General features: G+C 66.5%; 104 protein-coding genes and 4 pseudogenes (2 of these 108 only partly in view). 56 read left to right on the top strand and 52 right to left on the bottom strand.

The genetic code is table 11. From position 1 onward, the window contains the following. Nucleotides 1–432: the 5' portion of a Crp/Fnr family transcriptional regulator gene (locus ACVWYO_RS18395; RefSeq protein ID WP_457353251.1), read on the bottom strand. 339 nt of this gene lie to the left of the window's left edge; the window shows 432 of its 771 coding nt (coding positions 1–432); it begins with the start codon at nt 430–432; the stop codon falls past the left edge of the window. A 247-nt stretch (nt 433–679) separates the two neighbouring features. Here ACVWYO_RS18395 and ACVWYO_RS18400 point away from each other — a divergent pair, with 247 nt between their 5' ends. The 4 genes from ACVWYO_RS18400 (at nt 680) to ACVWYO_RS18415 (ending at nt 3,017) form a co-directional block, all read left to right on the top strand. After that, nucleotides 680–886, top strand: a complete 207-nt coding sequence (locus tag ACVWYO_RS18400) for a hypothetical protein (RefSeq protein WP_457353253.1) — start codon at nt 680–682, stop codon at nt 884–886. Between the two features lie 75 nt (nt 887–961). Continuing rightward, on the top strand, nt 962–1,810 hold the full coding sequence (gene nadC, locus ACVWYO_RS18405) for a carboxylating nicotinate-nucleotide diphosphorylase (RefSeq protein WP_457353255.1): 849 nt from the start codon (nt 962–964) through the stop codon (nt 1,808–1,810). A gap of 68 nt (nt 1,811–1,878) precedes the next feature. Continuing rightward, entirely contained in the window at nt 1,879–2,304 is a 426-nt protein-coding gene (locus ACVWYO_RS18410) for a hypothetical protein (protein WP_457353257.1), read from the top strand. Further along, nucleotides 2,301–3,017 (top strand): ribonuclease T2 family protein, encoded by a 717-nt coding sequence (locus ACVWYO_RS18415; protein WP_457353259.1) that lies wholly within the window; start codon nt 2,301–2,303, stop codon nt 3,015–3,017. The genes ACVWYO_RS18410 and ACVWYO_RS18415 overlap by 4 nt, the downstream gene beginning before the upstream one ends. A gap of 22 nt (nt 3,018–3,039) precedes the next feature. On the opposite strand, the gene ACVWYO_RS18420 is transcribed toward ACVWYO_RS18415, so the two are convergent. From ACVWYO_RS18420 to ACVWYO_RS18430, 3 genes are all read right to left on the bottom strand, one after another. Continuing rightward, nucleotides 3,040–3,453 carry a DUF4112 domain-containing protein gene (locus ACVWYO_RS18420; RefSeq protein WP_457355049.1) on the bottom strand — a complete coding sequence of 138 codons (414 nt, stop codon included), beginning with the start codon at nt 3,451–3,453 and terminating at the stop codon, nt 3,040–3,042. 24 nt (nt 3,454–3,477) lie between these two features. Then, nucleotides 3,478–4,956 carry an ABC transporter substrate-binding protein gene (locus ACVWYO_RS18425; protein WP_457355051.1) on the bottom strand — a complete coding sequence of 493 codons (1,479 nt, stop codon included), beginning with the start codon at nt 4,954–4,956 and terminating at the stop codon, nt 3,478–3,480. A gap of 76 nt (nt 4,957–5,032) precedes the next feature. After that, nucleotides 5,033–5,206 (bottom strand): hypothetical protein, encoded by a 174-nt coding sequence (locus tag ACVWYO_RS18430; RefSeq protein WP_457353261.1) that lies wholly within the window; start codon nt 5,204–5,206, stop codon nt 5,033–5,035. A 240-nt stretch (nt 5,207–5,446) separates the two neighbouring features. Between ACVWYO_RS18430 and ACVWYO_RS18435 the strand changes: the two genes are divergently transcribed. Beyond that, nucleotides 5,447–6,226 (top strand): SDR family NAD(P)-dependent oxidoreductase, encoded by a 780-nt coding sequence (locus ACVWYO_RS18435; RefSeq protein ID WP_457353263.1) that lies wholly within the window; start codon nt 5,447–5,449, stop codon nt 6,224–6,226. Between the two features lie 16 nt (nt 6,227–6,242). Here the strand turns inward: ACVWYO_RS18435 and ACVWYO_RS18440 are convergent, their stop codons facing one another. Further along, nucleotides 6,243–7,625 (bottom strand): ATP-binding protein, encoded by a 1,383-nt coding sequence (locus ACVWYO_RS18440; RefSeq protein WP_457353265.1) that lies wholly within the window; start codon nt 7,623–7,625, stop codon nt 6,243–6,245. Continuing rightward, nucleotides 7,609–8,337, bottom strand: a complete 729-nt coding sequence (locus tag ACVWYO_RS18445) for a response regulator transcription factor (RefSeq protein WP_457353267.1) — start codon at nt 8,335–8,337, stop codon at nt 7,609–7,611. Before ACVWYO_RS18445 ends, ACVWYO_RS18440 begins: the two co-directional genes overlap by 17 nt. Before the next feature lie 199 nt (nt 8,338–8,536). Between ACVWYO_RS18445 and ACVWYO_RS18450 the strand changes: the two are divergent. From ACVWYO_RS18450 to ACVWYO_RS18460, 3 genes and pseudogenes are all read left to right on the top strand, one after another. Further along, nucleotides 8,537–9,670, top strand: a pseudogene (locus ACVWYO_RS18450) (efflux RND transporter periplasmic adaptor subunit). Nucleotides 9,671–9,673: 3 nt separating this feature from the next. Then, on the top strand, nt 9,674–12,832 hold the full coding sequence (locus ACVWYO_RS18455; RefSeq protein ID WP_457353268.1) for an efflux RND transporter permease subunit: 3,159 nt from the start codon (nt 9,674–9,676) through the stop codon (nt 12,830–12,832). After that, nucleotides 12,832–14,304 carry an efflux transporter outer membrane subunit gene (locus tag ACVWYO_RS18460; protein ID WP_457353270.1) on the top strand — a complete coding sequence of 491 codons (1,473 nt, stop codon included), beginning with the start codon at nt 12,832–12,834 and terminating at the stop codon, nt 14,302–14,304. The genes ACVWYO_RS18455 and ACVWYO_RS18460 overlap by 1 nt, the downstream gene beginning before the upstream one ends. A 183-nt stretch (nt 14,305–14,487) precedes the next feature. Here ACVWYO_RS18460 and ACVWYO_RS18465 read toward each other — a convergent pair whose 3' ends face one another. Then, nucleotides 14,488–15,360 carry a glucose 1-dehydrogenase gene (locus tag ACVWYO_RS18465; RefSeq protein ID WP_457353272.1) on the bottom strand — a complete coding sequence of 291 codons (873 nt, stop codon included), beginning with the start codon at nt 15,358–15,360 and terminating at the stop codon, nt 14,488–14,490. Between ACVWYO_RS18465 and ACVWYO_RS18470 the strand changes: the two genes are divergently transcribed. Next, entirely contained in the window at nt 15,352–15,699 is a 348-nt protein-coding gene (locus ACVWYO_RS18470) for an ArsR/SmtB family transcription factor (RefSeq protein ID WP_457353274.1), read from the top strand. The two genes, ACVWYO_RS18465 and ACVWYO_RS18470, sit on opposite strands and share 9 nt — an antisense overlap. Nucleotides 15,700–15,726: 27 nt before the next feature. On the opposite strand, the gene ACVWYO_RS18475 is transcribed toward ACVWYO_RS18470, so the two are convergent. The 5 genes from ACVWYO_RS18475 to ACVWYO_RS18495 form a co-directional block, all read right to left on the bottom strand. Further along, nucleotides 15,727–16,287: a DUF1993 family protein gene (locus ACVWYO_RS18475; RefSeq protein ID WP_457353276.1), complete on the bottom strand. Its 561-nt coding sequence runs from the start codon at nt 16,285–16,287 to the stop codon at nt 15,727–15,729. Nucleotides 16,288–16,458: 171 nt separating this feature from the next. After that, entirely contained in the window at nt 16,459–17,658 is a 1,200-nt protein-coding gene (locus ACVWYO_RS18480; protein ID WP_457353278.1) for an MFS transporter, read from the bottom strand. Between the two features lie 112 nt (nt 17,659–17,770). Further along, on the bottom strand, nt 17,771–18,535 hold the full coding sequence (locus ACVWYO_RS18485; protein ID WP_457353280.1) for an SDR family NAD(P)-dependent oxidoreductase: 765 nt from the start codon (nt 18,533–18,535) through the stop codon (nt 17,771–17,773). Further along, nucleotides 18,532–18,954, bottom strand: a complete 423-nt coding sequence (locus ACVWYO_RS18490) for a histidinol dehydrogenase (protein WP_457353282.1) — start codon at nt 18,952–18,954, stop codon at nt 18,532–18,534. Before ACVWYO_RS18490 ends, ACVWYO_RS18485 begins: the two co-directional genes overlap by 4 nt. A gap of 23 nt (nt 18,955–18,977) precedes the next feature. Further along, the gene (locus tag ACVWYO_RS18495) at nt 18,978–19,910 is read right to left on the bottom strand and encodes an IS5 family transposase (RefSeq protein WP_457348219.1); all 933 of its coding nucleotides are present in this window, start codon (nt 19,908–19,910) and stop codon (nt 18,978–18,980) included. Nucleotides 19,911–19,960: 50 nt separating this feature from the next. Here ACVWYO_RS18495 and ACVWYO_RS18500 point away from each other — a divergent pair, with 50 nt between their 5' ends. The 9 genes from ACVWYO_RS18500 to ACVWYO_RS18540 all read left to right on the top strand — a co-directional run bounded on the left by ACVWYO_RS18500 (nt 19,961) and on the right by ACVWYO_RS18540 (nt 27,156). Next, nucleotides 19,961–20,872, top strand: coding sequence for a fumarylacetoacetate hydrolase family protein (locus ACVWYO_RS18500; RefSeq protein WP_457353284.1), 912 nt, complete (start codon nt 19,961–19,963; stop codon nt 20,870–20,872). Nucleotides 20,873–21,047: 175 nt separating this feature from the next. Then, a complete protein-coding gene (locus ACVWYO_RS18505) occupies nt 21,048–22,340 on the top strand; it encodes a hypothetical protein (RefSeq protein WP_457353286.1) in 1,293 nt (430 codons plus the stop codon). A gap of 159 nt (nt 22,341–22,499) precedes the next feature. Then, nucleotides 22,500–22,898 (top strand): DUF6152 family protein, encoded by a 399-nt coding sequence (locus ACVWYO_RS18510; RefSeq protein ID WP_457353288.1) that lies wholly within the window; start codon nt 22,500–22,502, stop codon nt 22,896–22,898. A gap of 10 nt (nt 22,899–22,908) precedes the next feature. Then, a complete protein-coding gene (locus ACVWYO_RS18515; RefSeq protein ID WP_457353289.1) occupies nt 22,909–23,637 on the top strand; it encodes a hypothetical protein in 729 nt (242 codons plus the stop codon). 32 nt (nt 23,638–23,669) lie between these two features. Next, nucleotides 23,670–24,626: a hypothetical protein gene (locus ACVWYO_RS18520; protein ID WP_457353291.1), complete on the top strand. Its 957-nt coding sequence runs from the start codon at nt 23,670–23,672 to the stop codon at nt 24,624–24,626. Nucleotides 24,627–24,631: 5 nt separating this feature from the next. Beyond that, nucleotides 24,632–25,186: a nuclear transport factor 2 family protein gene (locus ACVWYO_RS18525; RefSeq protein WP_457353293.1), complete on the top strand. Its 555-nt coding sequence runs from the start codon at nt 24,632–24,634 to the stop codon at nt 25,184–25,186. A gap of 132 nt (nt 25,187–25,318) precedes the next feature. Then, complete coding sequence (locus ACVWYO_RS18530; RefSeq protein WP_457353295.1) at nt 25,319–25,807, top strand: DUF6644 family protein; 489 nt, start codon at nt 25,319–25,321, stop codon at nt 25,805–25,807. A gap of 23 nt (nt 25,808–25,830) precedes the next feature. After that, nucleotides 25,831–26,343: a DUF6644 family protein gene (locus tag ACVWYO_RS18535; protein ID WP_457353296.1), complete on the top strand. Its 513-nt coding sequence runs from the start codon at nt 25,831–25,833 to the stop codon at nt 26,341–26,343. 108 nt (nt 26,344–26,451) lie between these two features. Beyond that, nucleotides 26,452–27,156 carry a TetR/AcrR family transcriptional regulator gene (locus tag ACVWYO_RS18540; RefSeq protein WP_457353298.1) on the top strand — a complete coding sequence of 235 codons (705 nt, stop codon included), beginning with the start codon at nt 26,452–26,454 and terminating at the stop codon, nt 27,154–27,156. Nucleotides 27,157–27,211: 55 nt separating this feature from the next. Here ACVWYO_RS18540 and ACVWYO_RS18545 read toward each other — a convergent pair whose 3' ends face one another. Continuing rightward, nucleotides 27,212–27,886: a glutathione S-transferase family protein gene (locus ACVWYO_RS18545; RefSeq protein WP_457353300.1), complete on the bottom strand. Its 675-nt coding sequence runs from the start codon at nt 27,884–27,886 to the stop codon at nt 27,212–27,214. Nucleotides 27,887–28,154: 268 nt separating this feature from the next. Between ACVWYO_RS18545 and mhpA the strand changes: the two genes are divergently transcribed. Together mhpA and ACVWYO_RS18555 are read left to right on the top strand one after the other, a co-directional pair. Beyond that, a complete protein-coding gene (mhpA, locus tag ACVWYO_RS18550) occupies nt 28,155–29,651 on the top strand; it encodes a bifunctional 3-(3-hydroxy-phenyl)propionate/3-hydroxycinnamic acid hydroxylase MhpA (protein WP_457353302.1) in 1,497 nt (498 codons plus the stop codon). Between the two features lie 113 nt (nt 29,652–29,764). Then, nucleotides 29,765–30,622 (top strand): acetoacetate decarboxylase family protein, encoded by an 858-nt coding sequence (locus tag ACVWYO_RS18555; protein ID WP_457353304.1) that lies wholly within the window; start codon nt 29,765–29,767, stop codon nt 30,620–30,622. A gap of 70 nt (nt 30,623–30,692) precedes the next feature. Here ACVWYO_RS18555 and ACVWYO_RS18560 read toward each other — a convergent pair whose 3' ends face one another. The 3 genes from ACVWYO_RS18560 to ACVWYO_RS18570 are packed head-to-tail and all read right to left on the bottom strand — an operon-like array spanning nt 30,693 to nt 33,567. Further along, a complete protein-coding gene (locus ACVWYO_RS18560) occupies nt 30,693–31,898 on the bottom strand; it encodes a HupE/UreJ family protein (RefSeq protein WP_457353306.1) in 1,206 nt (401 codons plus the stop codon). Further along, entirely contained in the window at nt 31,898–32,797 is a 900-nt protein-coding gene (locus ACVWYO_RS18565; protein ID WP_457353308.1) for a peptidylprolyl isomerase, read from the bottom strand. Before ACVWYO_RS18565 ends, ACVWYO_RS18560 begins: the two co-directional genes overlap by 1 nt. Further along, a complete protein-coding gene (locus tag ACVWYO_RS18570) occupies nt 32,794–33,567 on the bottom strand; it encodes a c-type cytochrome (RefSeq protein WP_457353310.1) in 774 nt (257 codons plus the stop codon). The genes ACVWYO_RS18565 and ACVWYO_RS18570 overlap by 4 nt, the downstream gene beginning before the upstream one ends. A 152-nt stretch (nt 33,568–33,719) precedes the next feature. On the opposite strand from ACVWYO_RS18570, the gene ACVWYO_RS18575 reads away from it, so the two are divergent. Both ACVWYO_RS18575 and ACVWYO_RS18580 read left to right on the top strand, forming a co-directional pair. Next, on the top strand, nt 33,720–34,187 hold the full coding sequence (locus ACVWYO_RS18575; protein ID WP_457353312.1) for a helix-turn-helix domain-containing protein: 468 nt from the start codon (nt 33,720–33,722) through the stop codon (nt 34,185–34,187). A gap of 39 nt (nt 34,188–34,226) precedes the next feature. Further along, nucleotides 34,227–35,009, top strand: a complete 783-nt coding sequence (locus tag ACVWYO_RS18580) for a hypothetical protein (protein WP_457353314.1) — start codon at nt 34,227–34,229, stop codon at nt 35,007–35,009. A gap of 64 nt (nt 35,010–35,073) precedes the next feature. Here the strand turns inward: ACVWYO_RS18580 and ACVWYO_RS18585 are convergent, their stop codons facing one another. Continuing rightward, the gene (locus ACVWYO_RS18585; protein WP_457353316.1) at nt 35,074–35,850 is read right to left on the bottom strand and encodes a cytochrome b; all 777 of its coding nucleotides are present in this window, start codon (nt 35,848–35,850) and stop codon (nt 35,074–35,076) included. A 376-nt stretch (nt 35,851–36,226) separates the two neighbouring features. Between ACVWYO_RS18585 and ACVWYO_RS18590 the strand changes: the two genes are divergently transcribed. Beyond that, nucleotides 36,227–38,419: a TonB-dependent receptor gene (locus ACVWYO_RS18590; protein WP_457353318.1), complete on the top strand. Its 2,193-nt coding sequence runs from the start codon at nt 36,227–36,229 to the stop codon at nt 38,417–38,419. A 24-nt stretch (nt 38,420–38,443) separates the two neighbouring features. Here the strand turns inward: ACVWYO_RS18590 and ACVWYO_RS18595 are convergent, their stop codons facing one another. From ACVWYO_RS18595 to ACVWYO_RS18610, 4 genes and pseudogenes are all read right to left on the bottom strand, one after another. Beyond that, nucleotides 38,444–39,463 (bottom strand): aldo/keto reductase, encoded by a 1,020-nt coding sequence (locus ACVWYO_RS18595; protein WP_457353320.1) that lies wholly within the window; start codon nt 39,461–39,463, stop codon nt 38,444–38,446. Nucleotides 39,464–39,488: 25 nt separating this feature from the next. Further along, a pseudogene (locus ACVWYO_RS18600) lies at nt 39,489–40,366 on the bottom strand (amidohydrolase family protein). Next, nucleotides 40,363–41,430: a 4-oxalomesaconate tautomerase gene (locus ACVWYO_RS18605; RefSeq protein WP_457353322.1), complete on the bottom strand. Its 1,068-nt coding sequence runs from the start codon at nt 41,428–41,430 to the stop codon at nt 40,363–40,365. Before ACVWYO_RS18605 ends, ACVWYO_RS18600 begins: the two are co-directional and overlap by 4 nt. After that, the gene (locus ACVWYO_RS18610; protein WP_457353324.1) at nt 41,423–42,097 is read right to left on the bottom strand and encodes a 4-carboxy-4-hydroxy-2-oxoadipate aldolase/oxaloacetate decarboxylase; all 675 of its coding nucleotides are present in this window, start codon (nt 42,095–42,097) and stop codon (nt 41,423–41,425) included. The genes ACVWYO_RS18605 and ACVWYO_RS18610 overlap by 8 nt, the downstream gene beginning before the upstream one ends. A gap of 93 nt (nt 42,098–42,190) precedes the next feature. Here ACVWYO_RS18610 and ACVWYO_RS18615 point away from each other — a divergent pair, with 93 nt between their 5' ends. Genes ACVWYO_RS18615 through pobA form a run of 8 tightly spaced genes read left to right on the top strand, consistent with a single transcriptional unit; the run spans nt 42,191 to nt 49,804 of the window. Next, nucleotides 42,191–43,399 carry a LysR substrate-binding domain-containing protein gene (locus tag ACVWYO_RS18615; RefSeq protein WP_457353326.1) on the top strand — a complete coding sequence of 403 codons (1,209 nt, stop codon included), beginning with the start codon at nt 42,191–42,193 and terminating at the stop codon, nt 43,397–43,399. Nucleotides 43,400–43,451: 52 nt separating this feature from the next. Beyond that, a complete protein-coding gene (locus ACVWYO_RS18620) occupies nt 43,452–44,330 on the top strand; it encodes a DUF1932 domain-containing protein (protein ID WP_457353328.1) in 879 nt (292 codons plus the stop codon). Beyond that, nucleotides 44,327–45,352 (top strand): amidohydrolase family protein, encoded by a 1,026-nt coding sequence (locus tag ACVWYO_RS18625; protein WP_457353329.1) that lies wholly within the window; start codon nt 44,327–44,329, stop codon nt 45,350–45,352. The genes ACVWYO_RS18620 and ACVWYO_RS18625 overlap by 4 nt, the downstream gene beginning before the upstream one ends. Beyond that, the gene (locus ACVWYO_RS18630; RefSeq protein WP_457353331.1) at nt 45,349–46,380 is read left to right on the top strand and encodes a Rieske 2Fe-2S domain-containing protein; all 1,032 of its coding nucleotides are present in this window, start codon (nt 45,349–45,351) and stop codon (nt 46,378–46,380) included. Before ACVWYO_RS18625 ends, ACVWYO_RS18630 begins: the two co-directional genes overlap by 4 nt. Next, a complete protein-coding gene (gene ligA / locus ACVWYO_RS18635) occupies nt 46,377–46,847 on the top strand; it encodes a protocatechuate 4,5-dioxygenase subunit alpha (RefSeq protein ID WP_457353333.1) in 471 nt (156 codons plus the stop codon). The genes ACVWYO_RS18630 and ligA overlap by 4 nt, the downstream gene beginning before the upstream one ends. A 1-nt stretch (nt 46,848) precedes the next feature. After that, nucleotides 46,849–47,691: a class III extradiol dioxygenase subunit beta gene (locus tag ACVWYO_RS18640; RefSeq protein WP_457353335.1), complete on the top strand. Its 843-nt coding sequence runs from the start codon at nt 46,849–46,851 to the stop codon at nt 47,689–47,691. Next, on the top strand, nt 47,688–48,629 hold the full coding sequence (locus ACVWYO_RS18645) for a Gfo/Idh/MocA family oxidoreductase (protein WP_457353337.1): 942 nt from the start codon (nt 47,688–47,690) through the stop codon (nt 48,627–48,629). The genes ACVWYO_RS18640 and ACVWYO_RS18645 overlap by 4 nt, the downstream gene beginning before the upstream one ends. Next, nucleotides 48,626–49,804, top strand: coding sequence for a 4-hydroxybenzoate 3-monooxygenase (gene pobA, locus ACVWYO_RS18650; protein WP_457353339.1), 1,179 nt, complete (start codon nt 48,626–48,628; stop codon nt 49,802–49,804). Before ACVWYO_RS18645 ends, pobA begins: the two co-directional genes overlap by 4 nt. A 447-nt stretch (nt 49,805–50,251) precedes the next feature. Here the strand turns inward: pobA and ACVWYO_RS18655 are convergent, their stop codons facing one another. Further along, entirely contained in the window at nt 50,252–52,894 is a 2,643-nt protein-coding gene (locus ACVWYO_RS18655) for a hypothetical protein (RefSeq protein WP_457353341.1), read from the bottom strand. Between the two features lie 422 nt (nt 52,895–53,316). On the opposite strand from ACVWYO_RS18655, the gene ACVWYO_RS18660 reads away from it, so the two are divergent. Then, nucleotides 53,317–54,492, top strand: a complete 1,176-nt coding sequence (locus tag ACVWYO_RS18660) for a CaiB/BaiF CoA transferase family protein (protein WP_457353343.1) — start codon at nt 53,317–53,319, stop codon at nt 54,490–54,492. Here the strand turns inward: ACVWYO_RS18660 and ACVWYO_RS18665 are convergent. Next, nucleotides 54,475–55,233: a GntR family transcriptional regulator gene (locus ACVWYO_RS18665; protein ID WP_457353345.1), complete on the bottom strand. Its 759-nt coding sequence runs from the start codon at nt 55,231–55,233 to the stop codon at nt 54,475–54,477. The genes ACVWYO_RS18660 and ACVWYO_RS18665 overlap by 18 nt on opposite strands. A 110-nt stretch (nt 55,234–55,343) precedes the next feature. Between ACVWYO_RS18665 and ACVWYO_RS18670 the strand changes: the two genes are divergently transcribed. Genes ACVWYO_RS18670 through ACVWYO_RS18690 form a run of 5 tightly spaced genes read left to right on the top strand, consistent with a single transcriptional unit; the run spans nt 55,344 to nt 59,724 of the window. Next, complete coding sequence (locus ACVWYO_RS18670; protein WP_457353347.1) at nt 55,344–56,759, top strand: 3-isopropylmalate dehydratase large subunit; 1,416 nt, start codon at nt 55,344–55,346, stop codon at nt 56,757–56,759. Continuing rightward, nucleotides 56,756–57,400: a 3-isopropylmalate dehydratase small subunit gene (gene leuD / locus ACVWYO_RS18675; protein WP_457353349.1), complete on the top strand. Its 645-nt coding sequence runs from the start codon at nt 56,756–56,758 to the stop codon at nt 57,398–57,400. Before ACVWYO_RS18670 ends, leuD begins: the two co-directional genes overlap by 4 nt. Before the next feature lie 31 nt (nt 57,401–57,431). Further along, on the top strand, nt 57,432–58,007 hold the full coding sequence (locus ACVWYO_RS18680) for a carboxymuconolactone decarboxylase family protein (protein ID WP_457353351.1): 576 nt from the start codon (nt 57,432–57,434) through the stop codon (nt 58,005–58,007). 13 nt (nt 58,008–58,020) lie between these two features. Next, on the top strand, nt 58,021–58,656 hold the full coding sequence (locus tag ACVWYO_RS18685) for a glutathione S-transferase family protein (RefSeq protein ID WP_457353353.1): 636 nt from the start codon (nt 58,021–58,023) through the stop codon (nt 58,654–58,656). Nucleotides 58,657–58,713: 57 nt separating this feature from the next. Further along, nucleotides 58,714–59,724, top strand: a complete 1,011-nt coding sequence (locus tag ACVWYO_RS18690) for a zinc-binding dehydrogenase (RefSeq protein ID WP_457353355.1) — start codon at nt 58,714–58,716, stop codon at nt 59,722–59,724. Between the two features lie 18 nt (nt 59,725–59,742). Here ACVWYO_RS18690 and ACVWYO_RS18695 read toward each other — a convergent pair whose 3' ends face one another. The 15 genes and pseudogenes from ACVWYO_RS18695 to ACVWYO_RS18765 all read right to left on the bottom strand — a co-directional run bounded on the left by ACVWYO_RS18695 (nt 59,743) and on the right by ACVWYO_RS18765 (nt 72,989). Beyond that, complete coding sequence (locus ACVWYO_RS18695; RefSeq protein ID WP_457353357.1) at nt 59,743–60,318, bottom strand: hydrolase; 576 nt, start codon at nt 60,316–60,318, stop codon at nt 59,743–59,745. Nucleotides 60,319–60,412: 94 nt separating this feature from the next. Further along, a complete protein-coding gene (locus ACVWYO_RS18700; protein WP_457353359.1) occupies nt 60,413–61,477 on the bottom strand; it encodes a class I SAM-dependent methyltransferase in 1,065 nt (354 codons plus the stop codon). Next, entirely contained in the window at nt 61,474–61,746 is a 273-nt protein-coding gene (locus ACVWYO_RS18705) for a hypothetical protein (protein ID WP_457353361.1), read from the bottom strand. Before ACVWYO_RS18705 ends, ACVWYO_RS18700 begins: the two co-directional genes overlap by 4 nt. A gap of 36 nt (nt 61,747–61,782) precedes the next feature. After that, a complete protein-coding gene (locus ACVWYO_RS18710) occupies nt 61,783–62,787 on the bottom strand; it encodes a zinc-binding dehydrogenase (protein ID WP_457353363.1) in 1,005 nt (334 codons plus the stop codon). A gap of 58 nt (nt 62,788–62,845) precedes the next feature. Continuing rightward, entirely contained in the window at nt 62,846–63,748 is a 903-nt protein-coding gene (locus tag ACVWYO_RS18715) for a hypothetical protein (RefSeq protein WP_457353365.1), read from the bottom strand. Then, nucleotides 63,745–64,510, bottom strand: a pseudogene (locus tag ACVWYO_RS18720) (enoyl-CoA hydratase/isomerase family protein). Before ACVWYO_RS18720 ends, ACVWYO_RS18715 begins: the two are co-directional and overlap by 4 nt. Further along, nucleotides 64,507–65,385 (bottom strand): polysaccharide deacetylase family protein, encoded by an 879-nt coding sequence (locus ACVWYO_RS18725; protein ID WP_457353367.1) that lies wholly within the window; start codon nt 65,383–65,385, stop codon nt 64,507–64,509. The pseudogene ACVWYO_RS18720 and the gene ACVWYO_RS18725 overlap by 4 nt, the downstream one beginning before the upstream one ends. Then, nucleotides 65,385–66,179 carry an SDR family NAD(P)-dependent oxidoreductase gene (locus ACVWYO_RS18730; RefSeq protein WP_457353369.1) on the bottom strand — a complete coding sequence of 265 codons (795 nt, stop codon included), beginning with the start codon at nt 66,177–66,179 and terminating at the stop codon, nt 65,385–65,387. The genes ACVWYO_RS18725 and ACVWYO_RS18730 overlap by 1 nt, the downstream gene beginning before the upstream one ends. After that, on the bottom strand, nt 66,179–66,484 hold the full coding sequence (locus tag ACVWYO_RS18735; protein ID WP_457353371.1) for an REDY-like protein HapK: 306 nt from the start codon (nt 66,482–66,484) through the stop codon (nt 66,179–66,181). The genes ACVWYO_RS18730 and ACVWYO_RS18735 overlap by 1 nt, the downstream gene beginning before the upstream one ends. 10 nt (nt 66,485–66,494) lie before the next feature. Next, entirely contained in the window at nt 66,495–67,778 is a 1,284-nt protein-coding gene (locus ACVWYO_RS18740; protein ID WP_457353373.1) for an amidase, read from the bottom strand. Then, nucleotides 67,775–69,145, bottom strand: a complete 1,371-nt coding sequence (locus ACVWYO_RS18745) for a phenylacetate--CoA ligase family protein (RefSeq protein ID WP_457353375.1) — start codon at nt 69,143–69,145, stop codon at nt 67,775–67,777. Before ACVWYO_RS18745 ends, ACVWYO_RS18740 begins: the two co-directional genes overlap by 4 nt. Beyond that, the gene (locus tag ACVWYO_RS18750; protein ID WP_457353377.1) at nt 69,142–70,443 is read right to left on the bottom strand and encodes an MmgE/PrpD family protein; all 1,302 of its coding nucleotides are present in this window, start codon (nt 70,441–70,443) and stop codon (nt 69,142–69,144) included. Before ACVWYO_RS18750 ends, ACVWYO_RS18745 begins: the two co-directional genes overlap by 4 nt. After that, entirely contained in the window at nt 70,440–71,669 is a 1,230-nt protein-coding gene (locus ACVWYO_RS18755; RefSeq protein ID WP_457353379.1) for an MmgE/PrpD family protein, read from the bottom strand. The genes ACVWYO_RS18750 and ACVWYO_RS18755 overlap by 4 nt, the downstream gene beginning before the upstream one ends. Next, complete coding sequence (locus ACVWYO_RS18760) at nt 71,666–71,986, bottom strand: CoA transferase (RefSeq protein ID WP_457355053.1); 321 nt, start codon at nt 71,984–71,986, stop codon at nt 71,666–71,668. Before ACVWYO_RS18760 ends, ACVWYO_RS18755 begins: the two co-directional genes overlap by 4 nt. Nucleotides 71,987–72,056: 70 nt before the next feature. Continuing rightward, a complete protein-coding gene (locus ACVWYO_RS18765) occupies nt 72,057–72,989 on the bottom strand; it encodes an IS5 family transposase (protein WP_457348219.1) in 933 nt (310 codons plus the stop codon). A gap of 50 nt (nt 72,990–73,039) precedes the next feature. On the opposite strand from ACVWYO_RS18765, the gene ACVWYO_RS18770 reads away from it, so the two are divergent. The 7 genes from ACVWYO_RS18770 to ACVWYO_RS18800 all read left to right on the top strand — a co-directional run bounded on the left by ACVWYO_RS18770 (nt 73,040) and on the right by ACVWYO_RS18800 (nt 78,705). Then, the gene (locus tag ACVWYO_RS18770; protein ID WP_457353381.1) at nt 73,040–73,426 is read left to right on the top strand and encodes a hypothetical protein; all 387 of its coding nucleotides are present in this window, start codon (nt 73,040–73,042) and stop codon (nt 73,424–73,426) included. Next, complete coding sequence (locus tag ACVWYO_RS18775; protein ID WP_457353383.1) at nt 73,423–73,785, top strand: hypothetical protein; 363 nt, start codon at nt 73,423–73,425, stop codon at nt 73,783–73,785. The genes ACVWYO_RS18770 and ACVWYO_RS18775 overlap by 4 nt, the downstream gene beginning before the upstream one ends. Continuing rightward, nucleotides 73,782–74,516, top strand: coding sequence for a hypothetical protein (locus ACVWYO_RS18780; protein WP_457353385.1), 735 nt, complete (start codon nt 73,782–73,784; stop codon nt 74,514–74,516). The genes ACVWYO_RS18775 and ACVWYO_RS18780 overlap by 4 nt, the downstream gene beginning before the upstream one ends. A gap of 73 nt (nt 74,517–74,589) precedes the next feature. Continuing rightward, nucleotides 74,590–75,954: an alpha/beta fold hydrolase gene (locus ACVWYO_RS18785; RefSeq protein WP_457353387.1), complete on the top strand. Its 1,365-nt coding sequence runs from the start codon at nt 74,590–74,592 to the stop codon at nt 75,952–75,954. Between the two features lie 254 nt (nt 75,955–76,208). Next, the gene (locus tag ACVWYO_RS18790) at nt 76,209–76,910 is read left to right on the top strand and encodes a GntR family transcriptional regulator (protein WP_457353389.1); all 702 of its coding nucleotides are present in this window, start codon (nt 76,209–76,211) and stop codon (nt 76,908–76,910) included. A 187-nt stretch (nt 76,911–77,097) separates the two neighbouring features. After that, nucleotides 77,098–78,012, top strand: a complete 915-nt coding sequence (locus ACVWYO_RS18795) for an alpha/beta fold hydrolase (RefSeq protein ID WP_457353391.1) — start codon at nt 77,098–77,100, stop codon at nt 78,010–78,012. Between the two features lie 21 nt (nt 78,013–78,033). Beyond that, the gene (locus ACVWYO_RS18800) at nt 78,034–78,705 is read left to right on the top strand and encodes a hypothetical protein (protein ID WP_457353393.1); all 672 of its coding nucleotides are present in this window, start codon (nt 78,034–78,036) and stop codon (nt 78,703–78,705) included. Nucleotides 78,706–79,191: 486 nt separating this feature from the next. On the opposite strand, the gene rpsU is transcribed toward ACVWYO_RS18800, so the two are convergent. Then, entirely contained in the window at nt 79,192–79,392 is a 201-nt protein-coding gene (gene rpsU / locus ACVWYO_RS18805; protein WP_140850385.1) for a 30S ribosomal protein S21, read from the bottom strand. 143 nt (nt 79,393–79,535) lie between these two features. Between rpsU and ACVWYO_RS18810 the strand changes: the two genes are divergently transcribed. Beyond that, the gene (locus tag ACVWYO_RS18810) at nt 79,536–79,823 is read left to right on the top strand and encodes a hypothetical protein (protein WP_457353396.1); all 288 of its coding nucleotides are present in this window, start codon (nt 79,536–79,538) and stop codon (nt 79,821–79,823) included. Between the two features lie 115 nt (nt 79,824–79,938). Here ACVWYO_RS18810 and ACVWYO_RS18815 read toward each other — a convergent pair whose 3' ends face one another. The 4 genes from ACVWYO_RS18815 to ACVWYO_RS18830 all read right to left on the bottom strand — a co-directional run bounded on the left by ACVWYO_RS18815 (nt 79,939) and on the right by ACVWYO_RS18830 (nt 94,775). Then, complete coding sequence (locus ACVWYO_RS18815) at nt 79,939–86,724, bottom strand: autotransporter outer membrane beta-barrel domain-containing protein (protein WP_457353398.1); 6,786 nt, start codon at nt 86,722–86,724, stop codon at nt 79,939–79,941. Between the two features lie 92 nt (nt 86,725–86,816). Continuing rightward, on the bottom strand, nt 86,817–86,999 hold the full coding sequence (locus ACVWYO_RS18820) for a hypothetical protein (RefSeq protein WP_457353400.1): 183 nt from the start codon (nt 86,997–86,999) through the stop codon (nt 86,817–86,819). Between the two features lie 555 nt (nt 87,000–87,554). Beyond that, entirely contained in the window at nt 87,555–92,132 is a 4,578-nt protein-coding gene (locus ACVWYO_RS18825) for an autotransporter domain-containing protein (protein WP_457353402.1), read from the bottom strand. 3 nt (nt 92,133–92,135) lie between these two features. Then, entirely contained in the window at nt 92,136–94,775 is a 2,640-nt protein-coding gene (locus ACVWYO_RS18830; protein ID WP_457353404.1) for a beta strand repeat-containing protein, read from the bottom strand. A gap of 745 nt (nt 94,776–95,520) precedes the next feature. Here ACVWYO_RS18830 and ACVWYO_RS18835 point away from each other — a divergent pair. Continuing rightward, entirely contained in the window at nt 95,521–96,171 is a 651-nt protein-coding gene (locus ACVWYO_RS18835) for a phage tail protein (protein ID WP_457353406.1), read from the top strand. Here the strand turns inward: ACVWYO_RS18835 and ACVWYO_RS18840 are convergent. Next, nucleotides 96,168–96,494: a DUF6916 family protein gene (locus ACVWYO_RS18840; protein WP_457353408.1), complete on the bottom strand. Its 327-nt coding sequence runs from the start codon at nt 96,492–96,494 to the stop codon at nt 96,168–96,170. The genes ACVWYO_RS18835 and ACVWYO_RS18840 overlap by 4 nt on opposite strands. Before the next feature lie 25 nt (nt 96,495–96,519). Continuing rightward, nucleotides 96,520–96,906, bottom strand: a complete 387-nt coding sequence (locus ACVWYO_RS18845) for a hypothetical protein (protein WP_457353410.1) — start codon at nt 96,904–96,906, stop codon at nt 96,520–96,522. A 25-nt stretch (nt 96,907–96,931) separates the two neighbouring features. Here ACVWYO_RS18845 and ACVWYO_RS18850 point away from each other — a divergent pair, with 25 nt between their 5' ends. Together ACVWYO_RS18850 and ACVWYO_RS18855 are read left to right on the top strand one after the other, a co-directional pair. Beyond that, entirely contained in the window at nt 96,932–97,168 is a 237-nt protein-coding gene (locus ACVWYO_RS18850; protein ID WP_457353412.1) for a hypothetical protein, read from the top strand. Nucleotides 97,169–97,178: 10 nt separating this feature from the next. Then, nucleotides 97,179–97,577: a hypothetical protein gene (locus ACVWYO_RS18855; protein ID WP_457353414.1), complete on the top strand. Its 399-nt coding sequence runs from the start codon at nt 97,179–97,181 to the stop codon at nt 97,575–97,577. A 29-nt stretch (nt 97,578–97,606) separates the two neighbouring features. Here ACVWYO_RS18855 and ACVWYO_RS18860 read toward each other — a convergent pair whose 3' ends face one another. Beyond that, a complete protein-coding gene (locus ACVWYO_RS18860) occupies nt 97,607–98,524 on the bottom strand; it encodes a LysR substrate-binding domain-containing protein (RefSeq protein WP_457353416.1) in 918 nt (305 codons plus the stop codon). A 97-nt stretch (nt 98,525–98,621) separates the two neighbouring features. Here ACVWYO_RS18860 and ACVWYO_RS18865 point away from each other — a divergent pair, with 97 nt between their 5' ends. After that, nucleotides 98,622–99,731 carry an aldo/keto reductase gene (locus ACVWYO_RS18865; protein WP_457353418.1) on the top strand — a complete coding sequence of 370 codons (1,110 nt, stop codon included), beginning with the start codon at nt 98,622–98,624 and terminating at the stop codon, nt 99,729–99,731. A gap of 9 nt (nt 99,732–99,740) precedes the next feature. Here ACVWYO_RS18865 and ACVWYO_RS18870 read toward each other — a convergent pair whose 3' ends face one another. Both ACVWYO_RS18870 and ACVWYO_RS18875 read right to left on the bottom strand, forming a co-directional pair. Further along, nucleotides 99,741–100,427 (bottom strand): DUF2161 family putative PD-(D/E)XK-type phosphodiesterase, encoded by a 687-nt coding sequence (locus tag ACVWYO_RS18870; protein WP_457353419.1) that lies wholly within the window; start codon nt 100,425–100,427, stop codon nt 99,741–99,743. A 5-nt stretch (nt 100,428–100,432) separates the two neighbouring features. After that, nucleotides 100,433–100,753 (bottom strand): hypothetical protein, encoded by a 321-nt coding sequence (locus tag ACVWYO_RS18875; RefSeq protein ID WP_457353421.1) that lies wholly within the window; start codon nt 100,751–100,753, stop codon nt 100,433–100,435. 204 nt (nt 100,754–100,957) lie between these two features. Here ACVWYO_RS18875 and ACVWYO_RS18880 point away from each other — a divergent pair, with 204 nt between their 5' ends. Together ACVWYO_RS18880 and ACVWYO_RS18885 are read left to right on the top strand one after the other, a co-directional pair. After that, nucleotides 100,958–101,173: a hypothetical protein gene (locus ACVWYO_RS18880; protein ID WP_457353423.1), complete on the top strand. Its 216-nt coding sequence runs from the start codon at nt 100,958–100,960 to the stop codon at nt 101,171–101,173. A gap of 389 nt (nt 101,174–101,562) precedes the next feature. After that, on the top strand, nt 101,563–101,937 hold the full coding sequence (locus ACVWYO_RS18885) for a hypothetical protein (RefSeq protein WP_457355143.1): 375 nt from the start codon (nt 101,563–101,565) through the stop codon (nt 101,935–101,937). A 112-nt stretch (nt 101,938–102,049) separates the two neighbouring features. Here the strand turns inward: ACVWYO_RS18885 and ACVWYO_RS18890 are convergent. Further along, nucleotides 102,050–102,439 (bottom strand): annotated as a pseudogene (locus ACVWYO_RS18890) (BRO-N domain-containing protein); the annotation flags it as partial. A 128-nt stretch (nt 102,440–102,567) separates the two neighbouring features. Between ACVWYO_RS18890 and ACVWYO_RS18895 the strand changes: the two are divergent. Beyond that, nucleotides 102,568–102,867: a hypothetical protein gene (locus tag ACVWYO_RS18895; protein ID WP_457353425.1), complete on the top strand. Its 300-nt coding sequence runs from the start codon at nt 102,568–102,570 to the stop codon at nt 102,865–102,867. 479 nt (nt 102,868–103,346) lie between these two features. Here the strand turns inward: ACVWYO_RS18895 and ACVWYO_RS18900 are convergent, their stop codons facing one another. Both ACVWYO_RS18900 and ACVWYO_RS18905 read right to left on the bottom strand, forming a co-directional pair. Beyond that, nucleotides 103,347–105,722, bottom strand: a complete 2,376-nt coding sequence (locus ACVWYO_RS18900) for a hypothetical protein (protein WP_457353427.1) — start codon at nt 105,720–105,722, stop codon at nt 103,347–103,349. 1,059 nt (nt 105,723–106,781) lie between these two features. Continuing rightward, nucleotides 106,782–107,153: a hypothetical protein gene (locus tag ACVWYO_RS18905; RefSeq protein ID WP_457353429.1), complete on the bottom strand. Its 372-nt coding sequence runs from the start codon at nt 107,151–107,153 to the stop codon at nt 106,782–106,784. A gap of 212 nt (nt 107,154–107,365) precedes the next feature. Between ACVWYO_RS18905 and ACVWYO_RS18910 the strand changes: the two genes are divergently transcribed. The 4 genes from ACVWYO_RS18910 to ACVWYO_RS18925 all read left to right on the top strand — a co-directional run bounded on the left by ACVWYO_RS18910 (nt 107,366) and on the right by ACVWYO_RS18925 (nt 109,966). Beyond that, on the top strand, nt 107,366–107,935 hold the full coding sequence (locus ACVWYO_RS18910) for a recombinase family protein (RefSeq protein ID WP_457353431.1): 570 nt from the start codon (nt 107,366–107,368) through the stop codon (nt 107,933–107,935). Further along, a complete protein-coding gene (locus tag ACVWYO_RS18915; RefSeq protein ID WP_457353433.1) occupies nt 107,932–108,669 on the top strand; it encodes a hypothetical protein in 738 nt (245 codons plus the stop codon). The genes ACVWYO_RS18910 and ACVWYO_RS18915 overlap by 4 nt, the downstream gene beginning before the upstream one ends. Before the next feature lie 177 nt (nt 108,670–108,846). Then, nucleotides 108,847–109,317, top strand: coding sequence for a hypothetical protein (locus ACVWYO_RS18920; protein WP_457353435.1), 471 nt, complete (start codon nt 108,847–108,849; stop codon nt 109,315–109,317). A 217-nt stretch (nt 109,318–109,534) separates the two neighbouring features. Then, complete coding sequence (locus ACVWYO_RS18925; protein WP_457353437.1) at nt 109,535–109,966, top strand: hypothetical protein; 432 nt, start codon at nt 109,535–109,537, stop codon at nt 109,964–109,966. A 548-nt stretch (nt 109,967–110,514) separates the two neighbouring features. On the opposite strand, the gene ACVWYO_RS18930 is transcribed toward ACVWYO_RS18925, so the two are convergent. Further along, nucleotides 110,515–112,055, bottom strand: partial view of a recombinase XerD gene (locus ACVWYO_RS18930; protein ID WP_457353439.1) — the 3' portion only. Its footprint extends 46 nt past the window's final position; 1,541 of the gene's 1,587 nt are visible here — the last part of the coding sequence; the start codon falls outside the window, past its right edge; its stop codon occupies nt 110,515–110,517.

The raw sequence follows: 112,055 nt of genomic DNA on the forward strand, positions 1-112,055 counted from the left end.
GATCCATTCGCGGAAGATCGACGCGCTGATCAGCACTTCGCTCCACAAGGCCGCACCGATCGCAGGCCGCGTCAGCGCGAGCGTGCGCAAGGCGGCCGAATCGATCTCGGCGACGCTGGCGCGAGTCAGCGCCTGCAAGTTGTGATCGGTTTCGTTGAGGAAAAGGTGCTGCAGGTCGATGAAATCGCCGGGGATCTCGACCGAGACGATCTGGCGCGCACCATCGCTCGTCAATTTCTGGCGATAGCAAAAGCCCGACAGCAGGACGGCGCAGCGCGTGCGCTGCGTCCCTTCGCGGACCAAATAGCTCGACGGTTCGATCTGGCGTTGCGTGTAGGGAAGCGTGCGGATGGCGCTGCGGTCGTCCTCCGAAAGGACCGAGCGGGATTCGATGCGAGTGATGATCGCTTCAAGAATGGGATCGAAAGGCATTGGCGCTCCGCGGGGGCGGGGTGTAAGCAGATCACAGTCGCCTAGGACTGTGTAGCCGCGTGCGGGACGGGGCGCTTTAGCGTGGATCGTTCCGCTTGAGCTTATCAAATATCAATAATTTCAGTGTCGTGCGCAGTTTCCGGCAGGGCACGCTCGCGCGCGATGGTATGCAGGGACTGGCGCTGACGCGACGATCGGCGGCGTCTTGGGGATGTGTATCTGTCCCTGTCTTCCTCGAGGAGCGTTTATGCCTCGGTGTCGAGATTGCGATCTCGTCGGCGTCCGAGCCCGCGCCATTGCGGTGGCGCGCGACCTGATCGCTGCCGATGCGGCAAGCGGAATGCTGTATGTCGACACGCGGCTCTCGATCGCTGACGATAGCGGCGTAACCGCGCTCGACCTCGCCTTCACCGCTGCGGTCGCCGTCATTTCCGGCCCCGGCGCGTCGCACTGATCTCAGCGTGCTTCTGGCCTCATGGCACTTGCCCCCGTATAGCGGCGCGCTTTCCCCCTGCTGCCGGAGGCCACCATGCGCTTCACCCTTGATCGCTTCGACCTTGATGCCTTTGTCGCTGCCACGCTCGCCGAGGATCTCGGCCCAGGCGGCGACATCACCTCGGCGGCGGTGATCCCCGCCGATGCGCGTTTCACCGGAGTGATGGACAGCCGCGACGCGATCGTCGTGGCGGGCTTGCCGATCGCCGAGGCGTTCTTCCGCGCGCTCGATCCCGCGGTGCAAATCGAGCGGCTGGTCGGGGAGGGCGCGCGCGTCGAGGCCGGCACCGCGCTCCTGCGGCTGCAGGGCCTGGCGCGTGCGCTGCTCACCGCCGAGCGCTCGGCGCTCAACACCGTTCAGCATCTGTCGGGAATCGCGACGATGACGCGCGGCTATGTCGATGCGATCGCGGGGACCGGAGCGACCTTGCTCGACACGCGCAAGACGATCCCCGGCCTTCGCACGCTCGAAAAATATGCGACGCGGATGGGTGGGGCGACCAATCACCGGATGGGGCTGTGGGACGCTGCGATGATCAAGGACAATCACGTCGCGGTCGCCGGCGGGGTCGGCCCGGCGGTGGCGCGCGCCGTTGCCGCCGGGATCGCGCGGATCATCGTCGAGGTCGACGCGATCGCGCAGATCGAGCCTGCGCTCGCGGCGGGGGCGACACATCTGCTGCTCGACAATATGGCGCCTCCCATGCTGCGCGAAGCGGTCACGCTGGTCGCCGGGCGCGTTCCGACCGAGGCATCGGGCGGTGTCCGGCTCGACACGATCCGCGCAATCGCCGGGACGGGGGTGACCTATGTCAGCGTCGGGCGGCTGACGCAGTCGGCGCCCGCCGCCGATATCGGGCTGGATTTCACCGCGATCGGATGAGGCATTGCGTGGGCCGCGCGCTCGGGGTTAGTCTGGCGCGTAAGGGCTTCAGAACGGGGGAATGAATCGTGGAACGGCCGGCCTCGATCACGCTATTCGAACGCTGCTATCTCGGCGCGGTCGTCGTCGGGCTGGTGAACAGTGCGATGGCGTGGAACGATACGATGGCGCGCATTGCCGAACAGCCGGCTGCGGCCCAGTTGGGCAGTGCGTTCGGGCAGTCGATGCTGATCGGGGTTACGGTCCTTAGTATCGTCATCTCGCTGTTGCTCTGGTACTTTACCGCACGCCAGGCCTCGGTCGTGACGAAGTGGATCATCACCGGCTTCTTCGGGATCGGCGCGCTCAGTTTCGTGCTTGCTGCGGTCAAGGGGACGATGCCGCAGGGGGTTGGTGGCATTCTTGCGGTGCTGGCTTGGGTGCTCAATGCTGTCGCGGTTTTTGCGCTGTTCAAGCCCGCAAGCAAAGTCTGGTTCGGGGAGACCGCAGCATGAAGCTTTTGTCCAAGGCCGTCGTCGCGGCGATGCTCGCGTTGCCGGGTGTCGTGCAGGCGCAGGCACTGCACTGCAGCGTGCCCGCGAGCCTGCCGAGCCCGCATCCCGATCTCGCCTCGGCGAGCCAGCCGCAGCGGGTGCGGCCGATTACCGGCTATACGCTCGCTTTGACCTGGGCGCCCGAATATTGCCACGGCAATACCAATGATCCGACGAAGAGCTTCGAATGCGGCGGCGGCAATCGCTTCGGTTTCACGCTCCATGGGCTCTGGCCCGACGGGGTTGGATCGGAATGGCCGCAATATTGCACCGCGACGCCGATCCTGCCGCCCGAATTGATCAAGCGGCATGTCTGCGCGACGCCGTCGCCGCAATTGCTCCAGCACGAATGGTCGAAGCATGGCACGTGCATGGGGATCACGCCGGACGCCTATTTCGCGCGCTCGAGCGGGCTGTACGGCAAGCTGCGCTACCCCGACATGGACCGGCTGTCGCGCCGTGCGCTGACCGCGGGGCAACTCGCCGAGGCTTTCGCCGCTGCCAATCCGGGGGTGCCAGCGACCGCGGTGCGTATTACCGCGAACAAGAAGGGCTGGCTCGACGAGCTGTGGCTGTGCCTCGACAAGAGCTTTGCCTATACGCGCTGCGTCGCCGGATCGGGCGGGCTGGCGAACGCCGACAGTGTCAAGGTGTGGCGCGGCCGACGCTACTAAGCGTCGGCACCCCTCGCTTCGGTTACTTCGCGTCGATCACCGCGGTGGCCGGATAGTGTTTGTCGAGATGGCGCTTGATGATCTTCAAGTTCCGTGTGTTCGAGCGGAACAGCAGATCGGGGATCGCGCCGACGAACGGCACCGCGCCGAGCACGAAATCGATCCCGACATTGCCGAACATCCGTGCCATCTGCATCTTGGACATGCCGAGGTTACGCGCTTCCCATACCATCCAGGCGCCCATCGCCGCACCGACCACGTCGCCGCCGATCGGGATCAGATCGAGGATCACGTCGAGCCCGATCTTGCGGTTGATGCCCGGAATCGTGAACAGGCCCTCGAGCAGATGCTCCATCGCCTCGATCCGCTTGCGCACCGCAACGGGATCCTTGCTCGCATAGTGAGCGGCAAAGTCGCCGAGCGGCGGGGGAGTCATGCGAGACGTGTTGGCCATGTCACCTCAGTTTGAATCGTTGCGCAGGTGACTCAACGGGTGCCACGCGCGCGAGTTCCCCGTCCACGCCTTTAGCCCGACACTGACCAGTGACCAGCGCAGCGGGCGCGCGAGCGGGATGAAGGCGACGTCGCTCGCCAATGCCGCATCGGCGGCGGCGATCTGTTGTGCCCGCAGGCGCGGCGAATCGGCTTCGCGCGCCGCCTCGATCGCCGTGGTCGCGGCTTCGCTGCACGGCTGACAGGCGGTCGCGACGTACCAGCGGCCACTGTCATACGGCGCGACCGCGTCGATGAGCCGCAGATCGGCCGCGGCATCGAGTGCGACGCGTTCGGGCTGGATACCGAGCGACAGCAAGGCCGCGCCGACATACCCGAACAGCACCGTCCCGCCCGGTCCGCTCGGCACCGCGATCCGGATTCGCAGGTCGCCGGGATTGGCGGCGCGCCATTGGTCGATCCGTGCGCGCGCCGTCGGCTCGCCCTCGGCGGGTGGTTGCGACCACGCTGGCACTGCGGGTGGCGCGGCCGAATCGAGCTGTTCGGGGAGCAGCTGCGTATCGGCGGGCCAATCGGCCGAGATCGCCGCGACGAAGCCCGCGCGGTCGATCGTGCGCGCGATTGCGGCGCGATTGCCGGGATCGGCCAGCACGCCGTCGCGGTTGACGACCGCGAGCCCGAACACTCCGGCGGCGGGATCGAACCGGCGGTTGGCAGGCGCGATCTGCGTCGTCATGACGAGCGGCCAGTCATCGAAGCTCCCACCGGTGACGAGCGCCGCCTCGCCACGTTCGAACCGCACGATCGCGCGCGCGGCGCGCTCGCCGATCAGCTTGACGGTCGCGGCGGGTGATGGCTCGGCGGCATCGTCATCGAGCGCGCGCGCCGGATCGAAGGCGGGACGCAGCGTTACGCTGCGGCGGCGCTGCGCGATGACGCGAAACGGCCCGCTGCCGCTCGGCGGCTGAACGCGAAAGAGCGCGAGTTCGGGTTGTGCGAACAGCTTGAGGAGATCGGGCCGCGGTCGCTTGAGCCGGATCTCGATCACCTCGGGAGTCATCTCGACGATCTCGTCGATCGCGGTGAGAAACGGGCGCAGGCTGTTGCGCGATTGCGGCGCGAGTTGGCGGCGCAGCAGTTTGACGACCTCGGACGCGGTCACCGGCTGCCCGTCGGCCCATTCGCTATCGCGCAGGCGGAAGATGTAGCTGGTGCCGTTGTCGATCACGCTCCAGCGTTCGGCGATTCCTGGCTCGACCTGGCCGGTCGCGTCGAAGCGGACGAGCCCTTGCGCCGTCGCATCGAGCATGACGCGCGCGGGCGTATCGAGCGCATCGCGGGCCGGATCCGCTAGCGCGGGTGCGCCGCCGATCGCGCTGACCACGACCGGGCCAGTATCGGCGCGCGGCGAGCAGGCGGCGAGCACGAGCAGCGCGGCAAGACCGAACGGCTTGGCGATCGGCGCGAGCGGGAGCGGGGCGTGCATCATCGCTCCGTCTTGCCACGCGGCCGGGGGGAGCGCCACCGGGTCATGGCGCCGGTGCGGTGGTGCGATTGGGCCGTTAGTCGAACGGACTTTCGTCCGGTTCGTGATGCGCGTGCGACAATTGGACTTCCCCGACGAGCAGCATTCCGTCGCTCACGGTAAAACCGCTTTTCTCATCGACCAGGTCGCCGTGGAAAGTCCCGAGAAAAGTCTGAAACCGCTCCATCGCGGCATTCACATCGTCTGGCATAGTCGTCTCCGGGGCTAACGCACGCTGAACACCGAGATTTTAGCCCAGACGGTGAATGAAGTCGAGCGATCCAGCGGGGAGCAGAACCCGTTTCCGGGCGAGCTTTCGCTCGGGTGTGGAGCGTTGTGGCGGTCACGCGACGAGCGCCCCTTCAAGATGTGTCCTGCCGACACCATTTCGCCGGGGCACACGATCCGCGCTTGGCTGCGCGCAGCCCATGTTCGACCGAAGGACCATCCGATGCACATCGACCTCACCGGCAAGACCGCCCTCGTCACGGGCTCGACCGAAGGCATCGGCTTCGGCATCGCGCAAGGGCTGGCCAGCGCGGGCGCGACGGTGATCGTCAACGGTCGCACGCAGGCGAAGGTCGATGCCGCGGTCGCGCGCCTTGGCGGCAGCGCGCGCGGCGTGGCGGCCGATCTCGGGAGTGTCGCGGGCCATGACGAGCTCGTCGCCGCGGTGCCGCAGGCGGACATCGTCGTCAGCAATCTTGGGATCTTCCAGCCGTCGGATTTCTTCGAGACCGATGACGCGACGTGGGACCGGCACTGGCAGGTCAACGTGATGGCCGGCGTCCGGCTCGCGCGCGCCTATCTGCCGGGGATGGAAGCGAGCGGCTGGGGCCGCTTCCTGTTCCTGGCGTCCGAATCGGCGTTCAACATCCCGGTCGAGATGATCCATTACGGTGTCAGTAAGACCGCCGACGTGGCGCTCGCGCGCGGTCTCGCCAAGCGGATGACGGGAACCGGGGTGACGGTGAATTCGGTGCTGCCGGGGCCAACCTTGTCCGAAGGCGTCGAGGCAATGCTCGAGGCGGAACGCGCCAGGACGGGCAAATCGATCGAGGATGTCGCCGCGGCGTTCGTGCAGGAACACCGGGCGAGCTCGATCATCCAGCGCGCGGCGACGGTCGAGGAGGTTGCGAACATGGTCGTCTATCTCGCCTCGCCGCTGGCATCCGCGACGACGGGGGCCGCCTTGCGCGTCGATGGCGGCGTCATCGATACGCTGATGTGAGCGGCTGACGCTCGCGCTAGCCGGCAAGCACCACCGCGGCGAGCAGGCCACCGGCCGGATGGTTCGACAGAAACACCTCGGCGCCAAAGGTCTTGGCCTGCGCGCGCGCGATCGTCAGGCCAAGGCCGGTACCGCCGGTTGATCGCGAGCGGCTTGCGTCGCCGCGTTCGAACGGCGCGAACATCGCCTCGATCCGGCTTTCGGGGATGCCGCTTCCGAAGTCGCGGATCGCGATCGTCACCTTGCCGGGCGTCTTGAAGCATTCGATCTGCGCGCTGCCGCCGTGCTTCACCGCATTCTCGACGAGGTTGACGATGGTCCGCGTCAGCGCATTGGGCTTGACGCGCGCGACCGCGCCGCAGCCGCCGACGAAGGTGACGTCAGAGCCGAATTCGCTCGCATCCTCGGCGATGCTCGACAGCAGCGAATCGATATCGACGCTCGACAGGGGTTCACGGCTTTCGCTGCTGCGCGCGAGCTCGAGCCCTTCGCGCACCAGGGTCTGCGTCGCGACGAGATCGGCGGTGAGGCGTTCGCGCAACGCGTCGTCGCTGACCTGCTCGAGGCGCAGGCGAAGTCGCGTCAACGGCGTCTGCAGATCGTGGCTGATCGCGGCGAGCAATTGCGTGCGGTCGCGCACGCCGTCGCGTACGCGCTGCTGCATCACGTTGAACGAGCGGAGCGCTGCCTGCACTTCGGTCGGTCCGCGTTCGGCAACGGGCTCGGGCTCGCTGGCGATCGAGACTGCGCGCGCGGCTTCGGCGAGCCGCCGTAGCGGCGCCGCGGCGAGCCGACCGACCAGCATCGCCAGCAACGCGCTCGCGCCGAGCACGATCGAGAGATAGGCCGGGTCGAGCGTCGAACTGCGCGGCAGGATCAACGCCGGCAACAGGATCGCGAGTGAATGGGAGACACCGGCGCGATCGACGAAGCGGATCACCCAGCAATCGGGCTCTGGCAGGTCGGCGATCCCGGCTGCCAAGCGCCCGATGTCCGTCGAGGGTCGCGGCAGGCAGAGCCGGCTCGGTACCTGGCCCGCCTCGGGTCGAGCGGCTGCCCCGAGACGCTGGCGCAGGATGTCCGACAGTTCGAGATTGGGACGGACCGCGATCGTCGCGGGCGCCGGGATCGCGCCGAAGATGCGCCGCTCGGCGAGCAACTTTCCGAAGACATCGGGCGAGTCCTGCAGGCGTTTGACGACATCGACCGTGCTGAGCGCGACGCGCTCGAGGCGGACATGTTTGAAATCGCGCTGGCGGGCCTGTTCGGCGACGAAGAGCGATCCGATCGAGGCAGCGGACATGCCGATGGCGAGGATCAAAAAGATCCGCCCGGCCATCGACCCGACAAAGTCACGCGCACGAGCGAGCAACGTCGGGCGGTCAGGCGTAGGTGACATCGCTCGCCAGCACATAGCCTTCGTTGCGCACCGTCAGGATCAGCGCGTCGCCGCCTGGAACGCTTGCCATCTTCTGGCGCAAGCGGCTGATCTGCAGGTCGATCGAGCGATCGAAGGTGACCGTCGCGGCGCGTTCGGGGAGCAGTTCCTCGCGCGTCAGCACGATGTTGGGCGCTTCGGTGAAGCGGCTGAGCAGGCGGAATTCGGCTGAGGACAGCATCACCAGCCGGTCGTCAGGCGCGACGAGGCGGCGCTGCACCAGATCGAGCCGCCAGCCGCCGAACGTCGCGGTGCGCGCGTTGCGCGATTTCGCGCCCTCTTCGTCGCGCGTCCTGCGCAGCAGGTTGCGCACGCGCGCAACGAGCTCGCGCGGTTCGAACGGCTTGGTCAGATAGTCGTCGGCACCGAGCTCGAGCCCGAGCACGCGGTCGATCGCGCTGTCGCGCGCGGTGACCATGATGATGCCGACCGTAATCCCCTGCGCGCGCAGCTCGCGGCATAGATTGAGGCCATCGCCGTCGGGCAGGTTGAGATCGAGCACGATGAGATCGGCGGGCCGTTCGGCGAGCGCGGGGCGGATATCGGCGACGGTGCCGACGCCGACCACGTCATGCCCATCGCGCACGAGCTGCGCGATGATCAGCTCGCGGATATCCTCGTCATCATCGACGACGAGCACACGGCTTGGAGCGGGGTCGAGGCTTGGGACCATGCGCGTCGATAGCATCGGACATTCGCCACGTCCTGCAGATCCGGGTGCGTGATACACGTCGATACACGCCGTTGCGCGGCGCTACGGGGCAATACCGATCCACTAGGCGCGACACCAACTTTGGCTTTTTGCGCCTACATTGGAAGCGCAGGGCACAGGGCGCAGATTGCCAGGTCGGTCGACTGCCCCGGAGATTGCAATGCCTCGTTCGATGCCAGCCCGGTCGGCTGTCCTGATTGCCATGCCGCTGTTGTTAGGCCTTGGCGCATGCGGCAAGCAGTCCGGCCCGCCCGCATTCCCCACGCCCGAGGTCGGCTTCGTGACCTTGAGCACGGGGTCGGTGACGCTGTCGACCGAGCTCCCGGGCCGGACGTCCGCCTTCATGTCGTCCGAGGTGCGGCCGCAGATTTCCGGGCTGATCAAGGCGCGGCTGTTCACCGAGGGCTCGCTCGTCAAGGCGGGGCAACCGCTCTACCAGATCGACCCGTCGCTCTACAGCGCGACCGTCCAGCAGGCGACGGCGTCGCTCGCCAACGCCCAGGCCAACGCCGTGGCCGCGACCGCCAAGGCGGCGCGCTATGGCCGGCTCACCGACATCGAGGCGGTGAGCAAGCAGGACAAGGACGATGTGATCGCCGCGGCGGGCCAAGCGCGCGCTTCGGTCGCCGAGGCGCAGGCGACGCTGCGTACCGCGCGGATCAATTTGGCGTTCACGCGGATCACCGCGCCGATCACCGGACGGATCGGCCGCTCGACCTATACACAGGGCGCGCTCGTCACCGCGAGCCAGACCGATGCGCTGGCGACGATCCAGCGGCTCGACCCGATCTTCGTCGACATCACGCAATCCTCGTCCAAGATCATCGCGCTGCGCCAGGCGCTTGCCTCGGGCGGCGCGCTGCCCGCGAGCGCGACGATCCGGCTGAAGCTCGAGAACGGCACCGACTAACCGCAGGTCGGCCGCATCGAGTTCGCCGAGGCCACGGTCGACCAGAATACCGGCAGCGTGACGATCCGCGCGCGCTTCCCCAACCCCAACAATCTGCTGCTGCCCGGCATGTTCGTGCGGATCGTCTCGCCCGAGGCGATCGTGCCCAATGCGATCCTCGCGCCGCAGGACGGGATCAGCCGCGATCCGACCGGGGCCGCGACCGCGCTGGTCGTCGGCGCGGACAACAAGGTGGTGCAGAAGACCGTTACCGCCGATCGCGCGATCGGCAACAAATGGCTGATCACCGCCGGGCTCAAGGCGGGCGACAAGCTGATCGTCGAGGGCGTCGACAAGGCCAAGCCCGGCGCATTGGTCAAGCCCGTCGCCGTCAAGGCGAACTGAGCGATGAGCAATTTCTTCATCAACCGCCCGATCTTCGCCTGGGTGCTCGCGATCGGGATCATGCTGGCGGGTATCGCTTCGGCGATGTCGCTGGCGATCGCGCAATATCCCGACGTCGCGCCGCCCTCGGTCTCGGTCAGTGCGACCTATCCCGGCGCATCGGCGGCGACGGTCGAGACGAGCGTCACGCAGATCCTCGAGCAGCAGCTGACCGGGATCGACGGGCTGCTCTATTTCTCTTCGAGCTCGAGCTCGGCGGGGAGCGCGTCGATCACGGTGACCTTCGAGAAGGGCACCGATCCCGACACCGCGCAGGTGCAGGTCCAGAACAAGGTCCAGCAGGCGCTGTCGCGGTTGCCCAACCAGGTGCAGCAGCAGGGCGTGACCGTCACCAAGTCGAACAGCGACTTCCTGATGATCGTCGCGATCTATGACAAGACCGACCGCGCCAACCAGACCGCGATCGCCGATTATCTCGTCAACACCTATCAGGACCCGCTCGCGCGCGTGAACGGCGTCGGACAGAGTCAGGTCTTCGGCTCGCAATATGCGATGCGCATCTGGCTTGATCCGTACAAGCTCGCCGCGGTCAAATTGATGCCGTCGGACGTGCAGACCGCGATCAGCGCGCAGAATGTCGAAGTCTCGGCCGGGCAGATCGGGCAGAAGCCTGCGCCGGCCGGCCAGCGGCTCAACGCCACCGTCACCGCCAAGTCGCGGTTCCAGACGCCCGAGCAGTTCCGCAACATCATCGTCAAGGCGCAGACCGACGGATCGGTCGTGCGACTGTCCGACGTCGCGCGGATCGAGCTCGGCAATGAGAGCTACGACACGGTGTCGCGCGTCAACGGGCATCCCGGCGGCGCGATCGCGATCCAGCTCGCGCCGGGCGCCGACGCACTTGCCACCGCAACCGCGGTCAAGGCGAAGGTCAAGGAGCTCGAGGTCAGCCTGCCGAGCGGCTATGTCATCGATTATCCGCGCGACACGACCGACTTCATCAAGCTGTCGGTCGAGGAAGTCGTCAAGACGCTGTTCGAGGCGATCGTCCTCGTCGTGATCGTGATGTTCGTCTTCCTGCAGAGCTGGCGCGCGACGCTTGTCCCGGCGATCGCGGTGCCGGTGGTGCTGCTCGGCACGTTCGGCGTGCTCGCGCTGTTCGGCTATTCGATCAACACGATGACGCTGTTCGGCATGGTGCTGTCGATCGGCCTGCTCGTCGACGACGCGATCGTCGTCGTCGAGAATGTCGAGCGCATCATGGCCGAGGAAGGTCTGTCGCCGCGTGATGCGACGATCAAGTCGATGGGCGAGATCGGCAGTGCGCTGGTGGGCATCGCGCTGGTGCTGTCGGCGGTGCTGCTGCCGATGGCGTTCTTCGGCGGCTCGACGGGCGTGATCTATCGCCAGTTCTCGATCACGATCGTCTCGGCGATGCTGCTGTCAGTGCTCGTCGCGCTGATCCTGACGCCGGCTTTGTGCGCGACGTTGCTCAAGCCGAGCCACCAGGACCCGCTCGAGCGCAAGGGGCCGTTCGGCAAGTTCAACCGCTGGTTCGACCGCACGACCGGGCGCTATGTCGGCGCGGTGCGCAGTGTCGTCGGGCGCCGTGCCTTGCACTTGGGCGTCTATGCGGTGATCTGCGTCGTTCTCGCCGTGCTGTTCGTGCGGCTGCCGACCGGCTTCCTGCCGACCGAGGATCAGGGGCAGGCGCTGGTCCAGTTCACGCTCCCCGCGGGCGCCACCGCCGAGCGCACCGATGCGGTCGCGCATCAGGTCGAGAACTATTTCCTCACCACCGAGAAGAAGAACGTCGCCAGCCTGCTCAGCATCCAGGGGTTCGGCTTCTCGGGCTCGGGGCAGAATGCGGGCCTTGCCTTCGGCAATCTCGCACCATTCAAGGATCGCAGCGACACGGCCAATTCGGCCGACGCGATCACCGGACGCGCGACGATGAAGCTCATGGCGATCCGCGATGCGCAGGTCTTCGCGCTGACCCCGCCGGCGATCTCGGGGCTCGGCCAGTCGAACGGCTTCACCTTCGAGCTGCTCAATACCGGCGGGCTCAGCCAGGCGCGCTTCCTCGAATTGCGCAACCAGCTGATCGCGGCGGCGGGGAAGGACCCCAAGCTGGCGGGCGTCCGCGCCGGTTCGCTCGACGATACGCCGCAGCTGCATGTCGATATCGACGAAGCCAAGCTCGCCGCGCTCGGCCTCGCCGAAAGCGACGTGACCGCGACGCTCAGTTCGGCTTGGGGCAGCACCTATATCAACGACTTCGTCGATCGCGGGCGCGTCAAGCGCGTCTACATGCAGGCCGACGCGCAGTTCCGCGCGCTGCCGAGCGATCTCGACAATTGGATGGTACGCGCGGCGTCGACAGGTACGATGACGCCGTTCTCGGCCTTCGCCACTACGAGCTGGACCAAGGGGCCGTCGTCGCTGTCGCGCTTCAACGGGCAGTCGTCCTATGAAATCCAGGGGCAGGCGGCGTCGGGCTCGAGCTCGGGCGATGCGCTGAAGGCGATCGTCGCGTTGCAGCAGAAGCTGCCGAAGGGCACCGGCTATGCGTGGAGCGGGCTGTCGTATCAGGAACAGCTGACCAGCGGGCAGGCCCCCAAGCTCTATGCGATCTCGATCCTGGTCGTGTTCCTGTGTCTTGCCGCGCTTTACGAAAGCTGGTCGATCCCGATCGCGGTGTTGCTGGTGGTTCCGCTCGGGGTGATCGGCGCGGTGGTCGCGGTCACTTTGCGCGGGCTCGACAACAACATCTATTTCCAGGTCGGCCTGCTCACCACGATCGGGCTGGCGGCAAAGAATGCGATCCTGATCGTCGAATTCGCCGAGGATGCGCACAAGGCGGGCAAGAACGCGCTCGACGCCGCGCTCGAGGCGGCCAAGGTGCGGCTGCGGCCGATCCTGATGACGAGCCTCGCCTTCATCGCCGGCGTCGTTCCGCTCGCCATCGCGACGGGGGCGGGCGCGCAGAGCCGGATCGCGATCGGCACCGCGGTGATCGGCGGGATGCTGACCGCCACCGCGATCGCGATCTTCTACGTGCCGATGTTCTTCGTCCTGGTCGGGCGATTGTTCGGGATGGACAAGACCGACTCTGACCACCGTGACGACGCGCCGGCCTTGCCCGTGCCGGAGACCAAGTGATGCGCCAGCCCTTCCTTATCGTCGCCACCGCGGTGCTGCTGTCAGGATGCAATCTGGCGCCGGTCTATGTCCGCCCGGCGGCGCCGGTTGCGCCAAGTTTTCCGACGGGGCCGGCCTATGGCGCGGCGGCGTCGGACACAGAGGCGCCGCTGGCCTGGCGCGATGTCTTCACCGACCCCAGCCTGCGCACGATCATCGACCGCGCGCTCACTAACAATCGCGATCTGCGCGCGGCCGTTGCCAATATCGCCTCGGCGCGCGCGCAATACCGCGTCCAGCGCGCGTCGCAGCTGCCGACGATCTCGGCGAGCGGCGGCCCGTCGCTGTCGCGCGGCGGCAATTCGACCGGGGCGACCGGGGGAATCGACAGCTATTCCGCCGATGTCGGGGTGAGCGGCTTCGAGATCGATCTGTTCGGGCGGCTCAAGAATCTCAGCAAGGCGGCGTTCGAGACCTATCTCGCCACTGAGGCAGGCGCGCGCAACACGCGCCTCGCGCTGATCGCCGAGACCGCCACGGCCTATGCGACGCTCGCCGCCGATCAGGATCTGCTCGCGGTCGCGCAGGACACCGTCGCCAGCACCGCGCGCTCGCTCCGGCTGACGCGCTCGCTCAACGATGCCGGGCTGACCGGCAAGGTCGATGTCCGATCGATCGAGACGACCAACGCGCAATCGCGCTCCGACGTCGAGAAGGCGACGACGCAGGTCGCGCAGGATCGCAACGCGCTCGAATTGCTGGTGGGTGCGCCGGTCGAGACGGCACTGCTCCCGGGCAAGCTCGACACGCTGCAGGGCGGGATCGCCAAGGTGCCGGTCGGGGTTTCGTCGGAGGTGCTGCTGCGCCGCCCCGACGTGATCGAGGCGGAACATCAGCTGATCGGCGCCAACGCCAATATCGGCGCGGCGCGCGCGGCGTTCTTCCCGACGATCACGCTCACCTCGGCGGTCGGGTTCGCCAGTACCGCGCTGTCCTCGCTCTTCAGCGGCGGTGCGTTTTCGTGGTCGGGGAGCTCGTCGGCGAGTGTGCCGATCTTCGGCGGCACCAACCGCGGCAACCTCGCATACAGCGTCGCGCAGCGCGACCTGTACCTCGCGCAATATGAGAAAGCGGTGCAGAGCGCGTTCCGCGAAGTCGCCGATGCGCTCGCGCGGGCCGGCACGATCGAGCGGCAGCAAGCGGCACAGGCCGATCTGCTGCGCGCGTCGGGTCAGGCGAACGTGCTCGCCGAGGCGCGCTATCGCGAGGGGATCGACACCTATCTCTCGGCGCTGGTCACCCAGCGGACGTATTACACCGCGCGCCAGACCAAGATCGCGACCGATCTCGCGGCGCTCAGCAACCGCGTCACGCTCTATCAGGTGCTTGGCGGAGACAGTGCGGGCGAGAGCGCGGGGTCGGGTCGCTATCCCGCGAATGTGGATGGCAGCGCGGCGCGTTCCGACGGTCCTACGCCCACGCCGTCGAGATAGGCGTCGGTCGAACCATTGCGGGCGCGCGCATGGCCGATGCGGAGCGTTAGCCGCGCATCGTGGGCGATCCGGCGGTAACCTTCACGCCCGCAGGGGTGGTGTCGGTCTGCTGATAAGCCGAAGCAAAGCGCGGCGACGATACCGTGTGAGGATATTCAGGCACGGCATCGTAACCGCGGTCGCTTACCGCAGGCCGCCGCTTGCCAGGATCTTCTCGCCGCTCAGCCAGCGCGCGTCGTCGGACGCGAGGAAGACCGCCACTGCTGCGATGTCGTCGGGCTGGCCGGTGCGGCCGAGCGGCGTCTGGGCGACGACCCCACTCTCGAAATCCGAACCGATGAATCCCGCGGTATGCGTGCCTTCGGTTTCGACGATGCCGGGATTGATCGCGTTGACCCGAATCTTGCGTGCACCGAGTTCGCCGGCCAGCACGCCGGTGATCGCATCGACCGCGCCCTTGCTGCCCGTATAGACCGCCGATTGCGGCGGCAGGACGCTGGTGACCGACGACGAGATGTTGATCACGCTGCCACCTTCGCCAAGATGCTTGGAGGCGGCGCTGGTGGTGAGAAGCAGGCCGAGCACGTTGACGTCGAACATCTGGCGGTACTGCTCTTCGGTCACGCTCTCGATCGGTGAGAAGGCATAGACGCCGGAATTGTTGACCAGAATGTCGAGCTTCCCGAACGTCTTCACGGCCTCGGCGATCAAAGCCTCCGCCTGGGCCGATTTCGAAACGTCTGCCTGTACCGCGATGGCCTTTCCGCCCGCCGCGGTGATGCTGGCGACGACGGCGTCGGCGCCCGCCTTGCTCGATGCATAATTGACCACGACGGCGGCGCCTTCGTCGGCGAACGCCTTTGCGATGGCGGCGCCAATCCCCTTGGATGCCCCGGTGACGACCGCAACCTTGCCTGTGAGTTTTGCCATGACCTGTTTCCTGACTCGATGGGCAATTCCCGCCACCATGACGTTCGTCCCATAGTTCGGAATATTGGAACTGTTGAAGTTGCCGTCAAGAGGGGTTACCTGATTGCGATGCGACCGTTGCTGCATCCCTCTGTTGACGACATTCGGCTCGAGGCGATCCTCCACGCGCTGTCGGATCCGGTACGGGCGGCGATCTTTGCCGATATCGCCGGCAGCGGCTGCACGCAGACCTGTTCGGCATTCGCTAGCATGGGTGACCGGGTTATCCCGAAATCCTCCCTCTCGCAACATTTCAAGGTGTTGCGCGAGGCGGGGCTGATCCACTCGGAGCGGCAGGGTGTGGAAATGCGCAACGCGTCGCGCTGCACCGAGGTGGAGGAGCGCTTTCCGGGCCTCCTTTCGGCGATCCTCGCGGCGCATGCGCGCAATGGTCCTGCGCCCGACGCTCGTCCGGCGTCGTCCTAACGCGATCCGCGCCGGCCGGCGCGGATGTCAGGACGCCGCGGGCGGGCGGATATACGCGAACATGTGCGAAGCATAATCGGCCTTGCCGAGGTCGATGCCCTCGGCGCGCAGGATCGCATAGGCCATCACGACATGGAAATAGAACTGCGGCAGCGCCCAGTCGCGGGCATATTGCTCGGCCGTCAGATCGAGCGTCATGCCGTTTGGCAGCGCGTGTGCGATCGGCGCCGAACCGTCGATGGTGATGCCGGTCGTCGCAGCAGCCGCGACCACCGCGAGCGTCTCCGCGATCCGGGCCTTTGCGTCGGCGAGGGTGCCGGGCTGCGCGCCGGCGTCTCGGCCCTCGTCGAGCAGCGTCTGCAACGATGCGGGGAAGTCCTGTTCCAGCAGACGGAACACCGCCTCCTGTGCCTGACGGCAGGCGAAACGGACCTGAGTCGCGAGCGGAAACATGTCGGGCGAAAGCCGCGCGGCCAAAAGGGCCTCCGCGGCGCCGTCCGGCCGCTGCGTCTCGGCCTTGGTGAGCCAATTCGACACCGCCCCGAGCATCTGCACGTAAGTGGGGACGAGGAGATCTGACAGCGTCATGAGCATTGGCTTCCGTAGCGGTGCGGAGGCGCGACCCAAGCCGGTGCAGGCATGGCCGTCAAGCGAACTTTGCGGCGAAATCTGCGATCGCTGTCGCCGTGCCTCCCGCCCACGACATCGCGGTCGCGCTGGCACGCGGCCACCGTGTCGCGGCGGACACGGTGGACCGGATCAGGCAAGCTCGCGCCGCGGCGATCCGCGCAGCGCGCCGACCAGCGCCACGGCGGCGGCGATCAGGCAGAGGACCCCGAGGATCTGCAGCGTGGCAGGCAGATTGCCGCCGTTCTGCCCGCGCATGAACGCGACCGCCTGGCTGCCGAGCGGCTGGCCGAGCCACCAACCGCTCATGAACAGCCCGGTCCCGCGGCCGCGCACCTCGAACGGCAGGCGGCCCATCGCCCAGACGACGAGCGCCGGCAGCAACATGCCCGAGCCGATCTGGTTGACGATCAGCGTGCCCGTGAAGAGCTGCGCGGTCGGCGCATGGTTCATCGCGACATAGGAAATGCCGAGCAGCGCGAAGGCGATCAGCAGCTGCACCGGGATCATCAGCCGGGCGGTGACCTGGCGGTAGAGCAAGGTGCCGCCCGCGACCGACAGCCCGGCCAGGCCGCTGTACAGCCCGATCGCCCCAGGTGAGCGGATGTCATAATATTCGCTCAGCATGCTGCTCACCTGGATCTGCATGGTGAAGAACATCGCCCCACCGAAGATCGCGAGCAGCGAGATCGGCGCGATCGTGGCCCACGGGAAGCGCGCGCCCGGGACGGGGGCTTCCTCGAGCGGTTCGTCGCTCTTGCTGGGCTCCCAGGTCCACAGCATCAACGCGACAGCGAAGAGGATGCTGACGCCATACGCCGCGAACGCCGCGCGCCAGCCGAAGCTGCCGAGCGCGCCGCCGAGCAAGGCGAGGAAGATCGACGCGAGCGAGGCGACGGCGGTCTGGTTGGCGAGCCACTTCTCGCGCTCGCGCCCGTGGAAATAATCGGCGATCAGCGTCGTGCTCGAAATGACGATCAGCGCTTCCATCGCGCCGAGCACGACGCGACTGATGATGATCTCCATCAGGCTCTGCAGGAAGATCGGCAGGATGCCGACCCCGGCATAGATCACCAGCGCGCCGATGCAGGTCTTCCGCCGACCGAAGAAGTCGACGACCACGCCCGCAACCGGCGACAGCAGCGCGACACACAAGGCGGGCAGGGTCAGCATCAGCGGGATCAGATAGTCGACGCCGGGGACGTCGCGGAAATGCGCCGTCATGCCGGGGAGCACGGGCACGAGGATGATCAGCCCCATCACCGCCATCGTGATCGGCAAGAGCAGCAATACCCCCTGCAACGTGCCGGCTTGGCGTTCCGCGACGGTCATCGATAGCCTTTCCTTCTGCGACGCCGCCGAAGGGTGCGGACGCCGGCCCGAAGCTATGGCGGGCCGGAGACGCGAGTTAGGTGTAAAGATTCACCGCGACCTCGCGGTCGGGTCAGTCCGCGGTCCAGCCGCCATCGACCACCAGGCTCGTTCCGGTCATCAACGCCGACGCGTCGGAGGCGAGGAATACCACCGCGCCCATCAGGTCGGTCACCTGACCGATGCGGCCGAGCTTGATCTTGTCGAGCACGCTCGCCTTGAACGCGGCGTCTTCGAAATAGGGTTTGGTGAGGGGCGTCTCGATGAAGGTCGGCGCGATCGTGTTCGAGCGGATCCGATGGCGCGCGAGGTCAAGGGCGAACGCCTTGCTCATCCCTTCGAGCGCCCATTTCGAGGCACAATAGAGCGACCGATTGATGCCGCCGACATGGCCCATCTGCGACCCCATATGGATGAGCGACCCCGCGATCCCTTCGTCGATCATGCGCCGCGCGACCGCTTGCGCGACGAAGAAGCTGCTCTTGACGTTGAGGTCGAGCACGGCATCGAAATCGGCCTCGGCGACATCGGTCATCGGCATCGGGCGGTTGGTGCCGGCGTTGTTGACCAGCACATCGAACGCGGGGCGGTCGTCGCAAAACCGCCGCACTGCGTCGAGGTCGGCGACGTCGAGCGTCACCGCCCGCGCCATGCCGCCGGCTGCGACGATCTGCACCGCCGCTGCTGCGATTTCCACGCCGCTGCGCGCGACGAGCACGACCTCGGCGCCCGCCTCGGCCAAGGCCGCGCCGCACGCCAGACCGATCCCGCGGCCGGCGCCCGTCACCAGGGCGCGGCGGCCGTCGAGCCGGAAGCTGGGCGTGCGCGGCAGTGTCATGCGACTTCGCGCGGTTCGGCCTGCCCGGCATAGGGGATGTTGCGGTGGCCGTAGCGCCGGACGCGGATGTTGGCCTGCTCGCCATGCCCGGCGAACCCCTCGAGCGCGCACAGCCGGCTGCAATATTCGCCGATCATCGCCGAGGCTTCGTCGGTCAGCACGCGCTGATAGGTACAGGTCTTGAGAAACTTGCCGACCCACAGCCCGCCAGTGTAGCGCGCGGCCTTCTTGGTCGGCAGCGTGTGATTGGTGCCGATCACCTTGTCGCCATAGGCGACGTTGGTGCGCGCACCGAGGAACAGCGCACCGTAATTGGTCATGTGCTGCAGGAAATAATCGGGGTCGTGCGTCATCACCTGGACGTGCTCGGACGCGATCTCGTCGGCGATGGGCTTTGTTGCATAATTACGCGAGAGCATGACCGACGTTTTACTTGAAGATGTTATTGGATGCGGACGGTCACCGGCGTTCCTATTTCGGAGAACCGATTGAGAATTGCAGCACGGACTTTGAGCTCGGTAATCTGACGATCGAAGGTGCGGGCGACAACGCGCTGGCCCAGGAGTTTGAAGCAGTGCATTTTGGTCTCGACCAGACTGCGGCGATGATAGCCGCTCCACTTTTTCCAGATTGCGCGACCAAGCCGCTTTGTCGCGCGTAGCGCTCCATTGCGTGCATCGACGCCGGGACCGCCTTCTGCCCATGGTTGCCCGTTGCGGCGGACCGGGATGACCGCATCGGCACCGCGCCCGGCAATAGCGGCATGGCAGTCCCTGGTATCATAAGCGCCATCTCCGCCGACGCTGAGTATCCGCTCGTCTCCGGGAATTTGCGCCAGGAGAACGGGCAGCGTCGGTGCGTCACCAATGGCATTCGTCGTGACCTCAATGGCCCGGATATCCAGCGTCCCAGCATCAATCCCGAGATGCACCTTGCGCCACTGGCGACGGTAGGACGGTCCGTGTTTGCGCGTCTTCCACTCGCCTTCTCCCGTCATTTTGATCCCGGTGCTGTCGACCAGCAGGTGCAGTCCGCCCGAGCTGATCCGCCCGCCGAGGTTGACCTTCAACGTCTTCTGCCGTCGGCACAGCGTCGTATAATCCGGCACCGACCAATCCAGCCCCGCCATTTTGATCAGGCTCGAAACCAACCCCGTCACTTGCCGCAAAGGCAGGTTGAACAGCGTCTTCAGCGTCAGGCACAGCTCTATCGCGCTGTCTGAAAACCGCATCGGGCGACCAGGGCGACCACACGGCTTCGAAAGCCAGTGCATCTCCGGATCAAACCATATTTCCAGCGACCCACGCCGCTTCAGCGCCGCATTATACTCAGGCCAGTTCGTCGTACGATACACAGGTGCGGCAGGTTTGGGCATTACGCCTATCTATACCGCTCGATTCCCTGCGTGAATCCCCGCCATCAGTTTTGCAACAAAGCCAATTAGCGCGATTCACCGTTGAAGGCCGCACGCGGCTCGGCAAGGTCGTCGGCGAGACGGTCGTCGATATCAGCGCGGCGGTCCCCGACGCCGGGGACTCGATGCGCGTACTGCTGCAGCAGCTCGACTCGACCCGTGCCGCCATCGACGCGGTGGACGCGCCGTCGTTCGCGCTCTCCGACGTGGTGCTCGAGGCGCCGATTGCCGATCCGCTGAAATATCTCGCGATCGGCATGAACTATCAGTCGCACGTCGACGAGGCCGAAGCCGCCGGCAAGACCGCACCCAAGACGCAGATCTGGTTCAACAAGCAGGTCAGCTGCATCAACGGTCCGTTCGCGGACGTCGATGTTCCCAAGTCCGGCCCCGACATGGTCGATTACGAAGCCGAGATGGGTGTCGTCATCGGCAAGCGCTGCCGCCACGTCTCGCGCGAGGATGCGCGGTCGGTGATCGCCGGATATCTCGTCTGCAACGATGTCACGGCGCGCGACTGGCAGTTCCGCTCGCCGACGTTCACGCTTGGCAAATCGTTCGACACGCATGGCCCGATCGGCCCGTGGATCACCACCGACGACGAGATCGCCGATCCGCATGCGCTGACGATCACGCTTGAGCTCAACGGCGAGGAGCGGCAGAACGCCTCGACGGGCGAAATGATCTATAACATCTATGACCAGATCGCCTATCTGTCGGAGGTGATGACGCTCGAGCCGGGGGATTTGATCGCAACCGGGACACCAGCCGGTGTCGGCATCGCGGGTGATCGCTTCATGAAAGCGGGCGATGTGTTACGGAAGTCGTTCGGTTGGGGGCGATCGAGAATCGGTTCGTCGACGAAGTTTGATCGACCGAGAATTATCGCGCGCGGCAGGCAAATCGCGCGCGATAGTTCCTGACCGAACTGTCCAACTATGACTGAATGGTGCAGAGAATAAGTGTAAGGATACACGGCCGTTAGAGCCGGTGGGCGCTTCGCCCGAGTGAGCGGATCTGAGAGGATATCGAGCGGTGATACAGGCAAAGCCTCGCCCCACGACTGGCACGGATGACGTGCAGCGCATCAGCGATTGCATGATCGGTGCTGTCGCTCCAGCCAGCCTCGCGCAAGGCGCGGTGTTCGGGATGGAGCTCGATCTGCTGCGGCAGGGCTGGCCGGTCGGCCGCTCGCTCGGAGCCTTGCCGGCGGTTCAGAAGCGACTCGGCCTGGGACGCCCGGCATCGCGCGAAGCGGTCACCATGCTCGAAGCGCGCGGGATGCTCGATGTACGTCGCGGACCGGGCGGCGGTCTGTTCGTCGCGGCGCCCGCACTCGAGGATGTCGCGGGCGCGGTGCTGATGTATCTCGCGCTCGACGGGCAGACCCATCTCTGCGTCGCCGAATTTCGGCTGCTGGTGTGGCGGATGATCGCCCATGCGGCGATCCAGCGGCGGATTGTACCGAGCGGTGCACCGGCGACGGGCTGGGGCTTTGCCGTCGATCTGGCCGAGCAGACCGGCAATACGACCATGGGCTTGTTGGCGCGACTGGCCGAGATGCTGGTGCGCGTCCATGAAGGGCAGCCTGCGCCGGCGCGCGATGCGGCGCTCGACGCTGCGGTGCGCGATGCCGATCCGGTGCGCGCGTTCGAGCGGCTCGACGCGTTGGCAGGGGTCGTGGCGCAAGGCGCGCCGGCCATCGCGCTCGACGTCGCGGAACGGAGCTTCTCCTTGTCGGGGCGGAAGTCGGCGATGGCGCTGGCGGCGCGGATGGCGCACGAGCTCAGCGGCCTTGGCGGCGCGCAGGAGGCGGAATGGGAAACCGCCGAGCGTCTCGGCTATACCGATTCCGTGGTGCGGCAGGCGCGGCGGATCCTGCAGGATTTCGGCATCATCCGCTGCCGACAGGGCCGCAAGGGCGCCGAACTTGCTCCCGCGACGACGCCCACCGGGGCGATCCGCCTGCTGGCGCCCTGTCTGGTGGCAAGCGCGACGGTCGCGGTCGACCTGCGCGAATCGATCGCCAATCTGGTCAGTGCGGCGCCCGTCCTTGCGGCGCGGCGCGTGCAGGCCGGCGATCGTGCGTCGGTCACGCCGATCGCCCCATCGTCGAACGTGGGGCCGCTCGAGGTCCTGCTGGTCGAGAATTTGCTGCTCGACCTCAGCGGTAATCCGCTGCTTGCGATCGTCGTGCGCTCGCTCGGGATCGCCAACGTCTTCGTCTCCAAGGAACCGCTCGTGCCGCCGCATCTCGGCGAGACGATCGCGCTCAATCGCCGGATCCTCAAGGCGATCCAGGCGGGCGATGTCGCGGCTGCGGAAAGCCTGGCGCAGGCCAAGTTCGACGTGATGCAGCGGCCGATCGCGGGCTATTGCGCGGTCGCGTAGCCGCCGCCGCGATGAATTCATTCATCTAACTCGATGATCCGCGGATCAATAGCTTTCCCTTTGAAATGTGGCGCGCCCGAGGCTCGGGCGGTTCGGCCGATCCGCATCCGCGGGCGGCCGGGCGATCCTGACTGCTCGCCGTTCGTTTGGAGTGATGTGATGAAAGCGTGTACTTTTTCCAGGCTGGCGGCGATCGCGGCGCTCTGCGGCGCGGTTGCGCCGGCGATCGCGCATCACTCGTTCGCCGCGTATGACATGAGCCGGACGCTGGCGACGGACGGAACGCTCAAGGAATTCCGCTGGGGTGCGCCGCACTCGTCGATGGTCCTGATCTATCTCGAAAAGGGCAAGGCGAAGGAGATGTCGATCATCAGCGGCAGCCCGCTGATGTTCGCCAAGCAGGGCCTCACCCCGCGCGACTTCAAGCGCGGCGAGAAGGTCAAGGTCACCTATCACCCCAATACCGGCGGCCAGCCGGGCGGCGCGATGGCGAGCGTCACGCTGGCGAGCGGCAAATCCTTCTCGGACACCGAGGCCGCCCGCGTCGGCGGCATTTGAGGGACACGACATGGGCATCGAGCACAAGATAACCCGTCTCGCCTTGGGGGCGATCGCGGCCGCCGTGGCGTTTGGCGGCAGCGGCGCAGGGCTCGCGCAGACGGCCGCGCCCAATCTGGAAGGCGTGTGGAAGATCGTCACGCCGAGCGCCACGCTGAAGCCGCTGTCCGGGCCGATCCCGTTTACGGCGGAGGGGCGCAAGGATTACGACGCCAACCGCAAGCTCAAGGCGGCAGGCACGTACGACGCCTATGACATTACGCTGTCGCGCTGTTCGAGCCCGGGGGTGCCGCGCCTCGCGCTGACGCCGATGCGGTTCAAGATCTGGTACCGTCAAGGCGTGGTGACCTTCGACTATGAATGGAACCGCGCGATCCGGCAGATCAATGTCGGCGTACCCCCGCAGCCCGACCTGATGGGGCAGGGGCTCGTCCCGACGATGACCGGCAAGTCGAAGGGGCATTGGGAGGGCGACACGCTCGTCTCGGTGATGGAGGGCGGGTCGGACCGCACGCTGATCGACGATCTCGTGCCGCACGGCTTCGATCTCAAGGTCACCGAGCGGTTCCGCTTGACCGATTCCGATACGCTCGAGGATCGCATCACGATCGAGGATCCGGCGTATTTCAGCAAGCCGTGGGACGCCGTCGTCACCTACAAGCGCCAGCCCGACGCCATCTTCGCAGAAGATGTCTGCCTCGATCGGGTCGCCGCACACCAGCCCGCCTTTCCCAAATGAGCGGTTCCCCTCAGATTCGGAGCACCTCCCGAATGACACGCCGCATCCCGTTCTCGACCTGGCAGATGGCGCTCGCTGTGACGCTGACCGTCATGCCGACGCTCGCGTCGAGCCAGGCGGGTCCGCCCCCGGGCGCGCCGCAGGGGCCGCCACCGGGGCTGCAGCTTCCGCCCGGCGCGTCGGGTGGTCCGCCGCCCGGGGCACCGCCGCCGGTCGAGCTGACGCCCGCGCAGAAGATCGTCGCGGCCTTGCCGCCGCCGGGCCCGGGCGGCCTCCCGCCACGCCCTCCGCTGCCCGCGGACGCGGTGATGCCATCGGCCGATCCGCGTGACCTGCAGGGGACGTGGGTGCATGACAAGGCGCTCGAGTTCCGCAACCAGAAGGACATGTACGGCGCGCTGTTGCCGTACACGATGGAGGGCGCGAAGGTCCTGTCGCGCCGCGTCAATTCGCTCAAGGTTGGCAAGCCCTTCCTCAACGCCTCGGCGATCTGCCGGCCGCCGGGTGCGCCGTGGCAGCACGATCTGAACTTCCCGTTCCAGGTGATCCAGACGCGCGACTATGCCGAATTCATCTTCGAGGAATATCACGGGCGCTGGCACATCGCGCTCGACGGCACGCGCACGCCGTTGCCCGCAGGTTCCCCGTACATGGGCCGCTCGGTCGCGCATTGGGACGGCGGCACGCTCGTCGTTGAAACGAGCGACTTCAAGCAGGCGCTGTGGCTCGACGTCGATGGAACGCCGTTATCGGCCAGCGGCAAGCTGGTCCAGCGGATCCGCAAGGTGAGCGATGGCGGCGCGGTGCCGTTTCTCGAGATCGTCACCACGGTGATCGATCCGACCTATTACACCGCACCCTGGTCGATGATCCGCTCGTTCGCCTGGGCGCCGCATCAGGCGGTCTTCGCCGAATATAATTGCGAGGAGCAGGTCGGCGACCCGAGCGTGCGCGGCGACGCCGGCCTCGTCCCCGAGCCGAAGGATTGATCGACATGCGGCAGCTTCTTACATCCGCGCTGGCCCTGATCGCGATGGCGGTGGCCACCCCCGCTCTGGCGCATGACCTGCCGAGCGAGGCGGCCAACAAGCAGGTCGTGCTCGATTTCTACCGCGCGTTGGACGATGCCGGCGCCGCCGGCGCGATGAACACGCGGATCAAGGGCATCGCCGAGCGCTATATCAGCCCGGACTATGTCCAGCACGCCGAGGCCTTTGCCAATCTGCCGGGGCCCGGCACGCCGCGCGATCGGCTCGTTCGGATGTTCCAGACGATGCCGGCGATGAAGCTGCCCCCGTCCAGAACGATCGCGGTAATGGCCGAGGGCGACCGCGTGATGCTGCTCACCGCGCGCGACATGCCGTCCGAGGGGGCGGGCGCGCCCAAGCTCTCCTACATCTTCAACATGTTCCGGCTGCGCGGCGGGCGCCTGGTCGAGCATTGGGACGTGCAGCAGGGCGGTGCGCCCGGCGGCCCGCCGATGATGCCCCCGCCCGGTGCACTGGGCCCATCGCAAATGCCGGGCGCGGCCGCGGCGCCGCCGCGGTAACGTGGCTGTAACGCGGCCCCGCGCGCGACCGAACCGTTCGCTACGGGTTTCGCGCAATCGCAGCGGCTACTGACTGCGGATCGTCTGTTCCGCAGGGAAATCAACCAGCTTCGAATCGAAGGATTTACCGACATGTCCGTCGAAAGATTCTCGCAGAGCCTGTATGGCACCGCGATCAGCACCGAGATCCGCGAAGTCAGCTGGATCATCCCGGCCGTGCAGAGCATCCACATCATCGCTATCGCCGCGGTCGTCGGCGCGGCAATTGTGATGGACCTTCGGCTGGCTGGCGTTCTGGCGACCGACGAAAGCCCGCGCGGCGTCGTAAAGCGGCATTTGCCGTGGATGTGGTCGGGATTGGCGCTGCTGCTGGTGTCGGGCCTGGTGCTTGGGGTGGGCGAGCCCAACCGCGTGCTGACCAATTCGGTGTTCTGGATCAAGATGGCACTGGTGCTCACCGGCTTCACGCTGACGCTGCTGTTCCGCTACCCGATCCTGCACCCCGAATATCGCATCGAGCATGCCCGCGCGGCCAAGCTCGTCAAGCCGCTCGCCTGGGCGTCGCTGGCGATCTGGATCGCGATCATCTTCTGCGGTCGCTGGATCGCGTACAACCAATAATACGATCATCTGGGAGACTGTGAATGCCACCTCTAGGCGCCAGTGGCGGCCTCATGCAGGCGCTTTACGACTCGTCGATCGCAACCGCGATCCGCGAGAGAGGAACGCTCTTTCCGTGGATCGAGAGCATCCATGTGCTGATGATCGTCGTCGTCGTCGGCACGATCGCGATCGTCGATCTGCGGCTGATGGGGGTGGCGGCGCACCGGCGCGGCGCGCGCCAATTGATCGTCGACATGTTGCCCTTTACCTGGGTCGCGTTCGTGCTCGCGGTGATCTCCGGCGGTCTGCTCTTCCTGTCGAATGCCACCGGCTATTATGAAAGCATGCCGTTCCGCTTCAAGCTGCTGACGATCCTGATCGCCGGTATCAACATGGCGATCTTCCACGTCACTGCGTATCGCAAGATCGTCGATTGGGATGATCGTCTGCCCACCCCGGTGATGGTTCGGGTCTCTGGACTGACGTCGCTATCGCTGTGGATTCTCATCATCTTCCTCGGCCGATGGATCGGCTATGCCTATCCTCTCGTTTGAGCCGGTCTCCAGAAGTGTGCAAAATCAGTTGAACGGTTCGGTCACTTTGGCGATGGATGGTCGGAACGGTCATGGCGCGCGTGCCGCCAAGATGAGATTGGATTTGGAATGGCGGTTCGACCTCGACTGACGGAAAGCTCGAAACCCCCGCAGTCGCTGTTGGGCCAGCTCGAAACGGCGCGTAATCCTGGCGAAAAGTCCGACCGCCGCGCTACTCGAACCCGCCTCGCGTTGCTTGAGGCGGCGCAGCGATTGTTCGCCGAGCGGTCGATCGACGGCGTGAGCATCGACGACATCGCCAAGGAGGCCGAGGTCGCCAAGGGCAGCCTCTACAATCATTTCGACAGCAAGGAGGCTCTGGCCGACGAACTGTTCCGGATGGTGCGCAGCCATGTCGCCGAACTGCTCGATGCAGCGATCGACGACGGGATCGCCCCGCCCGAGCGGCTCGTGCGCGGCTCGTTCGTGATCCTGCGGTTTGCGATGGATCACCCGGAGAGCGTGTCCGCGCTGCTCAAGCTGTCGCCCGAGCTGCTCGAAGACAAGGCGCCGCTCAACGTGAAAGCGCGCGAGATCGTGATCGAGGGGATGGAGACGGGGCACTTCAAGGGGATCCCCGCCGACTCCGCAACGCTGCTCGTGGTCGGTGCAACGCTGGTCATGCTGCAGGATTCGATCGACCGGAAAAAGTCGGTGAAACGGCTTATCGCCAAGATGATCCCGCTGATGGCCGGTGTGCTCAAAGCCCTCGGGGTCAATAGCGAGAGCGCGGGGATCGCGGCAAAGGCCGCAGCGCGCGCGACGCTCGAATAGGCGCATCGACAGTGTGCAGGGCGGATGACTCCGCCCTGCACAGCGTTCCTCCGCGTTACAAGCGGCCCCCGCCTGGCAATTCGATCCCGGCGGCGGCAAGCGCGCGCGTCTCGCGTTCGAGCGCGCGCTCGAAGCTCGGGCGCGCCCGCACCGCGTTACGATGCGCGACAAGCGCCGGGAATTGGCCCGTATCGACGCCGCCCTCGCACATGCCGAGCACCCACGACAGATAGACATCGACGATCGACCAGCGATCGCCGAACCACCACGGTTGCTGCGCGAGCCGGGCGTCGATCGAGGCGAGCAGCGGGGTCATCGCGGCGATCGCAGACTCGCGAACCGGCGCGGGATCGCCGGTTGTCGCGCGGTTCGGCATGCGGATCGTGCGCGCGAGCGGGTGCAACGTGTTGGAGCACCAGACCAGATCGGCAAACGCCTGGGCGCGTGCGAGCGGGGTCGGACCAGGGAGCAGGGTTTCGTCCGGAACCCGTTCGCTCAGCCAGAGGATGATCGCCGGGGTCTCGGTGAGCAACTCGCCCCCAATCACCAGCGCCGGCACCTTCGCCTTGGGATTGACCGCGCGATAATCGGGGCTGAACTGCGCGCCCTTGAAGATGTCGACCGGGCGATCGTCGAACGCGAGCCCCAGCTCTTCCAACGCGTTCAGCGTTACGCGTGAGCAGGCGCCTGGCGTGTGAAACAGGGTCAGCTCGGGCTGCGTCGCGGTCATCATCTCTCTCCAACGTTTGCTTGTCGCAGCTGCCTGGCAGCGCCGAAAAGCGCCGCGCCGATCCAGGTCGCTCGACCGGTTCGCAGCGCGATTCAATTCCGCCTTGCATCTGCATTTTAGTTGACTAAGTCGTCTAAACATGACTGTCTAGTACAAGTTTATCAGTGGAGAGGATAATGCAGGACAGGACGATTGGCTCGCGCCCACGGCGTGAGCGCAAAGCGCGTGTCGGTGCCAGATCGACGCGGCCTTTGATGGGCGTTGGCGCATGAGCGACGGGTTCGACTGTGACGTGCTGGTCGTTGGGCTGGGGCCGGTTGGTGACGCGCTTGCCGCGCTCGCGCATGTGCATGGGCTCTCGGTGATCGCGATCGATCGCTCGCCGACGCTCTTCCCGTTGCCGCGCGCGGCAGTGTTCGATCATGAGATCATGCGGATTTTCCAGATGATCGGCGTCGCCGAGCGGATCGCGCCCTTGTGTCGCGTGCCCGAGCGCTACCAGTTTCTCACCGCCGGCGGCGAAGTGCTGCTCGATTTTCCGGTCCTGCCGGTGGGTCGCTTCGGCTGGGCGGAAACCTATGCGCTCCACCAGCCCGGCGTCGAACAAGTGCTGCGCGATCGGCTGGGCGAACTCGGGGTGCGACTCGATCTCGGCGTAGCGTTCGAGGGGCTCGTGCAGGATTCGGCCGGGGTCACGGTCAATGTCCGCGACGAGGCCGGGGCACGGCAAATTCGCGCGCGCTACGTGATCGGCTGCGATGGCTCGTGGAGCCCGGTTCGCGAAGCGCTTGGCATCAAGCTCGACGACTATAAGTTCGACGAGCCGTGGCTGGTGCTCGACACGATCATCGAGGATTGCGCCGACCTGCCGGTGCTGTGCCAGCAGATCTGCGATCCGCGGCGCCCGGTCACGCACCTCGCGATGAGCGGCAAGCGCTTCCGCTGGGAGTTCATGCTCAAGCCTGGCGAAACGCCCGAGGAGATGCTGGACGACGCGATGATCCAGGAACTGCTCGCGCCGTGGAAATGCGGCGACCGCGTGCAGATCGAACGCAAGGCGGTCTACCGGTTCCATGCCCTCGTCGCCGAGGAGTGGCGGCAGGGCCGCGTGCTGCTCGCCGGCGATGCGGCGCACCAGATGCCGCCGTTTGCGGGTCAGGGCATGTGTTCGGGCATCCGCGACGCCGCCAATCTCGCGTGGAAGATCGCCGCGATCGTGCGCGGCGAGGCGGCGGAGACGATCCTCGACAGCTATCAGCAGGAACGCGAGCCACACGTTCGCGCGATCATCGCGACCGCGGTCGCGATGGGGCAGATCGTCTGCATGCTCGACGAACATGGCGCCGCGGCGCGCGATCGCGACATGCTCGCGCGCAAGGCGTCGGGCGCGCAGGACGTGTCGGTCGCCTATCCCGACCTCGTCGGCGGGCATCTGACCGATTCGCCGTTTGCGGGGGCGCTGTTCCCGCAGCCGGTCGCGGCCGATGGCACGCACCTCGATACGCTGTTCGAACTGGATGCCGTGCTGATCCGGCGCTCGTCCGGCGACGACGCCCCATCGCAGGTTCGCACGCTCGATCTGGCATCGCCTCAGCTGGCCGATTTCAGCGAGCCGCTCGAGCAATGGTTCGAGGCGGCCGGGACCGAGGCCGTGCTCATCCGACCCGATCGCCACATCTTCGGGACGGGCGATCCCGCCGAGCTGCAGGCGCTGTGGCGCGAGAAAGAACGATCGGGTGTGCAGCGTGACCAAGCGCTGACCTGACCCTGCGGGCGGTGCTTCGGGCACCGCCCGCCCTGACCACTCGACCTAACCAACCGTGTTTCCACTGGAGTAAAACGATGCCTTTCATCCCTAACCCTGGTTCGCGTTATCGTATGCCGATCATGTTCGGTCCTGCCCCCGGCCCGCGCCAGCATCCCGACATCCGGATGTGGACCGCCGAGGAAGCCGGCCGGATGACGGCGCAATGGATGAAGCTCAGCTATCGCACCGATCCGGCGAAGCTCGAGAAGCTGCTCCCCGCCGGTTTCAGCCTGCGCGGCGATCCGATCGTGTCGGTCAGCTGCGCGTGGTTCAAGGATCTCTATTGGCTCGCCCGCCGCGGCTACGGCATCCTCTCGGTCGATTTCCCGGTCAGCTATCAGGGCAAGACCGAGCAGCTCGACGGCGCCTTGTGCCCGATCATCTGGGAGGGCCTGCCCGACGCGATCATGACCGGTCGCGAAGAGCTCGGCTTCCCCAAGATGTTCGCGAACTTCAGCGACATCGCCTGGGATGAAGCGGCGGGTCGCGCGAGCTGCGATGCGGGGTGGTACGACCACACCTTCTTCGACATCACCTTGTCGGATCTTGTCGAGGAGCAGAACCCCAAGAAGCAGCTGCCCGGATCGGATGGCGGTGCGCAGATGTATTATAAGTACTTCCCGCGCACGAGCCCAGGCGGGCGCGAAGGCGCCGACATTGCCCATGTCACCACCTCGGCTGCGCCGGCTGGCAGCGGCGGTGCGCTCGTGAACATCAATTTCGACGATTTCGAATTCCGCCGCTGGACGGGGAAGGGCGCGCTCAACTGGCACCCTGCCACGTTCGAACAGCTGCCGCTGTCGTTCAAGATCGTGAATGGCATCGCCGATCTCGACTTGCTCGAATATGTCGATGCGGAAATGGTGCAGTTCACCGGGCCCGGCATCGGGGTCGCGATGAACTCGCATCGTGTGGTCGAGCCGGCCTGATCGGCGAGCCGCCATCGCTGACACTAGAAGCCGCCCGCGCCGTAAAGCGCGGGCGGCTTTTTCGTGCGCGTCATCCAAAGCTGCGGCTGATGAACCAGTACATGCCGATCAGGATCAGCCCCGACGCGCCGACATCGACCACGATCGGCCGCGGCAGCGCGAGCTTGAGGCGGCGCAGCACGGTGACGATTCCCACCAACACCGTCACCACGGTCAGCTGCTCTGCCTCGACCCCGAGATTGAAGCCGACGAGCAGTTCGGCGAGCTTGGCCGGCGGGATCGCTTCGTTGAGCAGATCGGCCGCGAAGCCGAAGCCATGGATCAGCCCGAAGATCAGCGTGATGACGAGCCGCAGCCGCCCGGCGTCGCGGACATAGCCCGCGACCATCAGATAGTTCGACGCGAACAGCCCGGCGCCGAGCAGCAGCGTGAACGGCAACAGCCCGATCCCGACCAGCTTGAGCCCCGCCATCGCGAACAGCACGCCTGCGGTCCACAGCGCGAACAGCTTGGGCCGCTGCACCTGCACCGCCAGATTCTCCACGCCGATCAGCGCGATCGTGAGTGCGACCAACGCATCGATGAATTCGGCATGCGGGCGGATCACCCCCGTCACGGCGAGCGCGAGCGTGAGGCTGTGGCCGATGGTGAACCCGGTGATGACGAAGATCAGGTCCTTGAAGCGGCGCGAGATCAGCACCAGCCCGAGCAGGAAGCTCATATGATCGATGCCGGTGAAGATGTGCATGATGCCCATCTTGACGAAGGTGAGCAGGCCAGCCCCCTCGATCTCGCCGCCCTTTGCCTTGCTCATGTCGATCGTCTGGGCGTCGGCGGTGAGGACTTCTTCGGCGAAGTCGCCCTTGACCGTCTGGATCTGCGCCAAATTCACATGCGTCGGCACCAGTTCGAAGAAAGCGGAGTCGCGCAGCACGATCCCCTCGGTCGAGGGGCAGTCGAACAGGAACTCGACGCGGCGATAGCCGGTGACCGCGGCGACCGGGCGAGGCTTGCCCGCGAGCTTGCACACCTTGCCGTCGGCGGACGCGCCGAGCCTCGGCACCAGATAGGCGATCAGTTGCGGATTGTTGGGCGGCCGGCGGTCGGGCGTCAGGCGGCGCGCCTCGAGGTCGGAGATCGAAAAGGTGAGGTGGACCGAACTGCCATCGACCAGCCAGGTCGTATGCGACTCGGAGCGCGTATGCGCATCCGCCGCGGTCGCGAACGCCAGGAACGCCGCCGCCAGCGCCAGGAACCGGCCGATCCTGCGCGCCATCATCGCAGGTCCGTGGCGATCTTGATGTCGGCGCGTTTCTTGAGGAATCGCTTGTTGCCCTCCTGCAACCGCGTGACCTTGTCGGCGAGGAAGTCGCGCAGCACCTGATCGCGCGCATCGGCGTACGGCGTGGCGATCGGCTGCGTGTTCTTGACCATCTGCACGATATGCAGCCCATCGGGCGCGGCGATCGGATCGGACACTGCCGCATCGGCGAGCCGCCGCGCGACCGCGAAGATCTGTTTTCCGAGATGTTCCTCGGCGGCGAAGTAGAACTCCTCGCCGTCATCGACGCGACCCGTCGTCTTGAGGCCGAGTGTTGTGGGCGCCGCACCGCTCCGCAACGCCGCCACGACCTTCGCGCCATCGGCGCCGCGCGGTAGCAGCCATTCGTGGAGCGTCATCATGCCTTCGCTCGCATAGTGCCCGCGATGCGCGGCGTACCACGCGGCGAGTTCCGCCTCCGACGGCTTGGCGGTCATCGCGTCCTGCGCGATCTGTCCTTCGGTCGCCTGGACGAGCGCCTGGCGGACATCGATGTCGTCATTGGGCAGCCCCATCTCGACGCCGCGCTGAACGTACAGCTCCTCGCGGATCATGCCGTCGAGCACCTTCTGCTTCTGCGCCTGCGTGATCTGCCCGTAGGGCAGGGTGTAGAGCGCGGTCGCCTGCGCGATCAGGTCGGCGCGCAGCACCGGCACATTGTTGACCAGCGCGGCATCCTCGGCCGGGACCGACGCGGTGCGCGTCCCCTGCGCGGTGAAGAGCCCGAAGCCGGCGAGCGCCAGCCCGATCAGCGCACCGGTCGCGGCGAGCAGGATCGAGCGGCGGCTTACCGGCTGGCGTATGTCGCGGAGCGGCCCGTCGAACGCCGGCGGGGGCGAGGCTTGCTCGATCATTTCCTGTCCTGTCGATGGGGCGCCAGCGCGGCGACGTAGACCGCGACACTGCGCAATTGCGCCGCGCTGAGCGTGTGGGCGAAGGCCGGGCTGACCCCGGCGCGACCGCGCGTCAGCGTGCGGCGAATGGCCTCGGGGCTGCCGCCGTAGATCCATACGGTGTCGGTCAGCGCGGGGGCGCCGATCGCGATGTCGCCGGCCAGGTCGCGGCCATGGCAGTCCCAGCAGCCGGCTGTGGTGTAGGCGTCGCGCCCGCGTGCCACCGCCGCCTGATCGGTCGCGCGCCCGGTGAAGTTGAGCAGGAACTGGGTCAGACCCTCGATCTGCGCCGGGGTCTGCGGCGGCAACGGCTCGGCCGCGTCGGGGATCTTTTGCGCATAGGCCGGCATCACCGCGAGGTTCCAGCCATGCTTGTTGCCCGCGCGGATCCCGTAGCGCGCGATATCCTCGATCTGCGCGACCGTCCCGGTGCCGTAGAGATGGTCGTCGTCGGTCAGGTCGGGCGCGCCGAGCGTCGTGTCGCCCTTGCCGGTCGCGCCGTGACACGCGGCGCAATATTGGACGTAGACGGGCTTGCCAGCGGCGAGCGCGGCGCTGCGGAGCTGGGGGTCGGCAAGGATCGCATCGGGGTCGGCGCGAACGACGCTTGCCGTGCTTTGCGCCCGCACGATCAGCGTTGCCAGCAAGGCCGTTGCGCACAGGAAGACGATCAGCCCCCAGGTCCGCGGTCGCGCTATGACGCCGGCGATGAAATTTCGGTGGCCGATCATGGCTGTTCGCTTGACCGATCGCATTTTGCGGGTCCAGCAGCGAACGGTAACGTACATGTTGCGGCTGGCGTTACGCCGCGTAGGATCGAACGGCGAGGAACTATGGTGGTGTGCGCGCGATCCTTCCCTTGGTTGATTGACTGCAAGATTTCATGAAACCCGACCCGACCGAATATCGCGAGCGCCTGGCCGCCGAAGCCGCGTCGATCCGCGACAGCGGCAGCCTCGGCCGCTCGGAGCCGTTGATCCGGCTGTTCGATTTCCTGCTCGAGCGTTCGCTGGCCGGCCGCATCCCCAAGGAAATCGAGATCGCGCAGGAAGTCTTCAACAAGACGACCGATTTCGACATGATGCTCGATGCCTCGGTGCGGGTCTACATCCACCGGCTGCGGCGCAAGCTGGAGGAGCATTATCGCGCCGCGCCGCTGGCCGCCAATCGGATATCGATCCCGCTCGGCGAATATCATCTGGTGCTCGCCGAGCCGGGGATCGCCGTGCCGGAACCGGCCGCGGTGCCGGATCAGCCTGTGATCGCCGCGCCCGAGCCGAGACGGACGAAGCGCCGCGCGTGGATCGGCGTGGCGGTGGTTGCGCTGCTGGCGGTCAATGCCGCGACCTAGGTCTATTTCATCGACCGGCTTCCCTCCGAAGTCCGCCCGGTGCTCAACAAATTGTGGCAGCCGCTGGCGCAGAACAAGCGGCCGACCGCGATCGCGCTGGGTGACTATTATATCTTCGGCGACGCCGGTGACGGCATCACGGTGTCGCAGCTGGTGCGCGATTTCTCGATCAATTCGCGTGAGGAGCTCGACGCGCATCTGATGAGTCACCCGGAGGAGATGGGGCGCTACATCGATCTCAACCTGCATTATCTGCCGACCGCCAGCGGTCCCGCTTTGGGCAGCCTGTTGCCGATCGTCGATGCGGCGGCGGCGTCGAGCGGGATCCGCCCGCGGATCGCGACCATATCGACGCTCGAAGCCGATCTCTTCAAGACCGTCAATGTCGTCTATGTCGGCTTTCTCAGCGGCTTGGGCCCGCTGCAGGCGCCGCTGTTCCGCGCCTCTGGCTTCAAGATCGGCGCGAACTATGACGAGCTGATCGACAAGGCCAGCGGTCGTCATTTCAAGTCGGATTGGGGGCTGGTGGCGGACGGCAAGGTGCCGCAGCGCGACTATGGCTATCTCGCCAGTTTGCCCGGTCCGGCTGGCAATCGGATCATCATCGTCGCGGGAACGCGCGATGCCGCGGTGGCGCAGATGGCCGAAGTCTCGGTCGACAAGCAGCAACTCGATACGATCGATGCCCGCAGCGGCGGCGGCGCGTTCGAGGCGCTGTTCGAGGTGCGCACGCTCGGCAATCTCAACCTCGGCAGTTCGCTGGTGCTGGTCCGCCCGATCCATGCCGACAAGATCTGGCAACCCGACCGCTCCGGCGAGTGAGCCGCCCCGCAAGCGAAAGGCCGCCGGCGCGGTGCCGACGGCCTTCGCGGTTGCTCGCTAGCTCTCAGACCAGCGGTCGGCGCCGGCCGGCCCCCATGCGCTGGAACTGGGGCTCCTTGTCGATGATCTGATGTTTGAGCGCGCCGGCGATATGCGCCAGCAGCAGCACGATCATCAGATACCCCCCGATCTTGTGCCATTCGGTAAACTGCTCATGCAGTTCGTGCTGCGGTTTGACGCCGCCCGGCTCGAACCCGATATTGGTGATCGGCGTGATCATCGGCAGCGGCACGATCCACCAGATACCGGGAGGCCCCATACGCGCCGGCGGTCCGCCGGGGCCACCCGGGCCTGCTGGCGCTGCGCCGCCCGCGGGACGCGCCATCGGTGACGCCGCCATCGGCAGCTTGGCGACCTTTGAGCCCGGCGAGCCGGCAGGCGGATGCGCGGACAGGATCGCCCATCCCAGGAGCGGCATCACGACCATCGCGGTGTAGAGCAGGAAATGGACGACATGCGAGGCATGGCGCTCCACCGGCTTCATGCCCGCCGAATAGGCCGGCGGCTCGTGCGTCAGGCGCCAGACGATCCGCACGACACTCAGCGCGAGCACGGTCATGCCCGCCGACAGGTGCGTCGTGATGCCGAAACCGTAAAACGCGCGGTGCGCCTTGAAGAAATCCTTCGCCACGTCCCAGATGAGCAGGCCGCTGATAAGGTTATAGAGGATGAAAGCGGCGATCGCCCAATGGAGCCACATCGCCACCCGCGTGTAGCGGGCGTGATCGCCGATCTGCACGCTGCTGTATTGCCGATCGTCGTCGGCGGCTATCGCGACCATATGCTCTCCCTGGGTTCTGCCGTTTCTGCACGCACGGCACGATCGTGGTGGACGTCCGCGAATATACCGCGCCGCCGATGAATGGATAGTCATATTTGCACTATGCGGTCAGTTGTATCGTCCTGCACGCTGGGCGGTCGCGAGCGTTGCGTCCGCGCGGGTTGAACGGACGTCGGCGCCGTCATTGACATCGTTACGCGAGCGGTATTGGAGCCACGGTAACGGACGCGTACGGTTCGGTAACGTACCTTAGACCGTTGATAACTTGGCGATCGCCGCCACCGCGCTAGCCTCTTGCTCGAGAACAAAGACGCCGAGAGGGATGGACTTGATAGGACGCGCATTGCTGCTGGCATCGGTAGCCGGATTGTACCTGATGGACCCGTGTTCCGCATTCGCCCAATCGGCGGCGGGGGCCGGGGATCGCGCCGCATCGCCGTCGATCGTCGATCCTGCGACGGCTGCTGCGGGCGGACCATCGGCCGTGGAGCCGCCCGATCGCGCCACGCCGCCTCCGCAGAACACCGATATCATCGTCACCGCCTCGCGGCTCGATCTGCTCGGCCGCGCGGCGACCGCCAGCCAGGGGACGATCACCGCGAAGGAAGTCGCGCTGCGCCCGATATACCGTCCGGGACAGCTGTTCGAGAGCATTCCCGGGTTGGTGGTCACGATCCATTCGGGCGAGGGCAAGGCGCAGCAATATCTGATCCGCGGCTATAATCTCGACCACGGCACCGATTTCGCGAGCTTCGTCGACGACATGCCCGTCAACCGGCCGAGCAACACGCACGGGCAGGGCTATTCCGACCTTAATTTCCTGATCCCGCAGATCGTCAGCGCGATCGATTATACCAAGGGGCCCTATTATGCCGGGATCGGCGATTTCGGCTCGGTCGCCTCGGCGCACACGCGCATCGCCAACGAGATCCCGAACCAGGCGCGGGTGACCGTTGGCACCGATGGGTATCAGGAGCTGTTCGGCGGCGGCACGGTGCGCCTCGGCGAAGACCGCCGGTTGCTCGCCGCGATCGACCTCGCGCATTACGATGGCCCATGGCAGCCCGCGCAGGACTTCAAGAAGGCGAACGCGACGCTGCGCTACAGTCAGGGCAATGCAACCGACGGCCTGAGTGTGACGGGAATGTTCTACCAGAGCGGGGGTGGCCTCATCACCGATCAGCCGCTGCGCGCGATCGAGGCGGGGCTGATCGATCGCTTCGGCACGCTCGACCCCTCCGACCACAGCGAGTCGTTGCGCTACAGCCTGTCGGCGCACCTCGACAAACCAGTCGGTGCCGGGCAGCTCGCGGTCAGCCTCTATGCGATCCACAGCACGATGACGCTGTGGAACAACTTCACCCACTATCTCTATGATCCCGTGAATGGCGATCAGGCGTCGCAGAGCGAGGATCGCAACACCTTCGGCGGGACCGCGGCCTATACCTTCCAGAACCGCTTCGGCACGCTGCAGAGTGAAACGGTGGTCGGGCTTCAGGCGCGCTACGACACCGCGTTCGTCGATCGCAAGCATACGCGCGGCCGCACTACGACGCTCGACTATTGCAACCTGCAGCAGGACGATGCGCCGATCCTGACCTATGCCGCGGTCAACGGCTATTGCACCGCCGACCGCGTCCACATGCTCGACATCGCGCCGTACGTGCAGAACACGCTGCACTGGACGCCGTGGCTGCGCACCATCGTCGGCCTGCGCGAGGAATATTATCGCGCGAGCGACGTGAGCTTCGTCACCGGCACGCGCGGGAGTGGCCACCAATGGCTGGCACAGCCCAAGGCGAGCGTGGCGATCGGGCCGTTTGCCAAGACCGAACTCTATGCGAGCTACGGCCGGGGATTCCATTCGAACGATGTGCGCGGTGTGTACGGCACTGTGCCCGCGGTCGGCACGCCGCTGGCAAGCGGGACGACACCGTTGCTCGCGCAGACGACGGGCTTCGAGATCGGGATTCGCTCGAACATCATCCCGCGGCTGTCGCTTCAGCTCGCGGTGTTCCAGCAGGATTTTGATTCGGAACTGCGCTACAATGCCGATACCGGGCAGGACGAAGCGGGGGCGCCGAGCCGACGCAAGGGGCTGGAGGTTTCTGGCCAATACCACCCGTTCCGCTGGCTCGAACTCAATGCCGACCTCGCCTTTGCCAAGCCGCGCTATCGCACCGCCGATCTCGCCGCTTATGGGCTCACCGCGCCGTACATCGCCGACGCGCCCAACTTCATCTATTCGGCGGGCATTCTGGTCGACAAGCTCGGCGGCTGGTCGGGCAGCCTCATATGGCGTCGGCTCGGGACGCATCATCTGAGCGACGGCGAGGCCTATCCGATCGACCAGGGCTATAGCGAGTGGAACCTCAACATCGGCTATGCCCTGCCGCACGGCTGGCAGATCGGCGTGGGCATCTTCAACCTGTTCAACAGCCGCGATGAAGCCGCCGATTATTATTACACCAGCCGCCTGCCGGGCGAGCCGAGCGAGGGGGTCGCCGACTTCCAGCAGCATCCGCTCGAACCGCGTTCCGCCCGTTTCTCGCTGACCAAGACGTTTTAGGCGATGTCGGCACGGCGTCGGCGGTCAGGCCGCCGGCGCGGCAAGCTCTTCGTCGGGCAGCAGTTCGGTGTCGATCTGTGCCTGCATCGCCGCTGGATAGCGCGCGCCCTTGAGCGCGCCGGGAGGCAGGAGCGTGTCGACCGCAGCGATCAGCTCTGCGGCGAGCGGTCGCGATGCGGCGGCGAGGTTGTCGGCAAGGTGCGTCGGATTGGTCGTGCCCGGGATCGGCACGATGAATGGTCGCTGGGCAAGGACCCAGCCGAGCGCCAGCTGCGCCGGGGTGAGCCCCGCCTCCGCCGCCAGAGCGTCGAATGTCGCGACGACGCCGAGGTTCTGCGACAGCAACGGTTCGACGAAGCGCGGCATCGGGCGGCGGATGTCACCCTCGGCATAGCTGTCGTCGTGAACCGCGCCGGCGAGCAACCCGCGCGCCACTGGCGAGAAAGCGACGAGCGTGATGCCGAGTTCGGCGCAGGCATCGAGCACGGCGACTTCGGGATTGCGCACCGCGGGTGAATATTCGGATTGCACCGCCGCGATCGGGTGAACGGCGTGCGCACGGCGGATCGTCGCGGCGGACATTTCGGACAGGCCGATCGCGCCGATCTTGCCCGCTTCCTTGGCGCGGACGAGCGCGCCAATCGACTCCTCGATCGGCACGCGGCGGTCGAGCCGGTGCATGTAATAGAGATCGATATGGTCGGTGCCGAGCCGTTCGAGCGCGCCGTCGAGCGTGCGGGCGATTGCTTCGGGCGATCCGTCGAGGCCGCGCTTGCCGTCGATCATGTCGAGCACGCATTTCGACGACAGCGTGAACTCGCTGCGTCGGTGCATCACCGCGCGGCCGATCAACCGCTCATTCTCGCCGGCGCCGTAAAGCGCGGCGGTATCGAGCAGCGTATAGCCGAGATCGAGCGCTGCGTTGAGCAACCGCGCGCCATCCTCCGCACTTGGTGGCACGCCGTAAGCATGGTTGAGATTCATGCAGCCAAGCCCGATCGCCGAGACGGTGAACGGGCCGATCGAGCGGGTCGGCAAGGTCATGGCAGCTCCGAATGAAGCGGGCGGGTCAGCCCAGGTGCTCGGGCCAATATAGCCGCATCGGATTGTCGACCAGCAGCTTTCGCTGCAAGACGGCAGTCGGAGCGATCCGCGGGATGACGTCGACCAGCGTGCCGTCGTCGGGGATGCGATGCTCCATATTGGGGTGCGGCCAATCGGTGCCCCACAGCACGCGATCGGGGAAGCGCTCGACCACCGGGCGGATCACCGCGACGAAATCGTCGAACGGCGGGCCCTGCGGCGACAGCCGCTCGGCGCCCGACACCTTGGTCCAGATGTTGGGGTGATCGTCGAGCAGCTGGACGAAGCGGGTGATGTCGGCGCCGCCGGGGCCTTGCGCGATGTCGGGCGGCCGAGGTGATCGACCACGATCGTCGTCGGGATCGCGGCGAGGAAGGGTTCGAGTTCCTCGAGGATGTCGGCCTCGAAATAGACGACGACGTGCCAGCCGAGCGGGGCGATGCGCCGCGCGATGTCGAGGAACTTGTCCTTGGGCGCATCGTCGACCAGCCGCTTGAGGAAGTTGAAGCGGACGCCGCGAATGCCGCCGTCGTGCAGCTTCTGCAGTTCGGCATCGTCGATGTCGGGGCTGACCACCGCGACGCCGCGCGCCGCGCCGCCCGACTTGGCAATCGCGTTCAGCGTCGCGGCATTGTCGGTACCGTGGCAGCTCGCCTGGACGATCACGTTGCGCGAAAAGCCGAGCTGGTCGCGGAGCGCGAACAGCATTTCGGGTGTGGCGTCCTCGGGGTGATATTTCGCCTTGGGGCTGAATGGAAAGTCGGCCTCGGGCCCGAAGACATGGACGTGCGCGTCGATCGCGCCGGGGGGCGGGACGTAGCCGGGGGTGCTTGGCTGGTCGACCCAGGTCTTGGTGCGGCTCATGTGAAAACCTCTCCGTCCATCAATTTGCGCGCGGTGCGCAGCATGCCCGCCTCGACCGGCTGGCCGGCAGCGTCGATCGTCACGACGCATTCGGTGACGCCGCTCGGATGCTCGACGCCGAGCGTCTTGGTGTTGCCGTCGGGGACGTGGGCGAGGGCTGCGGCGGGCGAGCCCTCGATCAGGCACGCGGTCGCGACGCTGACCGCGCCGAGCACGCCGATCGAGGCGTGGACGCGGTGCGGGATCAGCGAGCGTACCGCGATCGCGCCGTCATCCTTGGGGGCTGCGACGAGCATCATCTTGGGGACCGACTTTTCGGTGACGTCGCCGAGCTTCATCAGCGGCCCGGCCTTCAAGCGGATCGCCTCGATCTTCGCCTTCATCGCGTCGTTCGCATCGAGTGTCTCGCGGTCTTCGTACCCGGTGACGCCGACATCGGCGGCAGCGAACACGACGCACGGCATGCCGTTGTCGATCATCGTGACCTTCACGCCGTCGATCGTGTCGACGCCGTTGCCGGTGGGCAGCAAAGCGCCGCACGACGATCCGGCGGTGTCGCGGAAGGCGAGCGGGATCGGCGCGGCGGTGCCCGGCACCCCGCTGATCGTGGCATCGCCGTCGTAGCGGACTTGGCCGCCCGGCGTCTGCAGCGTGGCGACGGCGACCTGTTCCGTATTCTCCATGAAGATCGCGACGCGGGTTTCATCGCCGCTCGGCGTCACCAGCCCGCGCTCGACCGCGAAGGGGCCGACCCCGGCGAGCATGTTGCCGCAGTTCTGGCTGTCGCTGACGAGCGGCTGGTCGACGAACACCTGAAGGAACAGATAATCGACGTCGACGCCCTCGCGCGCGGATTTCGAGACGATTGCGACCTTCGAGGTCAGCGGATCGGCACCGCCCATGCCGTCGATCTGGCGCGCGTCGGGCGAGCCCATCACGCGGAGCAGGAAGGCGTCGCGCTCGGCGGTGTCGGCGGGGAGGTCGTCGGCGAGGAAGAATGCGCCCTTCGACGTGCCGCCGCGCATCCACATGCAGCGCACGCCCGGAATCGCGGGGTCACTCATAGCGCAGCCCCAGCGCTTCGAGCTTGCCGCGCATATCGTAGATGTCGAGCCCGAGTTCGCCCGCCGCGAGCCGCTGGCGCTTCGATTCCTCGTTCGCCTCGCGCTTGCGCGCCGCTTCGAGCACGGCTGGCGCATCGGCGCGCTTGACGACGCAGACGCCGTCGTCATCGGCAACGATCACGTCGCCCGCCTCGATCGCCGCGCCCGCGCAGACGATCGGCACGTTGACCGAGCCCAAGGTCGCCTTGATCGTGCCTTGCGCGAACACCGCCTTCGACCAGACCGGGAAGCCCATGTCCTTGAGGTCGCGCACGTCGCGCACGCCCGCGTCGATCACCAGCCCACGACACCCGCGCGCCATCGCGCTGGTCGCCAGCAGGTCGCCGAAATAGCCATCAACGCACGGCGAGGTCGGCGCGAGGACGAGGATATCGCCTTCCTTCAGCTGCTCGATCGCGACGTGGAGCATCCAATTGTCGCCAGGCGGCGACGAAATGGTGACCGCCGACCCGGCGATCCGCGCGCCCGAATAGATCGGCCGCATGTAGTGCGCGAGGAGGCCGATGCGCCCTTGTGCCTCGTGCACCGTCGCCACGCCGGCATGGGCGAGACCATCGATCACGCTCTGCTCCACTCGCGAAATCTCGCGTACCACGCGTCCGGCCATGCTCACTCTCCTTGCGGCGTCGGAGTGCCCGGCGCAGCCGAAACCCCCAAATCAAATCTCGTGCACGGCCATAAGATTATACTATGGGAGGCTATGGCGCACGATCCGCTCGACCTCAATCTCCGCCACCTCCATGCGTTGGCGACGGCGACCGAGCTGGGCAGCATCAGCCTCGCCGCCGAAGCCGAGAATCTGTCGCAGCCGGCGCTGACGCAGGGGATCGCCAAGGTCGAGCGGCAGCTCGGCGTCGCCTTGCTCGATCGCCGCGCCGACGGGGTGAGCGCGACCACGCCCGGTGCCGCGCTGGTGGTGCGGATCCGCGCCGCCTATGCGCGTCTCGCCGAAGCGTCGCGGGCGAGCGCGCGCAGCGGGGCGCGGGGGTTTGCGCGGCCCGAACGGCTGATCACCGCGACGCAGTTGCGCGCGTATCTCGCGCTGGCGAATGCCGGGAGTTTCGCCGCGGCGGCGCTCCAGCAGGGGCAGTCGCAGCCAGCAGTCCACCGCGCGGTTCGCGATCTCGAAAGTCTGTATGGCGTGCCTTTGGTCGAGCGGCGCGGGCGCGGCGTGGCGTTGACGCATGCCGGGCGGCGGCTCGCGCGTGGGGCGCGGCTGGCGGTGCTCGAGCTTGCTGCCGGGCTGGTCGAGGCGCTGCCCGAGGGTGCTGCGGAGCGGATCGCGATCGGCGCGATGCCGCTGTGCCGCGCGCTCGTCCTGCCGCACGCGATCGCGGCCTTCGCGCGGAGCGAGGCGCGCGTCACGGTCGACGTGCGTGAAGGATCGTGGCGCGAACTGGTCGAGCCGCTGCTCGATGGCGAGATCGACGTGATGATGGGCGCGCTGCGCGAGATCGCGCCCGCCGGGCTCGAGCAGACGCCGTTGTTCGAGGATCGGCTGGTGATCGTCGGGCGGGTCGACCATCCGCTCGTCGGCCGTACGCCCGAACCCGCCGACCTGCTGCGCTATCCGTGGATCGTGGCGCCGCATGGATCGCCCTTGCGCACGCTGTGGCAGGGACTTTTCGCCAATAACGATGTGCCCGAAGCGCCGATCGAATGCGGATCGGTGATGGTGATCCGCGGCGTGCTGCGCGACAGCGATTTCCTGACCTTGCTGTCGCCCGACCAGGTCGCGCCCGAGCTCGCGACCGGCGTGTTGCGTCAGATCGGCGATCCGATTGCGCAGGCGGTGCGGACGATCGGTCTCACGGTGCGGCAGAATTGGCGCCCGACGCCCGAGCAGGAGCATTTCCTCCAGCTGCTCCGCGCGGCAGTCCGCGAAACGAGACTTCCGGAAAACCGATAGCAGCGTGCAATTGTGATTGGCGGGGCGGGCGCGGCTTTGCCACCACCGCTGCATGGCGACGCAAGATCCCAGTTTCATCGGTTTTGGAGAGGCGGCGATGGCCTTCGCCGGCGGTCTCTCGGCATCGGGCTATGATCGCAAGCTTGCCGATCCAGCGACGCGCGCCGCCAAACTGGCGGACTTCAACGCACTCCAGACGCATCCCGCGCTGACCAACCGCGAGGCGGTCGAGGGCAGGGCGGTGATCCTGTCGCTCGTCACCGCCGACCAGGCACGCGCCGCGGCAGACGAAACAGCGCTGTCGATCGCGCCCGGCGCGCTGTTCTGCGACCTCAACTCGGTCGCGCCCGAAACCAAGCGCCACGCCGCCCACGCGATCGAGCAGTCCGGCGGCCGCTATGTCGATGTCGCGGTGATGGCGCCGGTGCATCCGCTCGGTCGCAAGGTGCCTCTCCTTGTGGCAGGCCCCCATGCCGAAGCGGGCGCCGAGGCGCTGACCGCGATCGGCTTCACCAACGTCCGCATCGTCGGCGCCAGCATCGGCGCGGCGAGTGCGATCAAGATGATCCGCTCGGTGATGGTCAAGGGGCTCGAGGCACTCACCGCCGAATGCCTGCTCGCGGCCGAAGCGGCGGGGGTGCGCGACGAGGTGCTCGCCTCGCTCGACGCCAGCGAACGCGCGCGGCCGTGGGCCGAGCGCGGCGCCTACAATCTCGAACGGATGATCGTCCATGGCGGCCGCGGCGCCGAGGAAATGGTCGAGGTCGTCAAGACGCTCGACGCCCTCGGCACCGGCTCGGCGATGGCACGCGCCACCACCGAGCGTCAGCGCGCGCTCGGCGCGCTCGGCGTTGCCCCCACCGATACCCTCGATTCCACGCTCGCGCTCCTCAATGCGCGGCTTTCTCCTGCTTTCGGATGTGCCGCATGACCCTCGTGATCGACTGCCATGGCCATTACACAACGGCCCCACCCCAGCATGACGCGTGGCGTGCCGAACAGACCGCGGCGTTCAAGGCGGGCACGCCGGTCCCGGCTTACCCGGCAATCAGCGACGACGAGATCCGCGCGACGATCGAGGCCAACCAGCTCAAGCTGATCCGCGAGCGCGGCGCCGACATGACGATCTTCAGCCCGCGCGCCTCGACGATGGCGCCGCATGTCGGCGACGAGAGCATCGCACTGCAATGGGCGCAGGTGTCGAACGATCTGATCGCGCGCGTCTGCGACCTCTACCCCGAGACCTTCGTCGGCGTCTGCATGCTGCCGCAGAACCCGCAGGCCGACATGGCCGGCTCGATCGCCGAACTCGAGCGCTGCGTTACCGAGCTTGGCTTCATCGGCTGCAACCTCAATCCCGATCCCGGCGGCGGTCACTTCACCGCGCCGCCGCTGACCGACCGCTTCTGGTATCCCTTCTACGAGAAGATGGTCGAGCTCGACGTACCCGCGATGATTCACGTCTCGGGATCGTGCAACCCGGCGATGCACGCCACCGGCGCCTATTACATCGCCGCCGACACGATCGCCTTCATGCAGCTGATCCAGGGCGACCTGTTCCGCGATTTTCCGACGCTGCGCTTCATCATCCCGCATGGCGGCGGCGCGGTGCCGTATCATTGGGGGCGCTATCGCGGGCTCGCCGACATGCTCAAGCAGCCCGACCTCGCGACGCATCTGATGAACAACGTGTTCTTCGACACCTGCGTCTATCACCAGCCTGGCGTGAACCTGCTGGCCGAGGTGATCGACAGCAAGAACATCCTGTTCGGCAGCGAGATGGTCGGCGCGGTACGCGGGATCGACCCGCAGACCGGCCATTATTTCGACGACACCAAGCGCTATGTCGATGCGCTCGCCATCCCCGAGGCCAAGCGCGCGGCGATCTTCGCGGGCAATGCGCGCCGCGTCTTCCCGCGGCTCGACGCCAAGCTGAAGGCGCGCGGACTGTGAGCACCTGGGTCCGCAACGCCTGGTACGTCGCCGGCTGGGACAGCGAAGTCGACCATCAGCCGCTCGCGCGCACGATCTGCGGCGTGCCGATCATGCTCTACCGCAAGCTCGACCGGCAGGTCGTGGCGATGCGCGATGCCTGCCCGCACCGGCTGCTGCCGCTGTCGATGGGAATCCGCGAGGGCGATTCGATCCGCTGCAAATATCACGGCCTGACGCTCGGCCCCGACGGCGTTGCCGAGGAAATGCCGCTCAAGACCGACCGCGTGAACGCGCGCGTCTGTGCCGAGACCTACGTCGTCGCCGAGAAGCATCGTTTCGTCTGGCTGTGGGTCGGCGACAAGGCGCTCGCCGACGAGGCGCTGATCCCCGATCTGTGGCCGTGCTCGACGCCGGGCTGGACCTTCGACGGCGGCTATTACCATGTCGAAGCCGATTACCGGCTGATGATCGACAATCTGATGGACCTGACGCACGAGACACACGTCCATTCGGGCTCGATCGGCCAGCCCGAACTGATGGAGGCACCGCTCCAGACCCGCGTCGAGGGCGACCGCGCCTATGTCGCGCGCTGGATGCCCGGCGTCGATGCGCCGCCCTTCTGGCGCGGCGCGCTCAAGCAGCCGGGGCCGGTCGATCGCTGGCAGATTTGCGAATTTCTTGCGCCCTCCTCGGTGATGATCGACGTCGGCGTTGCGCCGGTCGGCGCGGGCGCGACGCTCGAAAGCCATGACCAGGGCGTGCGCGGGATGGTGGTCGATTGCATGACCCCCGAGAGCGAAGGCACGATGCACTATTTCTGGGGCATGGCGCGCAGCTTCGACGTCGACGATCCCGGCTTCACCGCGCGCTTCAAGCGCGCGCAGGGCGGGGTGTTTTCCGAGGACAAGGAAATCCTCGAGGCGCAGCAGCGCGCGATCGCGCTCAATCCCGATCTCAAGCTCAACGCCTACAATATCGACGAGGGCGGCACGCGCGCGCGGCAGATCATCCGCCGCCTGATCGCCGCCGAGGAGGCACGAGTATGACGGCACCACGCGACATCCACGCCTATCTGGCGGAGCTCGAGACCATCCCTGGCACGCGCGTCTACACCGCGGCGCGCGCGCGCAAAGGCTTTCACCTCAACCAGTTCGCCTTCAGCCTGATGCAGGCGGAGAACCGCGAGCGCTTCAAGGCCGACGAGCGCGGCTATCTCGACGCCTGGCCGCTGACCGACGCGCAGAAGGCGGCGGTGCTGGCGCGCGACTACAATGCGATGCTCGACGCGGGCGGCAACATCTATTTCCTGGCGAAGATCTTCTCCACCGACGGCAAGAGCTTCCAATATGCCGCCGGCACGATGACCGGCATGAGCCAGGAGGAATATGCCGCGATGATGCTCGGCGGCGGGCGCTCGCCTGAGGGGCTGCGCTCTTTGGCCGAACAGGCCGCGCTCGCCGAGGTGGCCGAGATCGCCGCCGAAATCCCCAACGCGCCGACGGCGGAGAACTGACATGGCCCGCATCACCGCCGGCATCACCACCAGCCACATCCCCGCGGTCGGCGCCGCGCTCGACAATGGCAAGGCAGATGAGGCCTATTGGCAGCCGGTCTTCGCCGGCTACGAGTTCGCGCGGGCCTATGAGCGCGACACCAAGCCCGACGTCGTGATCCTGGTCTATAACGACCACGCCTCGGCGTTCGACATGACCTTCATCCCGACCTTCGCGATCGGCTGTGCCGACAGCTTCCCGATCGCCGACGAGGGCTGGGGCCCGCGCCCGGTGCCGGAAGTGCAGGGGCATGCCGATCTCGCCTGGCACATCGCGCAGAGCTGCATCCTCGACGAATTCGACATGACGATCATCAAACCGATGGCGGTCGACCACGGGCTGACCGTGCCGATGTCGCTGATGTTCGGGCAGGTCGATACCTGGCCGGTCAAGGTCGTGCCGATCGCGGTCAATGTCGTCACCTATCCGCCGCCGTCGGGCAATCGCTGCTGGCTGCTCGGCGAGGCGATCGCGCGCGCGGTGGCGAGTTATCCCGAGGATCTCAACGTGCAGATCTGGGGGACGGGCGGGATGAGCCATCAGCTCCAGGGGCCGCGCGCCGGGCTGATCAACAAGGAATGGGACACCGCCTTCCTCGACAAGCTCACCGCCGACCCAGAGGCGCTGCGGCACATGCCGCACATCGACTATCTGCGCGAAGCGGGGAGCGAGGGGATCGAACTCGTCATGTGGCTCATCATGCGCGGCGCGCTGGGGCCCAAGGTGCGCGAGCTGCACCGTCATTATCACGTGCCGGCGTCGAACACTGCCGTCGGCCACATCGTTCTGGAGCCATTGCCATGAAGATCGCCCTCGCCGGTGCCGGCGCTTTCGGGGAAAAGCATCTCGACGCCCTGCAGAAAATTGACGGGGTCGAGGTCGTTTCGATCGTCGGCCGCCGGCTTGAGCCGACCAAGGCGGTCGCGGCCAAATATGGCGTGCAGCATGCCTGCACCGAGCTCAGCGAAGCGCTCGAACAGCCCGGGCTCGACGCGGTGATCCTCGCGACCCCGACGCAGATGCATGCCGAGCAGGCAATCCAGTGCATGACGGCGGGCAAGCATGTCCAGGTCGAGATCCCGCTGTGCGACAGCCTCGCCGACGGCGAGTCCGTGCTGGCGAAGGCCGAGAAGACCGGCCTCGTCGCGATGGTCGGCCATACGCGGCGCTTCAACCCGTCGCACCAGTTCATCCACGACAAGATCGTCGCGGGCGACCTCGCGGTCCAGCAGATGGACGTGCAGACCTATTTCTTCCGCCGCAAGAACATGAACGCCAAGGGCGAGGCGCGCAGCTGGACCGATCACCTGCTGTGGCACCACGCCGCGCACACCGTCGACCTGTTCGCCTATCAGGCGGGGCCGATCGTCCAGGCCAATGCCATCGCCGGGCCGCTCCATCCCGAGCTCGGCATCGCGATGGACATGTCGATCCAGTTGAAGGCCGAGAGCGGTGCGATCTGCACGCTGTCGCTGAGCTTCAACAATGACGGGCCGCTCGGCACCTTCTTCCGCTACATCTGCGACAATGGCACCTGGATCGCGCGCTACGACGATCTCGTGACGGGCCGCGAGGAGCCGATCGACCTGTCGGGCGTGGCGGTTTCGAGCAACGGCATCGAGCTGCAGGACCGCGAATTCGTCGCAGCGATCCGCGAGGGGCGAGAGCCCAATGCGAGCGTCGCGCAGGTCATGCCATGCTACCGCATCCTCGACCAGCTCGAGCGGCAGCTGGCGTCATGAGCACGCGCCGCACCCAGGTCGCCGTCATCGGCGCAGGACCCGCCGGGCTGCTGCTCGCGCATCTGCTGCGCGCCGAGGGGATCGACGTGATCGTGATCGAGCGCCAGACGCCCGATTACGTCCTCGGACGGATCCGTGCAGGCGTGCTCGAACGCGGCACGACCGATCTGCTCCACCAGCTCGGGCTCGGCGCGCGGCTGACGGCCGAGGGGATGGTCGAAGACGGCTTCGCCCTCGCCGATGGCGAGCATCTGATCCGCATCGACATCGCCGCGCTGACCGGCAAGCGCGTCACCGTCTATGGTCAGACCGAGGTGACGCGCGACCTGATGGATGCGGCGCCGGCCCGCGGAATCGAGATCATCTATGGCGCGTCGGATGTCGCGCTGCATGATCTGACCGGCGATCGGGCGGCGGTGACCTTCAGCGTCGACGGCGTCGAACAGCGGATCGAGGCCGATTTCATCGCCGGCTGCGATGGCTTCCACGGCCCGTCGCGCAAAGCCATACCGGTAGCGGAACGACGCGAGTTCGAGCGCGTCTACCCGTTCGGCTGGCTCGGCATCATGGCCGACGTGCCGCCATGCCATCCCGAACTGATCTACGCCAACGGCCCCAAGGGATTTGCGCTCGCCTCGATGCGATCGCCGACGCGCAGCCGCTATTACATCCAGGTGCCGCTGACCGACCGGATCGAGCAATGGCCCGAAGAGCGGTTGTGGGACGAGCTCGAGGAGCGCTTCGCGCCGCTCGCCGCAGGGCCGGTAACGCGCGGACCCGCGCTCGAAATGTCGATCGCGCCGCTGCGGTCGTATGTGTTCGAAACGATGCGCTACGGTCGGCTGTACCTGGCGGGCGACTCCGCGCACATCGTGCCCCCGACCGGCGCGAAGGGGCTCAACCTCGCGGCGTCCGACGTCGCCTATCTCAGCCAGGCGATGATCGCGCATTATCGCCGCGGCGACGATAGCGGACTCGACGGCTATCAGGCCAAGGCGCTCGCGCGGATTTGGAAGGCCGAGCGCTTCAGCTGGTTCCTGACCAAGTTGATGCACCGCTTCCCCGAGGACGGTCCGTTCGAGCACCGCATGCAATCCGCCGAACTCTCCTATCTTGCTAGCTCGACGGCCATGCAGACCGCAGTCGCTGAGAATTATGTCGGGCTGCCGCTGTGAGGCGGATGTTTGTGGGGAGGGCCGCCGCGCCCAACCGCTAACGGTCCTGAAGGGCAAACTTAGACTGTCGGCCGATCCGAGCGAGTGACATTACTGTTCGAGCGCGTGTTGCGCGTGTACCGACATTGTCGCAACGTCGGCGGCCGGTGCGGCCGTGGCTTCAGGCACGGCGGGTCCTTATTGCGAGTGGCTGCTTAAACCGTATCGGACGCTGTAGAGCGGCGCTGTGACTGGAAATCCGCCCGGTGCGTCAACCGGACCTGCGTTGAGCACCGTTCGGTCGCTGGTTGCGGCTAATTGGAACGAGGGCGCGGGCGACCGCATGCACCACTCCCCGCTCGCAAAAAGTAGGGGATGGCGCTCCTCCAACTGCACAGTCAAGTTCGTGCGTCATGGCGCGCGACAGGCGTCGATTGCAACGCAGGTGGTCCAAGTTCACAATCCGGACTAGCGTCGTTTCGGGTATGTAATCTGCGACACTGGCGCTTTTACCTTTGGCTTAAGACGTTTTGCATTGGCTCCGGTCTGTTTTCCGAGTTCAGCCCTTAGTTTGGCGTAGCGTGTTTCGAGATCGCGGATGCGCGCTGTTGCTGTGGCTGCGTTCTGGCTCACCATAGTCAGAGTCGCGCGAAGCTCGGTCACCTCAGCTGCGTTTGCGTCTCGCATCTCGGTCACATCAGCCAGCGTGGCCCGCAAGTCGCCGAGTTCTGTGTTCCGCGCTCGCATCAGCGCGTACGATGTTTCGATGTCAGCTTCCAATTGTTCGCGATCAGCGGCTGCTTGCGCGAGCATTTCGGCGTGGGACTCGAAGCGTTGGGATGCTGAAGCATTGAGGTCCGAAATACTGGCCTCGAGCTTGCGGTTGCGTGCCGAAACCGCTGCTGCAGTTTCCTCGGAGGTTGCGAGCGAAGCGCGCAGTTCGGACAGTTCGGTATCGCACGCTTGCGCATAGGCACGTGACTTTTCAATCTCACCCTGAAGTCGCTCGCGTTCTGCGGTCGCCTCGGCCACACTGCGCTCAAGGGCTTGGGCGCTTCTAGAGGCCGCATCTTCCAGCTGCGAACGGCTGGCCTCGAGCTCGGTGGTTCGCTCCGCAAGATTTGTCGCAGTTTCGCCTGTAGTCACGAGAGCAGCGCGGAGCTCGACAATTTCGATTGCCTGCGCATCATGGGTTGCGGTTGCCGCTGCCAGAGCAGCGTTCGCTCCATCCAGCGCGGCGCGCGCTTCGAGCAATTCGGTGTCGCGGGCGTGTCCATAAGCCTGTGCAGTCTCGACCTCAGCTTGCAAACGCGCTTGCGCGGCTTGCGCTTCAGCGGCAATCCGCGCCTGATCAACCTCGAGGTCTTGGCTGTGGGCCACAAGCGACGCTGCGGTGGCATCAGAAGTTGCAAGCGCGACGCGCAGCGTATCGAGTTCATGATCGGATGCCTGCCCACCGATACGCAACGTTTCGATCTCAGCACGCAACTGCTCGCGCTCTGCGGTGGCTTCAGCGAGGATGCCGGCATGGGACTGCGCCGTCTCTAAGATTTCGCGCTTCAGCTGCGCATTGTGAGCCTCGATCTCGCGGGTGTGTTCCAAGAGCGCTGTCTCGGTCGCGAGTGTCGCACGCAGCTCGGTGGCCTCGGCCGCGTGCGCATCGCGGATCGCGGTCAATTCCACCACGGTAGCGTTTGCAGCTTCCAGCGCTGCCTGAAAGGTCGCCAGCTCTGCTTCTCGTGTCTGCACAAGGGCGCGCAATGTTTCTACTTCGCCCTGAATCCGCTCGCGCTCGGCGGCTACCTCGGCGAGGAAGTGCGCGTGGCTCTCATCCTGCCCGGAGGGTGCGTCGCTGAGATGCGCATGCCCGGCTTCAAGCTCGCGGACGCGGTCTAAAAGCGCGTTTGCGGTTTCGCCTGCGGTTGTGAGTGCAGCCCCTAATTCTGCCGCGTCGGCCGTTTGGGCGTCGCGGACAGCGGCCACTTCCGTCAGCGCGGTCCGCAGGGTGACCAATTCGGTGTCCCGCTGTTCGACCTCACGACGGACGCTTTCCAACTCGCGCTGAGACTCCAAGACCCTGTGCTCGGCATGGGTTTGCTGGGCTCGAGTTTCCTGGATCTGTCCCGCAAGGGTCTCGATCTCACTGCGCAACGCTTCTTCGACCTCGATCCTGCGATGAAACTCTGCGCCATGGTTTTCCGATTGCTCGAGCGCCTGGGCAACTGCCCTGTCGCGCTCTTCGCTTATCGGAATAATGATCGGTGAGACGATCTTGTCGAGATCGGCAAGCCATTGCTGAACGTCATTGCTCTTGTCTTCGTTAGAAGGCCTGCCTTCTGAAGAACCATCGGCATGTCCGGTAAGCCCCTCAATATATTGGAATATATCCTCGATCGCCTTTAAATGGCTGGGAATATTTGGAAGTGTTTTCGCGTTGTTGTGGCGCAAGTTCGGTCGGATGAATGCATTTATTGCGGCATGCGATTTTGCGGTCCGCCGCGGCAACTCCATGCCAAATTTGACTTCAATGTCATCAAGAACCGACGTCGGTTTAACCAAAACATCTTCGTACCGACAAAATATGCGCTCATGCTGACGCGTCAAAATTTCAGCGCTGGCTTCGTAGGAGGCCCAAAGTATCAATCCGTGATCAAATGCAATGCCGTCGCGATGCCGTAACGAGGCAGCGACTTCGAGCGGGCTACGGACCATGATAACAAATTTGCAACGATATCCCTCGGCTTCGCACGCCGCCGCCCAGAGGTCTGCAAGCAATGAAACACGCGGTTCTTTCAGAACGATGAGTTTCTTGTTGCCATAATCCGCTCGGACCACATCCCGGGCCGCATCGACATACGACTCTAAAAGGGCGCGACGCGAAGCATTCATCCCGAGACCGAAGGGCGAACTCCACGTTACATCGAAAGCGCTCAGAACCTCATCGTTCAAGTCGGCCACGCGTTGCGGTTCCCAATGACCCATCTCATTGGAGGGCGCAGCGCCCATCAAACCCTTGGGGAGCGCGGCTCCCGCAAGCGATAAGAGCCGCGCCATTGCCGAACTTCCGGATCGGTGCATACCGATAACCAGAATCGCAATTTTTTCAGTCATATGAGGCACTCCCGAGCGTCAACTCTCGATAGCGTATCATTTGCGAGACAGTCCATAGGCGTGTTGACCGCCACGGGGCGCGTCGTCTGGGCAATCGCCGTCACCACGCTCCACGACACAGCCGCAGTGGGGCGGTTCAGCGACCAAACCTCGCCGCGCTCGCCGTACCGAAAACACTTCAATCTACGACCATCATGGTGACGAGGAACGGATTTGCGGCAACGGTTTAATGCGCCGACCCTGTCTAGCGACGTCGCGATCAGCGCCCGTTCGCCGCCTTCGGGCGCGTCAGTGGCGAGCGCCGAATGGACCGCGTTCGTAACGCGCGCGCCGACAGCTGCGAGCCACGCTTGGCTTTATTGTCATAATACTATATCAAATCGATCGCGCCGGTCGAGGGCGTGCATGGACGGGGAAATGGAATGGACCGGGACAATCTGCCGCTGACGGGTCTGACGGTCGTCGAATTCACGCATATGGTGATGGGGCCGTCGGTCGGGGTTATCCTCGCCGATCTCGGTGCGGACGTGATCAAGGTCGAGCCGCTCGGTGGGGATCAGACGCGGCGGTTGCTCGGCTCGGGCGCCGGCTATTTCCCCATGTTCAATCGCAACAAGCGCAGCATCTGCCTCGATCTCAAGAGCGAACAGGGCATCGCCCTGGCGAAGCGGCTGGTCGCAGGGGCCGATATCCTGGTCGAGAATTTCCGCCCGGGCACGCTGGCGCGCCTCGGCCTGGGCTACGAAGCCATGGCGGAAACCAATCCGCGGCTGATCTATTGCTCGGCCAAAGGCTTTCTCGCCGGCCCGTATGAAAATCGCACCGCGCTCGACGAGGTCACGCAGATGATGGGCGGGCTTGCCTATATGACCGGGCCGCCGGGCCGGCCGCTTCGCGCGGGATCGTCGGTGATCGACATAACCGGCGGCATGTTCGGCGTGATCGGCGTGCTCGCCGCGCTCGAGCGGCGGCATCGCACCGGGCGCGGTGGCGAGGTGAAATGTTCGCTGTTCGAGACCACCGCCTTCCTGGTCGGGCAGCATATGGCGCAGATGGCGGTGACCGGGCAGGCCGCGCAGCCGATGCCGGTGCGCATCTCCGCCTGGGCGATCTACGACGTGTTCGAGACGGCGCAGGCCGAGGAGCAATTGTTCGTCGGCGTGGTGAGCGATGCGCAATGGACGGCATTCTGCGCCGCATTCGGGCTCGACGATCTCGGCAGCGATCCCGCGCTTGCGCTCAACAACCAGCGGGTACTGGCGCGCGATGCGATCCTGCCGCGCGTCCGTGCGCTGTTTGGCGGGATGCAGCGCAGCGATCTGGTGGCGACGCTGGAGGCGATCGGCCTCCCATTCGCGCCGATCGCGCGGCCCGACGATCTGTTCGACGATCCGCATCTCAACGCGGCGGGCGGACTGCTCGACGTCACCATCCCCGGCGGAGCGGCGACGCGGCTGCCGGCGCTGCCGCTCGAATTCGATGGCGAACGCCCCGGCCTGCACCACGATATCCCGACGATCGGCCGCGACGGCGATGCGATCCTGCGCGATCTCGGCTTCGACGATGCCGAGATCGCGGCGCTAACGGCGTCCGCCTGAGGCGCTGAGATCGACGCTGATCCGGTAGCGATCGGCGCGATAATCGGCGATCGTGAGGAGCAGCGGCGTGCCCGCATCGTCCTGGACGTGGCGCTCGACGCGCAGCACCGCGGCGCGCGGCTCGAGCGCGAGCGCTTCGACCAGTTCGGGATCGGCCGACAAGGCCGAGATCGTCTGGCTGCCGCTGCCGATCCGCGCGCCCGAGCGCAGCAGCAATTCGAGCAGGGGCGCGGTGGTCAAGGCGGTCTCGGTCAGGACGTCGGCGAAGCGCAGCGGCGTGTAACTGACGATCCGGCCGAGCGGTTCGCCATCCTTGTACCGCACCCGGACGGCGCGCAGCACCTGCATCTGGGAGTCGATGCCCAGCGCCTCCGCCACGCCAGGATCGGCCGGCACCGCGCCCAGCGCCAGGACGCGCACCGCCGTATCGCGCCCGAACGCCAGCAGCGACTCCACCGTCTGGTCGATATCCGCGTCGATCGCAGCGGGCCGCGCGCGGTGGATCACGCGCGTGCCGATCCGGCGGCGCCGCTCGACCAGCCCCATGTCGCTCAATTCATCGAGCGCGCGCCGCGCCGTTATCCGCGAGACGCCGAACCGCTCCGACAATTGATGCTCGGTCGGCACCGTGCTGCCATAAGCGCGCGTGCCCGACAGGATCTCGTCGCGCAGCGCCAGAAAGATCTGGTGATACAGCGGGACGGCATCGCCGCGCCGCATCGTGGTCGTTCCGTTCTTCACGCATCCTCCATTCGCACGTTACGCTACACCGAGATAGCGCAACCGCCAGTCGACTTTTATGATATACATGTATATCAAATGCCGTGCCCCGAGTGGGGACGGGAAACGAGGTGCGCATGGCGTCGACGGTATTCGAAAAGATCTGGCAGGCGCATCGCGTGCTCGATCTCGGCGGCGCGACCGCATTGATCGCGATCGACCGCGTCTTGCTGCACGAGCGCACCGGCGGGGTCGCGCTGCAAAGCCTCGCCGCGGCCGGCCGCGCGGTCGCGTGCCCCGAACAGGCCTTCGCGACGATAGACCACGTCGTCGATACGCGCCCCGGGCGGACCGACGTCACGACCATGCCGACCGGCACCGCTTTCATCACGGCGACGCGTGAGGCCGCCAACGCCGCGGGCATTCGCCTGTTCGATCTCGGCGATCCTGGGCAGGGTATCGTCCATGTCCTGTCGCCCGAGCAGGGCATCGTGCTGCCCGGCCTGACCCTGGTCTGTCCCGACAGCCATACCTGTTCGCAAGGCGCGCTCGGCGCGCTGGCCTGGGGTATCGGCTCGACCGAAGCGGAACATGCGCTGGCGACGATGACGCTGCGCATCGACAAGCCCAAGACGATGCGGATCACGATCGAGGGGGCGCTCGCCCCCGGCGTGACGGCGAAGGACCTCGCACTGCATCTGCTCGCCACGTTCGGCGCGTCCGGAGCAAAGGGCCATGTCGTCGAATATGATGGCCCGGCCGTACGCGCGCTGGATGTCGAGGGGCGGCTCACCTTGTGCAACATGGCCACCGAATTTGCGGCCTTCTCGGCGATCATCTCCGCCGACGATGTCGTGTTCGACTATCTCGCCGGCCGCCCGTTCGCGCCATCCGGGGCCGCGTGGGACGTGGCGGTGGCGCATTGGCGCAGCTTGCACAGCGATGCCGATGCGGTGTTCGACGTCGATTATGCCGTCGATGCGGGCGAGGTCCGGCCGATGGTGACATGGGGCACCAGTCCGCAGCATGCCGTGCCGCTGACGGGCGCGGTACCGGCTCATGCCGAGATCGCCGCGCGCGATACGGCTGAAGCGCATGGCCGCGCGCTGGACTATATGGGGCTCGCGGCTGCCACCCCGATGATCGGCCTGCCGATCAACGCGGCCTTTATCGGCTCGTGCACCAACAGCCGCCTGTCCGATCTGCGCCGCGCTGCCGCGATCCTCGCGGGGCGCCATGTCGCGGACGGTGTCCGTGCGATCTGCGTGCCGGGCTCGAGCCAGGTCAAGGCGGCGGCCGAGGCCGAGGGGCTCGACCGCATCTTCGTCGCTGCGGGATTTGAGTGGCGTGAATCGGGATGCTCGATGTGCTTCTTTGCCGGCGGCGAGAGCTTCGGCGCGCAAGAGCGGGTGATCAGCTCGACCAACCGCAATTTCGAGAGTCGGCAGGGGCCGGGAACGCGATCGCACCTTGCCTCGCCGGAGACGGTCGCGGCATCGGCGCTTGCCGGACATATCGCCGATCCGCGCGATTGGGCCGCAGCATGAGCCAGCCGTTCGAGACGCTCATCGCGGTCGCCGCGCCCTTGGTGCGCGACAATATCGATACCGATGCGATCATTCCTTCGCGCGAGATGACCGCAGTGTCGAAGCAGGGCCTGGGCGTCGGGCTGTTCGCCAGCCTGCGCTATGTGGCGATCGGCACGCGCGAGCCGCGGCCCGATTTCGTGCTCAACCAGCCGGCCTATGCGGGCGCGACGCTACTGCTCGGCGGCGACAATTTCGGCTGCGGGTCGAGCCGCGAACATGCCGCCTGGGCGCTCGCCGATTACGGGTTCCGCGCGGTGATCGCGCCATCCTTCAATCCGATCTTCCGCGGGAATTGCGTGCGCAACGGCATCGTGCCGATCGTCTTGCCGCGCGACGCGATCGACGCGATCGCGGCCGACGTGTCGCCTGATCCGCAGGCACGCCGGGTGACGATCGATTTGCCGCGCCAGACCGTCCGGACTGTGGCCGGGCTCGAATGGACCTTCGAGATCGACGGCGAGGCCAAGGCGATGCTGGTGGCAGGTCTCGACGCGATCGATCTGACGCTGACGCATCGCGATGCGATCGCCAGCTTCCGTGCGGTCGATGCGGAGCGGCGGCCATGGGCCTACCCGCCGCGCTGCGGCGATACCGCTTGACGCCCTAGAGTTGTACGGACAAATTATCGGTATGCAGCCAGAGACAGTGTTCAACCGCGTTCCGCGCGAGGCGCTTGCGCCCGACCTGCAGCCTTTATGGGATCATTCGGCCGCGCTGCACGGCGACACGACCTTTTTCGAGGTGATGGGCAACGCGCCCGAGGCGACGCGCTGGTATATGGATCAGTTCTACCGCCAGCTCTTCCACTCGGGGCGGGTCGATCAGAAGATCCTCGAGCTGGTGCGGCTGCGGCTGGCAAACATCCACGGCTGCGCCTTCTGCAACCGCAGCGACCGGATCGCCGCGCTATCCGCGGGCTTGAGCGACGCGGAGGTCGATGCCATCGCCGACTATCGCGCCGGTCCGTTCGACGAACGCCAGAAAGCCGCGCTCGAACTCGCCGACGTGATGGCGCTGACGAACGCGAAGGGCGCCGTCTCGAAGGCGCTTTACGACCGCATGAAGCACAGCTTCAGCGACGGCGAACTGGTCGAGCTCGGGCTCGTCATGGCGGTGCTCGTCGGCATGGCGAAATTCATCTTCGCCTACGATCTGGTCGAGAAGGAAGACTATTGCCCCTTCATCCCCGACGCCGCGCGCCTTTGATCAGCCTGGCGCGATGATCGATTTCTACACCAGCGACACCGCCAACGGCCAGAAGGTCGCGCTGATGCTCGAGGAGACGGGACTGGCGTATCGCCGGCATGACGTCGATCTGGTCGGTGGTGCGCATCTCGAAGCCGCTTTCCTGGCGGTGCACCCGCTCGGCAAGATCCCCGCGATCGTCGACGCTGACGGGCCGGGCGGCACGCCGCTGGCGCTCGGCCAGTCGCTGACGATCGTGCTGTACCTTGCCGAGAAGAGCGGCCGCCTGCTTCCGGCCGACCCACGCGAACGCGCGCTCGCGCTGCAGTATATGGCGCTGGTCGCGAGCGATATCGGCGCGGCGTTTTCGGGCCTGTTCAATTGCGGACTGCTGCTCGAGATGACGGGGCGGCCGGCGGTTCGCGAGACGGTCGCCTATTTCACCGATCAGGCGCATCGCGGGCTCGCGGTGCTCGATCGCCGCCTGTCGGAAAGCGCGTACCTCGCCGGCGACGCCTTCACCGTGGCCGACATCCTGGCCTATCCCATTGCCGTTTCGTCGGTACGGTTGCTGGAGCCAGAGCCGTTGGCGGCGTACCCCGCAATCGCACGCTGGGCGCGCGTGATCGCGCTACGGCCAGCCGCGCGCACGGTGTTCACAAAGCTCTAGTGCGCATGGCGGGTAGCCGCTATTTGTCCGGACAAATATCGCGCGCAGGAGCCGCCCATGACCGAACACTATCGCGCCATCCGGCTCGAACGCTTTGCCGCAACGTTCCGCGAAGCCGCCGACATCGTCACTCTGCCGCTGGCGCCGCCCGGCGCGGGCGAGCTTTCTGTGCGCAATCACTGGTGCGGGGTCAACGGCATCTTCGATACGCAGATCGCGCGCAACGCGGTCGATTACATCACGATTCCGTTGCCGAGCATGACCGGGGTCGAGGCGATCGGCGTGATCGATGCGGTCGGTGCCGGCGTCACCGATTTCGCGGTCGGCGACGCGGTGATCACGACGCGCTTCACGGGTGGCTATCGCGAACGCAATGTCGGCCCGGCTTCGCAATTCATCGCCGCGCCCGACACGCGGCCCGAATGGATGATCCTCAGCTCGACCGGCGTGTCCGCCTGGCTCGCGCTCGAGCGGATCGGGCAGGTCGCCGACGGCGAGACGGTTGCGATTTCCGCCGCTGCGGGCGGGCTCGGTCATTTGATGGTGCAACTCGCCAAACGGCGCGGATGCCGGGTCGTCGCGGTCTGCGGCGGGGCGGACAAAGTCGCGTTTCTGCGCACGCTCGGGGCGGACCGCACGATCGATTATCGCACCGAATCGGTGGCCGCGGTGCTCGAGGCGGAATTCAAGGATGCGATCGATGTCGGGCTGGACAGCGTCAGCGGAACGATCTTCGACGCCTTCGCCGACAATCTGGCGCCCGCCGGTCGGCTCGTCGTGTGCGGCGCCGCGAGCGATCTCGACGGCAAGCCCGAGATCGTCACCGCGCCGCGCATCGGGACCAAACTCTATTACAAGGGCGCCTTGGTGCGCGGCTTCATGAACGGACGGCCGACCGCGCACTGGCCCGAAGCGCGGGCGCGGATGTTCGAGCTGTTCGCCGCTGGCGAGATCCGGCCCGCGATGGACGGCGTGCCGTTTCGCGGGCTCGAATCGATCTACGACGCGGTCGAGCGGCTTTCGTCGGGCGCGCCGATCGGCAAGGTGGTGGTCGATCTCAGGCCCTGACGGGGCCGCGCCTCCGGGTCAGTCCAGTGCCGCGATCACCGCATCGGTGTCGCTGACCAGCCCGAGCTTGGGGAAGATCGGGTCGAAACTGAAGCGGTGCATTTCGGTGCCAAAGCTGGTCGTCGCATCCTCGGCGAAGACGATCGCATAGCCATGTTCCCACGCAGCGCGGGCGGTGGATTCGACGCCCATATTGGTGGCGATCCCGGCGAGAACGATCGTGTGTATGCCGCGGCGGCGCAGTTGGACATCGAGGTCGGTGCCGTGGAAGGCACCCCATTGATGCTTGCGGACATGCACGTCGCCAGCCGCGGTGCCAAGTTCGGGCGCGACCGCGACGAACGCGTCCATGTCGGCCGGTGCTGCGATGGCCGGCGCATAGCGTTGGCGCGGCGCATCGGCCATGTCGGCGGCCCAGCCGACCGTCACCAGTACCACGGGCAGCCCCTTCGCGCGGAAGCCTGCGGCCAGCCGGGCGCTCGCGGCGACCACCGCGGCCGCGGGGTAGGGGGCTGTATCGCGCGACACGATCCCGCCCTGCAGGTCGATCAATACCAGCGCGCTGCCCGCGCCGATGTGGAGCGTGTCGGTCATGGAATGGCTTTCGAAGACTGCCGGATCGCCCCGGCGAGGAAATAGCGCCCGTTGCTGATCCGCGTTTCGCGCGCGTCATAGCCGTGGCGAACGATCAGGCTCGGCGCGAACAGCTCGAAGGTGGCGGCGGCGTCAAACCCCGCCGCGACGAACATCTCCGCCAGCGGCATGGCGTAATAGACGTCCATATAGGGCTCGGCATTGCAGCGGATGTCCCAGTCGCGCAGCGATTGCGTATAGGCGTCGAGCTGGTCGAATTGCGGCGCGTCGGAATGGAACATGATCCCGCCCGGCGCAGCAGGCGATGGCATTCGGCGAACACGTCGGGCACCACACCGTCGCCGGTCTCGTGCAGCAGGATGCGCGAGAAGACGAGATCGAAATGCCCGTCGGGATAGCCGGTCGCCTCGGCAGGGCGCTGGCTGAAGGTGGCGTCGACCCCCAAGGCGGCGGCGCGCGCGGCGCCATAGCGCAGGCATGGCGCGGAGACGTCGATGCCGATCACCTCGGCGTCGGGATAGGCCTGCTTGAACGGCAGCAGCGTATGGCCGACGGTGCAGCCAAGCTCGAGGATGCGCTGCGGCCGGAAGTCGGGGAACTGCTCGCGCAGCCGCGCGGCGATGCTGTGGCCGACATCGTCGACCAGCGGCCCCATCGCGGCGATCCGGTGGATCGACAGCGCGCGGTCGTACACCGCACCCGCGGCGATCGGATCCTGCGCAACGGTGTCGGCATAGCCGCCGGCCATGTTATGCACCTCGCCCTGAACATAGCTGGGGAAGACCAGGTCCGGATCGAGCTCGAGCCGCGCGGGACCGTTGCCGAGCGCAGCGGCGCGCGCTCCCAGTTCGTCGCACTGGCCATCGACGATCGCCTGCGACGCCTCGAACGCACGGCGCTGCGCCAGGGTGCGCGCCAGGTACCAGGCGCGATTGACGTCCTGATCGAGCATCGCCTCGGCAATCTCGTGGCGGTCGGGCGCACGGCCCAGCTGCGCGACGAGCGCCGGTTCGACCACCGCGTCGTAGCGGGCGCGGAAGCCCCGGCGGATCTCGGCCTCGAGATAGGTTTGGACCTCGCCCCAAAAGGCTTCGCGCGCGGCGTCGCCTGAGGATGCCGGGAGCATCATCGCATGCGGTGGCGCGACAGCGGTGCTCATGCCTCGGCGCCGTGTTGCGGCGTTACGCGCAGGTGGCGGAACACGCTGTCGATCAAGGCCAGCCGCTTGCGCTTGAGCCGCTGCGCGATCGCGGCATCGGGGCGGAAGCCATCGACCGCGCCGGGCGCGAGCGTACCGTTGCGCTCGCCGAGCAGTTCGATCACCTCGAGCCGCTCGCGCAGCACCGCGACTTCGGCGGTGAGCGCGGTGACCATCTGCAGCGTCCGCTCGGCGACCGATTCACCGAGCTCGGATATGTCCTTGGTCATGCGCGCACCTCCTTCATTCTGGCAGCGACGTGCCGATCATGCCGTGGCGATGCGCACCAGCGGACGCCCGACGGTCGTGCCCTTCACGACGCGCACGAGTTGCTCGGGTGCGCTGGCCAGCCCCTCGGCGACGTCCTGAACCTCGACCAGTTCGCCTGACGCGATCAGCGGCGCGGCGAGCGCAACCCATTCGGCCTGGCGCGGGAAATAGTCATAGACGATCAGCCCGCGGACCGTCGCGCGCTTGCCCATCAGCATGCCGGCATTGAGCAACGCCGGGCTGCCGTCGGCATAATGCTGCGCGAGGCCGCACAGCACGATCTGGCAATTGACGCGCATCCGCGGGATCGCGACGTCGAGCACCTTTGCGCCGACATTCTCGAAATGGACGGTGATCCCGCCGGGCGCCGCCGCGGTGAGTGCGTCCTGCCAGCCGTCGAGATGATAATCGATGCAGTCGTCGAAATGGTACGAGTCGCGCGCGATCGCGACCTTCTCCGCGCCGCCGGCAATGCCGACGACACGCGCGCCGGCGATTCGCGCGAGTTGCCCGGCGGTGCCGCCGACGCTGCCCGCCGCGGCGTCGACGCAGAACAGATCGCCCTCGCCGACGGTGGCGAGCTGCGTCACGCCGGCCCAGGCGGCGAGGCCGGGCATGCCGAGTACACCGAGATGTTCGGCCATGCCGGCGGTGTGATCGACGCGGCGCATCACCTTGGCAGGGACGATCGCTTCTTCGGCCCAGCCGGCATGGCCGACGACATGATCACCGGGCGCGAAGGCGGGATCCTCGGACGACAGCACGATCGACACGCTTTCGCCGGGCAAGGCTTCGCCCGGGGCGGGGGCGGCGTCGCCGATATGCCGCCCGCGCAGCCGCTGCCCGACATACGGGTCGAGCGCGAGCCAGAGCTGGCGGACGTGGAGCATCCCCGCCGGTGGGCGGTCGGGCAGCGTACGCTCGATCGTGGTGAAGTCGCTCACCACGGCAGGGGCGGTAATGGCGTGGGCGAGGACGATCTCGGATACGGTACGGCTCATGCGGTCGGTTCCAATATGGGGGAGCTGAGGAAGGAAGGGGCGAAGGCCGGGATCTGCATCAGCCGATCTCGATCAGTTCGAGCAGTTCGCCGGCCGGCCCGCGCACCGTCGCGGCGCGACGCCCGGCGTAGAACGGGCCGGCGCGCACCACCGGCGGCGTGATCCAATCGAGCGCGCGGCCCTCGAACCGATCGACCGCGAGCGTGACCAGCGCGTTGCCCGGCGGCAACGACCCCGCCGCGGTCCCGCGCGAGGTGGCCACAGCGGGATAATCGTCGATCTCGACGATCGGCAGGCGGTGCTTCTGCGCCATGCTGAGCGTGGTCATCGTCGTGGCGGGCAGGCCGAAGGCGGTGTTGATCATGCTGTACGGGATTGTGTATGTCCCGCCTTCCTCCAGCCCGAGCATTTCGGCGTACCAGGCCATCGTCGCCGCCCGATCGGGCGTGGCGAGGATGACGATGAACAGGTGGTCGACCGGCGACATCGCGCGCGGCAGGTCGGAGGTCGGCGTGTCGAGCCGGACTTCGTTGAGATAGATCATCTCGCGCCCGCGCCCGAGCATCTGCATCGCGACGAAATAGGGCAGGCCGGGGATTTCCTTGGGCGCGCCCACGATCTCGAACCCGCTGCCGGCAAGGCGATCGGGCCAGCCGAACACGTCCTGCACGGTCAGTTCGTACGCCGCCCAGCCATAGGTGCGCGTCGGCACGAAATCGGCGGGGAGCGGCTGTTCCACCAGACGCAGGAAGCACGGTACGCCGCTCGCTGGTTGCAGCGTGGCGAAGCGCGCGCCGGCATTGGCGGGGCAGCCCCAGCTTGCCGCGAGATCGGCGGGGAGGGTGCCGCTTTCGATCAGCTTCAAGCCAAGCCGGTCGCGATAGTCGCTGATCGCCGCATCGAGATCGGGCGTCGTCGCAACCCCGCCGAGGATCCGGCCGTGCGTCAGGAAATCGCTCATTCGGGCACCTTCCCGCCAAAGTCCGGCGCGCGCTTGGAGAGGAAGGCGCTGACGCCCTCGGCGAAGTCGGGCTGGGTGAAGGCCTCGGCGAACAGCGTGGCGGTGGCGGCATCGTCATCGGCCTGGCCGTCGAGGATGCGGCGGACGATCGCCTTGGACTTAACCGTGCTGTGGAGCGAATTGGCCGCGATCATCTCGGCGAGCGCCAGCGGGTCGGCATCGACGAGATCGACCAGCCCGATGCGCAGCGCTTCGCCGGCATCGATCAGCGCGCCGGTGAACAGGATGCGCTTGGCCTGCGACGGGCCGACCAAGTCGACCAGCAGCTTGGTGTCGTGCAGCGAATAGACCAGCCCGAGCTTGGCCGGCGTGATGCCGAAGCGCGCGGCCGAGGTCGCCACGCGTAGATCGCATGCGATGGCGAGACCACAGCCGCCGCCGACGCAATCGCCCTCGATGAACGCGATCACCGGCTTGGCGGCGCGCGCGAGGACGTGCTGCGCGCGCGATCGCCGCCTGGTTCGCCGCGCGCCAAGCGGGATCCTGCGCGCCTTTCCCGAACTCGCCAATGTCCGCGCCCGCGCAAAACGCGCCGGGCTCCGCCGCGCGCAGCACCAGCACGCGCACCGCGGGATCGGCCATCGCCTGCTCGACCAGGGCGGGCAGCGCCTCCCACATCGCCTGGGTGAAGGCGTTGCGCTTGGCCGCGCGGTCGATCAGCAGATGCGCGACCGCGCCTTTCGTTTCGAGCCGTAGCGTCATGCCGGGTCGACCACGGCCAGATGCTGCGCGATCTCGCGCCGCGTCGCGATCCACACGTCGTCATGCGCGCGGACGTGCTTGAGGAATTCCTCGAACGCCCAGATTCGCCCCGGCCGCCCGATGATGCGCAGGTGCAGCCCGAGCGACATCATCTTGGGGTTGCCCGCCTGGCCTTCGCGATAAAGCTGGTCGAAACAGCCCTTGGCATAATCGAACCACGCTGCCGGGGTGTAGGCCGGGTCGGTCCACATCTTCATGTCGTTCGAGTCAATCTGGTAGGGCACGATCGCGATCGGCTTGCCCGGCACCGTGGTGCGATCCCAGAAGGGCACGTCGCCCGAATAATCGTCCATATGATAGGCGAACCCTGCCTCGATCAGCAGCCGGCGGGTGTTGTCGGTGTGGAAATAGCGGCTCAGCCAGCCATAGGGCCGCGTGCCGGTGGTGGCCTCGATCGAGGCGACCGCCTTGGCGATGAAGTCGCGCTCGGCGGCTTCGTCGAGCTTGAACTGGTGGACCCAGCGCCAGCCATGGCTGACCGCCTCATGGCCGAGCTCGCGGATCGCCGCAGCGATCTCGGGATGGTTTTCGAGGCTGAGCGCGGCGACGGTCCAGCTCGCCTTGACGTCGTACTGCCGCAGCAGTTTCACGACGCGCGGCGCACCCGCCTTGATGCCGTAGAGATAGTTGGACTCGTTGCCGTAATTGCGGATCGGCGCCTTGATGTGGATGCCGAGCTCGTCGACCGGCTCCATCCCGCGATCGCCGCGCGCGACGGTCATTTCCGAGCCTTCCTCGACATTGACCACCACCAACACCGCGATCTTGGCGCCGTTCGGCCAGTCGATCCGTTCCTCGGTCAGCTGTGCGGGCATCAGTGCATCTCCTCGCCGCCCGAGACGTTGAGCGCCTCGCCGGTCACGTAAACGGCATCGTCCGAGGCGAGCCACGCGCAGGCGGCGGCGGTGTCGGCGCCGTGGCCAGGCCGCCCGAGCGGGTTCTTCGCCGCCATGTTGGCGACATACGCCTCGACGCTGTCGAACCCGAGCAGCTTCGAGAAATAGGCATTCTGTTCGGCGCCGAGGCCCGTGGTGACGTGGTTGGGGCAGACCGCGTTGACGGTGATGCGGTGCGCGCCGAGCTCGAGCGCCGCGGCGCGGGTCAGGCCGACCATGCCGTGCTTCGAGCTGACATAGGCGGGCAGATGCGGGAAGCCGGTCTTGGCCGCCTGGCTGGCGATGTTGATGATCCGCCCGGGCTTTCCGCCCGCGATCATCGCTTTGGCCGCGGCCTGCGTGCAGTAGAAGGCGCCCGACAGGTTGACCGACAGGACCTTGTCCCAATCGGCCGGATCGACCACGAGCAGCGGCTGCATCATGAAGCCGATCCCGGCATTGTTGACGAAAATGTCGAGCGACCCGAACCGTTCGACCGTCGCGGCAACCAGCGCGGTGCACGCCGCCGCATCGCTGACGTCGCAAGAGATCGTCGCGACTTCGGCGCCACGTGCGCGCAGCTCTGCGGCGACACCCTCGGCCTCGGCGCCGATCGTCACGTCGGACACCACGCAGGAGGCGCCCTCGTCGGCGAAGCGCTGGAGGATCGCCTGGCCGAGGCCCTTCTCGCGGCCCGAGCCGGTGACGACGATCGTCTTGCCGGCGTACCGCATCACAGATCCTGCGTCAGGATGAACTGCGGCGCGTCGGCATAGTCACCGAACGCCGCCGACACCTTCTGGAATGCCTCGGTCGAAATCTCGGCGACGAACGGGTCCATCGCGGTGATGTCGATCACCTCGACATAGTGGTACGGCGATGGCGCGTCGCTGCCGAACAGGCCGGTCGCGCGGTGGACGCTGAAACGCTCGACCGAGCCGAGCGCGTTGCAGCTGGGAATGTCGATCTGCTTCGCCCAGGCTTCATAGGCGGCCGGGTCCACACCGGGCTTCAGATTGAACAGGACGACGATACGCATCGGTTTCTCCTCAGAACAGCAAGGGTGGGGCGTAGCCGGCAAGCCCGTGGTCGAGCGTGCGGGCGAGCGCGAACAAAGCGGCTTCGCTGCCCGCTGGCCCGACGATCTGTACCGCGACCGGCAGGCCATGTGCGTCGCGCCCGGCGGGGATCGACAGCGCGGGCAGGCCGGCGATGCTGGCGAGCGCGGTGAAATCGGCCTGGTTGACGGGCGCGCGGGCGCCGTGCGGGAAAGCGGCCTGTGGGGCGGTCGGCAGCAACAGCACGCCGTCGCTGCCGATCGCCGCGCGGATCACCTCGCTGGCGGCGGGGAGCACCGCCGGGTCGAGCGTCGCGCGGTCAGCATAATCGAGCAGCCAGTGCAGCCCGTCCGACAGCCGCTCCGCCGCGCTGCTGCGCTGCGTGCCGAGATCGCGCGACAGCTCGCGTGCGACGGTGACGAAGCCTGCGGTGCGGATTTCGCCGAGCGGGAGCGCGAGGGATTCTGGTGTCAGGTCCGATAGCAGTGCCGCTGCGCGCCGGTAGCCGTTCAGCACGGCCGGCTCGCAGGTCACGCCGCCCAGGTCTTCGAGCGTCAACAACCGCGTCGGTGCAGCAAAGGCGCGCAGCCCGGCGAGTGCCGTCCACACTGCCTCGAGATCGGCGAGCGGCCGCGCCAATGCCCCGATCGCGTCGAACTGGCGCGACAGCGGCACGAGGCCGTCCGCTGGGATCGCTCCAGTGGTGGGCTTGAGACCATACACGCCGGTATAGGCCGCCGGAATCCGCACCGATCCCAGAGTGTCGGTGCCGAGCGCGGCAACGCACAGCCCGGCCGCCACCGCCGCGCCGCTGCCGCCCGACGATCCGCCCGGCGTCGTGCCCGCACGATGCGGGTTGCCGGTGCGCCCGAACCAGACATTGTCGGTGGTCGCGCCGAGGGCCGCCTCGTGCATGTTGAGCGTGCCGAGCACGATCGCGCCGGCAATGCGCAGCCGCACGACGACCTCGGCATCGCGCTTGGCAATGATTGCGCGGCGCAATTCCATCCCGGCATTCCAGCTGAGCCCGGCGACGGCGATGTTCGATTTGACCGCGACCGGCACGCCTTCAAGCGGTCGCAGCGTGCCGGCCGCGACCCGCGCGTCGCTCTCCGACGCGTCCGCCGCAGGGTCGAGGTCCACATAAGCGCCGAGGTCGGGGTCGACGTCGGCGATCCGCGCGCGCTGCGCCGCCAGCACCGCCGACGGCGTCACCGCACCCGCACGATAGGCGGCGTGCAGGTCGGCGATGCCGAGTCGGTGCCAGGCGGTCATGTGCGCTGGTCGATCAGTCGGATCGGCTTCTGCCGCACATCGACCTGCGTCATCGCGGCGGTCCCGCCCGGTTCCACAAGCTTGACGAGCACCTCGACGCCGAGGCCCTGGCGCAGCAGCGCACCGATTGCCGTGGGATCACTGCCGCCGCGGGTTTCGAGGATCACCGTCATGTCCTCGCGCTGCGTCGCGGGGTCGCGCGCCAGCGTGCAGACGAACTCACCGGGCAGCTCGTGCTGATCCTCGAGGATCGCGCCAATCGCCTGCGGGAAGACGTTGATCCCGCGCAGCTTGACCATCGCATCGCTGCGCCCCTTGAAGCCGGCGATGCGCTTGAACGCCATGCCGGTGTCGCTCGGGCCGGTCAGTTCGTGCGTGACGTCATGCGTGTTGAAGCGGATGCACGGCGCGATGTCGTCCTTGAACAGGCAGGTGACGACCATGTCGCCGGTCTCGCCCGCGGCGACGGGGGCGCCGCTGTCGATGTCGAGCAGTTCGAGATATTGCGCATCTTCCCAAACATACAGCCCGTTGCGGTCGGGCCCTTCGCCCGCGATCGCGCCGGTATCGCCGACGCCGTACCAGTCATAGGCCTTGGCACCGCCCCATGCCTGCTCGACCGCCGAGCGATCCTCGGTGCCGAGATGTGCGCAGATCATGCGGATGTTGAGCCGTTCGATCAGCCCTTCCGCGCGGGCCACCTCTGACAATTTGCGAAGATAGTCGATGAAGCCGGCGAGGACGGTAACGCCGAAATCGGCCATCAGATTGACCTGCGCGACCGAGCGCGTCTCGATTCCCGTACCGGCCGACAGGAAGATCGCGTTGGTGAAATGCGTGACCGCCTCGCGGATGTAATGCCCGCCGTTGATCATTCCGTGGCCATAGACCGACTGGACCACGTCCGAGGATCCGAGCCCCTGCCAGCGGTACATGCGCCCGACGAGCAGATTGGGCACCTCGCGCCCCTTTGGCCCGAACAGCAAGGGCTGCGGACGCCCGGTGGTGCCCGAAGTGGTATGGAAGATCACCGGCGGCCGATCCGCGCCGCCCATGCCCGAGAAATCGCCATAGGGCGGGTAAGCGGCGACCGAGGCCATGATGTCGGACTTGTCGTAGACCGGCAGCTTGGTGATGTCGGCGAGGCACTGGATATCGCCGGCCTCGATGCCCTTCGCGCCCCACAGCCGCTGATAGAACGGGATCTGCCAGCCGCGCCGCATCAGCGTGCGGAATTGCGCGTCCTGCAGCGCGAACAGCTCGTCGCGGCTCATGCCGGTATAGCGCGCAACAAAGGCGTCGCCGACCGGATAGGCCTTGAGCATCGCCTGGATGTCGATCGTCTCATGATAGGTCGGAAAGGTCATGCCGCCTCCGGTTGGGTGAAATAGCCGAGCGGGTCGTCGAACAGCCGGGGATCGAGGTCGGGCAGCGCCAGCACACGCGCGAGGTCGCGCTTGGCGTCCGCCTGGGCGGGGGAGAGCGGGGCGTCTGGCGCGCCGAGCGTGTGCGGCACGTGACGTTCGATGCGACGGCCGTCGGCGAAGGTGATGTCGACGATCTGCGGCGACAGCGCGTTGGGATCGGGATTGGCGTCGGCGACGATACGGATGCGGTTCGCGAGGCCCGCGACTTCCGGCAGCGCGAACGTCTCTGGCGTGAAGCGGCGTGGGTCGATCCGGCCGTCGCGCAGCATGAGCGCCGCAAGCAGGGGCAGGCAGAGACGCGCATAGGCCGGGGTCATGTCGGTGCGGAACGGGCGGCCGACGAGGCGGGCGACCAGCGGTGGCACACGCGCTTCGATCCTGGCGACCGCCGCGGCCTCGTCGCGCGACAGCGTGTCGAGCACCGACAGGACGCCGTGGCTCGCGCGGCCCGACGGGAACGGCTTGGTGCTGACCTCGGCGATCTGCCACGTGCCGAGCGAGTCGGTGTAGGTGGACAGCGCGCCGCGGTCGAATAGCGCGAAATAGCCGAACGGCCCTTCGAGCGCATCGTGGGGTCCGGTCAACCCGGCGCTTACCAGATCGACCGCCTGCACCGCGCTCCGTGCGGCTCCGGCGACCTGCAGCGGCAGCGCGATCGATCCCTCGACATGCGCCTGCATCGTTCCCGCGCAGGACGAATAGGCGAGCCCGAGCACATCATCGAAACCAGCGCGGGGCAGTTGCTCGATCCGCGCGACGGCCAGCGCCGCGCCGATGCAGCCAGCTGTGGCGGGGCGGAAGAAGGTCAGCGGCGATGTCGCGGCGATGCCGAGCCCGCTGGCCACATCGACACCGACCGCGATCGCGGCGAGTGCGGTTTCGGCATCGCAGCCGCCACGCCGGTCGATCGCGGCGGCGACCGCCGCGGTGACGACCGAGAGCGCGTGCACCACGGCGGGCTCGTGCACCGCGTCCCATTCGAGACAGTGAATGCGGAAAGCGCTGACGAATGCACCCGAGGCGGCGGGCAGGCGGGCGCCACCGCCGACCGGTCGGGCATCCGTGCCTGCACCCCAGCTCGTTGCCGCTCGAAGCAGGCCGTCCGCGCCGGGCGCGGTCGCCCCCGCCGCGCCGACCGCCAGCGTGTCGGCGAGCAGCCTCAGCGTGTCGGCTCGTATCGCTGCCGGAAGATCGTGCGCCGCATGTGCGAAATCGAGCAGGCCGGTGGTCGCACTCATAGCCACGCCGCCAGCCAATCGAGCACCGGTTGCGTATCGTCCGCCTCAAGCGCTGCGGCGAGGCAAGCATCTATCCCGGCCGCATCCACGCCGCCCCAGGCGAGCAAGGCGTGCGCCTTAGCGATCACTCCGTCGCGCGACAGCGGCCGTTCGGGATCGCCGCGCGTGTCAATTAGCGTGACGCTGCCGTGCGTGGTGCTGACGCGCGCGCCGAAATGGGCAGGGAAGCGCGTGGTGAACTCGGCATCTTCGCGAACGGTGACACGCGCGCGGGTCGCGGCAAGCGCTTCGATCGCGGCGGGTTCGAAATCGGCGAGCTGCGGCACGCCGCGCTCGATCACGATCGCAACCGCATACTGCAGCGAGAATTTGGCGTCGAGCACGCTTGCAGGATCGGGCCGGTCGCAGAAGGTCAGCGCATCGGCATAGGTCTCGACGGTGACCACGCCGTCGAGCAAGCCTTGCGCCTTCAGCTCGAGTGCGGCGTCGATCGCGGGATGCGCATGGCGGCATGCGCCCCACGGCTTGAAGCTGACCGCCTCGATCTGCCAGCCTTGCGCCAGCGTCAGCGTTTTCGGCGTCGTGCAGGTCGCCGCGTACAGCCCCTGCGGTCCTTCGAGGATGTGACGCGGCCCGCGCATGCCGAGCGTGGCGAAATGCGCCGCGCGCGCCCCGGTCTCGACCGCATGCGCGACATGCCATTGCTTGGCGTCGCCCGGTGCGTGCCGCATCTGCCAGAGCCCGCCGCTGACCGATCCGGCAAGCCCGAGCGCCGACGCCAGCGTCGCCGCATCGCCGTGCATCAGGCTCGCCGTGGTGGCGCCGAACACGCCCGCGGTCGCGGTGTTGTGATAGAAGGCATAATGCCGCGCATCGAGCGTCGCGCCGACCGCGATCATCGCCTCATAGCCGCGGACGCCTGCGTCGAGCAGTGCCGCCATCGGGCGTGCCGGCCCGGCCAGCGCCGCCGGCCACACCACCGGCCCGGGATGCAGGATCGCGGCGCGATGCACGTCGTCCATTTCGAGCACGTTGCCGAGCCACGCCGATCGCGACAGCGCCGTGCCATCGCCGGCCAGCGCCAAAGCCACCGATCCGCGCCGCGCCGCACCGACGCAGGCCAGCCAGTCGAGCAGATGCAGTCGCGCGCGATCGCGCGTCGCGGCTTCGACCGGGCGCAGGACATGCGCCGCGATCTGCTCGGTGAGGGTGGGATCTAGCGTCATTTGCCGAGCTCGGGCGCCGGGGCGGCCGTCCAGCCGTCGCCCCCGAAGCGGATCGCTGGCGCAATCTGGTGCGTCCCGTCGGCGGCGATGACCAATCCGCGCGCCGCGACGTTCGGCTCGGCAAAGGCTTCGGCGAAATCGAGCACCGGCGCGAAGGCCACGTCGCGATGGGCGAACCATTCGATCCAGGCGTCACGCGTCTTGGTCGCGAAGGTTTCGCGCAGGAAAGCCGTCAGCGGCGCCTGTGCCGCCCCGGTCGGCAGATCGCCAAGCGGAATCAGATCCTCGCGCTCGAGCGCGGTGAGCAAATTCCGGATGAACTTCGGCTCGCGCCCGGCTTTGTTGCATAATTACGAGAGAGCATGACCGACGTTTTACTTGAAGATGTTATTGGATGCGGACGGTCACCGGCGTTCCTATTTCGGAGAACCGATTGAGAATTGCAGCACGGACTTTGAGCTCGGTAATCTGACGATCGAAGGTGCGGGCGACAACGCGCTGGCCCAGGAGTTTGAAGCAGTGCATTTTGGTCTCGACCAGACTGCGGCGATGATAGCCGCTCCACTTTTTCCAGATTGCGCGACCAAGCCGCTTTGTCGCGCGTAGCGCTCCATTGCGTGCATCGACGCCGGGACCGCCTTCTGCCCATGGTTGCCCGTTGCGGCGGACCGGGATGACCGCATCGGCACCGCGCCCGGCAATAGCGGCATGGCAGTCCCTGGTATCATAAGCGCCATCTCCGCCGACGCTGAGTATCCGCTCGTCTCCGGGAATTTGCGCCAGGAGAACGGGCAGCGTCGGTGCGTCACCAATGGCATTCGTCGTGACCTCAATGGCCCGGATATCCAGCGTCCCAGCATCAATCCCGAGATGCACCTTGCGCCACTGGCGACGGTAGGACGGTCCGTGTTTGCGCGTCTTCCACTCGCCTTCTCCCGTCATTTTGATCCCGGTGCTGTCGACCAGCAGGTGCAGTCCGCCCGAGCTGATCCGCCCGCCGAGGTTGACCTTCAACGTCTTCTGCCGTCGGCACAGCGTCGTATAATCCGGCACCGACCAATCCAGCCCCGCCATTTTGATCAGGCTCGAAACCAACCCCGTCACTTGCCGCAAAGGCAGGTTGAACAGCGTCTTCAGCGTCAGGCACAGCTCTATCGCGCTGTCTGAAAACCGCATCGGGCGACCAGGGCGACCACACGGCTTCGAAAGCCAGTGCATCTCCGGATCAAACCATATTTCCAGCGACCCACGCCGCTTCAGCGCCGCATTATACTCAGGCCAGTTCGTCGTACGATACACAGGTGCGGCAGGTTTGGGCATTACGCCTATCTATACCGCTCGATTCCCTGCGTGAATCCCCGCCATCAGTTTTGCAACAAAGCCTGCACGAACTGTCGGGCAGCGCGCTGCCGCGGATCATCCGCGAGGGGTATCGCGTACTCGCGCCGGGCGGGCTGATGTTCCACCTCGAGCAGCCCGCTTACACCGACGCGATGCCGCTCTACGAGCAGTTCATCCGCGACTGGGATGCGTTCAACAACAATGAGCCGTTCTGGTCGGCGATGCACGCGCTCGACGTGCCGCAGATCATGGTCGATGCGGGTTTTGCGCCCGACAAGCTGTTTACCACTGGCGTGCGCGCGGTGGTCGATACCAAGGTGTTCCCGCAGGTCGAAAGCAAGGGCGAGGAAGATCATGGCCGCGCCGCCTTCTGGCATGCCTATGGCGCGTGGAAAAACGATCGGAACGACGCATGAGCGATGACGGCCTCGACTGGATCACGCTCGCCGGCAAGCGCGCCAAGGGCAAGGGCCCGGAATATTTCGAAGACCCGGCGGTCGACCGCTTGCTGTCGATCGTGATGGCGCTGGTCGCCGAAGTCTCGGTCCAGCGCCAGCGCGGCGACACGCTCGAGCGGCTGCTCGAAGCCAAGGGCGTGCTTACTCGAGCCGAGATCGAACGCTACGCGCCCGACGCCGATGCCGGCTACGAACGCGGCGTCGCGACCAAGGCCTATATCGCGCGCGTGATGCGCGGCGTGCAGCAAGCCGTCGAGGCGATGGCGGCCGATGACAAGCCTGTCGAACAGGTCAGCAAGGAATTGAAAGAGCTATGATCGCGCACCGCAGCATCCGTGGCAAAATCCGCTACACCTCGAAGAAGCCCGACATGCTCGACCAGGAGCGCGGCCGCGAATGGTTCGCCTTCACGCATCATGGCGACGGGTCGGTGGTGATCCGCGCGCAGTGCGAGATCGACGAACCGGCACCGACCGTGCTGCGCGACGTGATCTACGCGATCGGCCCCGACGGCAAGCCGCAGAATTTGCATGTCCATTTGATGGTCGGCGATACCTTCATGGGCTCGGGCTGGTTCAACGTGACGCATAGCGAGACCGGCGGGACGATCGAATGCGAGAGCTTCGGCCCGTCGATCGGCCGCCTGTCGCAGACCGTCAAGTTCGATGGTGCGATCGACGGCATGGGCACGCATCCGATCGTCAGCGATGGCTTCATGACGCGCTGCATGGATCTGTCGAAGGGCCCGCACCGCCGCGCGATCCGCGCGTACCTGCCGTCGCCCGATCATCGTGGCGCGACGCCGCCGATGATCGCCGAGGTGGTGATCGACATGGAATATGTCGGGGAGGAAACCGTCACTGTCGGCGCCGGCACCTTCGCGTGCCGACACTATCGCTATATCGATGCCAGCGAACACGGCATGGGCGGCGTCACGCATCCGACCTACGAGATGTGGGTGACCGCGGACGACGACTCGATCTTCGTCCAGGGCGGCGTCGGCGGCTATATGCAGACCTGGTACGAACTGGTCGAACTCGACCGCTGAGCCGGCCCGCGCGACGCACCTCGGCGCCGCGCCACGGGCGTGTCGCGATCATTTCTCCGGACTGGTTATCAGCATGAAGATTACCCGCCATTTCGTCGATGTCGGCACGCGCCGCTGTCATTATCGTCGCTGCGGGGCGGGGCCGGTGTTGCTGATGATCCACCAGAGCCCGCGCTCGTCGGCCGAATATGCGGCCTTGATGCGGCAATGGGGCGAGACGTTTACGTGCATCGCGCCGGATTCGCCCGGCTTCGGCCAGTCCGATCCATTGCCGGGCGATCCCTCGATCGATGATTTCGCCGACGCGCTGGTCGATCTGCTCGATGCGCTCGGGCTCGAGTGCGTGCCGGCCTATGGCTTCCATTCGGGCGGCATCATCCTGGTCAACGCACTCAAGCGCCATCCGGAGCGTTTCGCGGCGCTGGCGATCGGCGGCTATGCGATCTGGACGGCGGAGGAGATGCAGTCCTTCTCGGATTCCTATCTCCCGGCGTTCCAGCCGCAGCCCTTCGGCGAGCATCTCACCTGGCTATGGAACCGCATCCTCGAACAGAGCTGGTTCTTCCCGTGGTTCGCGGTCGAGCCCACCAAGCGTCTGCGGAGCCCGCACGACGACCCCGCCAAGGTCGATGCCGTGGTGCGCGAAATGCTCGATTCGGGCGATGCCTATCGCGCCGGCTATGGAGCGGTGCTGCGCGCGCCGCGTCAAATGCCCGATCCCGGCGACATCACCCGGCCGGTGCTGATCACCGCCTATGACGGCGATCCACTGCAAGACCATATCGATCGGCTCGGCGCGCTGCCGAGCGGCTGGGCGGCCCAGAAGGTCGCGACGCCCGAGGCGCATCAGCAGGCGAGCATCGATTTCCTCGCCGCCTATCGCGAGCCGATGCCCGACCGGCTCGGTGAGGTCGCCGACGCGGGGTTCATCGCGGAGCAGGCGCCGGGCTTTGACGGGCTCCTTCACTGGCGCGGTACGCGCGCCGCGCCGCTGCTGGTGCACGGTCCCGGTCGCGCGCTGGAATTGCTCGGGCAGGGGGCGCTGGCGATCGACCTTCCGGGGCATGGCCTGTCCGATCCGTGGACAGGCGCGGCGCCGACCGACCGGCAGGCAGTGATCGCCGCCGCGATGCGAGCGCTCGGCGCCACGACCATCGCCTATGAACCGCTCCCGGCGGGGGATCCGGCGCGCCTCTATCCCGATCTCACACCCGATCGTTTCGGCGCGTATCTCACCCGCGCCTGGTCGATCGTGCGCGCCGCACGGCTCTTTTCGCCCTGGTATGCACCCAGTGCAGAGTCGGCGCGCGATTTCGATCCGGCCACGCTTGTGCCCGCGCAGCTGGCGCTGGAGCATCGCGCGCTGCTGCGGTCGAGCGCGGCACGCGAATGGCACGTCGCTCGTGCCGTAATGGAGGCTTTCGATGGGAATGCGTAAAGCGACGCCGCGGCTCGTGCGATTGGCGCGCGTTTGAGGTCGCATAAGCAACGCTGCGCTTGATCCATTTAATATCGTTATCTAACCCGCACCTTACGACGTTTCCGAACGCGCGGCGCGACCGCGCTGGCTAACCGTCCTGATGGTGGCGGGAACGTCTAATACGGGGTGAGAAATCGATGGGACCGCAAAAATCGGGCAAGCCGCGCCCCGCAAAGGCGGGCGTCGCGCCATCCAGGCCGCGCTATGTTCAGTTGGCAGACGAGATCCGCACCGCGATTTATTCCGGCGCGCTGACGGCGGGTGCGCATTTTCCGACCGAGAGCGCGCTGTGCAAGGCGCACGGTGTCAGTCGCTTCACCGTGCGCGAAGCGTTGCGCCGATTGGAGATCGAAGGTCTGATCTCGCGCCGCCGCGGGTCGGGCACGATGATCAAGGCCGCCTCGGCACGCGGTGGGACGCTCCACCAGCCTTTGTCGAACGTCGGCGAAATTCTGCAATACGCCCGCGATACGCGCAACCGCTACGCCCCGTGCGGCATGACCAGGGTGCCGCGCCGGGTGATCGATCGCATCGAGGGCAAGGTCGAGGGCGAATGGCTCCACTATCGCGGCCTGCGCACGCGCGAGGGCGAGGAAAAGCCGATCGCCGCGGTCGATGCTTATATCTATCCCAGCCAGGCCGCTCTGGCCGAGCAGCTCGATCTCGAGGGCGCGACGCTGTTTCGACAGGTCGAGCAGATCACCGGCATCGCCGTCGGGCGCGTCACGCAGGATATCCAGGCGGTGCCGGCGAGCGGCGAAGTGGCGCTCGAGCTCCGCATTCCGCGTCGCAGTGCCTGCCTGCGGGTGCTGCGCTGCTATTATGACGTCGACGACCGGCTGTTCGAAATCTCGGTCAGTCACCACCCGGGTGACCGCTTCGCCTATTCGATGCACATCGACGTCGATAGCTAGCCGCTCAACCGAACCGGCCTTCCACGCCCTGTCCCTATCCATGTGTGTCCGCCGGGAAGGCCCGGCGGGAGTCGGCGCGTACTCAGGCGCGCCACAGCGGGATTCGCGTGAAAACCGCGACAAATCCTATTGCGGCGCAGGGCTAAAGCTGCTCAAAGTTGTCCGGACAAATTAGGGAGCCGGGGATATGGGCAAGGTTGTCCGCAGCTATGTAGACGGGCGGCACGGGCAGATGCATGTCCGCATCGCGCGGCCTGATGTGCCGAGCGCAACGCCGCTGATGTGCATTCACATGAGCCCGATGAGCGGCCGCGTCTTCGAACGCCTGCTCCCCGCGATGGGGCAGGACCGCGTTGCGATCGCTTTCGATACGCCGGGTTTCGGCATGTCCGATGCGCCGCCCGCACCGCCGGAAATCGAGGAGTATGCCCGCGATCTCCTCGCGGGGCTCGACGCACTCGGCATTGCCGGGCCGGTCGATCTGATGGGCTATCATACCGGTTCGATGATCGCGGTCGCGTTGTCGCGCATCGCACCGGCGCGCGTGCGCCGCGTGCTGATGGTGTCGGCGCCGATATTTCTGGAAGACGAGCGCCGCGAATTCCGCACCTATTACCGACACCGCGAACCGGAGGCGGATGGCGGCCACATCCTGCGCCGCTGGAAGGGCTTCCTCTATCATCATCTGCGTCCCGGCGTGACGATCGCCGAGATCAATGATGCCTTTCGCGAGGCGCTGCTCGGCGGCAATCTCGAATGGTGGGGGCATCGCGCCGCCTTCAATTACGATCTCGCCACCGATCTCGCTTTGGTCGAGCAGGCGGTGCTGATCCTCAACACCGGTGACGATCTCGATCAGCAGACGCCGCGTGCCCAAGGCGTAGCGGCGCATTCGCGGATCCTCGATGTGCCCGGCTGGGGGCATGGCTTTGTCGACCAGCATACCGGCGATGTCGAACAGGTCGCACGTGCCTTCTTCGACGCGGCCGATGGTGCCGAGTTTGCGGGCGTGGCCGCGCCGCCATCGGCCACCGCGCCGCGCTTTCCCGCCCGTGCCGCGAGTTTCGCACCGCTCGACATCGCCCCGGCGACGCCCGCCTGATCGGGCCACAGGAAGCACATCATGTCTCTCGCGTATCCCACCTTGCTGTTCGTCCACCTGCTGCTGTTCGTGTTGTGGCTCGGCGCCGATGTCGGCGTGTTCGTGTTGGGGCAGCATTTCCGCAAGCGCACGGTCTACACGCTGGACCAGCGGCTCGCGCTGCTGAAGCTGCTGGTCGAGGTCGATATGGTCCCGCGCACCGCCTGGGCGCTGATGGTGCCGATTTCGCTGTCGGTCGTACGGCTCGGGGGATTCTGGCTGATGCCCGACGGGCTGCTGGTCGGCGCGTGGGTCATCGGGGCGATATGGATTTGGCTGGTGTGGGATGCGCACCTCCACGATCAGACACCGCGCGCCAAGCGCGACCGCAGGATCGAATTCTCTTTGAAGATCGCGCTGGCCGGTTTCTACCTTGTGCTCGGTGGCGTGTCGTTGCTGCATGCCGCGCCGCTCGCCGCGCCCTGGCTCGCGATGAAGGCGCTGATGTTCGGGCTCATCTTTGCGGCGGCGATCATGATCGACGTGGCATTCAAACCCGTCGGCTCCCTGCTCGTTCGACTGGTGGCCGAGGGTTCCAGCGACGCCACGGAAGCGCCGTTGCTGCGCACGATGAACCGTACGCGATGGTGGGTATGGACGGTCTATCTGCTGTTGCTCGTCACCGCCTATCTCGGTTTGGTCAAACCGTTTTGAGAGACCGCATCGACGACCGGCATTGACGACCGTCCAGTTGAACACACCGACGGCGTCAATTGGTCTCGTCGATCATCCGGTCTGTCCGCTTTAAAAAGGCGAGGGCGCGATCGTGAGCGGATTGGCCTTCACCATCGAGACAAGCGCATTCCAGAAGGTGTAGGCGAGCGCCGGAGCCTATGCGGCGTAGGACGACCCAGCGCGGGCATGATGGTCGGACGCAGAGACGCGATCGCGGCGCCCGACGCCGTCTGGCGCGAACACGCGTCGGAACCGGCAGCCGGGGCGGCGCCGCCTTCCCGTGTTGAACCGGTCCTGACCGCGTTGCGTGTGCGGCGGCCGCAGGGCGTCGTCAGCGCAGCCTCGGCGGGCGCCGGGAGTCGTGGCCCGCCGCGCTCGATCGCATCCGGCGCGTATCGCCGCGGACCCGTGCCGGTCGAAGCGAAAGCCCTGCGCCCATCGCGCAGTTCGGGTGACCTCAGGCGATCAGTTATCGCGCTCCGCACGCTTGCGATCGGCCTTCTTGGCGCGGCTGATGGCGGCTGCACGCTCCCGCGCCCGCTTTTCCGACGGCTTTTCGTAGTGGCGACGCAGCTTCATCTCGCGATAGACGCCTTCGCGCTGCAGCTTCTTTTTCAGCGCACGGAGGGCCTGGTCGACATTGTTGTCGCGGACGATGATCTGCATAAGGGGAGCGCTTTCGGGTGTCGGTCGTCTGGTACAAACCTGCGCCATACTGCGATGAATGGATTACGCCAAGCCGCCATCTGCGATAATCAGCGCGCACGCTTGTGGTGGCAGCCAGGAGCGTCACCCGCTAGGGAAGCCGGATGTTCAGTCTCGATGCGCAGATCAGCTCGGCGGCAGAGCAGGACCGGCTCCTGCGTCAGCTCGCGGTAGAGGAGGGCGCGACGCTCTTCCTACGTGAAGGGATCGGCGCGATCGCGACCGTCCGAAGCGAACTCCGCGCCGCCGATTCCCTGGCCGAGCGTCGGTATCTGCGATTGGTCGTCGTCGAGCTGGAACGACTGGATCGTCAGGCGCGCCGAACGACCGTGCGTGCCCGTCCAACGCTCGGCGCGAAACTGACAAGCGGTTTGCGGCGATTGGTACGTTAGCTATAGCTCGCGGATAGGCAGCGGATCAGGGGGCGGTTCGTCGCCCCGTTGATCATGCTTTCTATACCGCCCGCGTTCGGTGGAGCGCTGCCCAGCCTTTTCGTAAGCCAGCCAATCAGAAAGCGACCTTCACGCCGACGCGAGCCGCCGCGCGTTGATCGGCATCACCGCTCTCGGCGCTGACACCGCCGAACAGCGTGGTCGATTTCGACAGCAGAAGCTCACCACCAAGCATGGCCGTCGCGACGACGGGTGCCCGCAGCGCCCCGTCTGCGAGCAGCCCGGAGCCGCTGCCGGTCAGGCTCGCGCGTGCGGTCGGCGCACGACCGTCGACTTGATAGCGCAAGCCGACCGTCAAATAGGGCTTCACGCGCGCTGTGGTCGTCGTCACCCGGCTGAACGTCACCGCGCCGTCGACGAACGCCGCATCTTGGCGTCGCCGCGCCACGTCGAGCGCGAAGGGGCTCGCGCCCGTCTCGATCACGCGACCGCGCGTCGACCGGATCAGCGTTCCGCCGAGCGTGGGGCGGACCATCCAGCTGCTACCGAGCGGGATGGCATAATCGAGGCTCAGATCGCCGGTCCAGCCGTGCAAGTCGTAGCGTCCTGCGGCCGAGCCGCCCGGCACCGCGCGGTTCGTCACGGCATCGCCGCCATCATAGGCAACTGTCGCCTTCACCCCGAACCCTCCGCCCGACCAGCGCGCGTGGACGCCGGCGACAAGGCCATTGGCGGTGGTGCGGGCATCGAGCGTGTCGAGATGCTGGCGGCTGTCGAGATAGCCACCAAAGGCCCCGATCGACCAGTCCGCGCTGCCCCAGCCGAGCCCGCCGAGGAAGCCGTACCCGGCGGTCTGCGCCGTCGCGATGCCGCGCGCGGTATCGGCGCCGAGCGTCCGGATGCCCGACACGGCGCTTCCGAAGGTGAAGGCGCCCGGCGTTTCGCGATGGCTCGCGAACGAGTCGCTGCGGCCTGCGTCCGCCAGCGTGAGCCCGTTCTCTACCCCGATCTGCTGCGCAGACGCATAGGCTTCGGGCGTGATCCGCGCGAACGCGGCGACATTCGAACTGCCCGACGCGGTGACCAGCTGCGGGACTGCAGCGAGCAGCGCGGTGCTGGCCTGGCCATTGACCAGGACGGTGTTGAGATAGGCAATGCTGCCTTGGACCTGGGGGGTGAAGCCCTGATCGATGAGGAATTGGCCGAGCAGACTGATGCGGTCGCTCTGCTGGACGAGGAAGCCGAACAGCGATGCCGGCTTGAGGATGGTGCTGTAGCTGCCGGTGATCCCGCCGCTCGCGACGAGCAGGTCGAGCGACTTGCCCGGCGCGATCGCCTGGGTGGTGACGAGTTGCAGCGTCGCGCCATTGGCGATCGTGATCGTACCGTTGACGACCAGCTTGTCGGAGACCGCCGGCGTGATTTCGAACAGCGAGAGTGAGCCCGCGGCGAGCGCGACGTTGCCGTTGACCATCATCGTGCCCGGCGAGGCGCCCGGGCTGAGCGTGCCGGCGACCACGATGTTCCCGGTGACGGTCCCGGCGGAGCCGAAGGTCGCCGCGCTGCCGACGGTGATCGTCGGCGCGACGATCGACGAGCCGGCCAGGCCGATCAGCCGTCCGCCGCTCAGACCGATGGAGTTGAGGTTTGCGGTTCCCGAGATCGTCGCGAGACCGCCGCTCACGCGCAGCGTCTCGACATTGGCGATGGTGCCGAACGCGGCGGTGCCGCCCGACACGTCGATGCTGTCATTGCCCGTGCCGCCATCGACCGAACCCGAGAAATTGCCCGCGCTGGCGAGCCGGTTGTCGCCTGCGCCGAAGGCAAGCCGCGGCGTGGCGAGCGTCGCGTCGGGGCCGACCGTGAGGTTGCCGTCGCTTGCCACGTCGTCGAACGCGAACGCCCCGCCGGCGAGGGTCAGCGTTTTGCCGCCCTGCAGCGCGAGGCGCTCGAAGCCGGTCAGCGTCGTCGGCGCGAGCGTCGCGTCGGCTGCCAGCTCGAGCGTGGCGCTGTCGATACCCGCGCCACCGGCGACGGTGCCGATCAGCGTGCCGCCCGCGGCCAGCCGGAAGCTGTCATTGCCCGCGCCCAGATCGATGACGCCCGCCAGCGTGCCGCCGCGCGCGACCGTCAGCGACTGGTCGCCATCGCCGAAGGCGAGCGGTGCCCCCGCGCTGCCGAGAATGCCGGTCACCGTAAACGCCGGCCCGGCGAGCGCGATCGTCTCGAAACCGGTCGCGACGCCCGACAGGGTGACCGGGGTCGTCGCGGTGAAGCGCAACGTATCGGTGCCGGTGCCGCCATCGTAGCGACCGGCCGCGGTCGTGGTGCCGAGCGCCAGCGTATCGTCACCCCCGCCGAGCGCGACGAGTGCGACGTCGCCGTCCACGCTCACCTTCTCGCTCGCCGCGCTGCCGTCGATACGGCCGACGGTGAAGCCGCCGAGCGCCAGCGACAGACTTGGACCGTTCAACGCGATCAACTGGAAACTCTGGTCGAGCGTGAGCGCCAGCGTGCCGCTGCCATCGACCACGAGTTGCTCGAAGTTGGTGCGCGCGCCGATGCCGCTGCGATCACCCGCCAGCGCGACGCGGTAGAGGTCGGTGCCCGCGCCGCCGTCGACGCCGCCCACCGCGACGCTGCCGACGCCCTCGGTATAGCTGTCGTCGCCTGCGCCCAGGCGCACCGCGCCGGCGATGCGACCGGTGTTGACGACGATGTCGTTGCCGCTACCGAGCGCTACGCCACCCGCGATCGTCCCGGCATTGCCGATCGTCACCGCGGTGTCGCCACCTGTGATGGTGGTCGTGCCGGTCGTGGCGAGCGTCTGGCCGGTCCCGACCAGCAGCGTGCCGCCCTGCAGCCCAATCGTATCGACGCCGAAGCTGCCCGAATAGCCGACGGTGCCGGCTCCGGTCTGGGTGAAGCGCTCGAAGTTGACGAGCTGACTGCCCGCGATGCTGCCGTTGCCCGTTGCGTCGAGCACGAACGAATCGGTGCCGGCGCCGCCATCGACGACGCCGTTCAGGGTCGCGGTTGCGCGGTGGATGAAGGTATCGTCGCCCCCGCCGAGCATAACCGAACCGGTGATCGTGCCGCGGTTCGTGATACTGTCGGCGCGGTCCGACAGCGCGATGCCCCCGTCGATGATCCCAGTATTGACGAGCGTAAGCGCGACGTCCTGCGCGCTGATCGCGGCGCGCGACGTGCCGGTCGCGGAGATCGTGCCCGTGTTGACGACGCTTGCCGCCGCATTCGGCGCGCCGGCACCGGACAGCAGCAAGGCGATGGCCGCGGCATTGCCGGTGCCGGTCGTCGTTGCCGAGATGGTCCCGCTGTTGGTGACCGTGGCACTGCCAGTGCCAAGTTGCAGCTGCAGTCCAGTCGAGAACGACGTATCCGTGTCCGACAAGGTTCCGCTGTTGTTGACCGTGATGCTACCGCTTCCGCTCGAGGTGTCGAGCGCGACGCCGCCGGAGATCGTGCCGCGATTTTCGAGCGTCACCGCGCCGGTGTTGCCAAAGCTCGCAACGGCATAGCCACCGGCGGTGCCGGTGACGCTGCCCGCGTTGATGAAGCTATTGACCGGCCCTGTGAAGCCGCCCGTGATCTTCCCTTCATTGTCGAACGTGCTCAACCGGTTCGCGCTCTCCGGGATGAACGAAAACGGGGAATAGCTCAGCGCCTGGACCCCGCCCGAAAGCGTGGCCCGGTTGACGACGGTGCCGTCGCCCTTGACCTGGACTAGCCCAGTGAACGGCGTCGAGCCGGTGAGCGTTGCGACGGTGTCGGCGCCGACAGTCTGGACGAACCGGTTCTCGAAGTTGATGATCCGCGCATTGGGATCGAGCGAGATACTGCCGCTGCGGTCTAGCGAATAGCCGTACGTGTCGGTGCTACCCACCCCGCCGTCGACGGTGCCGGCTACGCCGTTGCTCGCGCCGATCTGGAGGAAAAAGTCAGAGCCATAGCCTATACCGAAGAGCACGTTGCCACTGACCGTGCCGCCATCGGCGATGAACAGCGCGCTGCCGTAGCTAGAGGCAGCGGCACTCACGTCACCGATGATCGTCCCGCGGTTGATCACAGTGGCGTCATTCATGGAGACCGCTTGAGTCGCGCCGCTGATCGTCCCGGTCGCCTCGTTGATGAGCAACGTACTATAGTCGAGCAGAACCCCGGTCGAAAGTCGGCTCTGGATCGTTCCGCTGTTGACGATCGTGCTTCTCCCGAAGACGCCGGAAACGGCGGTCTGATCGACGCGAATCGTGCCCCGGTTGTCGAGCGTTCTGACGGATAGGACACCGCTTCCGCCCGATCCGGCGGTGTCGCTGATCGTGCCGGTATTGACGACGGCGTAGGCGATGTAGATCGCGGTGCCGCCGACCATCGAGATCGTGCCGCTATTGGTGACGCTGCCGCCATGGAATATGCCGTAGGCAGGATAATAGGAGCCCGCGGCGTTGGTGACAGCGATCGTCCCGGCGTTGGTGAAGCTGGCAGTGCCGGCATCGACCGCGGCGATGATCGAGGAGTTGTACGACGAGCCCGCCGCGAGCGACAATGTTCCCAAGTTGGTGATCGACAGCGCCTGGGTTGAGCCGCCGCCGAAGCCGCTCAGCAGATCGGTCGTGGCGATCGTTGCATCGATCAGGGTCCGGTTGCTCGTGCTGATCGCCCCGTTCAACGTGACCGTCCCGTTGCCGGTCAAGCCGATCGCGGAGGTAAGCGGGGCCTGCGCGGTGAGCGTCAGCGCGGCCTTGTTGTCGAGTTCGAAGGCGAGCGCTTCGAAACCGATTGGCAGCGCCAGGGCGGCGGAGGCGTTCGCGTTGACGCGGTAGCGCAGCGTGTCATATCCCGCGCCCGCATCGACCCCGCCGGTCGCACCGGCAAGCGGCCGCCCCGACGCCGTATTCAGGTTGACGACGAGCTGATCGTCTCCGGCGCCGAGACGGATCGCGCCGTTAACGGTGCCGCCATTGTCGATAAAGAGGTCGTTGGACGAATCGTATTGCGTGCCCGGCACGAAATTGACCGCCCCGTTGATCGTGCCGGCATTGAGGACCCGTGCGCCTTGTCCCGCATTGGCGACCGCGCCGTTCAAAATTCCACCGACTGCGTTCGACAGGATCCCGGAATAGCCGAGCGTGACACTGCTCGTGCCGCCGGTGATCGCGCCGGAATTGACCAGCGTCCCATTCGAGATGGTGACCCCGGTCGTCGCCCCGATGATGCTGCCGCTATTCGTGGATTGCGAGGCATTGGACTGATCGTTGATCGTGGCGGCGACGGCGCCTGTCGAGCGGATCGTGCCGCTATTCACCAGCGACCCGGAAAAGGTGCTAGCCCCGGTCCCGGCGGCGGTGATCGTCCCGCTGTTGGTCACCTTGCTGTAGGCCTGTACCCCCGAGCCCCCGAGCGCGGTAATCGATCCCGTATTGGTGACGATTGCGGGCGTTGCGACAGCGAACGTGCTGGTGTTGGCGAGCGTCGCCGTGATCGCGCCCTGATTGAGGAACGTCAGCCCATAGGTGCTGTTTGCCGTGATCGCCGGGCCGGTGGTGGTGAGCGTCGCGGTGTTGATCACGCTTCCCGTCCCGCTCAGCGCGAGGCCGCCGCTGGTCGCAAAACCCGGGGCAAGCGTGACGGCGGCATTATTGCTCAGGTCCAGACCAAGCCGTTCGAAATTGCGGGGCAACGCAACTGCCGAAAGCGTCGTGTTGCCGGCCACGCTGTAGGCCAAGGTGTCGAAGCCGGCGCCGCCGTCGATCGTTCCGGAGATCGATCCGACCCGCCCGGTTGCGACGTCATATTGCACGCGTAATGTGTCGTCGCCTGCACCCAGCGCGACGTTCCCGTTGATCGTTCCAGAGCGCGTGTCGATCGTGCTGCTCGAACCCGCGGCGGCGGTCGACACCACCGAGCCGTTGATCGTGCCGGCGTTGGTGAGCGTGATCGCGCCTGCCGCCGTGATCGCGGTGCCGTTGCTGCCGATCGTTCCGCCGGTGGCATTGGTCAGCGAAAGCGCGCCCCCCGACTGGAGGGCGGCACCCGTGCCGTCGTTGCGGATGGTTCCGGAATTGGTCACCGACAGATAGCTCGTGGACGACGCAGTGCTCAGCGTCGCGGCGGTGCTGCGCGACACGATCAGGCCGGTATTGGAGGTGTTTCCGTATCCTTGCGCGCCGGACGCGGCGATGGCGGCGTTCGCCCCGCCGTCGATCGTACCGGTGTTGCTCACCAGCGAAATCGCGCCCGAAAGCCCGCCGATCGATCCGCCGACCGCGTTCGACACGGTGAGGCGACCGGTGTCGCCGAGATTGGCGACGACCGCCGGTCCTGCCGTGCCGGTCAAGGTTCCTGCATTGCTGAGCGAGACGGTTACAAAGCTGCTGGTATTCCCGGCGGGGAGTTGCGCCAGCAGCGCCTGCGATCCGGTGACGACGCCGCCCTTGGCGACCGAAACGTCGACGGCTGCAGACGGGAAGGAGGTCTGCGTCGAGCCGGGCGCGCAATAGCTCACCGTCGCGCCAGCATAGGGATCGCACGGGCCGGTCGTGGCGGGGCCGGGGGTGATCAGGATCCCCGGCTTGCTCGCGCCATCGACGCGTCCGAGCACGCTGATCGAGGAACTGGTCGCCGTGCTCAGGATCGCGGCGGGAGCGCTTCCTGCCAGCACCGTTGCCTGGTTGGCGACAATGAGTCGCGTCTGTGCGGTCGAGACGGTGATACCGTTGGTGTCGGTTCCGGTACAGGTGGTCGTCCCGTTTACGACGGTCGGATCAGGGGTGCATTGCGCCGCGGCGGGGGTCGCGGTTGCCGCCGCGATCGCAGCAACGCTTCCGCCGAGCGCGAGCGTCCAAGGACGCAGTCGCGCCGATCGTTGTGTAACGGTTTGCACTGGAACCCCTTTTTGCGACATCCTGCCCCGGACGTCACGTCGACGATATCGGCGGAGCGTCGCGTTTGTCCATACGATTACTTAATCCATGATTATTTTGGGGGTTGCTGATCGCGCGAAGGCGTCAGCTTGATCTGGGTACGGCGGTTGATTCCTACGGCCGGTATCGCGATCCTGTCGGCAAGCTCATCTGCGGCAGCAACGCGATCCACCAGTGCCGCCGCTGTTCTGGCATTTAAAACGGCTTTCAGGCCTTGATAGCGTCCGAGGATCACTCGTAACGTGATTCCGCTGGTGTCGGCGCAAGCGCCATCGCTGGACAGACGGACCGCGATCCGGGCGCGGCCTCCACATTGCGGTCTCGGCCCAAGGCGGCGCGGCGAGCCACCGACCGGAGCCAGATGGTCGAACGCGCCCGCCTCCGCGATGGTCGGCGCCTCGACCGTTCGACCTGGCTGATTTGAGCGTATCCCGCACTTCGCGCAACACGTGCTCCGCTTGAGCGCAGCGCAACGCTTGGCGGGGCGGCGGCAACGGCACCTGACGGCCGCCGAGTGTCGGCATTGGCGTGGCTGTACCGATCGCGGCAGCACCATCCAAATCTGGAGGTCGACGCTGATCGCATATTGCTCGGAAATGGAAACTTATCGTTGTTCCCCGGCGTCAGGCCGCGCGTCGGTCTGACGCTGGTGCTCATCGCGGAGGATCGGTGGTGATATAATACCGTGGGCGGACCGCCACGACGCTGAAACCGATTCAACATCCTGGGCGGGAATGGCCTTTTTGCCCGCCGATCCGAGGCAGCTGTGCCTTCCGCACCGTGCACAGCGCTAGAATTTCTTCGTGATTTGTCCGCGCAACCGTCCCGAAGTCTCACCCGCCGCCCCGCGGAGCCCGAGCTCGAGATCGAACCCCCAATCGCTTGGCAACGCCCACCGACTGCCAAGCGACAGCGTGAAGACATCGCGCCGCCACCCGATGGTCGAAATCCCATACTGCGAGGGGTCGAGAATATCGGCATAGTCGAGCTGCTGAACCGAACTGCCATTGAATTCGTGCTGCCACTCGCCCCTGATTTGCGGCGCCACCGATCCGAACGACAGTTTCTGGACGATGCCGATCCGCCCGCCCAGGACGCTCGACAGCGAACTGACCTGACGTTCGTCAAAGCGGAGATTGAGCCGACCGGCACCGGCTTCGACATATCTGGCAAGTGTGGCATCGAGCCATTGGAGATTGCCATAGACCGACCACAGCAGCGCGCCCGAGTCGCGATCGACCCCGGCGGATAGGGCGCCGAACCACATGGATCCGTCGCGCTCGCCAGTCGCAAACCCGTTGCCGACCACGCGGCGAGTCGAGAAATTCAGTGCGCCATACCCGAAGACACCATCGACGAAGACGCCCTGCATAGGCAGTGCGCTGCCATAGGCGGCGATTGCTCTGGTATCTGCGCGGACACGTCCGGCCGTGCCGTTGATCTCGCTCAGATCGGTGCCATAGCCTCCGCCGACACCCAACGTCACGGCGTCGCCGATCCGCATATCGACACCGCCGCTGAGCCCCGCCGTCGTCGCGGTGATCTTGCTCCGTCGTGTCGTTGCGTCGCGCGTACCAATGTCGAGTGCGCCGCCGGTCCACAAAGCGAGTCCACCGACGGGACGGCCGTCCGATCCTTCAGCGACCGCACCAAAGGCAGGCGCGGCATTCGAACGGACGCTGTCGGGACCGATGCCCTGTGCCCCGTTCCTCAGCCCGGCGCGGCCGCCCCCGGCGATACTGCCGTTGCCCCAGTTCCCGTTACCCCAGTTCTCGCCACCTTGGTCTCCGAAGGCAGAAAAGCCGTCCCCTTCATCGCTTCTGCTCGCATTTCCGCCGCTGAACCGATCAAGCACATCAAGCTCGCCCGCGTCGAAGCGGTTGTCGAACGTCCTGCGCCGACCTTCGCGGGAATTGAACCTGAAGCCAAGCGGATCGCTGCGCCCGGACGATGGCCTGTGCAATTGTTCGGTGCGGCGCATAAAATTGCCGATCTGCGCCTGTGCAAAGCGACGTGTCGTTTCGGACTGCGCGTCGCTGATCGCGCGGACGGTCGGGTCGGCCGACGGATCCGGGCGGGCGGTTACCGTTACCGTTACGATCGCAGGTTCCGAGGTGCCGGAGGCGTTGGTCAGCGTGTACCCAATCGCGATCGTGCCGCCAAAGCGGGGCTTTGCCGTCACGCTAAGTTGATAGGTTCGGGTGCCGACAGGCCCCGCCTCGATTACCGCGGTCGTGGCGGACTCGGCTGGTGAGACCGATACGAGCGCTGCGCCGGTGAAGGGGCCTTCCGTGGCATCGCTGGTCAAGTCGACAAGCTCCGTTTGACCGTCGCCGACAGCGGCTTTTTTCGGGCGCGCGGTTGGGCGGGTGCCAATGACGGTCAGGGACACGGTCGCCGGCGCCGAGCGCCCGCCGGGGCCCACCGCGACGAACTGGAACGTATCGGTACCGACATAACCCAGGCGCGGCGTATAGACCGCGATGATCGGCGTCGCGACGAATTGAAGAGACGCTGCCGCGACTACGGATAGCCCTGACGACGCGGCTGAGCTGGCGGTCAGCACAATCGTGCCGTTTTGCGGGGCTTGCGAGATCTCGATCGTCGAGAACACGCCGGCCACCAGATTCGACAGGTTGATCGCGGCGCCTTGTGCGTCGACCGTCTTCGTCACCGGCACCGACTGCGCCAAGGGCGTCGTGATCGGCGGCGCAGGAGTTGCTATCGTCAATTGCACCGTGGCGGCTGGCGAGGTGCCACCCGGGCCCGTTGCGGTCACGGTAAAGCTGTCGGGCCCGAAATAGCCGACCGTCGGCGCATAGGTAATGACGGTGCCGGAGAGTGTCGCCGTGCCATGCGATGGCGCGCTGGCAATCGCTAGGCTCGTGAAAGCGCCCGACACCGATGTCGCGAGATCGATTGGTGTCCCGGTGCTGTCGTACCCAATCGTCACCCCGCTTCGATCGGCGACAATGGGCGCACTGGCGCTGACCGTGAAGCTGCGCTGAACTTGCGGGGCTGCGGCCACGTCGGCGTTACCCGGCTGATCGGCGTTGATCGTGCAGGCGCCGGTGGCGAGCAGCGTGACGCTGCTGCCGGCGACCGTGCAGACGCTGGTCGTTGCCGAGCTGAATGCGACCGCCAGCCCAGAAGACGCGGTCGCCGCCAGCGTCAGCGGCGAGGCCGACAGCGAGGTGTTCGAGAGCGGGCTGAAGCTGATCGTCTGGGTGCCCTGCGCGATGCTGCCCGAGACCGTCGCGCCGGTCGCGGTTGCCGGCACACCCTGGCTGTCGCTCGCCTGGATCACATAGCTGAACGCGCCAGCGCTGGTCGGCACGCCGGTGACGGTGCCCGTGCTCGCGCCGAGTGTCGTTCCCGCCGGGAGAGCGCCGCTCGCCAGCGTATAGCTGTACGGTGCGGTGCCGCCGCTTGCGGGGTTGGCCTGGCTGTAACTGCCGCCGACGCTTGCGCCCGATACGCCGCCCGGGGTCACCGACAGGCTCGCCGGGGTGACGGTGAAGCTGCGCTGGACCTGCGCGGCGGCGGCCACGTCGGCGTTACCCGGTTGATCGGCGTTGATCGTGCAGGTGCCGGTGGTGAGAAGCGTGACGCTGCTGCCGGCAACGGTGCAGACCGCCGATGTCGCCGAGGTGAACGCGACCGCCAGCCCCGAAGATGCGGTTGCCGCCAGCGTCAGCGGCGAGGCCGAGAGCGAGGCGTTGGAGAGGGGGCTGAAGCTGATCGTCTGTGTGCCTCGCGCGATGCTGCCCGAGACCGTTGCGCCGGTGGCGGTTGCGGGTACGCCCTGGCTGTCACTCGCCTGGATCGTATAGCTGAACGCGCCGGCGCTGGTCGGCACGCCTGTGACGCTGCCCGTGCTCGCGCCAAGCGTCGTGCCCGTGGGTAGCGAGCCTGCGGCGAGCGCGTAGCTGTACGGTGCGGTGCCGCCCGAGGCGGGGTTGGCCTGGCTGTAACTGCCGCCGACGCTCGCGCCCGACACGGCACCGGGAGTCACCGACAGGCTCGCCGGGGTGACGGTGAAGCTGCGCTGGACCTGCGGCGCGGCGGCCACGTCGGCGTTACCCGGCTGGTCGGCGTTGATCGTGCAGGTGCCCGTGGTGAGCAGCGTGACGCTAATGCCGGCAACGGTGCAGACCGCCGATGTCGCCGAGCTAAACGCGACCGCCAGCCCAGAAGACGCGGTCGCCGCCAGCGTCGGCGGCGAGGCCGACAGCGACGCGTTGGAGAGGGGGCTAAAGCTGATCGTCTGGGTGCCTTGGGCGATGCTGCCCGAGACCGTCGCGCCGGTCGCGGTCGCTGGCACACCCTGGCTGTCGCTCACTTGGATCGCATAGCTGAACGCGCCGGCGCTGGTCGGCACGCCGGTGACGGTGCCCGTGCTCGCGCCAAGCGTTGCTCCCGCCGGGAGAGCGCCGCTCGCCAGCGTATAGCTGTACGGTGCGGTGCCGCCGGCCGCGGGATTGGCCTGGCTGTAGCTCCCGCCGACGCTTGCGCCCGACACGGCACCGGGGGTCACCGACAGGCTCGCCGGGGTGACGGTGAAGCTGCGCTGGACCTGCGGCGCTGCGGCCACGTCGGCGTTACCCGGCTGGTCGGCGTTGATCGTGCAGGTGCCCGGGGTAAGCAGCGTGACGCTACTGCCGGCGACCGTGCAGACGCCGGTCGTTGCCGAGCTGAATACGACCGCGAGCCCCGACGATGCGGTCGCCGCCAGCGTCAGCGGCGAGGCCGACAGCGATGCGTTGGAGAGGGGGCTGAGGCTGATCGTTTGAGTGCCTTGGGCGATGCTGCCCGAGACCGTCGCGCCGGTCGCGGTTGCGGGCACACCCTGGCTGTCGCTCGCCTGGATCGCATAGCTGAACGCGCCTGCGCTGGTCGGCACGCCGGTGACGGTGCCCGTGCTCGCGCCGAGCGTCGTGCCGGCCGGGAGAGCGCCGCTCGCCAACGTATAGCTGTACGGTGCGGTTCCGCCGCTGGCGGGGTTGGCCTGGCTGTAACTGCCGCCGACGCTCGCGCCCGACACGGCACCGGGAGTCACCGACAGGCTCGCCGGGGTGACGGTGAAGCTGCGCTGGACCTGCGCGGCGGCGGCCACGTCGGCGTTACCCGGTTGATCGGCGTTAACCGTGCAGCTGCCCGTGGCGAGCAGCGTGACGCTGCTGCCGGCAACTGTGCAGACCGCGGTGGTCACCGACGTGAATGCGACCGCCAGACCCGACGATGCGGTCGCCGCCAGCGTCAGCGGCGATGCCGACAGCGAGACGTTGGAGAGGGAGCTGAAGCTGATCGTCTGAGTGCCTTGCGCGATGCTGCCCGAGACCGTTGCGCCGGTCGCGGTTGCGGGCACACCCTAGCTGTCGCTCGCCTGGATCGTATAGCTGAACGCGCCGGCGCTGGTCGGCACGCCTGTGACGCTGCCCGTGCTCGCGCCAAGCGTCGTTCCCGCCGGGAGAGCGCCGCTCGCCAGCGTATAGCTGTACGGTGCGGTGCCGCCCGAGGCGTGGTTGGCCTGGCTGTAACTGCCGCCGACGCTCGCGCCCGACACGGCACCGGGAGTCACCGACAGGCTCGCCGGAGTTGCCGTGAAGCTGCGCTGGACCTGCGGCGCGGCGGCCACGTCGGCGTTGCCGGGCTGGTCGGCGTTGATCGTGCAGGTGCCCGTGGTGAGCAGCGTGACGCTGCTGCCGGCGACCGTGCAGACGCCGGTCGTTGCCGAGCTGAACGCGACCGCCAGGCCCGACGATGCGGTCGCGGCCAGCGTCAGCGGCGAGGCCGACAGCGATGCGTTGGAGAGGGGGCTGAAGCTGATCGTCTGGGTGCCTTGCGCGATGCTGCCCGAGACCGTCGCGCCGGTCGCGGTTGCGGGCACACCCTGGCTGTCGCTCGCCTGGATCGCATAGCTGAACGCACCGGCGCTGGTCGGCACGCCGGTGACGGTGCCGGTGCTCGCGCCAAGCGTCGTTCCCGCCGGGAGAGCGCCGCTCGCCAGCGTATAGCTGTACGGTGCGGTGCCGCCCGAGGCGGGGTTGGCCTGGCTGTAACTGCCGCCGACGCTCGCGCCCGACACGGCACCGGGAGTCACCGACAGGCTCGCCGGGGTGACGGTGAAGCTGCGCTGGACCTGCGCGGCGGCGGCCACGTCGGCGTTACCCGGTTGATCGGCGTTGATCGTGCAGGTGCCGGTGGTGAGCAGCGTGACGCTGCTGCCGGCGACCGTGCAGACGCCGGTCGTGGCCGAGGTGAATGCGACCGCCAGACCCGACGATGCGGTCGCCGCCAGCGTCAGCGGCGAGGCCGAGAGCGATGCGTTCGCGAGCGCGGCAAAGCTGATCGTCTGGCTCGCTTGCGCGATGGTCAGCTGGAATGTCTTTGCCGATGTCTGTGCGGTCGGAGTGGCGGCGTCGCTGGCGGTGACGGTGAAGGTCGTCGCGGCCAGCGCGGTGCCCGGCGTGCCGGTCAGTTCGCCCGTGGTCGTGTTGAAGGACAGCCCGGTCGGCAGCGTCCCACCCGACAGCGCAAAGCCGTAGGGCGTGGTGCCGCCGCTGGCGGTGACGGGCGTGACCGCGGTCAGCGCGGTGCCCACCGTGCCCGCCACGCTCGCGACGGCCTGGGTCGTCTGGAGCGGGGTTGGGGTGACGGTCAGCGTGGCGCTTGCGGTGGTGCCGCTCAGGGCTGTCGGACCGGTGGCGGAGATCGCGCCGGTCGTCAGCGGGTAGCTCGCGGCGCCGCCGGACGGGGTGACCGTCGCCGTCACGGTGCAGGTTCCGCCCGCGGCGAGGCTTGCGCCCGACAGCGCGAACGCCGTGCTTGTCGCGCTCAGCGTTCCCGAGCAGGTCGTTCCGCTGCCCGAAAGCGTCAGTCCCGCGGGCAGCGTCGATGCGGCGAGCGCCACGCCGCTCAGCGCGGTGCCGGCGTTGCCGTTGGTCAGCGTGACCGTCAGCGTCGCATTCTGCGCGGTCGTGATCGAGCCGGGGCTGAACGCCGCCGCCACCGTTGGCGCCGAAACATAGACGAGCTGATCGGCCGCCGAGGTGGCGGAGGCGACGCTGCCCGTCGTCACCACCACGTCGTACACGCCCGCGCTGCGGGCGGGGGCGGTGGCGGTACAACTCGTCGCGGACCCACAGCTGACCGCCGTCGCGGGCGTGCCGCCGACGCTGACGCTGGTACTGCCGGGCACGAAATTCGTGCCGGAGATCGTGATCGACCCCGGCGCCGCTGCGACCAGCGCCGCCGGACTGACGCCGGTCACGGTCGGCGCGGCATAGGTGAACTGGTTGCCGGCCGCTGTGAGGCTGGTGCCCCCGGTGCCCGTCGCGGTGACGTTGACGACACCCGCCGCCGTCGCCGCCGGGGCTGTCGCGGTGATCGACGTGGTGCTGTTGACGGTGAAACCGGTGGCGGCGACCGCGCCGAACGTGACCGCGGTGATGCCGGTGAAGCCGGTGCCGCTGAGCGTCACCGACGTACCGCCGCCGACCGGGCCGCCGGTCGGGTTGAGCGACGTTACCGTCGGCCCCGCGCTGAACGGGGTACATGACACCGTCCAGCTGATCGTCGCCGTCGTGCCCGCATTCTGCTGCGTATCGTACAGAAAGATATCGGTGATATTGGCCGGGAGCGTGACGGATCCCGATCCGCTCGTCGTGACATCGCCGGCGGACGAGACGTTCGTACTGGTGCCGACGAAGGCGAAGGAGGCCGCATTGCCGCCCGCGGCGTTGGTCGGCCGGTAATAGGCATGGACGCCGCCATTGGGATTCGAAATCGTGTAGCTGTAATTGATGACGTCGCCCGCGGTGAACTGCTGCGTCGTCAATCCTGCACTGACGGCGCGCGTGACGACCTGGAACGTCGAATCCGACACGGTCGCGGTATGGCTGAGCGTGCCGTTGTTGACCGCCGTGCAACCGTTCGACGCGCTCGCTGGCGTTGCGCCGAATCCGGCCGCGGCAGCGATGGCGGCGATGGCGAACGTGGTTGCCGACATCCGTCCACGGCGAGGCCCGCGGTGCGTCCCGCCAACCACGCCCGCTCCGATCTCCGTCGCGCTGGTCCGCACATGCGGCCGACCACGCAGCGCGCGGGCAAACATCGTCGACGCTGACCAACGCTCCCGCACGCGCGCCGCGATCATCATGCCACGAGCCCCTCCCGTTCGACGCCGACGGACAGTCCGTCGATCGTCCCCCTCCCGAACCGCGACGTGATGCGCGCCCGTACCAAACCGACTTCCCGCCTGAGATCATGCGCTGTCGCTTATACCGACAGTCTAATGACGCTCGACGCGTACGCATTACTCAACTGCTCTTTCAATCATAGACGATGACGCGGAAAAATCGCCATGAGATTTTGATAAATCGGTCCTACGCCTTCCCTTCGGCGTCTGATAGCGATTTTTCGTTTACTACCCTGGGGAGTAATCAATAATATCCCATGAATGAAAGTAAAATTATTCAAAACGAGATCAATAATATACTATATGAGAGTTTGGTCCCGACGGACTTAGAATCGAAATATAACTTTCGAGATAATCGCATTGGTTATATAGGTATATGGCAGTCAATTTATGAAACCGACATCAAACTCTGAAGGCTTTAGCTAAAAAGCCAGGATGACACCTTCGAAGGCGTCTTGTCAGGTCGTGGAAGAGATGCGAGATTTACGCGTCGGGCGTAGGTGGCGAGTCCGGCGGCACCGATCTCCGCTACCCGTCGCACGCAGGGGACATCACGATGGCAGATCCATTCATGGGCCAGATCATGCAGGTCGGCTTCAACTTCGCGCCGATTGGCTGGGCCCTCGCGCAAGGGTCATTGATGGCGATTTCGCAGAATGCGGCGCTGTATACATTGCTCGGGGTAACGTTTGGCGGCGACGGCCAGCAGACGTTCGGGCTCCCTGATACACGCGGCCGGGTGATGCTGGGCGTCGGCACCGGACCCGGCTTCCAACCGATCGCCTGGGGGGAAAAGGCCGGCAACGCCACTGTGACGATCCTGCCCGCGAACATGCCCGCACACACGCATCCCGCAACCTTCGTCGGCCAGCAGGGCACGACGACGGCGAGCGGGTCGTTGCAAGCGGTCCAGGTTCCGCTGGCCGGCTCGACGCAGCAGACCGAGTCACCCATGACGGGCGACCGGCTGGGAACGACCTACGATACCAGCGGCAATGGCAGCACGATCACGCTCTATGCGCCTGCCAGCGCGGCCGGCACGCCGGTCAATCTCGGCGGACTGAGCGTTGCGGGCGGGCCGTTCACGCCGCAGGGCTCGGTGACCGTGGGGTCGGCGGGTGGCACTGTGCCAACCAATGTCCTCAATCCCTATGTCGGCGTCTATACGATCATCGCGACGCAGGGCATCTTTCCAACGCGTCCCTAGCCGAACACCGCCTGATACAGCCGAGGATGGCCAGGCTTCGGCTGTAGCTGGCTGATGTAGATGTCGTGCGGGCCGTTCCTGCCGCAATCCATCGCATAGGTCTCATCAAGCAGAAGCACCGACTCGGGCGATTCGAAGATGAGGATGAAGGGCTCGCGAAAATCGTTGAGAAGATGCGGCTTGCGATCGATCCTCAGCAGAGTGATCTCCACTGGCGCCGGCACTGTCGCTAGTCGTACGGATCGGCCCAGCCAGGGCGTGAAATCCTCGGGCGTCGGCAGATACATGATCTTATGCTCCCCATGCGCGGTGCGCATCGTCATCCTTAGGTCTTGATACTCGGGCATGCTACCGCATGATGCAAAGGACGCAACCATCTCGAAAGCCGTCGCCGCGCCGCTGCCGCCCTTTCCCGCGTCGCGCCGGGCACCGCCGGCCTTGCCGCCTGCACTGGTCGCGGCCGGGGTGGGCCTGCGCGCCGCGCGCCGCGCCGATCTTCCGTTTCTGCAGGCGCTGTACCGGGCGTTGCGGGCACCGGACTTTGCGCTCGCGCCGTGGAGCCAGGCCGAACGCGAGGCGGTGATCCGGGACCAGTTCGCATTGCAGCACGGCCACCTGATGCGCGAACACCCGCGCGCCGATTACTGGATCGTGGAACGCCGCGTGGATGCATCCGAGGATGCGTCTGGTCCCGACGCGGCGATACCCATCGGCCGTTATTATCTCGATCGTCACGGCAGCGTGTGGCGCGCGATGGATTATGGGATTCCTGCCGGGCAAGCGCGGCTTTGGCGGCGCGCTGCTCAACTGGACGAAGGTCTGCGCGATGGCGGCCAGCGCGCAAGGATTCGACCTGCACGTGGCGCACGACAATGTCCGGGCGCGGACGTTGTACCTGCGGCTGGGCTTTCGCGACGCTGATCCGCCGCTCGATTTCCATCAGCGGATGATCTGGCTGGCGGCGCACGGGGGGGATGGACGGCGGCTCGACACGTAGCCGGTTCGCGATGGCAAAGCGTTCGAAGTTGGGCAATCGGGGCTTCGGGGGGGGGGCGACGGGAAGCGGCCTGGCTGGCTCGCCGCTCCTCGGTCCGGATATCCTCCGAACGGGGCGAACGGCGGGGTGGAGCCGCCACATCCCGACGAGCGCCGCGCCGCTCGCCTTCCAGAACGGCGCCCGCAGCTCGGGCATCATCGTGATCCGGACCTTTCGCGGCGTCTCGCTCGAGATCGAGGCGAGGCGTGCTGGCCAAGGCATCGCGCAGGAAGGGATAGGACCGATCGGGGTGCGTGCCGCCCGGCCATGTGGCGGCCGCTGTCACCAGACGTTCGAGGTCGGCGCAATGGCGACCGGGCGGCAAGGGGCGCCAACCGCCAGGAAGGCGCGGCTCAAGCCGGGCAGGTGAAACGCCAGGGCGAACGGCGCCTTCCGGGGCTACGCGCCGGTGGGATCGTCGAATGCGACGGGCGTCCAGCGGAGGCGGTCGATCAGCACGCGCAGGGCAGGCGTGACCTGCCGGCTCGGGTAATAGAGATAGCAACCCGGAAAGCGCGGGCACCAGGCGTCGAGCACCTGGATCAGTCGGCCGTCGGCAATCTCCGTGGCGACATCGTGTTCGAGCATATAGCCTAGGCCAGCACCGGCACGGACTGCGGCGGCCGCCAGCAGCTCGTCGTTCACGATAAGCTGCCCGCCCGGGCGGAACCGGATGTCGCGGCCCGCGTGTTCGAACTCCCACGGCAGCAGCCCCCCGCCGCCGAGAAGCCGATAGTTGATGCAGTTATGGCCTTCCAGATCGGCGGGCGCTGCGGGGCGGGGGCGGGTCGCGAAATAATCGGGAGTGCCGACCACCAGCGTGCGCAGCGTGGGGCCGACCGGCACCGCCACCATGTCGCGATCGACCGTCTCGCCAAGCCGGATACCAGCGTCGAAGCCGCCTGCCACAAGGTCTACCAGCCGGTCTTCGACGATGACCTCGACCGAGATGTCGGGGTGCTCGCGCAGGAACCGCGGCAAAACCGGCGCCAGCACCGTGCGCGCAGCGTAGCCGAAGGTGGTCAGCCGGATTGCACCCGAGGGCACGCCGTGCCAGTCGGCGAGCGCCGAGAGACCCCGCGCGAGCTCGGCGAGCGCCGGGTCGAGCGAGCGCAACAGGCGTTCTCCCGCCGCGGTCGGGGCGACACTGCGGGTGGTCCGTGCCAGCAGCCGCACCCCCAGCCGTGCCTCCAGGCTGCGCATCGCATGGCTGAGCGCCGAGGGCGAAAGGCCGAGCTCTGCCGCGGCGCGGGTGAAGCTGCGCGCACGCGCGACCGCCGCAAAGGCCGCGAGGTCATCGAGGTCGCCGCGCTTCATTGCTGCATTTCCTTCACAAGGCCTTGCCGGGAATGATGGCTTATGCCGCGCGCAGCAAGGCGTATCTTCGGATGAGACTTTCCACGGAGATACAGCAATGACGCTCACGACCTATCGCACGCTCGGCCGCTCCGGCCTGGCGGTCAGCCCGCTCGCGCTCGGCACAATGACCTTCGGCGCCGGGCGCTGGGGTACCGATGAAGCGACCTCACGATCGATCTTCGATGGCTATGTCGAGGCTGGCGGCAATTTCGCCGATACCGCGGACGTCTATTCGGGCGGGCGGAGTGAGGAAATGCTCGGGCGCTTCATCGCGGAGCGGGGAAACCGCGATCGAGTGGTGATCGCCACCAAATCGGGTTTTCCGCGAACCGAGGGCACGCCGCTCGCCGGTGGCAATTCCGCGCGCAACATCCGCGACGGAATCGAGGGATCGCTGCGCCGGCTCGGCACGGACTTCATCGATCTGTATTGGACGCATGTCTGGGACCGCACGACCCCAGCGGAGGAAGTGCTGCGCGCGCTGAGCGATGCGGTACGGCGCGGCGATATCCTGTATTACGGCTTCTCCAATGCGCCGGCATGGTACGCCGCGCAGATCGCGACGCTGGCCCGCGTGCACGGCTTGCCCGAGCCCATCGGCCTGCAATATTCCTACTCGCTGATCGATCGCGGGGTCGAACTCGATGTGCTGCCTGCCGGACAGGCGCTCGGGCTGGGGCTGGTCGCCTGGAGCCCTTTGGCGGCCGGCATGCTGACCGGCAAATATGGCCGCGAGAAGATCGCCGATGCCGGACCGGCCGGTAGCCTGCCCAACCGCGCCGGCGAGCCGACGGCGAGCGGCAGCGACGGCCGGCTGAACGGCGACAATCCCTTTGGCGGAATGCTGTTCACCGAGCCGAATTTCGATGGGGTGGACGTGTTGCGGTCCGTCGCGTCCGAGATCGGCCGACCCATGGCGCAGGTCGCGCTGGCGTCGGTCGTCGCGCGGGGCGGTGTCGCGTCGGTCCTGGTCGGCGCGACCCGGCCGGAGCAGTTGCTGGAAAACGTCGCGGCGCTCGACATTGTGTTCACCGCGGATCAACAGGCGCGCCTCGATGCGGTTGGCGCTCCGCCGATGCTCAACCCGTATTTCATTTTTACCTTGCCCCGCGCACTGATCTTCGGGGGCCGGGACATCGAACCCTGGGCGCCAACGATCGTCTGAGGGGGGCGATCAGCCGTCGCATGCTGGCTCATCCGGCGCGGCGGCAGCGCCGACTGCCGAGAGCTGGTAGACACCCGGTGTGACCCGTTCGAACCAGCCATAGACGTTGCGCAGCAGAATTGCGCCGGCATCGTCCGCGAGATGCTTGAGGTCGCGGGGGCGGACGGGACCGGACCGCATCGCGCCCGCACAGGCTAACGCCCGCTGGCGATAGGCGGTCATGATCGGCTGGCGCGTCGAGCCGCCACGCGTCGGATCGCCCTTGCGGGTGGCATGCTCCTTAAGCAGCCGCGTGCGCAGCGGAAGGTTCGCGCGAGGTTTGTATGGCCCGGGTTCGGTCGCCACGACGACGCTGCCGAGCTTGAGGTCGACCAGCAGCAAGCCCAGCCCCATCAGCCGGCACAGGCGGTGTACGCGCTTATCCTGGTCGCGGCCGCGGCGGGTGGCGATCACCGCCAGATACACCTGGTCCGCCGCGCGCAGCCGATCGACCGCCTGCAGGACGAGCTCGAGGGTGAAGGACAGCTTGAGCTCGGCAATCACGACCAGCGGCGGTTCGTCGCCGCGCACCGCGACGATATCGCAGCCGCGTATCTCGCCTTTGACGGTGAACCCCAGCGCTTCGAGGAACGCCTTGACCGGGGGATACAGGCTGGTCTCGCTCAGGCCCGCCGGCGGGGCATCGCTTGGGGGCATGTCGCTCAGCGGTCGCTGCCCCACGGGCTCGCGGTGCGCGGGACACTGCTCGCCCTCGTCGCGCCCGGATTCTGATCGAGCAGCGCGAGGGGAAGCGGTTCGTCCAGGCTGCCGCCGACAACCGACGGTGCCATCAGCAGCGCGATGTCAGCGGCCTCGTCGGCCTCGACGATCCGGTGCGCAATGTCGCGGACGACGGCCACGGTCCACGCCTGTCCCGCGGCAAGCGCGAGCTTGTGCCCGATCGCCGGGAGCAGATCGAATTCATAATCGCCATGCTCGATCGCGGTGCTCCAGTTCGAGCCGGCATAGATACGGACGCGCATGGGAACTCCTCAACACTGCGAGATATGCAAGCCGTCCTACTGCCCGGTCGCGGCTATGGTGCAAGCGATTTTCCGCCGTTCCGGGTTCCGATCGGCGTGCGTGCGACCGACCCGGTCCAGACTGTCCGGTTGGTCACCCGGGAAAAGACTGCCGGACCGCAGGCAGACGGGCTATGACCCTGCTGTCCCGCCACGGAGATCGCCATGCGCTTTGTACAAATCGAGATTCTGCCAGCCGGCAAGGCGCTCGTCGACATCGACAAGCTCACCCATGCCGTCCCGCAGGAGAACGGCAGCCGCCTCTATCTCGGGTCGCAGTTTCTCGACGTTCCGCACTCGCTGCAAGACCTGGAGAACGTGCTCGCCGGCCGGGATCGCTCGGATAATGGCGATCATGGATCGGCCGGCTTTGGGGTTTAGCCGTACGCCTGCGGCCGGTTTCGCACACCGTGAAGTCGTCGAGCGCGGCTTTCGCCGCAGCACTTTCGGGGACGCTGGACGGCGCGACGGTGAGTGCCGGCCGTGTGGGATCGACGCTGCGCGCCAGCGGAAGGTCCGCGACGATGGCCGCGCTGTCCGCGGGGTCAGGCCGCGGATGGACCACGCACCATCTCTGTTCGGTAGTTTTCAATACTCTAATGGTGCGGACGGCGGGACTCGAACAGTACCACCCAAATCCCCGCAGATTACCGTGCTTTAGACCCCATAGGCCTGCCACCATTTGGCCCGTCCCTTGTACCTCTTTTCGCCGTGTGTAAGCAAGCCACTACCGAGCGAAATGACCGCTTCGGAACCCTGGGGGCCCTACCTTGACCAACCTCGTGTCCGCACTGCCTGCTTTCTCCATGCCCTTGGCGCTCCTTGACGGCGCAGCAGGTTACAACATGGGCGATGGCCTGTTTGCGATCGACCAGCGCGACGACGGAACGGGCGAGATGCACCGGGTCATCGTGGCCGAAGAGAACCGCGAGGCCTTGCTGGCCTGGGAGGGCAGGGCAGGCATCGAAGGCTTGATACTGGACGACCTCCGGGCCGCCTGCGTCGGCGATGACCTCTGGGCCCTCGACCAGCTCGACCACTCCACCGGGGACTGGCAGCGCGTTGTGGTGACGCGGGGCGACCTAGAGGCCATGCGACCTCCCGCCGTTCCACTTCGTCCGCAAGGTGCCTCAAAGCCTCGCTGAAACTCGAAGGCATGGGGAAACCGCCAGGACGATCGGCCACTGCGGCTGTCTCGCGGGCACTTTCAGTCAAGAGGTAACCACCAGTCTTCCGAATGGACGGCGGGACCTCACGGGTCACCCAGTCCTGGAAGGCACGAGCGATCCCCTTATCGGAACGCATAATGAGTTTATAGAGGCCGCTCTCACTCAGAAGAGTATGGCGGTTTTCCGTGGCGACAAAGAGGCCTCCCCTGTCAGATATGGGGGCATCCCCCCGGCTACCCTTCATTGTAACGCACATCTCGTCCGCCGCGAGCTTCTGCGTATGTGGGTTCGTGCCCTTCGTCATCCCGAGGCCCAAAGCCCGGCACACGTCCCCAGCTACGAACCACGGGTCACCCGCGATCATGACGTGGCGGACCTTGTGTCCCTGGAAGCTCAGCGGGGCGATGGTGGCAGGTGACCGCAGGGCCGGGAGGATCGCAGCGCCGTATCGGTTCGTCCGAAAGCTTTTGGGCGGCAAACGCCTAATTGGTGCCGTTCGGCGCCGATCTATCGATGCCTGAAAGCCGTCATCATCGACATTGCGAAAAGTGGTGGCGTCTGCGTTAAAGCCGACGAAATGGTCCCGATTATGCGAGAAAACGTCCCGTGAATGAAACGCCCGACACCCGTCCAGCCCTGATCACAGCGATTATGAACGCCATGGTGGATGCTATGAAAGATGCCGATGGACATTCTGCATTTGAGCCGGCCGAGGCGTGCAGGGCTCTATCGGCGTGTACCGCACTGATCCTCGAGTCCAGCCCGGCGATCAAAACATCGAAGGACATGCGCCTGGCGAGTGAATCCGTAGCGAGGGAAGTGCGGATGCAGCTTCGACAATGGCGTGAGGTTCACGAGGTGACAGGCCAGCGAGCATGGTATGCTGCGATGGGCACAGCGGAGTAGGCACCGTGCGGAAGGTCGACTTTCTTATAGCTATTTCCGGAAGCCGCCATTCCGCTAGCCACCACAATCAGACATTCTCGTATTGTCTCTGCTGGAAAAAAGAAGCGCCTCCCGCCCCTTCAAGTCCTTGCGGGGACACGATGGAACGGGAGGCGCCTGAGAGGGGTTAGGAGAGTCGCTGAGTCGGTGTGGCAGACGGTGGCACATCAGCATCAATGGGGACGGGTCGGTGCCGTGTGGCCCTTCCTGGCGCCCAGATCGACCTACTGGGCTGGGGAGTTGCTTATGTCGTCTCGCGGTGACCGCAGGCGGCGGGCGTGCCCCTCACGATTGAAGGCACATGGGTAGCGAATGCCCTTGCTGTCTCGGAGCATCCCTTCGATTGGATATTCCATCGCCAGTATTGATACGCTGAAGATTTCAGCACGGCGTCCATCTGCGGTCCAGGCTGGGGCCGTTGGGTCGAGCGTCGGCACGGATCAGTGGCTCGGCGGGTAGTGGACCCCGAGGTCTCCATAGACCGGCTCGCCTTCGTGTTCGCCAAGCAACACCCGTCCATCCTCCCTTTGGAAGTTCATGGGGGCGGTGTCCTGGCCTGCCGCGTGGATCGCCTGTATTTTGGCGACGGAGATTCCCGCGCGGGACAGGCGGGTGCGGAACTGCTGGTCCGTTCGGGCTCGCTGTTCCACCGCTGCCAACAGTCCTTGCACGTCGGCGGGCTGCGTTGCGGTCATCACCTCGGCGATCCGTTCCTGCACGTCTCGCTTGAAGCGGAGAAGGCCGGGCTTATTGCCGCCGCCCATCAGGATACCAGTCACGAACCCCGCGACGTTCCCGGTGGCGACGTGGTGTGCCGTCTGGAGAGCATGGCCGACCTGGGCCGCGTTGAGCTGAGCGCGTTGCTCCGGCTTGGCTGCACTTACAGCGGCCTTGAACGTCTCATGGGCTTGGTCCTCCCCTTCCAGGCGATCGTCCAGCCGGTTCATCACGCCGGGGCGTCCCGACATGGTCTCTACGGCCTGTTGTTTCACCGCGTCACCTGGCGCCGCTAGGCTTCCAGCGCCCGATAGGCCCAGGGCCTGCCGCACGGGGCGGGTGGCGTTCGCGGCAGGCTGGAGGCCCGCCTGGGTCGCGGTGTCCGCAAGTGCTGTTCGGGCGCCGACCGAGTAGGCCTCACGGGCCGGGCCGGACATCGGGTTGTTCCCGTTGCCGGTCATGTACGCATTGATTTCCGGTCCTGTCTGAGAAGCGACCTTTCCGCCCAGTTCCATGCCGTCCTTGATGCCCATTTCGTCACCGTAGCGGGCCACCGTGTCGCGATAGGCTTCGTTGTGTTCGCCGATGCCGCTGCGGAGGCCGCGAGCGAGATTGCCGATATGAACGCTGTTGGTCGTGTCCCTTGGGAACATCCCGGAGCTATCCATGGCGGCAGTACGGCTGTCATTCATGGCGCGTACGACTTGGTCAAAACCCTCCGTGGATAGGGCGTGCGTGGCGTCCAGGGAGCCGTCGTCGCCCATGCGGAACCCGAGGGCCTCCGGGTCGCCACCGTGCGCCGCGTTCGGGTTGTTGCGGATGTTGCGGACGGCCTGGGGGAGGGCGTCTCGGAACGCTGGGGTGCGCATTGTGCGGGCGATTTGGTCCGTTACGACCATCGGCTGCGCATAGGCCGCCGTGTAACCTGGTCGGGCCGCTGCGGAGGCGTTGCGTTGGATGTCCGCCACGGCGGCGATCGGGTCCACTGCGGGGCCAAGCTCGTCGGTGACGTGTGCACGTACCCGCTGTCCCATCTGGGCTTGGCGGGCGCCGAGGGCCTCACGGGCTCTGGTCGCCATCGGACCGCGACCTTGAAGCGCCCACGCGGTCGTATGCCGGAGGTCCTCGGAGACATCGCCGGGCATCGCTGGGACGCCACGGGCCTGCCGGGCGGCGACCTCGGCAGCGACATTCTCAGCAGTTGTCGGGAGCCCAGGGGCGCCCATTCCAGCGTCAATATCTCCACCTCTCATCTGCCCCGCGATCATCCGTTCGGCCTGAGCGTTGGCGCGGGCTTCGGGGGCGATCAGGGGTTGCTTAAGAGCGTGCCGTGGGAGGTTTTGGAGGAAACGAGCCGTGGCATCTACGCCCGGAACCCTGTTCTGAGCAGAACCCATTGCTGCCGCCGCGCCCCGAAAGGCCGGAGCGGCGAGAGCGCCTGCCGTGAGGCCCATACCCAGGCCGTTCACGGCGTTGGTGACGTTGCCGTCCCCGGTGTCGTTCATTGCCCCCGAGACAGCGCCGTAGCCGCCCGAGGTGACCGCACCGTTCGCCATGTGGGCGCCGAGGCTTTCGTCGCGTGCCACGGTCGCGCCGGGGGCAAACATGGAGGCGCCGAAGCCGCCCCATCCTGCCGCATCAGCGATGCCGGGGTGATCGCGCTGCAGCTCTTCCTTGGCGTCGGTGACGCCGTTCGCTGCCGACTGGTAATAGAGGCCGGGGTCGAACTCTTCGCCGCCCGTCGCCGATCGCACCGCGTTGCCTGCGGCACCGCCTGCCCCTGCTAGGAACCGGCTGGCGTTGGGGAGCGCACCGTCTGCAAATGAGGCCGCTGCGGAGGCCGCTGAGCGCCCCAAGGACGGAGTGGCATCAGCGGGCCTGGAGGCGCTCGGAGGTGGCGTGGGGAGCCCCTGAGCGGCCTTGTAGGCAACGCTGTTGCCGACCAGTGCGCCCTTCGCCCCGCGCTTGGCGATGAAGGACTGAGCGTCCTGCGGGGTGACTGCAAAACCCCGCTCGTGAGCGAAGTTCATCAGGTCGGACGCGGTGGTCTTCGGGTCCTGGGCCTTAGCGATGTAGGCGCTCTCGTCCTCATGGGACATGCGGGCGCCCTTCTGGAGGGAGGCCGTCGCTGCGGTCGTGACGTGGGAGATGATGTCGGCCTGCGTCGCGCCTTCTGGCGCCTCGACCTCATAGGTGGAGCCGTCCGGTCCCTGGACCGTGTATTTATCGATGGTTGGAATGGGGAATATCTCTGAAGCAGCGCCGCCAGACGCCGTGTTGAGCTTCCCCCATCTCGCAAGGCGTCATGGACCTGGAGACGCTGGCGGGCGCTCAAAGTCTGACAGTGAGATGGGGGGATGACATGTGTATAGCCGGGAGCGAATTGCCCACCAGATGTACATGAGGTAACAGTAAAGCGAACTCTCGCGGCTACTTTAAGGTGGGACTAAACCCAGGCTGCTGATAACAAACGATTTAATGCATGTTCCCGGAGGGCCAGATGGGACCCGGTTTTCTCTCGAATGTCCACCCCGGCAGCGCCCATCCGCAGCCTTGCTGGACCGGCTGGAGACCTCACGCGGCGAAAGGGACCCGCTGTCCGAAACGGACCCGCGTGGGCACCGTATGGGACCATAGCCGCCTACGGTGACGATCGGGGCGGCGGCGGGTCGGGGATGCCCGGAAAGGACTGGCGGGGACCCACGGGGCGGCATGGGACCCGCGCTTTACTGGCGAAATAATCGGGCGGCAGTATCTGCTATCTCGGGGCGGGGGATGCGTGCATCGGACTCCGAGTTGCGGTGGCGGCGGCGCAGCGAACCCGCCAGTTTCGAGCGAGCGGCCACCATTCGCCCAGGGTCCCCCGGCCATCTCCCCAAGGGGACCCAGATGACAAAGGGCATTGCGCGACCGCGCGTTTCCGCCAGTCTCGGCAAGGTCGGAGAGCGAGGCGGGCGGGCGGCAGACCGTGAAGGGCGGGGACTATGGGGGTCTGCGGGCGGCGGGGACATTGGCCTTCGGTCCGATCGCCGCGAGGTGGCTAGATAACATTTCCGGCGTCTGAGCAGGGACTCAGCAGTGTGGCATACGAGCAATACAGCTATGGCGGTGTAAGGATAGCGAGGGACTTGGAGGGACTAGGGTTTACTGCTTTCCCCTTAGACTTTGTCGCCCTGTCGTCGCCCCGCAGCAACCCAGCGGCCCACCTTGAGCGCCAGCCGCCCGCCGCCGCCTAAGACCAGCCAGGCCAGGGCGAGGAGGATTGCAGCAACTTCAATCGAGTCCCACACCGCGCTGTATGTTTCCTGCGTCTGAAAACCATCTGCACGCTCGTAGCAAGCCGGACGGTTCGAGTCGGTATAGTTATTACAAAGCGTTAGTGCCGTTGACAGCACATTTAGGGACCTTAGGTACATCCATCCCCACATTGCCAGACTGCCACCGATCATCCACAGGACCGAGGCGACGATCGCCAGGCGCGTGCCGACCCCGAGGTGGCGCTTTCGTCCTTGTGCCGCTCCATCGCTCATCGGTTCGCTCCCGTGCTCTCCCGTGCGGTCTGCCACGCTATCAGGGTCCGCAGCAAGCGACCTCAAGCCACTTTGGGCCTGTCCCGTTGGGGTATACGTCAGCGAGGCGCAGGCGCGATACACAATAAGTGTCTCGCTAGGGTTGACTGGAGATTGCGAGACGTCCAGTAGGGTGGCATCTGGACCCCAGCGAGACGGGATACACCTCTACCATGGCAAGCATCATCGGTTACGCTCGCGCCTCGACGGACGATCAGGACTGCACGATCCAGGAGGCGGCCTTGTGGGCGGCAGGGTGCACTATCGTGCGTGCGGAGAAGAAGAGCGGCACGACGCTGGCAGGCCGGGCGGAGCTGGAGACCATCCTGGGCTTCCTGCAGGCCGGTGACACGTTGATGGTGACACGGATTGATCGACTCTCCCGCTCTGTCGCTGACCTGGAGGCCCTTGTCGCCACCTTGAAGGGGCGCGGTGCTTTCCTGCGGGCCACCGAGCAACCCATAGACACGTCGAGCCCGGCAGGCACCGCGTTCCTACAGATGCTGGGGGTGTTCGCTCAGTTCGAGACGGCCCTACGGCGCGAGCGGCAGATGGAGGGCATTGCGAAGGCCAAAGCGGCGGGCGTCTACAAGGGACGCAAGCCGACTGTAGATGTCGCCCAAGTCCAGGCGTTGCGGGCAGAAGGCGTTGGTCCTGCGGCTATCGCCAAGCGCCTGGGGATCGGGCGTGCCTCGGTCTATCGGGTCCTTGGGGCCGTTGGGTCCGGGGGGAGCAGCGAGTGACCGAAGCGGGAAAACAGTGGCAGGCGCATGACTTGGTCCTGAGCGAAGTGCACCGGCACCCGTCCTTCCAGATGCGGGCCAAGGGCGTTGATCGAGCCCACGCTAACCGGCTCCTAAAGGTTTTGCAGAGCGGCGGGGTCCTTCCGGCCATCAAGGTCGCTCGGGTCGGCAAGGCCCTGTACGTGGTGGACGGCTTCCACCGTATGGATGCGCACGACGCGGCGGGCCGTGAGACCATCAAGGGTCAGGTCGCGAAGATGAGCCTTGCGGAAGCGCAGGAGGAGGCCCGGCTGGCGAACACCACGCACGGCAAGGGGCAGACACCAGCCGACAAGGCGAAGGCGTTCGATGCCATGATCGCTGCCGGGGACCACCTGGACAGCCGGGGCGTGTTGAAGTCCTCCCGCACCATCGCCGCCGAGATGAACCACAGCTACAGCCACGAGACGGTGCGCAAGAAGCTAAGGGCGTTGGGCCACGAGCTGGCAGAGGCCACCGAGTTCCCGAAAGGGTTCAAGCCGTGGCGCGGCGGTGTCGCTGAGGAACCCGAGGAGATGCTGGCCGAAGAGCTAGCCGCCGACGCACGCGGTCATTTGAAGGCCCTACATCATCTCTTCTTTGATCTCTCCGATGAGGACCAGCGGGCCCTGCTCGTCACCGCTCGGGAGCTGGTGGGAGCCCTGGAGCGCGGCGAGCGTCCCGAGCGGGAGCTGGAGGTCGAGATGGACATTTAGGGGACTGCAGGGCGTCTTGGGCGTTCCGGGTGGGACTGTGAAAACCTGAGGGTTCCTGCGGGTCACGGCGAATTGCGGTGTCAAGGTTGACATGTCGGGGAAATGGCTCGCAAGAGAGAGCAGAGCTGCGGAAAGCGACACCGCTTATCACCGCCCCCGGGGGGTTACACGATTCCGATGAACGATGCCGAGCGCTTATTCTTCGCTGGCGGGGCACACGCTCGTGCAGCCCATGCCCTTGTAGGTGCTGCCCGAGCTGCCGTGCACATGTGCGTGCCATTCTACCTGCTTTTGGGGTTTTCCCTTGAGACCGTGCTGAAGGCCGCGTTCGTCCACCTTGGCGGGGACATGAAGGTCGCCAAGCAAGACATCGTCCACGATCTGCCCAAAGCTCTTGGCCATGCTGTCGCTCTGGGGTTTCATCCCCAAAATCTGCAACTAAAGTGGCTGGTAGAGACGATGGCCGAGGTGCACCGCAACCACTCGTTCCGTTATCTTGGCGGTGACGGCGATTTGCGTGTCGCCGATGAGGTTTACGCCCTGAATATCCTCGATGACCTTGTCGCCCAAGTGGGACAGTTGCTCTACCCCGAGCATGATCGAACCTACTGGATTGAGCGCCTAGCAGCCTTCGAAGCCGGTGGCTGATCACTGGCCACGGCGGTGCGGAGCGCTCAACGCATGTCGCTGAAGGTCATGGGACGCGGAGGGGGAGCACTGGCTCGTTGGGGAACTCGGGGAAGTCGACGGGTTGCATCCTCGGAAGCAGGGTGCGCTGCGACCCAACACCAAGCAGAAGGCCCCCAGCATCCGAATGAAGTGCGTCTGTGGTGGTATCTTTTGCCCAGCGTTCAACCAATCGGAGATGATCGACATCAAAAAATCGGGGCACTTGCGCGAGGTCTATTGCCGCCTCCCTGGCCGCAGATACGGCCTTGTCAAAATCGACAACAATGTTCCGCAGCCGTTTGGTGTTTTCTGCCTCCGTAGGCTTCGCGGCGACACTTGCGACCGTCTCCGCCTGTTGCTTGGCGGCGAAGATTGCGGCCCTGAGACGGTCCGGCGTGAACAACCCTACCCCCCGCAGTCGACCGATAGTGACGGGCTCGTCCCGATAGATTGGCGTCCCGGATTGGCCTTGCGGGAGCCGGGCGTCGCGCATCGCTTCGGCGGCCCGATCCCTGACGGTGACCATCTCGCGAAGTTCGCCGCGTCTGACGGCGAGAGCATGAAGGCGGAAATAAGCGTCGCCAGCAGCAGCCTTGAACCTTTCTCCAGCCTTTTCGACTTCATGTAGCTGGCTGTCAAAGAGTAGCGCATTGCACCATTCGATAATCCGCCGAAGTGGTGGCGGCCACGTCCCGCAATCTGCGCACTGCGGACTGCCGGTCTCGCCGTTTTGAATGGGCCCCTGTTTCCATTCGGAACGCCAAGTCGAGGTGGGCGGGGCCGCAATGGCTTCCGACCAAGTAGTGATCTGCCGTCCCGAAGGTCACGAGGAACCCCCTTCGGTGGCGGGTGTGGCCCTTGCAGAAACAGCAGCGCTGGGCGGGGGCTTCGGCCGATAGTTCGTACTCGAAGACAATCTCGGGGGACGTGTTAGCCGGAGGCGCCGTCGATAGGGCGCCAATCAGGTGTGCGACATCGGTGACAAATAGAACCGCGTCTGCAAGCTGGTGGTCGAGAAGGTCTACCGTCGCTGTATTGGGCATGAACATTCATAGAACGGAGCCTTCAGTCCATCAAGATGTTGGCACGGGGTGCCGATCCGGATTTACCTTTGCGGACTGTCCCGCGTTGACTCGCTTCTAGGATGCTTACGACGCGGACTTCCAGCCGCCGTGCTCACGATCCGGTAAGGTCGAAGCGCGGTATCTTGGCGATGGCCTCCCCTCGGGCCTTAACGGGCGGCTTGGCGTACTTGCGGCCCTCTGTGTCGGCTGCGTGTCCCTGCAGGGCGTCAATCATCCGCTCTTCTATATTGTGGGTGAAAGACATTTCCTTGAACAGGTGACGCCAGGCGTGGTTCGGCTGCAGCGTCTCGTCGGTGATCCCCACGTCTTGGCGGACCCATTGTGCGATGCGCTCGCCTACTTTGCCAATGTGTCGATTTGCGGGGCCCGGCTTCCTCTGGCGCGATGGATCGTAAAAGATTGGACCCGAGCCCTGCGCGGTGGCGACCGCCAGGAAACCTTGCTCGATCAGGTGCGAATGGAGCGGGACGATCCGCGCCTCCTTGTTCTTCACCTTCCCCGCCTCCGGTGTGATGTTGATCGTCCAGTAGCCGTCGATCTTCCTGACATCCTCGGCTCGGAGCTGCGCCAGCTCGCCAACGCGGGCTCCGGTGTACGCTGCGATCCACGGTATCCAGCGGCGGGCCAGGGTGTGCCCCTTGGACATGCCGGTGTTTGCAGGGACCAGAGCCGCCGTAAGGATCGCGGTGGCCTCCTCGGCGGTAAAGGCACGCTCGCGTAACTGGACGCGCTTGCGGACCTTGACCATCGGACCCAGCGCGACGTTCTCGGTCAACAGTTCCTTCTGCACCGCCCAATTCAACGCGGCTTTGATGGCGCCGATGTATTTGCCACGCACGGTGACTGGCAGACGAGGCTTGCCCCTTACACCGTTGGTGGCGAGGAGATGGTCCGCCCAGTTGCGGAGGTCCTTCTTGGTGATCCGCGCGGCGTCGTCGTGTCCGAGGAACGCCCCGAGGGCCACGATGCACTGCCGCCAGTCTTTACGGGTAGTGTAGGCCAGTTCCTCCGCAATGGCGTAGGCGTCGAACGTCGCCAACAGAGGCACTGCGGGGCCCTCAGTGCTTGCCTTGGGGGCAGGTGGCACCGGAGGGGGCGGGGCGGCGACTATCTGGCCTGCGAGCCTCGCCAGGGCGATGTCACTGAGCCGGATCGCGGTGGCGTTTAGCTCCCGACACAACGCGGTGAAGCCGTCGGCGTCGTCCGGGGCGACTGTAAGCCCCTGAGATAACAAGAGGGCCTGCGCCGAGTCGGTCCATTCCTCTTCGATCGTCTCGGAGTCGCCATCGGCCTGCCACTGCTTAAAGTCGGGAAGCTTCCAGTTCCAGCCACCGCGCATCCGTTCGGCACCTTCGGGACCTTTCGCCCACAGCCGAGCCTCTTCACGCGCCAGCCACTCAACCTCAAATGTTTTGCCGAGGAAGGCGATTGTGGGGGCGTCCAGGCGGTCATAGGCCCCCGAGGCAACCTTAGCGGCCTTGGCGACGATGGCGTTATAGCGGGCCAGGGCGGGGCCATACTGGGCGTGGAACCGAGGTGATGCAGCGTCCGAGGTGCCCAAAGACACCTTTAGCTCGACCGCCTGTTTACCCGAAGCGCTCAGCGGAACGAACGGGCGCAGCTCGACCGGAT

This window comes from Sphingomonas sp. UYP23, assembly GCF_054059235.1.

Coding starts and splice junctions, on each gene's coding strand:
- ACVWYO_RS18400 (WP_457353253.1), top strand. CDS start 680: ATGCCTCGGTGTCGAGATTGCGATCTCGTCGGCGTCCGAGCCCGCGCC.
- nadC (WP_457353255.1), top strand. CDS start 962: ATGCGCTTCACCCTTGATCGCTTCGACCTTGATGCCTTTGTCGCTGCC.
- ACVWYO_RS18415 (WP_457353259.1), top strand. CDS start 2,301: ATGAAGCTTTTGTCCAAGGCCGTCGTCGCGGCGATGCTCGCGTTGCCG.
- ACVWYO_RS18420 (WP_457355049.1), bottom strand. CDS start 3,453: ATGACTCCCCCGCCGCTCGGCGACTTTGCCGCTCACTATGCGAGCAAG.
- ACVWYO_RS18425 (WP_457355051.1), bottom strand. CDS start 4,956: ATGCACGCCCCGCTCCCGCTCGCGCCGATCGCCAAGCCGTTCGGTCTT.
- ACVWYO_RS18430 (WP_457353261.1), bottom strand. CDS start 5,206: ATGCCAGACGATGTGAATGCCGCGATGGAGCGGTTTCAGACTTTTCTC.
- ACVWYO_RS18435 (WP_457353263.1), top strand. CDS start 5,447: ATGCACATCGACCTCACCGGCAAGACCGCCCTCGTCACGGGCTCGACC.
- ACVWYO_RS18440 (WP_457353265.1), bottom strand. CDS start 7,625: ATGTCACCTACGCCTGACCGCCCGACGTTGCTCGCTCGTGCGCGTGAC.
- ACVWYO_RS18445 (WP_457353267.1), bottom strand. CDS start 8,337: ATGGTCCCAAGCCTCGACCCCGCTCCAAGCCGTGTGCTCGTCGTCGAT.
- ACVWYO_RS18455 (WP_457353268.1), top strand. CDS start 9,674: ATGAGCAATTTCTTCATCAACCGCCCGATCTTCGCCTGGGTGCTCGCG.
- ACVWYO_RS18460 (WP_457353270.1), top strand. CDS start 12,832: ATGCGCCAGCCCTTCCTTATCGTCGCCACCGCGGTGCTGCTGTCAGGA.
- ACVWYO_RS18465 (WP_457353272.1), bottom strand. CDS start 15,360: ATGCAGCAACGGTCGCATCGCAATCAGGTAACCCCTCTTGACGGCAAC.
- ACVWYO_RS18475 (WP_457353276.1), bottom strand. CDS start 16,287: ATGACGCTGTCAGATCTCCTCGTCCCCACTTACGTGCAGATGCTCGGG.
- ACVWYO_RS18480 (WP_457353278.1), bottom strand. CDS start 17,658: ATGACCGTCGCGGAACGCCAAGCCGGCACGTTGCAGGGGGTATTGCTG.
- ACVWYO_RS18485 (WP_457353280.1), bottom strand. CDS start 18,535: ATGACACTGCCGCGCACGCCCAGCTTCCGGCTCGACGGCCGCCGCGCC.
- ACVWYO_RS18490 (WP_457353282.1), bottom strand. CDS start 18,954: ATGCTCTCGCGTAATTATGCAACAAAGCCCATCGCCGACGAGATCGCG.
- ACVWYO_RS18495 (WP_457348219.1), bottom strand. CDS start 19,910: ATGCCCAAACCTGCCGCACCTGTGTATCGTACGACGAACTGGCCTGAG.
- ACVWYO_RS18505 (WP_457353286.1), top strand. CDS start 21,048: ATGATCGGTGCTGTCGCTCCAGCCAGCCTCGCGCAAGGCGCGGTGTTC.
- ACVWYO_RS18510 (WP_457353288.1), top strand. CDS start 22,500: ATGAAAGCGTGTACTTTTTCCAGGCTGGCGGCGATCGCGGCGCTCTGC.
- ACVWYO_RS18515 (WP_457353289.1), top strand. CDS start 22,909: ATGGGCATCGAGCACAAGATAACCCGTCTCGCCTTGGGGGCGATCGCG.
- ACVWYO_RS18520 (WP_457353291.1), top strand. CDS start 23,670: ATGACACGCCGCATCCCGTTCTCGACCTGGCAGATGGCGCTCGCTGTG.
- ACVWYO_RS18525 (WP_457353293.1), top strand. CDS start 24,632: ATGCGGCAGCTTCTTACATCCGCGCTGGCCCTGATCGCGATGGCGGTG.
- ACVWYO_RS18530 (WP_457353295.1), top strand. CDS start 25,319: ATGTCCGTCGAAAGATTCTCGCAGAGCCTGTATGGCACCGCGATCAGC.
- ACVWYO_RS18535 (WP_457353296.1), top strand. CDS start 25,831: ATGCCACCTCTAGGCGCCAGTGGCGGCCTCATGCAGGCGCTTTACGAC.
- ACVWYO_RS18540 (WP_457353298.1), top strand. CDS start 26,452: ATGGCGGTTCGACCTCGACTGACGGAAAGCTCGAAACCCCCGCAGTCG.
- ACVWYO_RS18545 (WP_457353300.1), bottom strand. CDS start 27,886: ATGACCGCGACGCAGCCCGAGCTGACCCTGTTTCACACGCCAGGCGCC.
- mhpA (WP_457353302.1), top strand. CDS start 28,155: ATGAGCGACGGGTTCGACTGTGACGTGCTGGTCGTTGGGCTGGGGCCG.
- ACVWYO_RS18555 (WP_457353304.1), top strand. CDS start 29,765: ATGCCGATCATGTTCGGTCCTGCCCCCGGCCCGCGCCAGCATCCCGAC.
- ACVWYO_RS18560 (WP_457353306.1), bottom strand. CDS start 31,898: ATGGCGCGCAGGATCGGCCGGTTCCTGGCGCTGGCGGCGGCGTTCCTG.
- ACVWYO_RS18565 (WP_457353308.1), bottom strand. CDS start 32,797: ATGATCGAGCAAGCCTCGCCCCCGCCGGCGTTCGACGGGCCGCTCCGC.
- ACVWYO_RS18570 (WP_457353310.1), bottom strand. CDS start 33,567: ATGATCGGCCACCGAAATTTCATCGCCGGCGTCATAGCGCGACCGCGG.
- ACVWYO_RS18575 (WP_457353312.1), top strand. CDS start 33,720: ATGAAACCCGACCCGACCGAATATCGCGAGCGCCTGGCCGCCGAAGCC.
- ACVWYO_RS18585 (WP_457353316.1), bottom strand. CDS start 35,850: ATGGTCGCGATAGCCGCCGACGACGATCGGCAATACAGCAGCGTGCAG.
- ACVWYO_RS18590 (WP_457353318.1), top strand. CDS start 36,227: ATGGACCCGTGTTCCGCATTCGCCCAATCGGCGGCGGGGGCCGGGGAT.
- ACVWYO_RS18595 (WP_457353320.1), bottom strand. CDS start 39,463: ATGACCTTGCCGACCCGCTCGATCGGCCCGTTCACCGTCTCGGCGATC.
- ACVWYO_RS18605 (WP_457353322.1), bottom strand. CDS start 41,430: ATGAGTGACCCCGCGATTCCGGGCGTGCGCTGCATGTGGATGCGCGGC.
- ACVWYO_RS18610 (WP_457353324.1), bottom strand. CDS start 42,097: ATGGCCGGACGCGTGGTACGCGAGATTTCGCGAGTGGAGCAGAGCGTG.
- ACVWYO_RS18615 (WP_457353326.1), top strand. CDS start 42,191: ATGGCGCACGATCCGCTCGACCTCAATCTCCGCCACCTCCATGCGTTG.
- ACVWYO_RS18620 (WP_457353328.1), top strand. CDS start 43,452: ATGGCGACGCAAGATCCCAGTTTCATCGGTTTTGGAGAGGCGGCGATG.
- ACVWYO_RS18625 (WP_457353329.1), top strand. CDS start 44,327: ATGACCCTCGTGATCGACTGCCATGGCCATTACACAACGGCCCCACCC.
- ligA (WP_457353333.1), top strand. CDS start 46,377: ATGACGGCACCACGCGACATCCACGCCTATCTGGCGGAGCTCGAGACC.
- ACVWYO_RS18640 (WP_457353335.1), top strand. CDS start 46,849: ATGGCCCGCATCACCGCCGGCATCACCACCAGCCACATCCCCGCGGTC.
- ACVWYO_RS18645 (WP_457353337.1), top strand. CDS start 47,688: ATGAAGATCGCCCTCGCCGGTGCCGGCGCTTTCGGGGAAAAGCATCTC.
- pobA (WP_457353339.1), top strand. CDS start 48,626: ATGAGCACGCGCCGCACCCAGGTCGCCGTCATCGGCGCAGGACCCGCC.
- ACVWYO_RS18655 (WP_457353341.1), bottom strand. CDS start 52,894: ATGACTGAAAAAATTGCGATTCTGGTTATCGGTATGCACCGATCCGGA.
- ACVWYO_RS18660 (WP_457353343.1), top strand. CDS start 53,317: ATGGACCGGGACAATCTGCCGCTGACGGGTCTGACGGTCGTCGAATTC.
- leuD (WP_457353349.1), top strand. CDS start 56,756: ATGAGCCAGCCGTTCGAGACGCTCATCGCGGTCGCCGCGCCCTTGGTG.
- ACVWYO_RS18680 (WP_457353351.1), top strand. CDS start 57,432: ATGCAGCCAGAGACAGTGTTCAACCGCGTTCCGCGCGAGGCGCTTGCG.
- ACVWYO_RS18685 (WP_457353353.1), top strand. CDS start 58,021: ATGATCGATTTCTACACCAGCGACACCGCCAACGGCCAGAAGGTCGCG.
- ACVWYO_RS18690 (WP_457353355.1), top strand. CDS start 58,714: ATGACCGAACACTATCGCGCCATCCGGCTCGAACGCTTTGCCGCAACG.
- ACVWYO_RS18695 (WP_457353357.1), bottom strand. CDS start 60,318: ATGACCGACACGCTCCACATCGGCGCGGGCAGCGCGCTGGTATTGATC.
- ACVWYO_RS18700 (WP_457353359.1), bottom strand. CDS start 61,477: ATGAGCACCGCTGTCGCGCCACCGCATGCGATGATGCTCCCGGCATCC.
- ACVWYO_RS18705 (WP_457353361.1), bottom strand. CDS start 61,746: ATGACCAAGGACATATCCGAGCTCGGTGAATCGGTCGCCGAGCGGACG.
- ACVWYO_RS18710 (WP_457353363.1), bottom strand. CDS start 62,787: ATGAGCCGTACCGTATCCGAGATCGTCCTCGCCCACGCCATTACCGCC.
- ACVWYO_RS18715 (WP_457353365.1), bottom strand. CDS start 63,748: ATGAGCGATTTCCTGACGCACGGCCGGATCCTCGGCGGGGTTGCGACG.
- ACVWYO_RS18725 (WP_457353367.1), bottom strand. CDS start 65,385: ATGCCCGCACAGCTGACCGAGGAACGGATCGACTGGCCGAACGGCGCC.
- ACVWYO_RS18730 (WP_457353369.1), bottom strand. CDS start 66,179: ATGCGGTACGCCGGCAAGACGATCGTCGTCACCGGCTCGGGCCGCGAG.
- ACVWYO_RS18735 (WP_457353371.1), bottom strand. CDS start 66,484: ATGCGTATCGTCGTCCTGTTCAATCTGAAGCCCGGTGTGGACCCGGCC.
- ACVWYO_RS18740 (WP_457353373.1), bottom strand. CDS start 67,778: ATGACCGCCTGGCACCGACTCGGCATCGCCGACCTGCACGCCGCCTAT.
- ACVWYO_RS18745 (WP_457353375.1), bottom strand. CDS start 69,145: ATGACCTTTCCGACCTATCATGAGACGATCGACATCCAGGCGATGCTC.
- ACVWYO_RS18750 (WP_457353377.1), bottom strand. CDS start 70,443: ATGAGTGCGACCACCGGCCTGCTCGATTTCGCACATGCGGCGCACGAT.
- ACVWYO_RS18755 (WP_457353379.1), bottom strand. CDS start 71,669: ATGACGCTAGATCCCACCCTCACCGAGCAGATCGCGGCGCATGTCCTG.
- ACVWYO_RS18765 (WP_457348219.1), bottom strand. CDS start 72,989: ATGCCCAAACCTGCCGCACCTGTGTATCGTACGACGAACTGGCCTGAG.
- ACVWYO_RS18775 (WP_457353383.1), top strand. CDS start 73,423: ATGAGCGATGACGGCCTCGACTGGATCACGCTCGCCGGCAAGCGCGCC.
- ACVWYO_RS18780 (WP_457353385.1), top strand. CDS start 73,782: ATGATCGCGCACCGCAGCATCCGTGGCAAAATCCGCTACACCTCGAAG.
- ACVWYO_RS18785 (WP_457353387.1), top strand. CDS start 74,590: ATGAAGATTACCCGCCATTTCGTCGATGTCGGCACGCGCCGCTGTCAT.
- ACVWYO_RS18795 (WP_457353391.1), top strand. CDS start 77,098: ATGGGCAAGGTTGTCCGCAGCTATGTAGACGGGCGGCACGGGCAGATG.
- ACVWYO_RS18800 (WP_457353393.1), top strand. CDS start 78,034: ATGTCTCTCGCGTATCCCACCTTGCTGTTCGTCCACCTGCTGCTGTTC.
- rpsU (WP_140850385.1), bottom strand. CDS start 79,392: ATGCAGATCATCGTCCGCGACAACAATGTCGACCAGGCCCTCCGTGCG.
- ACVWYO_RS18810 (WP_457353396.1), top strand. CDS start 79,536: ATGTTCAGTCTCGATGCGCAGATCAGCTCGGCGGCAGAGCAGGACCGG.
- ACVWYO_RS18830 (WP_457353404.1), bottom strand. CDS start 94,775: ATGTCGGCAACCACGTTCGCCATCGCCGCCATCGCTGCCGCGGCCGGA.
- ACVWYO_RS18835 (WP_457353406.1), top strand. CDS start 95,521: ATGGCAGATCCATTCATGGGCCAGATCATGCAGGTCGGCTTCAACTTC.
- ACVWYO_RS18840 (WP_457353408.1), bottom strand. CDS start 96,494: ATGACGATGCGCACCGCGCATGGGGAGCATAAGATCATGTATCTGCCG.
- ACVWYO_RS18850 (WP_457353412.1), top strand. CDS start 96,932: ATGGGATTCCTGCCGGGCAAGCGCGGCTTTGGCGGCGCGCTGCTCAAC.
- ACVWYO_RS18855 (WP_457353414.1), top strand. CDS start 97,179: ATGGCAAAGCGTTCGAAGTTGGGCAATCGGGGCTTCGGGGGGGGGGCG.
- ACVWYO_RS18860 (WP_457353416.1), bottom strand. CDS start 98,524: ATGAAGCGCGGCGACCTCGATGACCTCGCGGCCTTTGCGGCGGTCGCG.
- ACVWYO_RS18865 (WP_457353418.1), top strand. CDS start 98,622: ATGACGCTCACGACCTATCGCACGCTCGGCCGCTCCGGCCTGGCGGTC.
- ACVWYO_RS18870 (WP_457353419.1), bottom strand. CDS start 100,427: ATGCCCCCAAGCGATGCCCCGCCGGCGGGCCTGAGCGAGACCAGCCTG.
- ACVWYO_RS18875 (WP_457353421.1), bottom strand. CDS start 100,753: ATGCGCGTCCGTATCTATGCCGGCTCGAACTGGAGCACCGCGATCGAG.
- ACVWYO_RS18880 (WP_457353423.1), top strand. CDS start 100,958: ATGCGCTTTGTACAAATCGAGATTCTGCCAGCCGGCAAGGCGCTCGTC.
- ACVWYO_RS18900 (WP_457353427.1), bottom strand. CDS start 105,722: ATGTCCCATGAGGACGAGAGCGCCTACATCGCTAAGGCCCAGGACCCG.
- ACVWYO_RS18905 (WP_457353429.1), bottom strand. CDS start 107,153: ATGAGCGATGGAGCGGCACAAGGACGAAAGCGCCACCTCGGGGTCGGC.
- ACVWYO_RS18910 (WP_457353431.1), top strand. CDS start 107,366: ATGGCAAGCATCATCGGTTACGCTCGCGCCTCGACGGACGATCAGGAC.
- ACVWYO_RS18920 (WP_457353435.1), top strand. CDS start 108,847: ATGAACGATGCCGAGCGCTTATTCTTCGCTGGCGGGGCACACGCTCGT.
- ACVWYO_RS18925 (WP_457353437.1), top strand. CDS start 109,535: ATGATCGACATCAAAAAATCGGGGCACTTGCGCGAGGTCTATTGCCGC.